The organism is Micromonospora sp. WMMD975 (assembly GCF_029581215.1).
In the GTDB taxonomy this organism is placed as follows: domain Bacteria; phylum Actinomycetota; class Actinomycetes; order Mycobacteriales; family Micromonosporaceae; genus Micromonospora.
Genome location: NZ_CP120739.1, coordinates 2,591,203 through 2,704,150 on the forward strand (window position 1 = coordinate 2,591,203; position 112,948 = coordinate 2,704,150).

Consider the following 112,948-nt stretch of genomic DNA (forward strand, 5'->3'; position numbering starts at 1 on the left):
GGGAGGACGATGTCCATGCCGAGCCGGTCTGACGTGATCACCCCCGCGCTGCTGCGGGACTGGGCGCTGCCGGTGCCCACCGGCGGCAAGGAGGCGCGCGGCACCGTGCTGGTGGTCGGCGGCTCCCGGTTCACCCCCGGCGCGGTGCTGCTCGCCGGAGTGGCCGCGCTGCGTGCCGGGGCCGGCGTGCTCCAACTGGCCGCCGCCGAGTCCACCGCGGCGTCGCTGAGCATCCAGGTGCCCGAGGCGCTCGTCGTCGGCCTGCCGGAGACCGACGACGGCGCGGTCCGGGGCGACCCCGGTGACCTGCTCGGTGGCCTGGTCGCCGACGCGGACGTGGTGGCGGTCGGCCCCGGGCTGCGGGACATCGACGCCACCGGGGAGCTACTGCGCGTGGTCCTGGACGCGGCCGGGCGGGAGACCGCGCTGGTGTTCGACGCGTACGCGCTGGGGGCGCTCAGCCACGCGCCGGACCTGCTGGTCGGCTCGGGCCGCAAGGTGGTGCTCACGCCCAACCTGACCGAGGCGCGTCACCTGCTGGGTCGCGACCCGGGTGACGACCTGGACGCCGAGGCGGTGGCGCTGGCCGACCGGTACGACGCGGTCGTGTCGCTGTACGGCCACATCGCGACGCCCGACGGCCGGGCCTGGCGGGAGGAGAGCGGGGACGCCGGGCTGGGCACCTCGGGCAGCGGCGACGTGCGGGCCGGGCTGCTCGCCGGGCTGCTCTCCCGGGGCGCCGACCCGGCACAGGCGGCCTGCTGGGCGGCGTTCGCGCACGCGGTGAGCGGGCAGCGGCTGGTGCCCCGGTACGGCCGCATCGGCTTCCTCGCCCGGGAGCTGCTGAACGAGATCCCGTACACGCTGGCCACCGTCTGATCCGCACGGTTTGTGCCGATCCGGGCGGGGGTACGGGGGGCGTCATCAGCCGACCTAGGAGGTACCCGGTGTCCACCGACGCGATCGTCCTGCTCAAGGAGGACCACAAGGAGATCCGCCGCCTGTTCACGGCGTTCCAGGACGCCGAGGACGGGCCGGCGAGCCGGCGCGGGAAGATCGTCGGGCAGATCATCGAGGCGCTGACGGTGCACACCTACCTGGAGAACGAGGTGATGTACCCGGAGGTCCGAAAGCTGGTGCCCGACGTCGAGGACGACATCCTCGAGTCGTACGAGGAGCACCACGTCGCGGACGTGCTCTGCCTCGAACTGCACGCCATGGACGCCGACGACGAGCGGTTCGTCGCCAAGACGACGGTGCTGATCGAGAACGTGCTGCACCACGTCGAGGAGGAGGAGCAGGAGTGGTTCCCGAAGGTGCGTGACGCGCTCGGCCGTAACCAGCTCCAGGAGATCGGCCAGCGCATGCTCGACCTGCGCCCGAAGGCCCCGAAGACGCCGACCGCCCCGAAGGCGCTGAAGAAGGCACGCGACGCCGTCGTCGCCTGAGCGTGGATGTAAGGCGGGGGCCCCGCTTAACACGTGGATGTTGAGCGGGGCCCCCGCCTCTACCGAATGCGTTAATAGGGGCCCCCGCCTTACACCTCCCCGCGGGTCCGGACCGGCGCGGACCGCTAGGATCTTCCACGGGCCGTGACTGGCGCGTGGAGATGGAGCACCATCGGGGAGCGGCCTCGTCACGAGGACGCATGCCGAGCGCCTGGGCCTTCCGCACGTCACCAGGAGGTCGCATGTCGCACAACGCCGAATCCACCGCCTTCCGCAGCGCGCTGGAGGTGATCCGCGCCGTGGAGCCGCGGGTGGCGGACGCCATCGGGGCGGAGCTGGCCGACCAGCGCGAGTCGCTGAAGTTGATCGCCAGCGAGAACTACGCCTCCCCCGCGACGCTGCTGGCCATGGGCAACTGGTTCAGCGACAAGTACGCCGAGGGCACGGTCGGGCGCCGCTTCTACGCCGGCTGCCAGAACGTGGACACGGTCGAGGCGCTCGCCGCCGAGCACGCCAGGGAGCTGTTCGGGGCCGCCCACGCGTACGCGCAGCCGCACTCCGGCATCGACGCCAACCTGGTCGCCTTCTGGGCGATCCTGGCCGACCGGGTCGAGTCCCCCGCGCTGAAGCGGGCGCAGGTGCGCCAGGTCAACGACCTCACCGAGGCGGACTGGTTCGCGCTCCGCCGGGAGCTGGGCGACCAGCGGATGCTCGGCATGTCGCTCGACGCCGGCGGGCACCTCACCCACGGTTTCCGGCCGAACATCTCCGGCAAGATGTTCGACCAGCGCAGCTACGGCACCGACCCGGCCACCGGCCTGATCGACTACGACCGGGTGGCCGAGGCGGCGCGCGAGTTCAAGCCGCTGATCCTGGTCGCCGGCTACTCGGCGTACCCGCGGAAGGTCAACTTCCGGATCATGCGGGAGATCGCCGACTCGGTCGGCGCCACCTTCATGGTCGACATGGCGCACTTCGCCGGCCTGGTCGCCGGCAAGGTCTTCACCGGCGACTTCGACCCGGTGCCGCACGCGCACATCGTCACCACCACCACGCACAAGTCGCTGCGCGGCCCGCGCGGCGGCATGGTGCTCTGCGGCCCGGAGCTGGCCGACCAGGTCGACCGGGGCTGCCCGATGGTGCTCGGCGGGCCGCTGCCGCACGTGATGGCCGCCAAGGCGGTCGCGCTGGCCGAGGCGCGTCGCCCCGACTTCGCCGACTACGCCCGGCGGATCGTCGACAACGCGCAGGCGCTCGCCGACGGGCTGCTGCGCCGCGGCGCGACGCTCGTCACCGGCGGTACCGACAACCACCTGGTGCTCATCGACGTCTCCGGGTACGGCCTGACCGGTCGCCAGGCCGAACAGGCGCTGCTCGACTCCGGCATCGTGACCAACCGCAACGCGGTGCCGCAGGACCCGAACGGCGCGTGGTACACCTCCGGCATCCGGATCGGCACGCCGGCGCTGACCACCCGGGGCCTCGGCGCCGCCGAGATGGACGCCACCGCCGAGCTGATCCACACCGTGCTCACCCAGACCACCGCCGGCACCGGACCGGACGGCGCCCCGTCGAAGGCGAAGTACGTGCTGGACCCGGCGGTGGCCGAGCAGGTCGGCAAGCAGGCCGCCGACCTGCTCACCCCGTTCCCCCTCTACCCCGAGGTCGACCTGACCTGAGGCCACCCACCCGCCTCGGTTGATCAAGGAGTTTGCGTCGGCAGGCGCACGAACGCCGACGCAAACTCCTTGATCGACGAAAGTCGGTCCGGTCAGCGCAGCGGGCGCTTGAGGTGGTAGCGGTGCACCTCCGTGCTGCCCTGCACGTTGTTCACGTCCTCGGCGGCGGTGACCAGCTCCCACCCCTCCCGGCCGACCCGGTTGAGATGCGCGACCGCGGTGTCCCCGTACGCGGTGACGTCGGTGCGGGACCCGTCCGGGCCGTACCAGACGAACGAGACGTGGAAATTCCGGCCCTGCCCCTGATAGCGGCGGACCAGCAACGCGTACTCCCAGGCAACCATCCGTCCATTATCAACGGATACCCGGCGCGCGGGAACACGTGGGGTGCCGGCACGACGACGGTACGGCGTCAGGCCGGCGCGCCCACCGCGGCCGTGGTGTCGGTGACAAGCGCGGCGAGCCGGTCCAGGCCCAGGTCGATCTGCGCCGGGGTGACCGCGCTCACCGACAGCCGCAGCGCGCGCACCGGCGTGCCGGCGTCGTAGAAGTGCGCCATCGGCGTCCACAGCACGCTGTACTCCCGGGCCGAGCGGTGCAGCAGCGCGTCGTCGACCGCGAACGGCACGGTGACCACCACGAAGAAGCCACCGGCCGGCACGGTCCAGCGCACCGGGCCGCCGGCCGGGAAACGCCGGGCCAGGCCGTCGACCAGATGGGCCAGGTTGCGGGCGTACGCGGCCCGCTCCCGGACGTTCGCGGCCACGAGCGAGCAGTCGTGCGCCAGCAGCGCGCCGCCGATCACTGCCTGGCTGATCGGCGAGGTGTTCACCGTGACCATGCTCTTGATCTTCGCGAGCTGGTCGGCGAGCGGGCCGACCGGGCCGACCGCGCCACCCACCCGCTGGTCGGCCACGACGTAGCCGACCCGGGCGCCGGGCAGCACGGTCTTGGCGAACGAGCCGAGATAGACCACCCGGCGTGCGGTGTCGAGCGCCTTCAGCGTGCGGCGGCGGTCCGTGCCGGTGGCCGGGAAGAGGCCGTACGGATTGTCCTCGATCAGCAGCAGATCCTCCTCGGCGGCCAGGTCGAGCAGCCGCCGCCGGTGCGCGGTGTCCATGCTGACCCCGGACGGGTTGGCGAAGTCCGGCATCACGTAGCAGGCCCGCGGTCGGAGCCCCTCGGCGCGGGCCCGGCGCACCCCGGCACGTAGGTCGGCCAGGTCGACGCCGTCCGGGCCGCCGGCCACCGGCCGCACCGGCAGGTCGACCAGGCGGGCCGCGCCGGTCAGCCCGACGTACGTCGGGCTGACCGCGAACAGTACGTCGGCCGGGCCGGCCCGCAACGCGCGCAGCACCAGGAACATGGCCTCCTGGCAGCCGACGGTCACCACGATCGACTCCGGGTCGACGGTGAGCCCCTCGTCGACGGCCAGGTTGCGGGCGATCAGGTGGTGCACGATCCCCTTGGTCCGGCCGTACTGCAACAACGTCCGGTCGACCTGCGCCGGGGTGAGCCCGAGGTCGTCGGCGAGGTGCCGGCGGAACCGGTCCAGGTGCGCGTGCAGCAGCGTCGAGTCGAAGAACTCCTCGTACGGCCGGCCGGCGGCCAGCGACACCGCGTCCGGATAGTGCTGCGCCACCTCGTTGAGGAAGTTCATCGAGTTCAACGCCGGGTCACCGACGCTGCCGTGCAGCGCCTCGACGGCCAGGTCCACCGGCTCCACGTCAGCCTCCGATCCGGGTACGCAACCGCCGGGCCGACGCCGGGTCGGGGCAGCCGCTGAGGATGAGAGCGTCGCGCAACTCGGCCGCGAGCAACGCCAGGGCGGCCTCGGCGCCGGCCCGGCCGCCGGCCGCGAGGGCCCAGAGCAGCGGCCGGCCGACAAGCACCCCGGACGCGCCCAGGGCCAGCGCGCGCAGCACGTCGACGCCGCCGCGGACGCCGCTGTCCAGCAGCACCGCGCACCGCTCCCCCACCGCCTCGACCACGTCCGGCAGCACGCTCGCGCTGGCCGGGGCGGCGTCGAGCTGCCGACCGCCGTGGTTGGAGACCACCACCGCGTCCACGCCGACGTCCGCCGCCCGGACCGCGTCGCGCGCGTCCAGGATGCCCTTGACCAGCAGGGGCACCGGGGTACGCTCCCGCAGCCAGGCCAGGTCCGCCCAGCTCAGCGCCGGGGCGAAGACCGCGCCGGTGTGCTTCGCCACGGCCGAGACGCCGGGCGTGCCCTGGTGGGCCAGGTCGTCCCGGCCGCCGGGCAGGTTCGCGGCGGTGACGTGCGGCGGCAACGCGAACCCGTTGCGCGCGTCGCGCAGCCGCCGGCCGAGCACCGGCACGTCCACGGTGACGACCACCGCGGCGCAGCCGGCGGCCAGCGCCCGGTCGAGCAGGTCGGACACCAACGCCCGATCCCGCAACCAGTAGAGCTGGAACCACACCGTCGCGCCGGCCGCGGCGATCTCCTCGATCGGCGTGCTGGACAGCGTGCTGGCCGCGTAGGGCACGCCGGCCGCGCCGGCCGCCGCGGCGAGCGCCGGCTCGCCGTCGGGGTGCAGCAACCGCTGGTACGCCATCGGCGCGACCGCCACCGGCAGCGCGTACCGGCCGCCGGGCAACGGCGCCTCGGTGGACGGCTCGTCGACGCCGGCCAGCATCCGGGGCAGCACCGCCACCCGGTCCAGCGCGGCCCGGTTGGCGGCAAGCGCGGTCTCGGTGCCGCTGCCGCCGTCGACGTAGTCCCAGACGTCGGCCGGGAGCACCGCCCGGGCCAGCGCCGCGAAGTCGTCCAGACAGGTCGGCACCGGGCCGCCGGCCGGCGTCCCGCCGGTCGACTCAGCCATGGGCGCCGACCCCGGTCGCGCTTCCGGCCGATGCTCCACCCGCCGACGCCGGGTCGGCCGGGTCGAGGCCGAAGCGCCGGCGCAGGAAGGCGGCGACCCGCTCCTGGGCCTCGCGGCCGGCGTCGAACACGCCCGGCATGGCGAAGAAGCCGTGCACCATGCCCGGGTAGTCGACCGTCTCGGTGGGCACGCCCGCCTCCCCCAGCCGCTCGGCGTACCGCCGGCCCTCGGCCCGCAGCGGGTCGTGCCCGGCGGTGACCACGAGCGCCGGCGGCAGGCCGGACAGGTCCTCGGCGAGCAGCGGCGAGGCCAGCGGGTGCGCCGCGTCGCCCGAGTCGGCCAGGTAGTGACCGCGGTACCACGCCACCGAGTGCCGGTTGAACAGCAACGGGTCCTCGTCGCCGGCCGGACGCGATCCGGGACGCTGGTCGGTGTTCGGGTAGACGAGCACCTGGGCGGCGAGCGCGGGGCCACCGTCGGCGCGGGCCAGCAGCGTCACCGCCGCGGCCAGGTTGCCGCCGGCGCTGTCCCCGCCCACCGCCAGCCGCCGCGGGTCCACCCGGAACTCGGCGGCATGGGCGACCAGGTGGCGCAGCGCGGCCTGACAGTCCTCCACCGCCGCCGGGAACGGATGCTCGGGGGCGAGCCGGTAGCCGACCGTCACGGTCTGACAGCCGGTCAGGTTGACCAGCCGGCGGCAGATCCCGTCGGCCGTGTCCACGCTGCCGAGCGTCCAGCCACCACCGAAGAAGTAGACGAGCGTGGGCAACGGGCCGTCGCCGGCCGGCCGGTGGATCCGCACCGGCAGCGGCCCGGCCGGGCCGGGCACCCGCGTGTCGCGTACCTCCTCGACCGGCTCGACCGCGCCGGCGCCGGCGCGGATCGCGGCGAGGTCGGCGGCGCGGGCCTCGGTCAGGGTCTGGGCGTAGAGCGGCGTGACGCCGGCCGCCGCGCGCGCGGCCCGCCACGCGACCACCTGCGGATCGAGCGTCATCCGGCCTCCCCGGTGGTGACGAAGAGCTTGTCGATGCCGCGCAGGAAAAGGCTACCGCTGTAGGTGTACGGCTGGGTGACCGCGAGCCGGGGGAACCGGGCGAACAGCCGGGGCAGCGCGAGCCGCCCCTCCAGTTTCGACACCGCCGAGCCGAGGCAGAAGTGCAGCCCGACGCCGAAGGCCAGCGACGGCGGCCCGTCGCGCCGCGGGTCGAAGCGGTCCGGGTCGGGGAAGCGGACCGGGTCCCGGTTGGCGGCGGCGATCAGCAGCAGCACGTTCTCGTCCCGGCCCACCGGGACGCCGTCCAGCTCGGTGTCGGCCGGCGCGGAGCGGGCCAGGAAGTGCACCGGACTCTCCATCCGCAGCACCTCGTCCACACAGCCCCGGGCCAGCGCGTCGTCGCCCGGTAACGCGGCGGTCACCGCCGGGTGGTCGAGGAGCAGCGGCAGGCCGTTGCTGAACATGTAGACGGTGGTGACGAAGCTGGCGTTGAACAACACGATCAGGTTGCTGACCAGCTCGTCCTCGCTGAGGTCGACGTCACCGGCGTCGAGCACCTCGACCAGCCCGCTGATCAGGTCGGCGCCGGGCGAGCGACGCCGGTGGGCGATCAGGTCACGGTAGTAGGCCCGTAGCTCCTCGGCGGCCTGGTTGGCCCGGGCCAGCCGCTCCGGCGTCTTGCCGGAGACGTCCATGTACTCGTCGATCCAGTCGACCCGCTGCCGGTACCAGGCCAGGTCCGCCGCGGGCAGACCGATGAACTCGGCCATCACCAGGGCCGGGACCGGGTACGCGAAGTCGGCCACGAAGTCCACCTCGGCGCCGCCCGCGCCGGCCTCCGCCATGTGGTCCAGGCGCTCGTCCACGATCCGTTCGATCACCGGCTCCAGCGCGCCGAGCCGGCGCGGGGTGAACGTCTTCGCGAACACCGCGCGCATCCGGGTGTGGTCCGGCGGGTTGACGAACATCATCGAGGTGAGGAACGTCCGCAGGATCTCCTGCTCCTGCCAGCCCGGCGGGAAACCCTTGTACCAGCCGGGATCACGCAGGATCCGATCGACCACGTCGTACCCGCCGGCGACGGCGGTGACGGTGCTGTGCTCGGCGCGGGTCGGCACGGCACTGATCGGCCCGTGCTCGTGCAGGGCCGCGTAGAAGGGATACGGGTTCTGCCGGCCCTGCTCGCTGTACAGGCCGGTCAGGATCTCGCTGACGCCCACGGCGCTTCCTCCCCAGGAAAAGGCGGCGGGGGCGGCCGCCGTGCGCCGCCGCCCCCGCCCGGTGTCACAGCCCGAGCAGCCGCAGCGGGACGGCGTTCGCCATCGCCTGCGCGCCCGCGTCGTTCGGGTGGATGTGGTCCCCGGCGTCGTACGCCGGCAGCAGCCGGCTCGGCCGCGCCGGGTCGCGCAGCACCGCGTCGAAGTCGAGCACGCCGTCGAACTCGGCCCGGCCGGGGCCGCGCAGCCACGCGTTCACCGCGTTGCGGGTGGCGTCCTTCTCCTCGGTCCACACCCCCGGCCCGCCGTTGCCCTCGTACGGGGTGATCGTGCCGACCAGGCTGGTCAGCCCGCGCGCCTGCACCTGCCGGTTGAGCTGCCGCAGCGACGCGATGATCGCCTCGCTGCTGTCGCCGCTCATCCAGATGTCGTTGATGCCCAGGTGGGTGACGACGGTGCGCACGCCGGTCTGCGGGAACACGTCCTCGTTGAGCCGGGCCAGCGCGTTCGGGCCCAGCTCGTAGTAGCCGGGGAAGCCGCCCGCGCCGGGCTCCGTGCCCTCGTGGTTGAGCCGGTTGCCGGCCAGGCTCAGGTTGAGCACGCCCGGCGTGCGGGCCTCCGGGCGGGCGTCGACGAGCCGCTTGGCCAGCAGGTCCGGCCACCGCCGGTCGGTGTTGACCGTGCTGCCGTTGCCGTCGCCGATGGAGTCGCCGAGCACCACCACCGAACCCGGCGCGGCCCGGCGCTCCACGTCGATGCCGGACAGGAACATCCAGCAGCAGTCGGGCCTGGTGGTGAAGCCGGCGCCGCCGGCCGCGGTGGTCAGGTCCGTCGCCCCGATGAAGTTCGTGACCCGGGACTGGCCGTGGAACGTGACCGGGCCGGTGAGCACCGGGAAGTACAGGGTGACCACCAGGTCCTCCTGCTCGCCCACCGGATAGGACAGCGGGTCGCTGAGCAGCTCGGCGCCCTTGTTGATGGTGGCCGAGGCGCCACCGGAGAACTTCAGCTCCCGGACGCTGGCCGGGTCGACGTCGGAGCGGTCGTCGGCGGTGGCGGTGTTCGGCCGGGCGATGGTGGCGTGACCGACCGTGACGGCCTGCTCGCCGTACAGGTTGGTGAGCCGGACCCGCAGGCGCGGACCGCCCACCGTGGTCTGCACCGTCATCCGGATGCTCTGGTCGTTGAGGCCGGTGTTGGTCAGGCCCACGGTGTTCCCACGGGTCACCGCCGCGGCCCAGCTCCCCGCCCACTCGGCGCGCCCGTGCCCGTGCCCGGCGCGGTCGGTGTCGGTGGGGCCGGCGCTCGCGGTCACCGCCGGGGTGCCGGCGAGCAGCAGCGTGGCGGCGGAAGCTATGACGTGCCATCTCTTCGGGGTCGGCATCGATCCTCCATGGTCGGCAGCCCCGGGCGCGACGCGGTCGGCGCCACCGGCCCGGGCGATGGACCGGAAACTAGCCGCCGCCGGTGACGAGCGTCAATCGACCTCATCGACATGATCAAATGCCCGCGGGATGCCCGGCGCCGACGTTCGGCTCTGTCCCCGGTGGACCGCCGCTGCCTAGGCTCGGACCTGGCGGCGGTGCGGTCGCCGACCCCGGCACCCGCCGTCCCGTCCCGGCCCTGACCTGGCCGGACGCCGCTCGCGGACCACGATGGGGGCTGCCCGATGACCGATCGGCCGAACTACGTGCACGAGGCGCTGGAGCTGTTCGCCGGATTCGGCGACCGGGAGGCGCTCGTCGGCGACGGTCGCCGGCTCACCTACCCACAGGTCGCCGCCGAGGTGCGTCGCCTGGCCGCGGCGCTGCGCCGGCACGGCGTACGCCCCGGGGCGGCGGTGCTGGTGATGCTCGGCAACACGGTCGAGGGTCCGCTGCTGCACCTGGCGCTGCACCTGCTCGGCTGCCGGAGCATGTGGGTCGCCCCGGTCACCTCCCGGCGGGAGATCGACGAGTTCGTCACGCTCGCCGCGCCGGAGGTGTTCGTGCACGACCCGCGCGACCCGGCGGCCGGGCAGCTCGCGGCCGGGCTACCCGGCGTACCGGTGCTCTGCCTCGGGCCGGGGGGCGCCGGGCCGGACCTGACGGCGGCCGGTGCGGGCGACGGAGACCTGCCGGCCGCGGTGCCCGCGCCGGAGTCGTTCCTGCAGACCAGCGGCACCACCGGCACGCCGAAGCTGGTGCACCACCGGGAAAGCTTCTACCGCCAGGTGCTCGCGATCGCGGCCGACTTCCGGGCCGCCGGGTTCCCGCTGCTGCGGCACCTGTCGCACTCGCCGATGTGGCTCGCGAGCGGCCAGATCACCACGCTCGTCAACCTGTTCACCGGCGGGGTGCTGTTCCTGCGCGAGCGGTGGGACCCGGCGGCGTTCGTCGCCACCGTGGACGCCGAGCGGATCACCTCCACGTTCGTCACCCCGCCGATGCTCTACGAGGTGCTCGACCACCCCGACCTGCCGGACGCCGACTTCTCCGCGATGTTCATGTTCAACGTCGGGGCCGGTCCCGCCGCGCCGGCCCGGCTGCGCCAGGCGATCCGCCGGTTCGGCCCGTGCCTGCGCATCGTCTACGGACTCAGCGAGGCAGTGGTCATCTGCGCCCAGCCCGGCCTCACCGAGGACCCGGAGCACCCGGAGCGGCTGCGCTCCTGCGGCCGGCCGTACGGGGACGTGACGGTGGAGATCCGCGACGCCGACGGCCGGGCGCTGCCGGCCGGCGTCGACGGCGAGGTGTGGGCCCACACGAAGTTGAGCTTCGCCGGCTACCACGGCCAGCCGGAGCTGACCGCCGAGACGCTCGTCGACGGCTGGGTCCGTACCCGCGACCTCGGCCACCTCGACGACGACGGCTACCTCTACCTGGTCGACCGGTTACAGGACCGGATCCTCACCCGGCAGCGGAGCTGGCCGATCTACTCCCGGCCGATCGAGGACGTGCTCGCCGGCCACCCCGAGGTCCGCGCCGCCGCGGTGATCGGGGTGCCGGACCCGGTCGCCGGGGAACTCCCGTTCGCGTACGTGGTGCCGGCGCCGGGCGCGTCGGTCACCGCCGACGACCTGATCGCGCTGGTGACCCGAGAGCTGAGCGAGACCTGGGCGCCCGGCGCGGTGGAGTTCGTCGACGCGCTGCCGCTCAACCGGTCCGCCAAGGTCGACAAGCTGGCGCTGCGGGAGAGGTACGCCACCACGCACCCGATCGGCAGCCCGACATGAACCCGCGCCGGGAGTTGTACACCCTGGTCGGCGCCGACCTGCTGTCCAACCTCGGCACCCGGATCTCGGTGGTCGCCATTCCCTGGCTGGTGCTGGAGACCACCGGCAGCCCGACCCGGATGGGCCTGGTCGCCGCCGCGGAGACGCTGCCGTACATGCTCTCCAGCGCGCTGGCCACGCCGTGGGCGGACCGGTTCGGCGTACGCCGCACGTCGGTCTTCGTGGACGCGGCGAGCGCCGCCGCGATGGCGGTGGTGGCGCTCGCGCCGTGGCTCGGGTTCGGCACGCTGCTGGTGCTGGTGGCCGTCGCCGGCGGGCTGCGCGGCATCGGTGACCGGGTCAAGCACGTGCTGTTCAAGCCGGCCGCCGAACGGGCCGGCGTGCCGTTGATCCGGCTCACCTCCGCCTACGACGGGCTGGCCCGGGGCATGACGTTGTTCGGCGCGGTGCTGGGCGGGCTGCTCATCGACTGGGTGGGGCTGACCCGGGCGATCTGGATCGACGCCGCCACGTTCGCGGTCTGCGCGCTGCTGATCGGGGCGCTGGTCCGGCCGCCCGCGCCCGCGCAGCCGGCGCCCCGGGAACGCTACCTGCGGGCGCTGCGCGGCGGATTCGCGTACCTGCGCACCGACCGGACGCTGCTGACCATGCTGATCGTGGTGTCCGCGTCCAACATGTTCGCCAACGCCAGCGTCGCGGTCTGGATCCCGCTCTGGGTGAACCAGGTACTCGGCGACCCGGCCGGGTTCGGCTTGCTGCTGGGCGTGTTCTCGGCCGGCGCGCTGCTGGGCAACCTGCTGTTCACGCTGCTCGGGACGCGGTTGCCGAGCCGGGCCACGTTCGCCCTCGGGCTGGCGCTCAGCGGCACGCCGCGACTGCTGGCGCTGGCGCTCAGCGACGACCTGGTGGTGGTGCTGGCGGTGACGTTCCTGTCCGGCATCGGCATCGCGGCGGTGAACCCGCTGCTCGGCGCCGCGCTCTACCAGCGGGTGCCGGAGGCGTTGCAGACCCGGGTGCTTGGTATCTCCGGCTCGGTGGCCTTCCTCGGCCTGCCGGTGGGCGCGTTGCTCGGCGGCTGGTCGGTGGCGCTGCTCGACCTGACCCCGGCGCTGCTGGTGATGTCGGTGGCCTGCCTGGTGCTCACCGTGGCACCGTTGCTGCTCTTCCGGTCGCCGGCCGACCGCCCGGCCACGCGGCCGGCCACGCCGACCCCGGCCTGACCGGCCCGGCCGGATCCGGCCCCCGACGCGGCGGGGCAGCACGGCGCGTGCCGTTTCGCTACTGTCGGGATTCGCGGGCCGTGCCCGCGGCAGCTACACGGGGGAAGTCGACAGCACCGGCACCGCACGCGCCCCGGCGCGTGTGGCGTCGCACCCTGTCGCAAAACAGGCGGCGGTTTGCCGTCCACTGATCGACCTCTCTCCCGGTTCGCCGGTTCTCCGGCGGCGTCGCCTGCTCGAACGACCGGAAAGAGGAACATGAGACTCATCCGAAATCGCCGCACCCGCGCGATGGCGACGCTGCTCGCCGTCGTCGTGGCGGCAAGCACCATCGGTGGCGGCTCGGCGCAGGCGGTCAGCGGCGTCAGCCCGGTGCCCGCCGGCAGCTACCCGTTCACCGCCAAGATCCAGAACGACCTGCGGGCCTGCTCCGCGGTGCTGGTCGAGCCGACCTGGGTGCTGACCACCGCGAGCTGCCTGGCCGAGCCCGGCCAGCAGCTCGTCGCCGGCCCGCCCGCCCGGCGCACCACCGTCACGGTCGGCCGGACGGATCTGCGCACCACGGCGGGGCACGTCCTCGCCGTCACCGCCGTGATCCCCCACCCGACCCGCAACGTCGCGCTCGCCCACCTGGAGAAGGCCGCGGACGGCGTGCCACCGATCGCCATCGGCGGCGCCGCCGCCCAGGGCGAGACGCTGCTCGCCGCCGGCTTCGGCCGCACCGCCACCGAGTGGGTGCCCGACGAGCTGCACGCCGGGGCGTTCACCGTCACCGGCGTCACGGCGGACACCCTCACCGTCGACGGCAGCGCCTCCGCCGCCAGCCTGTGCCGGGGCGACGCCGGCGGGCCGCTACTGCGCACCGGTGCCGGCGAGCCACAGCTGGTGGCCCTGCACGACCGCTCCTGGCAGGGCGGTTGCCTCGCCGAGACCGACACCCGGCGCACCGCGACCGAGGTACGGGTGGACGGCCTCGCCCCCTGGATCGCGGCGAGCACCAGCACCAACTACGTGGCGCTCTCCCCCGGCGCGTCCCTGCTGGACACCCGCACCGGCACCGGCGCCCCGGCCGGGCCGCGCGGTGCGGACAGCACCACCGACTTCCCGGCCCTCGGCGCGGGCGGGGTCCCCTCGACGGGCGTGTCCGCGGTGCTCGTCGACGTGACCGCGGTCAGCCCGACCGCCAACACCTTCCTGACGGTGTTCCCTCAGGGCACCACCCGACCGGCGCTGTCGTCCTCCCTCAACGCGTCGACCGGGGAGATCATCTCGACCACCCAGGTCGTCAGGCCGGGGGCGGACGGGCGTCTTTCGGTCCACAACCGCGCCGGAAGCGTCCACATCGTCGTCGAGGTGCACGGCTACTTCACCACCGGGGCGGGCGGAGGACTGGTCGCCGTGCCGCACACCCGCGTGGTGGACACCCGCACCGGCACCGGCACCACCGTGGGCAAGGTCCCGACCAACGGCTCCCGGACGTTCACGTTCACCGGCGGCGTCGTCCCGAGCGGCGCGACGAGCGTGTTCCTGGACGTGGCAGTGGTCGGCTCGACCGGCACCGGCTTCCTGCGCGCCCATCCGGAGGGCGGCGCCGACGACACGAGCGTGCTCGACTACGTCAGCGGGGTCACCTCGCAGGGCATCGCGGTCAAGCTCTCGTCCGCGGGCAGGGCCACGGTCGTCAACAAGGGACCGGCGGTCGACCTGGTGATCTCCGTGCAGGGTTACGTGACCGCCGACCTCACGGTCGGCGCTGATCTGCGGCCCACCTCGGCGGTCCATCTGGTCGACACCGGGGCCAACGGCGGCCAGCCGCTCCCGGCCCGGGGCGAGCTGTTCGTCAAGCTGACCGATCCGCTCGGCGTCTCACCGGAAGCGATGGGCGGCGCCATCCTCGCCGTGACGGTCGCCGGTCCGACCGCCTCGGGTTACCTCACCGTGGAGTCCGGCGTCGGCCCCTTCCCCGCCGACCAGAACGGCCCCATCGTCACGAGCCAGTCCGTGGCGAACTTCACCGCCGGCCAGGTCGCCCGGACCACGATGGTGATGGTCAAGGTGGACCGGGCCGGGCAGAACCGCGCGACCGGGAGCGTCCGGATCTTGAACGTCAGCGGCGGCACGGTCCGCGTCATCGTGACCCTGCACGGCTGGTTCAACCCGCCACCCGGGTCGAGCAACTGAAACCACGACACACCGGCCTCCGCCGCCTCGACCGTACGACCGGTCGGGGCGGCGGACCGCTTTCCCCGGCCCGGCGGCTCGGCTAGCCTGCCGGACATGTCATCGACGGTGACCGAGGCGACGGATCCGTGGTGCCTACGCCCCGGCGAGGCCGATGAGCTGCTGCGCGACCATCCCTGGCACCGGTTCGTGGTGCTCGGGGACAGCGTCGCCGAAGGGCTGTGCGAACCGGTCGCCGGCTACTCCGACCTCCAGTGGGCCGACCGGATCGCGGCCGAGCTGCGCGCTTTCCGGCCCGAGCTGGCATACCTCAACCTGGGCCGGCGCGGGCTGCGCGCGCACGAGGTCCGGGCCACCCAACTGGCCGACGCGCTGGCCTTCCGGCCCGACCTGGCGCTCGTGGTGTGCGGCGGCAACGACGCCTTCCGCCCCGGATACGACCCGGACGCGGTCGACGCCGAACTGACCGCCATGGTCACCGCGCTGCGCGCCGCCGGGGCGGACGTGCTCACCGTCGGCATGTTCGACGTGTCGCACAGCCCGGCCGTGCCGGACACGCTGCGGGCCGGCCTCGGCGAGCGGATGCGGCGGCTGTCCCGGCACACCCGGGCGGTGGCCGAGCGGCTCGGCTCGATGCACGTGCACCTGACCGAGCATCCGCTGGTCGCGGACCCGTCGCTGTACAGCAGCGACGGCCGGCACGGCAGCGCCCGCAGCGACGCGGTCGCCACCGCCGAGACCCTCCGCGTCCTCGCCGCCCGCGACCCCGGTGTGCAGCGCGTCGGCGGCCGGTAGCCGCGACCCGCCCGATCGTCGTCCGCGCCGCCGCACACCGCCCGGCTCCGTCCACGACCCCGCCGTTCGGACAGGTCCTGCCGTTCGGACAGGTCTCGCCGTTCGGACAGGTCTCGCCGTTCGGACAGGTCTCGCCGCTCAGACAGGTTTGCCCAGCCGGAGCTGCCGCCGCCGGACAAACGGTCGTGGGTGTCACTCCCGCTGCCCACCGGGCTCGCGAGTTGCCTACAAACTTGATGGCGAGAACGACTCAGGGCCCGAGACTGCCGCCGACACACGTGATCAGGGGGCGGTTCGAACATTGCGGGTCGAACAGTGCAGGTCGGCGGAGGCTGACGCTCCCCCGACGCCCGACGCCCGACGCCCGACGCCCGACGCCCAATACCCGACGCCCGGCGAGGCGTCGGTGAATCGTTCTCGTCATCAAGTTTGTAGGCACCCGGAACTACATCGATTCCCGGCATGAGGGCCTCGGAGACCGCGGCCGGGGCCGGAGGGTCGCCTGCGGTCCCGGCCGCCCCGGCTGCACCAGCCGATCGGGATTCAGAACGGCTCGCCGATCAGACCGGTCAAGGGTCACGGCCCGTCGAGAGTCACAGCCGGTCGAGAGTCACGGCCGGTCGGCGATCAGGAGGCCGGTGAGCAGGGCGCGCAGGGTGCGGTCGAACAGGTCGTCCCCGGGGGGCGGGGCGGGCGAGGGGGTGGCGAACGCCGCCGCCAGGTGCGGGTAGGTCGCCAGGTCGACGTGGTCGAACGTCATCGGGCCGGTGGCCGTCGCGGCACGGGCGAAGAGCGTCACCACGCCGGTGACCATGGCGATCGCCTCGAACTTCGCGTTGGTGGTCGCCGGGACCGGTTGCAGGATGCGCAGGCAAGCGTCGAAATGGGCGAGCGTGTTCGGCCCCGGAGCGGCGCGTCGGGTGAGCGCGTCGGCCAGCCACGGGTGCCGACCGTGCAGCGCGAGCTGACGGCGGGCGAGCAGGAGGAACTGCTCCACCCAGGTTCCCTCGTCGGGCGAGTGGGGGCGCATCTCGCCCACGCACCTGTCGACCATCAGCTCCAGCAGGTCGTCCCGGGAGGACAGGTGCCGGTAGAGGGAGCCGGCGGCCATGCCGAGCGCACCGGCCACCGCCCGCATGGAAACGGCGTCCAGACCGCCGGCGTCGGCCAGCTCGACGCCGGCCGCGGCGATCTCGTCCCGGCCGTGCGTGGGGGTCGGGCCGCGGGTGCCGCGTACCGGCCGGCTCCAGATCGAATTCGTGGATGCGCCGCTCACCTCTCCCACTGTAAACTGCAAACGGCGTTCGCAGTTTAGAAGAGTCGGAGGAGACGGTCATGCAGCGAATCTCGGCACCGGACGGCGCGGCCATCGCCCTGCACACCACCGGCACCGGGCCAGGGCTGGTGGTGGTGCACGGCGGCGGGGTGACGATCACGGAATACCGTCGGTTGATCGCCCGGCTGGCCGCTCGGTTCACCGTGCACGCCTACAACCGGCGAGGGCGGGCCGACGCGCCGCCGCGCCGCGAGCCGTACACGGTGGAGCAGGAGGTCGACGACCTGGGCGCGGTGCTCGCGCACACCGGCGCCCGCTGGGCGGTCGGGCACAGCTACGGCGCGTTCGTCGTGCTGCGGGCCGCGTTGCGGCTGCCGCTGGCGCGGATCGCGGTCTACGACGCTCCGCTGCGGCTGGCCGGTCGCGGCATTCCGATGGCGTTCCTCGACCCGGCCGCGGCGGCGGTGCGGGCCGGCGACACCGCCCGGGCCATGGCGATCGTGGCCGCGGCCGTCGACCCGCAGAACCCCGCGTCGCGGCTGCCGCTGGCGGTCCGTACGGCGATCACGCGGCTCTTCCTGCGCACCGAGGTCGGGCGGACGATGGGCGCGCTGGTGGGGATGACGCTCGCCGAGTCGCGGCAGATCGAGGCGTACGAGGGACCGGCCGAGCAGTATGCCGGCATCACCGCCGAGACGCTGCTGATCAGCGGCGCCAAGGCCGCGCCGTTCTTCACCGAGACCAACGGCATGCTGGCCGCCGTCCTGCCCCACGCCCGCACCCTGCGCATCCCCGGCAGCGCCCACAACGGCATCGCCGCCGCACCCTCCACCCTGATCACCCCCCTCGCCGACTTCTTCACCACCCCCGGTGATCATGAGGTTGACGGCGACAAATCAGACGTCGAGCACCGCTAACCTCATGATCACCGGGGCGGGGGCCGGCGGCGGGGGCGGGGGCGGGGTCAGTCGGTGAGCAGGATGCCGGTCATGAGGACGCCTCTGGCCAGGTTCAGGATGCCCTCGCAGCCTGGGTAGCCGACCCGCGCCAGGGCGCCGGAGCCGGTGCGGCCGAACAGGTAGGGGGCGAGGCTGTACGGGACCTCGGCGGTGACCGTCTCGCCGGTCTCGATCTGCACGAAGTCCATCGCCACCCGGTCCGCCTCGTGATAGCGCTGCAGGATGTGACCGCCCTCGTCGATCGCGGCGCGTACCCCGTCCGCCCAGGCCACCGCGCTGCACTCCGGCCCGATCAGCACCCCGTGCCCGGCCGACCCGCCGGCCGGCTTCGCCACCAGGTCGGCCTGCTCGGCCAGCGCCCGGTCGAGCTGGTCGGCGGTGAGCGCCACGGTGTGCGGCACGTACCTGCGGATCAGCGCCCGGTCCGGCTCCGGCAGCAGGTCCAGGTCGGCCCAGAGCCAGGCGTAGTTCAGCTTGTTGCTGAGCAGCCAGGCCGCGCTGCTGACGAACATCGGCAGCGTGCCGGCGGCGAGCGCGCCGGCCACCGCGTCCAGGCCGGCGCTCGGGGTGACCCGGTTCGGGACGAAGAGCCGGAACAGCGCGTCCACCGGGGCGCCGCCGACCACGAGCCGGCTCGTCCCGTCCAGCGTGGCGGCGGCGACCGGCGCGATGACCAGGTCGATGCCGAACCGCCGGGCCTGGTCCGCCAGCGGGGACAGGATCCGGATGAACGTCTCCGGGTCGTCCAGCCCCGGATATTCCGCCTCGAAGTCCATCAGCAGCGCCACCCGTGCGCCGTCGCCCAGGCCGAGGGTGTCCCGGATGGCGACGAACCGCTGGTCCAGCAGGGACGGCGCGGGCCGGGTCCGGTCGAGCAGGCCGTGCGCGCGGTACAGGTCCGCGTACCGCTGGATCACGGTGTCGGCGTCGAAGCCGCCGCCGAGGCTGCTGTCGATGTTGTACTCCACGATGCACGGCACGCCGCCGGAGAACAGCACGTCCGGCCGGTACGCGGCGAGCAGCCCGTCGTGCAGCACCTCGTCCGGGTCCAACAGCCGGGTCTCCCCCTCCGGCACGTCCAGCAGCCGGCGCAGCTCACCTGCGGTGCGGGCCCGCCGCTGGCACGCCTCCAGGATGAGCTGCGCGATCCGGTCGCAGACCTCGTTCAGCTCGCGGAAGGCGTCCGCGGCGAGCACCGGCGGGCGGGCCAGCCGCCACTGCTTGTTGTAGGTGGCCCGGCCGTGGAAGATCTCCTCCCAGGCGCCGGCGCCGGCCGTCACCATCGCGGCGCGGGTGGGCTCGGGCAGGTCGGTCCACGCCTGGTGCAGCGGCGGCCACGGATAGTTCGGGTCCATCTGTCATCAGTCCTTGAGGGTCAGTTGGATGGCGGCGGTGAGCTGGTCCCGGCCCGGCTGCACGGCCCGGTCCAGGGCCGGCGCGAAGGGCAGCACCGCGCCGTCGGGGCGGGTGACGCGCCGGGGCGGGGCGGCCAGCCGGACCCGCTCCACCACGGTCGCGATGATCTCCCCGGCGATCCCGCAGGAGCGGTTGCCGTCGTCGACCACGACGAGTCGCCCGGTGCGGCGCACCGACTCGACCAGCCCGTCCCAGTCGAACGGGTACACCGTGCGCGGGTCGAAGACCTCCACCGACGCCTGGCCGGCCAGCTCATCGGCGACCGCGAGCGCGTCGTGCACCAGGTGCCCGACGGCGACCACTGTCACGTCGTCGCCCGTCCGGCGCACCACGCCCCGGCCCAGCGGCACCGGCGCCGGGTCGGTCACGTCCTCCCGCAGGTCCAGCGCCCCGGCCGGGGCGAAGACCACCACCGGGTCGTCGCAGCGGATCGCGGAGACCAGCAGCCCGTACGCGTCGGCCGGGGTGGCCGGCACCACGGTGGTCACCCCGGCGTGGGCGAACAGCGCGTACGGGTGGTCGGAGTGCTGCCCGGCCCAGCCGGTGCGGGAGCCGGAACCGGGCACCAGGTAGGTGACCGGCACCGCGCACTGGCCGCCGGTCATCAGCGGGAACTTGTGCGCGTGGTTGACGATCTGCTCGAAGACCAGGAACAGCAGCGACGGGATCTGGAACTCCACCACCGGGCGGGCCCCGGCCAGCGCCGCCCCGGTGGCGAAGCTGGTGAACGCCTGCTCGGACAGCGGGGTGTCCCGGACCCGCTCCGGGCCGAACTTCTTCAGCAGGCCGGTGGTGACGTTCGCGGCGGCCACCCGGATGTCCTCGCCGAGCACCAGCACCGACTCGTCGCGGGTCATCTCGTCCGCGAGCGCCCGGGTGAGCGCCCGACGGTAGGAGAGCCGGGGCATCAGCCACCTCCGGTCCGGGCGGTGAGCCCACTGGCGTACAGGTGGTCCAGGGCGGTCGCCGGGTCGGGGTGCGGGCCGGCGAGCGCGAAGTCGACGGCGGCGGCCAGGACCGCCTCGACTGTCGCGTCGACCTCGGCCCGCACCGCCGGGTCGAGCCGGGCGCCCTGGATGTCGACCGGGTCGCGGGAGCGTCCTTCGGCCACCTCCTCCGGCGGACGGTAGTCGAGGCGTACCCGGTGTTCGAAGGTGTGGTGGGCGTCGAACCGGTAGGTGTGCGCCTCGACCAGCTCCGGGCCGCCGCCGGCGCGCATCCGCGCGACGGCGGCGGCGCTCGCCGCGCGTACCGTCTCCGGGTCCTGACCGTCGACGGCGGTCGCCGGCAGGCCGAACGCGGCGGCCCGCCCGGCGATGGTGCCGGCGACCGCGCCGGCGACCGGCATGGTGGTGGCGTAGCCGTTGTTCTCGCAGACGAACAGCACCGGCACCCGCCAGAGGGCGGCCAGGTTGAACGCCTCCAGCAGCATCCCCTCGTTGACCGCGCCGTCGCCGAAGAACGTCGCGCCGACCACGTCGGTGCCGCGCCGCCGGCGCTCCCACACCGCACCGGTGAGGATCGCGCCGGCGGCCCCGACGATGGCGTTGGCGCCGAGCACCCCGACGCCGAAGTCGGCGGCGTGCATCGATCCGCCCCGGCCCCGGTTGAGCCCGGTGACCCGGCCGCACAGCTCGGCGAGCATCCGGGCCGGGTCGGCGCCCTTGGCGAGCACGTGGCCGTGCCCCCGGTGGGTGCCGGTGACCAGGTCGTCGGCGCGCAGCGCCGCGCAGACCCCGGCGGCGATCCCCTCCTGGCCCAGGTACGGGTGGATGCCGCCGACGATCTCCCCGGCGTCGACCAGCTCGATCGCGCGCTCCTCGAAGCGGCGGATCAGCCGGACCGTCCGGTAGAGCGCGACCGGGTCGGATCCGGTCACGCCGGACGGCCCTCCTTGATCGCGGCGAGGATGTCGTCCCAGAGGCGGGCGCGGGCGGCGAGCGCGTCGTTCACCGTGTCCGCGCACTCCTGCCACTTCGTGTCGTCGTCGCCGCACAGGTCGGCGAGCATCTGCATGGCCATCGGCGTGTGCTGCTCGCCGTCGACCTCGATGTGCCGCTCCAGGTAGTCGACGAACGTGTTGAGCCGGTTGCTGCGCTCGTTGACGGCGACGACCTGGGTGAACATCTCCGGGATGAGGTCTTCCCGGCCGAACGCGAACGCCGCCGCCTGGCAGTGCACCGGCGTGGTCTCGATGATCCGCCAGGTGGTGCCGGCGAACGCGGCCGAGGCCGCCGGCACGCCGGCCGCGCCGAGCGCCTCGCCGACCGGGCGGCCGGCGCGCAGCAGGTCGACCAGGCTGTTCACGGCGGTGGTGTCGGCACCGGCCTCGGTCATGCCGTTGACGTACAGCTCGAAGTGGCTGATGTAGCCGGTGCCCAGCTCGTCGCTCTCCTCCACCATCACGATGTCGTTGATCAGGCGGCGGCTGCCGGTCGGGCCGGTCGGGATCCACGGCACGGTGACGCAGGTGAGCTGGCGTTGCAGCGACTTCAGCAGGGACATGAAGTCCCAGACCGCGAAGACGTGGTGCTCCATGAACGTGACGAGCGCCTCGTGGGTGTCCAGGTTGGCGTAGAGCGGGTGCTTGACCACCACGTCGCGGCGCTCGGTCACCGCCCGCTCCAGCCGCTCGATGCCCGGGTGCGTCTTTCCCCAGTCGTACCGTGACATTGTCAGCCTCCCTGCTGGGCGCGGTCGCGCCAGATGACCGGGCAGTAGTCGGGGTCCGCGTAGTCCGGCCAACCCTCGTGGGTGCGGCGGACCAGCACGTCGTGGTTGTACGCGGCGAGCGTGCCGTCGGAGAGCGGATACTCCCGCCAGGCGTTCGCGCCGTCCTGCAGGTGCAGCGAGACGGCCCGCCGGGGCCGCCCGCTGACGTTCGCGCCGCTGCCGTGGTAGGTGCGGCAGTGGTGGAAGCTCATGTGCCCCTTCGGGATCACCATCGGGACCTTGCGGATCTCGGCGTCGTTGTACGCCGCGTTCTCCGCGAGCATCGCCTCGAGCTGGTCGCGGTCCCGGTCGGCGAAGTGCCGCACCACCGTGTCGTCCGCGCCGATCTCCCGCCACCGGTGCGAGCCGTCGACCATGGTGATGGTGCCCATCTCCGGGCCGCAGTCGTGGAACGGGATGAACGCGGTGAGCATGTCCTCCGACGACGAGGACGCCCAGTAGTGCTTGTCGAAGTGCCAGGGCACGATGTTCGACGGCTCGCCGGCGATCGGCGGCTTCCAGATCAGTGTGGACTGGAAGATCCGGATCTCGGTGGCCCGGGCCAGCCGGGCGGCGACCGCGCCGATCAGCGGCTTGCGCAGGATCCGGGCGATGCCGTCGTGCTCGTGGTGGACGTAGTCGTTGTGCCGCTGCACGTCGCCCTTGGACGGCTCCCAGTAGGCGAGCTTCGGCGGGCGCGCCGGCAGCCGCCGGTCGCGTTCCCCGGCGTAGTAGCGGTCGGTCGCCGCGACGAGGTCGTCCACCTCGTCGTCGGTGAACAGCTTCTTCGACAGGTACCAGCCGTGTTCGGCGTAGTGCCGGACGTCGTCGTCGGAGGGCAGCAGCGCCTCCTCCTCGGCGGTCAGCCCGGGATCGATGGTGGTCATGGGCCCTACCCCTCCAACCCTCCGGCCGCGACGGCGGGGGTCGCCCCCGCCGCGGCCAGCTCGCGTTCCTTGGCCTCGTAGAGGGCCTTGATGTTGCCGCTGCCGAAGGTGCGCGCCCCGCGCCGCTCGATCACCTCGAGGAAGAGCGTGCGACGCACGTGCATCGACTCGGTGAAGATCTGCAGGAGCTGCCCGTCGTGGTCGGAGTCGACCAGGATGCTCAGCTCGCGCAGCCGGTCCACCGGCGCGTCCAGCCGACCGACCCGCTGCTCCAGGTCGTCGTAGTAGGCGTCGGGCGTGCGGGCGAACCGCACGCCACGGCCGGCGAGCGCGCCGACCGTGGTGACGATGTCGTCGGTGCGCAGCCCGAGGTGCTGCACCCCGGCCCCGGCGTGCCAGCGCAGGAAGTCCTCGATCTGCCCGGGCCGGGCGCTCGTGTCCGGTTCCAGCAGCACCAGGGTCACCTGGCCGGACGAGTCCTGCACCACCTTGGAGTTCATCGCCTGCCCGGCGACCTCGATGTGCTCGGCGAAGATCTCGGCGAAGCCGAACACCTTCTCGTAGTGCGCGACCGTGGCGTCGAGCTGCCCCGGCGGCACGCAGACCGCCAGGTGGTCCACCTCGGCCAGCAGCGCGTCGCCGTCCGCGACCGGCACCGGCTCGATCGCGCCGGGCAGGAACACGGTCGGGTCGCCGCGCCGCTCGACGAGGCGGTGCAGCACGTCGCCGAAGCCGCCGACCTCGGCGACCACCACCTCGGCGTCCGCGCCGGTGTGGGTGCGCGGCGGCGTCACCCCGGTCGCGCCCCGTTCGACCAGCTCCGCGTACGCCCCGGCGGCGTCGTCGACCGCGAGCGCGACCACGGCGATGCCGTCGCCGTGCCGGTGCACGTAGGTCGCCGCCGGGTGCTCCGCGGACAGCCCGGTGGTCAGCAGCAGCCGGATGCCGGCCTGGGCCAGCAGCAGCGAACGCTGCCCGGCCAGCCCGGTCTCCGGTCCGCCCTGGCCGTGCAGCCGGAAGCCGACCGCGGTGTCGAAGTAGAAGGCCGCCTGCCGGGCGTCCCCCACGTACAACTCCAGATGGTCTATGCCGTTGACGTGCATGGGCTTCCCCTCTTCCCCCCGTGATCGCGGCCCGGGCGCCTCGCCCGGGATGGAGTCCGGTCAGCCCGCGACCGGGGTGGCGACCCGGCGCAGCAGCAGGCTGACGTTCTGGCCGCCGAACCCGAACGAGTTCGTCAGCGCGTGGTCGGTCCGGGTGGGCCGGGGCACGGCGCGGACGTGGTCCGCCTCGCACTCCGGGTCCGGGTCGTCCAGGTGGTACGTGGGTGGGAGCAGACCGCGGCGCAGCGCCAGCGCGGTGGCCGCGGCCTCCAGCACCCCGGACGCGCCGAGCAGGTGCCCGGTGAGCGCCTTGGTGGAGCTGACCGGCACCCCGCCGACGCCGAACACCTCGGCCAGCGCGGTGGTCTCGGCGACGTCGCCGAGCCGGGTGCCGGTGCCGTGCGCGTTCACGTAGCCGACGTCGGCCGGTTCGATCCCGCCGGCCGCGAGGGCCCGGCGCATGCACGCGGCGGCCCCGGCGCCGTCCGGCCGGGGCGCGGTCGGGTGGTACGCGTCGGTGTTCGTCCCGTAGCCGGCGACCGCGGCGTAGCCGGTCACGCCCCGGGCGGCGGCGTGCCCGTCCCGTTCCAGCACCAGCAGCGCCGCGCCCTCGGAGAGCACGAACCCGTTGCGCCGCTTGTCGAACGGGCGGCTCGCCTCGGTGGGTTCGTCCCAGCCCCGGGCCAGCGCCCGGGCGTTGGTGAACGTGTCGGCGAACGTGCCGAACAGCGGCGCCTCGCTGGCCCCGCAGACCACCACGTCGGCCTCGCCGGCGCGGATGAGGCGTACCCCGTCGGCGACCGCCTGGGCGCCGGAGGCGCAGGCCGTGCCGACCGACGAGCTGTAGCCGCGGATGCCGTGCGCGATGGCGATGCGCGCCGAGGGCATGTTCGGCAGGATGCCGGTGAGCAGGTACGGGCTGACCGCCGCCCGGCCCCGGTCGGCGCGGGCCACGATCTGCCGTTCCAGCGTGGACATCCCGCCGACCCCGCCGACGATCACCGCGGTCCGCTCCGGGTCGACGTCGCGCCCCACCTGAAGGCCGGCGTCGGCGAGCGCCTCGGCGGCGGTGAGCAGGGCGAGCAGCACGACCCGGTCGAGCACCTTGGTCTCCGGTCCGGAGGCGACGCTGCGCGGGTCGATCTCCGGCAGCACCCCGGCCACCTCCAGGCTGTCCCGCGCCGGGTGCCCCTCCGGGGGACGGGACAGCCCGGAGCGGCCGGTGAGCAGCGCGTCGAATGTCTCCGCCACGCCCCGGCCGGCCGGCGTGAACAGGCCCATGCCGGTGATCAGGGCGGTCATGACGGCGACTCGGTCAGGTAGCGCTCGCGCAGCGCCACCTTGCGGACCTTGCCGGTCACGGTGACCGGGATGTCGTCGGCGCGTACCGGCACGACCCGGCGCAGCGTGGCGGCCACGTCCGGGCCGAGCGCGGCGCGGATGCCGGCGGTGCGGTCCTGCGCCGGGTCGGCCCCGGCGGCCAGTTCCAGCAGCACGTCGGTGGTCACCGTGCCGTCGGGCCCCTTGACGATGACCACGGTGCAGTCGGTCACGTCGGGGCAGGCGGCGAGGATCCGTTCCTCGGACAGCGCGGTGAAGAAGCGCTTCCCGCCGCCGACCTCGACCGAGTCGACCGCCCGGTCCAGGTGGTAGTAGCGGCCGGCGTCGTCGGCGTACACCAGGTCCCCGGTGAGGTACCAGCCGCGCAGCCGGTAGCGGTAGGTGGTGACCGAGTCGTTCCAGTAGCCGCGGAACAGCGACGGCGAGTCGATGCCCAGCCAGCCGACCTGGCCGGCGGGCAACTCGTTGCCGTCGGCGTCGAGGACCGCGACGGTGGTGAACCGGTACGGACGGCCGACGCAGCGGCCGTAGCGGTCGGTGTCGACGGTGTGTGTGACGTGGAACATCGAGTGTCCCATCTCGCTGGAGCCGAGCCCGTCGATGAAGACCGAGCCGGGCATCCGGGTCACGCCGCCGCGGGTCACCACGTCCCGTGAGCCGGCCGCGACCAGCTTGCGCACGTGCGGCTCGTGCGAGCAGTCGCCGGTGTTGAACCACAGCCGCACCGAGTCCAGGTCGTAGCCGGACAGGTCGAAGCGGGCCAGCTCGGCCCAGGTCACCGAGAACCCGAAGACGCCGTCCGGGCGCCACCGCTGGATCGCGTCGAGGACCCGTTCGCCGCCCTGCTCGGAGAGGAGGAACATCTCGGCCCGGTTACCAAGCGCCTGGTTGACCATGAGCACGGTGGCGGTGTGCGGGGCGGGCAGCGCGTTGAGGATCCGGCTGGTGCCCTGCGCCTGCGGCATGGACAGCAGGTGCCGGGTGGCGGCGAAGAGGCTGGCGTGCGAGTGCAGCACCGCCTTCGGCACGCCCGTGGTGCCGGAGGTGTGGGTGATCACGATCGGGTCGTCCGGGTGGTGCCGGTAGTGCGCCGGCGCGGCGTCCGGGTCCCCGCCGCCGGCCTGCGCGGGTTCGCCGATCATCGGGGCGCCCAGGTCGTGCCCGGCCAGCGCCTCGGCGTGCGCCGCGTCGGCGAGCACCCCGACGGCGCGCAGCCGGCGGATGTACTCGGCGGCGATCTCCGGGCGCAGCCTGCCGTTCATCAGCGCCGGGATGGCACCGAGGCGGGTCAGCGCCAGGAACGACAGCACCATGTCGGCGGCCGTGCCGGCCCACACCGCCACCGGGTCACGCGGCGTCACCCCCCGTTCGTGCAGCCAGGCCGCCCGGGCGGTCACCATCCGGTCGAGTTCGCCCAGGGTCAGCGGAGTCTCGGCCGGATGCCCGTCGACAGCGGTGTCGAACGTGAGCCCCGGACCGTCCGGGTCGGCGCCGTGGGCCAGCACCCGGGCGAGCACGTTGCCCGCGCCCAGGTCGGTGTCGGCGGCCAGCGCGCCGCGTAGTCCTCGCGTCCTCATTGACGTGTCTCCTCCCCCAGCAGCACCGCGCGCGCCTCCCCCGACGTGCCGTCCGGTGCCAGTTCGATCAGGATCAGCAACGCCTGCGCGGCGTCGCCGTCGTGGCACAGCAGGTCCGCCTCGGCCTCCCCGTCGGCCCACGGGTCGCCGGTCGGGCTGAGGCACACCACCGGCCCGTCCAGCCCCCAGCGGGCCGCGACGTGCCCGGCAACGCTGTTCGGCACCGACTGGAAGAAGAACAGCGGGCCGACCCGCCCGCCGGCCGCCACGGTCGCCCGCACGTGCGCCGCGCCGGCCGTGTCCCCGCCCGCGCTGACCAGCAGCACCGCCGTCCGGTTGCCGGCCGGCAGCGGCCCGCCGCCGTACCGCCGGGTGAGGCACCGATCGGCGACGGCCGCCACCAGCGGCGCGAACGCCGAGTGCACGAACCCCGGCAGGGCCGGCGCCGCCGCGTCCCCGTCCTCGGGCCACCGCGCCTCGGCCAGCACCGCGGGTCGGGCCGGCGGGGTCACGGGACACCGACCAGGAGGGCGGTGTTCGCGCCGCCGAAGGCGGAGTTCAGGGTCAGCGCGTGGCCGGTGGCCACCGGGCGGGGGGCGTCGCGGATGACGTCCACCGGGCAGTCCGGGTCCGGGGCCAGCCAGCCGGCGGTCGGCGGCAGCTTGCCGTGCCGCAGCGCCAGCACGGTGACCACCAGTTCGAGCAGCCCGGACGCCTCCAGCGCGTGCCCGTGCACCGACTTGGTGGAGCTGACCGGCAGCCGCCCGGCGAGGTCGCCGAAGACCCGGGTCAACGCCGTCGCCTCGGCGGCGTCGCTGAACGGGGTGCCGGTGGCGTTGGCGTTGACGTAGCCGACCACGTCCGGGGGCAGCCCGGCGCGGCGCAGCGCCGCCTCGACCGCCCGGGCCAGCCCGTCCCCGCCCGGGTGCGGCTGGCACGGGTGGTAGGCGTCTCCGGCCCGACCCCAGCCGGCGACCGTGGCCACCGGCTCGGCGCCCCGTCGGGCGGCGACGCCGGCCGACTCCAGCACCACCGCGGCCACCCCGTCACCGAGCAGCAGACCCTTGCGGCCGGCGCTGAACGGGCGTACCGCCCCGTCGGCGGCGAGCGCCCGGCCGGCGTCGAAGAGCGCGTACTGGTCGGGTTCGACCAGGTAGCCGGCCGCGACCACGACCCGGTCGGTGTCACCGCGGCGGATCAGCGCGGCGGCGTCGGCCACGGCGGTGCTCGCCGAGACGCAGGCGGTGGTGTAGACCCGGGTGGGCCCGCCGAGGCCGCACCGCGCGGCCAGGTGACCGGCGAGCGCCGGCACCGTCGGCTCGTCCACCCCCGACGGTACGGGCAGCGAACGCGGCCCGCCGTGGGTAGCCAGGAACAGCGCGGTGCCCGCCCGGTCGGCCCGGTTCAGCCCGGCGTCCCGGCCGGCGTGGTCGACGGCGTCGGCCAGTTCACCGGCGAGCGTGTCGGTCTCCGGCAGGGTGGCGGCCACGGTGACCCGGCGGCCGGTGGTGTCGAAGCGGCGCACCGGGGCGAACGCCGGGGCGCCGGTGAGCACCCCGGCCAGCAGCGCGTCGGCGCCCCTGCCCAGGGCGCTTACCGCGTGCGTGCCGGTGATCCGTACGGTCTCCCGCTCAGCCATCTGCGGGAGCGGTGAGCGAGGTCCGGAACACCGTCAGCGCGTCGTCGACCGTGCGGATGCCGGCGAGCTGGTCGTCGGCCAGGTCCAGCCGGCGGTCGTAGCGTTGCTCGACGAGGTGTACCAGCCAGGCCAGCTCCATCGAGCCGAGCCGGTCCGGCACCGCGTCGACGGGCTTCGCGGTCAGTTCGGCGAGCATGGTCACCAGGTCAGCTCGCCCCAGGTCGGGCTGACCGGACATCAGGACGGGTCGCTGTTCGTGGCCGCCCGGTCGGCCACCATCGTGGTGAACTCGCCGACCGTCATCAACGCCAGCTTCTCCGACTCGTCGTCGGCGAACTTCAGCCCGTAGCGGTCCTCGACCCGGACGGCGAGGTCGGCCAGGGCCAGCGATTCCAGGTCGACGCCGGAGGGACCGAGGGTGGTGCCGTCGTCGACCCCGTCGACGTCGTAGTTCATGTCGGTGAGCTGCTCGATGACGAAGGTGCGGACCTCGTCGCGCATGGGTGTGACCTCATTTCGGTACCAGTTACCGGTGCCCGGTCGGGACACCGTGTCCGTCCGGACCGGCCGTGACCGCGGCGTCCAGCGGGAGCTGACGCGGCGGCGGATCCGGCGCGCGGGTGGCGCGCCGCCCGGCCGGACCGGGGTGGGGGTCGGGGTGGGCCGGACGCCCGGCGGGCGCCAGGTGGCGGTCGTGGCCGCGCAGCGGGCCGGTCACGACGCCGCGTCCCGCAGTGCCGGAGCGGAGCGGACCAGCTTGCCGGTGGTGGTACGCGGCAGGTGGTCGAGCAGGCGCAGCGTGCGGGGCCGTTTGAAGCCGGCGAGCCGCTCGGCGAGCAGGCGGTCGAGCGTGTCCTCGGTGAGCGTGCCGTCGGTCTGCACGTAGGCGCTGATCCCGTCGTCCCAGACCACCACCGCGGCGGTGATCCCGGGCAGCCCGGCGACTGTCGCTTCCACCTCGGTCAGGTCGACCTTCAGGCCGCCCACCGACACCTGCGAGTCGAGCCGGCCGGCGATGGTCACCAGCCCGGTCTCCGGGTCGACCCGGCCGGCGTCGCGGGTGTGCAGCCAGCCGTCGGCCCAGCGGGTCGGGTCGGCGAGCCCGACGTACGGGTTGGCCGGGCAGCTCACCCACAGCTCGCCGTCCTGCGCCCGGACCCGGATGCCGGGGGCGGGGGCGATGGCGGGCCGGTGCCGCCCGTGCAGGTCGGTGCCGATGACGCCGACCTCGGTCATCCCGTACATGTTGCCGAGCGGGACGCCGTAGCGGTCGGTGAACGCCCGGGCGACCGCGGCGGGCACCAGCTCACCGCCGGTGGTCATGCGTTTGAGCTGGGGCAGCGGCCCGGTGGGCGCGGTGGAGGCCAGCAGTCCGATGTGGAACGGCACGCCGAGCACGGTGGCCGGGGTGTCCTGCGCGGCCACGGCGGCGAGCACGGCGTCGCCGCTCAGCCGCTCCGGTGGGCACAGCTCGACGCCGGCGTGCAGCCCGTAGAGCAGGCCGCCGACCAGGCCGAGCACGTGCACCATGCTGGGCAGCAGGATGATCCGCTCGCCGGGCCGGGCCACCCCGTCGATCTCGGTGTAGCGGCGTACCTCGGCGACCAGGTCCGCGGCGGTACGACCGATCACCTTGGACGGTCCGGTGGAGCCGGAGCTGAGCTGGATCACCGCGTGCGGGCTGCCGGCCGGCCGGTCGGACCAGGCGCTGACCCCGGCGGTGACGTCGACGAAGACGCGCAGCGCGCCGCCGCCGGTGCGCACCGGCGCGACCACCACCTGCGGGGTGAGCCGGTGCAGTGCCCGGTCGACCTCGTGGTCGGTGAGCCGGTGGTCGAGCAGCACCGCCTGCGCGCCGGTGCGCCAGGTGGCCAGCAGGTGCGCCACGTAGGCGAGCGACGGCGGCAGGCGCAGCGCCGCCGCCCCGCCGGGGCGCAGCCCGACCTCGGTCAGCCGCTCCTGCGCCTCACCGACCAGCCGGCGCAGCGTGCCCCGGTCGACCGGTTCGGGTAGGCGCAGGCAGACGTCCGTGTCGCGCCCGGCCAACAGGATGTCGTCCACCCAGTCCACCGTCGTCGACGCAGCATTGTCCGCCACGGGATGTGCAACCACGACCCGCCACCGCCCAGCCTAGAAGTGGGGCGAGATCCGCCCTTCTCTGTGCTGGGGGAACCCTACGACGGGCCCACCAGCATCGCCAGATGCAAATGGCTAGATCCAAAACAGCGGCTGGGTGGATTGCTCAGGATCGATCGGGCAGGAAGGATCGGGCGCACGCCGGCTTGGTGGCCCGCCGGCCGCGCCCCCCTGCGCGGACGCCGGCGCCGGCCGGCCCGGCTGCCCGACTCAGCGTCCGGCTGCCCGACTCGGCGTCCGGCTGCCCGGCTCAGCGTGCGGTGGCCGGTGGGGGCGCGGCGCCGCGCAGCACCAGCGCGCTGTTGAACCCGTCGAAGCCACGCGCCCCGACAAGCGCGATCCGGCTGCGCGGGCGGCGGGGCTCACGCAGGAACGTCAGCTCGCACCCGGGCGCCGGGGCGTCCGGGCCGGCGGACACCGGCAGCACGTCCCGCTGGAACGCGAGCAGCGCGGTGGCCGCGTCCAACGCCGAGGAGCCCTGGTGGGCCCGCCCGGTAAGCGGCTTCTGCGTGGTCACCGGCGGGGTCCGGTCGCCGAACACCGCCCGCAACGCGGTGGCCTCGGCCCGGTCGTACGCCGGCACCCCGAGCGCGTCCGGCCAGATCACGTCCACGTCGTGCGGGCGGACCGCGGCCCGGTCCAGGGCCAGCCGCAGCGCGCGGGCGTAGTGGGTCGGGTCGGGCCCGGCCCCGGCGTCGGTGGGGGCGGCGTCGTGGGTGGCCGCCCAGCCGGTGATCTCCCCGTAGATCCGGACGCCCCGGCCCAACGCGTGCCCCAACTCCTCCACCACGAACACCGCGCCGCCCTCGGCCGGCACGTAACCGCGGGCCGCGGCGTCGAACGGCAGGTACGCGCGGGCCGGGTCGGCGACGTCGCTGAGCAGCCCGGAGCGGAGCTGGCAGGCGAGCGCGTACGGGCTGAGCGGGCACTCGGTGGCCCCGGCGATCACCACCGGGGTGCCCCGCCGGACGGTACGCACCGCGTGCGCCAGGCTGTCCAAGCCGCCGGCCGACTCGGACACGGTGACCCCCGACGGGCCCTTGAACTGGTGCCGGATCGACAACTGCCCGACGCTCGCGGCGTAGAACCAGGCGATCGACTGGTACGCCCCGACGGTGCGGGTCGGCCCGCCCCACAGCCGTTGCAGCTCCCGCTGCCCGAACAGGTTGCCGCCGGAGGAACTGGCGAGCGTCACCGCCCAGCGGTACGGGTCGGGCGACTCCTCCGGCAGCCCGGCGTCGGCGAGCGCCAGCCGGGTGGCGGCGAACCCGAGGTGGGTCCACCTGTCGGTCTGCACCCGCTGCCGGGCGCCGACGAACCCGGCCGGGTCGAAGTCGGCCACCTCGCCGGCCACCCGGGTCGGGTAGGACGCCGGGTCGAACAGGGTGACCGGGCCGGTGCGCCGGGTCCCGGCCGCCACGGTGGCCCAGTGCGCGTCCGCGCCGACGCCGCTGGGCGCGACCACGCCGATGCCGGTCACCACCGCCCGCGCCGTCATGACGCCGTCCTTGTTCGCGACTGCGGGGCTCGCAAACCCGGCTCACTCCTCGCGCTCATGACGGTGCCACGGCGAGCCGGCGGAACACCATCGCGGACTGGAAGCCGCCGAACCCGCTGCCCACCGAGAGCGCCACGTCCACCGGCACCTCCCGCGCCTCGTTCGGCACGTAGTCCAGGTCGCACTCCGGGTCCCGGGTGGCCCAGTTGGCCGTCGGCGGGACCACGCCGTACTCGATGGCCATGGCGCAGGCGGCCATCTCGATCGAGCCGATGGCGCCGAGAGAGTGCCCGACCATCGACTTGATCGAGCTGATCGGCACCCGGTACGCGGCCGGGCCGAGCGCCCGTTTGAACGCCGCGGTCTCGTGCCTGTCGTTCTGCCGGGTGCCGGAGCCGTGCGCGCTGACGTACGACACGGCCGACGGGGCGAGCCGGGCCTGCCGCAGCGCGTCGGTGATGGCCACCGCCATCTCCGCGCCGTCCGGGCGCAGCCCGGTCATGTGGAAGCCGTTGCTGCGGCCGGCGTAGCCGGCCACCTCGCAGTAGACGTGCGCGCCCCGGCGGCGGGCGTGTTCGGCCTCCTCCAGCACCAGCACCGCGGCGCCCTCGGCGAGCACGAAGCCGTGCCGGTCGGCGTCGAACGGCCGGGAGGCGTGCGCCGGGTCGTCGTTGTCCGGACTGGTCGCGCCGATGGCGTCGAACGAGGCGACGGTGACCGGGGAGATCGGCGAGTCGGCGGCCCCGGCCAGCACGATGTCGGCCTCGCCGTCGGCGACGAGCTGGTGGGCGTACCCGATCGCGTCGATGCCCGAGGTGCAGCCGGTGGAGATCACCTGGGCCGGGCCGTGCAGGCCGTGCCGGCAGGCCACGTCCGCGGCGAGGCTGCTGGGGACCAGCGCCTGGTAGAGGTACGGCCCGCCGAGGGTGTGGTCGACGAGCCAGTGCCGGCCGGAGTCGCTGACCCGGACATACTCCTGTTCCAGCGCCATGGTGCCGCCGACGGCGGTGCCGAGCACCACGCCGGCCCGCTCCCGCTCGGCGTCGGTGAGGGTCAGCCCGCTGTCGGCGAGCGCCTCGGCGGAGCAGGCGAGCGCGAACTGCACGTACCTGTCGGCGCGTTGCCGTTCGGCCAGGGTGATCCCGGCGGCGTCGGGGTCGAAGTCGCACTCGGCGGCGATCTGCGAGCGGAACGGCGACGGGTCGAAGAAGCTGATCCGCCGGGTGGCGGTGCGCCCCTCGGTGATGGTCTTCCAGAACCGGTCCCGGGTGGCGCCGCCGGGCGCGACGACGCCGACGCCGGTGACCACCGTGCGCCGGCCGGTCACGACGGCTCCCGTGGCGGTGGGGCGGCGCTCTCGGTGTCGACGTGGCCGAGTTCCGGGCGCGGCGCCAGCGGTCCGAGGTGGAACACCACCTCGGCCGGCTCGTCGCCGGTGTTGCGCAGCCGGTGCCGCGTGTCCTTCGGCACGTAGAGCGCCTCCCCGGCGGCCACCGGCACCGGCTCGTCGTCCAGGTCCACGGTGATCGCGCCGCGGGCGACGTAGAGGAACTCCTCGCTGTACGGGTGGTAGTGCTCGGCGATCCGCTCCCCCGGGGCGAGGGTGGCCACCCCCAGGAAGCCGGAGGTGCTGCCCACGGTCTTCGGGCCGAGCAGCACCCGCAGCTCGCCGCCGCGCCGCCGGTCGGCCGGTATGTCGTGGACGGAGACCCGGGCGGTGGTGGTGTCGGTCATCGCGCGCCTCCCGCGTACGCCCGCTCGATCTTCTCCTTGATCACGGCGAGCTGGATCGCGCTGTTGGTGTTGATCCGCGCGGTCATGCCGGCGTTGTCGACCGGCGCGGTGGGCTTCATGGCGAAGTCCTGGGTCCAGGTCATCCGGGTGCCGCCGGGGATCTCGTCGTAGCGCCAGTGGATGCGCATGTACTCGAACGGCCCGGTCTCCACCCGCCGGGCGTGCACCTGTCGGGTGGTCGGGTCGGCGGTGCGTTCGCTGACCCAGCTCCACGCCACGCCGTTCTCGTCCGGGTGCATGGTGAGCCGGAAGCGGACCGTGTCGCCGTCGCGGTGCAGGATCTCGGCCACCGCGTACTCGGTGAACAGGTCGGTCCACCCGGCCACGTCGTTCGTGATCTCCCAGACCAGCGGCAGCGGCGCGGCGATGTCCACCGCGTTCTCGGTGTGCCCGGGCGGGTCGGCGCGGCGGGCGACCAGGTCGGCGACGCCGGCGATGCTGAGCGCGCCGGCCTGCTCGGGGATCTTCACCCGCCACCGGTCGGCGACCACCGCGGCGAGTTCCAGCAGCGCCAGCGAGTCCATGCCCAGTTCCTCCAGGCTGGCCGCCGGCGCGGTGGCGGCGGCATCCGGGTCCAGGCCGCAGCGCGTCACCAGGATCTCGGTGATCTCGCTGGTCAGCGGTCGGTCGGGGGCGAGGGTCATCGGTTCCTCCAGATGGTCGGGCCGGCGGTGGGCACGGCGGGAACGGCGGTACGGCCGGTCGGGTCGGTCGCGGCGCGCGGGTCGGACACCACGGGCGGCACCGCCACGGCGGGCCGGGCGTCGTCGGCGGGCCGGGCGTCGTCGGCGGGCCGGGCGTCGTCGGCGGGTGGGGTGAGCAGGCGCTCGACCAGGGCGGTGGTGTGCCGGGCGGCCCGGAACGCCGGGTCACGCAGCACCCGCCGGGCGAACGGGATGGTGGTGCGCACCCCGGGTCCGGCCACGTCGAACTCGGCAAGCGCCCGGTCCAGCCGGTCCAGCGCGGCGTCCCGGTCCGGCGCCCAGGCCGCCACCTTGGCGAGCAGGGAGTCATAGTGCGGGCTGACCAGGTAGCCGACGTGGCCGTGCGTGTCGACCCGGGTGAACGGCCCGCCGGGCGGCCGGAACCGGTCCAGCCGGCCGGGCGCGGGCGCGAAGTCACGGTCCGGGTCCTCCACGTTGACCCGGCACTCGATCGCCACCCCGTGCAGCCGCACGTCGGACTGCCGCAGGCGCAGCGGGACGCCCGCGGCCACGTACAGCTGCTCCCGCACCAGGTCCACGCCGGTGACCATCTCGGTGACCGGGTGCTCCACCTGGATCCGGCAGTTGATCTCCAAAAAGTGGGCGCGTTCCGCGTCGTCGACCAGGAACTCGACGGTGCCGGCGCCGGTGAAGCCGACCGACAGCGCGCCGCGTAGGGCGACCTCGGCGAGCGTGTCCAGGGTGGCCGGTCGCAGCGCCGGCGCCGGCGCCTCCTCGACCAGCTTCTGGTGCCGGCGCTGCACCGAGCAGTCCCGGGTGCCCAGGTGCACGCCGTTGCCCTCCCCGTCGCAGAGCACCTGCACCTCCACGTGGCGGGCGTCGGCGAGGTAACGCTCCACGTACACCCGGTCGTCGCCGAAGGCGACCTGCGCGGCGGCGCGGGTCCGGGCGTACGCGCGCGGCAGCTCGGCGGCGGAGCGCACCACTGTCATCCCGCGCCCGCCCCCGCCGGCCGCGGCCTTGACGATCACCGGGTAGCCGACCTCGGCGGCCACCTCCTGGGCCTCGGTGACGGTCGGCAGCGTCCGCACGCTCCCCGGCGGCAGCGGCAGGCCGGCGCGGCTCATCAGCGCCCGAGCGGTGGACTTGTCCGCGAGCGCGGCCATCACCTGCGGCGGTGGTCCGACGAACACGAGCCCGTTCTCCGCGCAGATCTCGGCGAAGTCGGCGTCCTCGGAGAGGAAGCCGTAACCGGGGTGCACGGCCTGGGCGCCGGTCTGCCGGGCCGCCTCGACGATCGCCGCGGCGTTGAGATAGCTGCGCCGGCTGGCCGCCGGGCCGATCCGTACCGCCTCGTCGGCGAGCCGCACCGGCAGCGAGTCGGCGTCGGCGCTGGAGTGCACCACCACCGTCCGTACGCCCAGTTCCCGGCACGCGCGCAGCACCCGCAGGGCGATCTCGCCCCGGTTGGCGATCAGCACCTTGTCGAACATCAGCCGTCCTGTCCGGTGACCGGGTCCAGGGCGATCAGCGGCTGGTCGTACTCGACCGGCTTGCCGTCGGAGACCAGCACCTCGACCACCCGACCGGCCTGGCCGGCGGTCACCTCGTTCATCAGCTTCATCGCCTCGACGATGCCGATCACCTGACCCGGCCGGACCAGGTCACCGACGGAGACGTACGGCTCGGCCCCGGGCTCGGCGGCCCGGTAGAACGTGCCCACCACGGGCGCCCGCACGGTCGGCCGGTCCGCCGTGGACGTCGCCTGCGCGCCGCCGGGCGACGCCGGCTCGCCAACCGGTTCCGACCCGGTACGCGGCGCCGGCGGCACCGGGTCGTGCCACTCCACCTCCAGCGCCGCGTCGCCGCTGCGCAGCCGCACCCGGCGTACCGGCCCGGCCAGGTCGGCGACCAGTTGGCGGGCCTGCCGGCGCAGCCCGTCCAGCACCTGTTCGGCCCCGTCGTCCGCCATCACGCCACCTCCGGGCGGCCGTCGGCCGACGCGCCGGCGGTTCGGGCGGCGCCGAAGCGGCGGAAGCGCTGCCGGCGACGTCGCACCAGCGTCGCCGGTGGCAGCGTGAGCAGCGGGGCGAGGGTCGCCGCGACCGCCCGGCCGAGCAGCTCGGCGGCGACCGCCGGATCGCCGTGCGCGGCCGGGTACGGCTCCGGCACCAGCTCGTCGACCACGCCCAGCCGGCACAGGTCGGCGCCGGTGAGGCGCAGCGCCCGGGCCGCCTGCGGGGCGGCGGAGCTGTCCGGCCAGAGGATCGCGGCGCAGCCCTCCGGGCTGATCACCGAGTAGACGGCGTGCTCCAGCATGAGCACCCGGTCGGCGACCGCCAACGCGAGCGCGCCGCCGCTGCCGCCCTCGCCGGTCACCACCGCCACCACCGGGGTGGGCAGCACGCTCAGCGCGAGGATGTTCTCCGCGATCGCCGCGGCCTGGCCCTGCTGCTCGGCGGTCACCCCCGGGTCCGCGCCGGGCGTGTCCACGAGCGTCACCACGGGCAGCCGGAGCCGGGCCGCGAGCCGCATCAGCCGCAACGCCTTGCGGTGCCCGGCCGGGCTGGCCATGCCGAAGTTGCGGGCCACCAGCTCGGCGGTGGTGTGACCCTTCTGGTGGCCGATCACCATCACCGGACGGCCGTCGAGCCGGGCGACGCCGCCGACAATCGCGGGACAGTCCGCGCCGAGCCGGTCGCCGTGCAGCTCGACGAAGCCGTCGAAGGCGGTCTCCAGGTAGTCGAGCGTGGTCGGTCGGCCGGGGTGCCGGGCCGTGCGTACCGTCTCCCAGGGGTCACCGGCCGGCCGGGCGGCCGGCGGCGCGACGGCCGGGCGCGGCGCCGGACGGGCCGTGGAGCGGGCCCGGCCGGCCTCGGCGGCGGCGAGCAGCGCGGTCAGCCGCCCCCGCAGCGCGTGCCGGGGCACCACCATGTCGACCTGCCCGTGCCGCAGCAGGTACTCCGCGGTCTGGAAGCCCTCCGGCAGCGCCGCGCCGGTGACCTGACGGATCACCCGGGGGCCGGCGAAGCCCAGCCGGGCGCCGCTCTCGGCGAGCACCACGTCGGTGTTGGTGGCGAACGACGCGGCCACCCCGCCGTACGTGGGGTCGGTGACCACGCTGACCGTGAGCAGTCCCGCCTCGCGCAGCCCGGCCAGGGCCTGGCTGACGGTGGCCATCTGCATCAGCGACAGCGCGCCCTCCTGCATCCGTGCCCCACCGGAGGCGGTGACGAGCACCAGCGGGGTGCCGTCGGCGAGCGCCTGCTCGGCGGTCCGGGTGATCAGCTCGCCGACCGCGCAGCCCAGGCTGCCGCCGAGGAAGCGGAAGTCCATCACCGCCAGCGCGACCGGGTGCCCGCCCAGCCGGGCGGTGCCGCAGACCACCGCCTCGTCCAGGCCGGTGCTCGCGCGGGCCGCGCCGAGCCGGTGCGGGTACGGCAACGCGTCGACGAAGTCGATCGGGTCGACCCGGACCGCCCGGTCCGGCAGCGGGGTGAACGAGTCCGGGTCGACCAGGTGGGCCACCCGGTCCGGCGCGTCCAGCCGGGCGTGCGCCCCGCACTCGGGGCAGACGTCCAGGTTGCGGCGCAGCCGCTTGCGGTAGAGCAGCGAGGCGCAGCCGTCGCACCGGGACCAGAGCTGCTCGTCCCGGGGCGCGGTGGTGGTCACGGCCGCCGCCCGGCGGCGTCGTACCGGTAGAAGCACCGGGCCATGGCGTCGCGGGGCGAACGCCACGTCGGCAGGTACGGCGAGATGTACGGACGCAGTCGCTCGCTGACCCGGACGAACTCGGGATGCCCGCGAGCCTCCTCCACCGCGCCCTCGGCCGGCGTCTCCGTCTCCAGCAGGTGCACGTAGAGGTCGTGCAGCCGGTAGAGGGACCGGTGCCGCACGCCGACCAGGCCGGGCAACTCGGTCGCGTCGGACTGGGCGAAGATCTCGGCGACCCGGTCCTCAGCGGTGGGTACCACCTTGGCGACGATGAGCGAACGGTCCATCCGCGGCCTCCCCTGGTATGTCCCGGTGCGCGGCGGACCGGTCACGCCGCGCGGATCACGTCACGGTGCCGTCCGCCGCGTCACCCGGGCGTCAACCGGGCACCCTGGGGCCAGAAAAATGGTGACGCTGCGTTGACGCAAACTGTGCGTGAGCTATGCGAAGATCCACTTACGTCTGCCCATTGACGACACTTATTCGCAGATCACAGGCGACTTACGAGTCCGCTACGGAAGACCAACGGTGTCATCGGCCGTTGACTGAGAGTAACATGCGTTGATATTCTCCGTTCCGGTAGGCCCGACCGCGGCACAGGTCCGGCGAGGCGTGGCGGAGGCGTAGGGGGGTGCGCCGTGTCCAAGGGAGCGGGAATGCCGACGGCGGGACATCCCGCCCCCCGGGTGGCGCTGCGCCTGCTCGGCGGTTTCCAACTGCTGCACGACGACGTGCCGGTGGTCGTGCCCCGCGGCCTGCAACGGGTCATCGCGCTCATCGGACTGCGCCCGGCCGCCACCCGCAGTCACCTCGCCGGCCTGCTCTGGCCCGAGACCTCCGAGGAACGGGCGCTCTCCTCCCTGCGTACCGCGCTGTGGCGACTCCGCCAGGACCCGTGCTGCCCGTTACGGACCGACGGCGACACCATCCGCCTCGGCCCCACCGTCCACCTCGACACCGACGAGCTGGTCGAGACCGTCACCCGGGTCCGCGCCGGCGCGGCCCCCCGCGGCGCCACCGGCGCCGGCCGGCACGACCTGCTCCCCGGCTGGTACGAGGACTGGGTCCTGCTGGAACGGGAACGGCTGCGCCAGCTACGCCTGCACATGCTCGAAGAACTCGCCGGCAACCACCTCGCCGCCGGCCGCCACGGCGAGGCGCTCGAAGCCGCGCTGGAGGCGATGGCCGCCGAGCCGCTGCGCGAGACACCGCACCGCCTGGTCGTCCGCATCCACCTCGCCGAGGGCAACGCGTTCGAGGCGGTCCACTCGTTCTACGTCTACCGGGACCTGCTCCTGCGCGAACTGCGCCTGGAACCGTCCCCGGCCATGACGGCGCTGCTCGACGACACGCTCGCGCCGATCCGGCGGGCCAGCCGCCCGGACCCGCCGCCACCCCCCGCACGGCCCGCCGCCACCCCCCGCCCGCGCGGCGGGGCACGGCCGTCACCGCCACCATCAATGCCCAGGGGTACGCCGTGACGGCGAGGTGACACCCGCGCCGGCACGGTGGACACACGACGACAGCCGCCGTCCGGCCGGGGTCGACGCGGCAGCAGCGCGGCGGAAGGGGTTCCGATGAGTCGACTGTTGGTGGTCAGCCGGATCGCGCCCGGAGCGCAGGGCCGGGTGGCGCAGATCTTCGCCGAGTCCGACGCGACCGAGCTGCCCCGGCTCACCGGCATCCGGCACCGGTCGCTCTACTACCTGCACGACCTGTGCGTCCACCTGATGGAGACCGTCGACGTCGTCCCCGACCCGGCCGAGCTGCGCGACCACCCGCTCTACGAGAGCGTCAACGAACGGCTGTCCGCGCACACCTCGCCGTACCTGCCGACCTGGCACTCCCCCCGGGACGCCGTGGCCGGCTGCTTCTACAGCTGGGACTCCGCCGACACCCCCGCGCCCGACCGGATCCGCTGACACGGGACCGGGCCACCGACGGGGCACCCCGGGACCGCGCACGGCACCAGGTCCCGGGGTGCCCTCCCCCACCCACGGTCATCCTCCGGACACCGGCCGACACGGTCCGTCCCACCGCCGCCGCGCCACCGCCGACCTGCCTGTCGCGCCGCGCGCACGTGTGCGAAGCTGCCCCGAGCTTTCTCGTGACCGTTGTGCGCGTACATAGAAGGAGGTTGGCCATGCCGTCGAGCTTCGGGCAGTGGCTGCTCTTGATCCTGGCCCTGCTCATCGGACTGGGTGTCGGTTGGGTGGTGAGCGGACGCCGCGCCGGCGCCCGCGACACCAGTCCCACTGTGGACGGTGCCGCCGCTGCGGCCCCCGCGGTGACCGCCACCGTCGACGAACCGCAGCCGGCCGCGGTGGTCGACGAGACGCCGGCCCCGGCCGCCGTCACCGACCAGTCGGCCCCGACCACCGCTGACGCCGCCCCGACCACCGACGCCGAGCCGGCCCTCGCCACCGGGACCGACGCTGAGCCGATCGTCGTCACCGCCGAACCCGAGCCGGCGCCCGCCACCGCGGCCGGCCCGGAGCCGACGCTCGCCACCGGGGCCGACGCTGAGCCGATGCTCGCCACCACCCCGGACCCGGTCCCGGCGGACACGGTCCCGGCGGACACGGTCGCGGTGGACGAGCCGGTTCCGGCGGAGCCGAGCCGGACCGAGGCGACCGCGGATCTGGCCGGCGCCGCCGGCGAGCCGACGCCCGCCACGCCGGAGCCCGCCGCCATCGCGGAACCGGAGCCGGCTGCCGCGGACGCCGCGTCCGCACCTGTCGTCGACGAGCCGGCGCAGTCGCCGGTGGCCGCGGAACCGGCGCCGGTCGCCGCGATCGCGGAACCCGCACCGGTCGCCGTCGAGCCGGCCGCCGCGCCGATCGTGCCGGCGCCCCGCGCCTCGGCCGAGAACGACGCGCCGGACGACTTCCGCCGCATCCAGGGCGTCGGGCCGAAGCTCGCCGCCGCCCTCCAGGAGGCCGGCATCCGCACCTACCACCAACTGGCCGAGATGGACGAGGCCACGCTGCGCGAGACCGTGAAGGCCGCCGGCCTGCGCGCCGCGCCCGGCCTGGCCAGCTGGCCGCAGCAGGCGAGGGTGCTGGCCGGTGCCCGGTCCGAGGCCGACCGCGTGCTCCCGACCAGCGCCGAGTAGCCAGCGCCGAGCAACCCACACCCGCCTCCGGGCCGGTGGCGACCCGGGTCGCCACCGGCCCGGCGCGTCTCCCCCGGCTGCGCGCCCCCGCAAACCGCGCCGCACCGGCGGCCAGGCACACCGGAGCGGCGGCCCGGCCTGCCACCTCCCTGAACCGGAGACGCCGCCCGCCGCGTACCTCGTCGGGTCGTCGGGTGTCGTCCGGGCGACGCGGACGCCGCGCGGCCCCGCGGGCCGGGCGCGGCGGAATGCCGGAAAGCCGACGGGCGCGGACGGGCATCGTTACGGTCGGTGAGGGGGTGGGGCGGCCCGAATCCCGCCACCGCAGGAGCAGCCCGTGCCCACCGCGATGCCGGAGCCCGCCGGCCGGCGACCGCCGGTCCGCGATCCCGAGGCGTCGCGCCGGGTGACGCTGCTGGAACTCTTCTTCGACCTGGTGTACGTGGTGGCGCTCGCCCTGATCTCGCGTTACCTGGTGGGCGCGGTCGGTTGGGAACGGGCCGCGCAGTCGCTGATCATGCTGATGGCCATCTGGTGGACCTGGGCGATCACCACCCTGGTCACCGACCTCTACGATCCGCAGCGCGCCGAGATCAAGCTGCTGGTGGTGGCGGCGATGTTCGGCGCGCTGCTGATGACCACCGCCATCCCGGAGGCGTTCGGCGCGCGTGGGCTGATCTTCGCCGGCACGTACGTCGCGATCCATCTCGGACGCGGGCTGTTCCTCATGCCGGCGGTTCATCGCGAGCCGCAGACCCGCCGCCGAGCCATCCGGGTCTTCGTCTGGTTCGCGGTGTCGGCGGTGCCGTGGCTCGTCGGGGCGCTCGCCGCGCACGGTATCGCCCGGATGTGGTTCTGGGCGGCGGCGCTGGCCGTCGACTACCTGGGCTTCCGGCTGGCGTATCCGGTGCCCGGCCTCGGCGCGGTGCCGGACGCCCAGCGCAACGTGACCGCCGAGCATCTGTCCGAGCGTTACCAGCAGTTCTTCATCATCGCGCTCGGCGACGCCGTGCTGGTCTCCGGCACCGTGTTCAGCCGGTATCACTCCGAGGTGGAGAACATCGCCGCGTTCACCATCTCGTTCGGCGTCACGCTGCTGCTCTGGCGCATCTACGTGCACCGGTCCGGGGAGCTGCTGCCGGACGCCATCGCGCGGTCCAACCAACCGAGCCGGTTCCTGAACACCGCCCCGTACACCCATCTGCTGATGGTGGCCGGCGTGGTGACCACGGCGGCCGGCTTCGACCTGGTGCTGCTGGAACCGACCGGGCGGACCCCGCCGGCCTGGTTGGCGGTCATCCTCGGGGGCCCGGCACTGTTCCTGGCCGGTCGGGCCGCCTTCGAGTACGAGGTGTTCAGCCGGGTGTCGTGGTCGCGCCCGGGCGGCGTCCTGGCACTGCTCGCCATCGCGCCGGCGCTGGCGTTCCTCGCCCCGGTGTACGCCGCCGGCGGCGCTCTGCTGGTGCTGGCCGGGGTGGCCGTCGCCGACCACCGGCGCAGCCGTGGCCGCCCGCCGGAGGAACCGGCGCCGCCGCATTGAACCACGACACCGGTAATCGGAATCGGCCGCACGGGGCGGGGGCGCCCGTTTGGCGGACAACCCCCGCGGGGTACATGCCCTGCACCTCGAATCCACCACAACCCCAGTGGAGGCAACTGATGCGCGGCACCTCGATACTCGGCGTCCTGGTCGTCATCTGGCTCATCATCGGCGCCATCGCCGCCGGGCAGCGCGGCTACTACGGCAACGACGAGACGAACTGCGCGGAGGCCGGCACGATCCTGGTCACCATCGTGGCCGGCCCGCTGAACTACATCGGCGCCAACCCGAAGATCGACTGCAAGCTTCCCGAGCCGTCCAAGTAGGCCGCCTCAACCGCACTCCCCCCGGCCCGCGCCCGCCCATCTCGGCGGGCGCGGGCCGGTTCGTGTCCCTGGTACCCACCGTCACCACCCCTTGGCCATCCTAGGAGGCTGGGTTTTAGGCGTGCGGTGTTAAGAAGGGCCCCCTCCTCTACCGAACGCGTTAACCGGGGCCCCCTCCTTACACCTCAACCACCGACGTGAATGCCCGGCCTACGGGTGCGGTCGGGCTCGGACTTGCGGATGATCTCGCGGACCACCGGCGGGGTGTCGCCGCGCCCCAGGATCAGGTAGCGCAGCAGGTGCGCGATCGGGTTGCCCTCCGACCACTCGAAGTGGCAGTGCGGGCGCACCCCGGTGGCGTCGCGCAGCGCGAGCAGGATCGCCGCGATCGCGTTCGGCGCGGCCGGGCTGCCGGCACGCAGGATGCGGTGTCCGCCGACCTCCACCCCGTGCACCCGCAACACCTGGCTGAACTGCGACGGGTCGCTCACGTCGATCTCCAGGAAGATCACGTCGGCGGCGCCGGGCACCGGATTCATCGACCGCTGCGCCCGCTCCTTGACCCGGTACTCCTTCACCGATCCGCGCTGCCGCTTGTTGGCGATCAGGTGCAGCCGCCCGTCCCGGGCGACGGACTCGTCGACGAACCGCCGGGCCGCCCCGTCGAACTCGATCCGCTCGGCGCGCAGCTCGGTGGTCCGGGTCACCCGGGAGATCAGCGAGACCGCGATGATCCCGGCGATGAAGAACCCGGAGATGGTGATGCCGTCGGGTTTCGCCACGACGTTCTCCGCCAGCGCGTACAACAGCACGGCGGTGAGCACCGCGAATCCGGTCGCGGCGGCCCGGTGCCGGCCGCGCAGCGCGGAGATGGTCACCGCGATCGCGCCGGAGACCATCATCGCCAGGATGCCGGTGGCGTAGGCGCCGGCCTGGGCGTTCACGTCGGCGGAGAACGCGACGGTGATCGCGATGCTGATCGCGGTGTAGACGAGCACGACCGGGCGGACCGCCCGTCCCCACTCCGGCGCCATCCCGTACGAGGGCAGGTAGCGCGGCACGATGTTGATCAGCCCGGCCATCGCCGAGGCGCCGGCGAACCAGAGGATGAGCACGCTGCTGAGGTCGTAGACGGTGCCGAACGCCTCGCCCAGGTGCCGGTGCGCGAGGTATGCCAGCGCCCGGCCGTTGGCGGCCCCGCCCGGGGCGAAGGCGGCCGGCGGGATCAGCACGGTGGTGACGAACGTGGTGGTGACCAGGTACACCGACATGATCAGGGCGGCCGTGGTGAGCAGCCGCCGGGTGCTGCGGATCCGGGCGGCCAGCCGGCGCTCCGGGTCCGCGCCGTCACCCCGCACCAACGGCATCATGCTCACCCCGGTCTCGAAGCCGGACAGGCCCAGCACCAGCAACGGGAAGGCGAGCACGCTTGTGGCCAGCACGTCCCCGGCGCCGCCGACCCGGGTCAGCCGGCCGCTCCAGTCGGCGAGCAGCCCGGGCGCCGCGGCGATCTCGGTGAGACCCGCGACCACCACCACCGCGTTCAACCCGAGGAAGACCACCACGAGCGGGATGGCGACCTGCACGGCCTCGCTGAACCCGAGCAGGAACACGCCGCCGAGGACCAGCAGCAACACCACGGTCACCAGCACCGCGGCGGTGGCGCCGTGCGGGAACGACGCGGGCAGGACCGGGTTCTCCAGCAGGTGCACGGTGGCGTCGGCGGCGGAGAGCGTGATCGTGATGATCCACGAGGTGGCCACGAAGCCGAGCAGCACCAGCACGAATATCTTGCCGCGCCAGAACGGCAGCAGCCGCTCCAGCATGGCCACCGAGCCCTGCCCGTGCGGGCTCTCCCGGGCCACCCGCCGATACATCGGCAGCATCCCGAACAGGGTCAGCGCCACGATCAGCAGCGTGGCCAGCGGGCTGAGCGCGCCGGCCGCGACCGCCGCGATGCCGGGCAGGTAGGACAGGGTGGAGAAGTAGTCGACGCCGGTCAGGCACATCACCTGCCACCAGGGATGGGCCCGGGACTGGTGTTCCCGTATCTCCGGGCCGACCGGCTCGACCCGGTGCTGGAACAGCCAACGGTGCAGCCGGTCGGCCGGAGCGGTGGGCCGGGCCGGCGTGTCGACCCGCTCCGGCAGGGCGCCGGGGACCAGGCCGGCCCGTTCGCCGGGCTCGGCGTGGTGGCCGGCTCGGGCCGCGGCGGCGTCGTGCGCCTCGCGGCGCCGGTCCCGCGTACGCCGGGGCCGCTCCCCGTCCCGTGCCTGCGCCATGACCCGACGGTAGGCGGTGCCCGGGTCACGTCCCGCCGGAATGCCGGATCGGGGAAGGGAACGAGTCGGACGGCGTCCCCGCGTCCCGCGCCCGGACGGCGGGACGCGGGGACCCCCCGTCCCGGCTATTGCAGGAACGCCCCGAGGGGCGACAGCAACAGCCGGCCGAGCAGCGCGGCGTTGTCGTCCAGCCGCGTCCGCTCACACTCGCGGGCGTGCGGGTCGTGGCGGCAGTGCCAGATCTTCTGCGCGTTGCGCCAGGCCACGTTGCGGGTGTATTCCACCAGCTCGCCCTGGTACCAGTCGTCAATGTCGCCGTTCACCATGTCGATCATGAGTTGCCAGTGGTCCAGGTAGCCGCGGCGCAGGTCCGGGATCCGCTCGGCGAAGATCTTGTTGATCTCCAGGTAGTCGCGGTGCTGGTCGCTGCCGTCGACCGGCTCGGACTCCAGGCTCTCCAGCGTGGTCACCAACGCGAACGGCAGGTCGTAGTTGATGTGCGCGTTCACCCCGGCGGCGGCCGACGGCAGCGGCCGGGCGTCCGGGCCGCGCATCCGCTTGAACAGGCACGACCAGGCTCGCGGCGTGCTCGGGCTGGCGTCGGTCCAGAACCGCAACGCCTCGAAGTAGCGGGCGGCGAACTCCACGTCGAGCCGGGCCAGGAACGCCGGGTCCACGAACCGGTCCTCGTAGAGGCCGTCGAGCACGGTGCTGGTGATGACCAGATAGAGCCGGTTGAAGTCGGCAAGCGGGCAGCTCGCCTCCAATGGCGGGAGCCGGACCAGCAGGTCCTGCAACTTGGTGAGATGGTCGACGACCGCCGGCACGTCGGCGGGGTGGTCGGCGAGCAGCCCGACGATGTCCTGGTGCACGGGACCCCAGACCGGTTCGGTCATCTCTCCTCCACGATGGTCGGCGCCCCCACGACGCCACCCGATTCCGTCGGACAGCCTGCCAGCCGCCGGACACGCGTCGGATCAGTAGAACGACGTATTGCCGACGTACGTCTATACCGGCCGGTTACGCAGGAAGATGGCGCTGGCCTGCACCCGGGTGCGGACGTGGAGCTTGTCGAAGATGTGCGACACGTGCACGCCGATGGTCCGCTCGCTGATGAACAGCCGCTGGCCGATCTCCTTGTTCGTCAGCCCCTCGGCCACCGCGGCGAGCACCTCCCGCTCCCGCGCGGTCAGGTCCGCCAACTCGTCCACCGCCGGCACGGCCGGCGCCGCCACCCGCTGCCGGGGCACCGGCGCGAGGGTCGGCGCGTCCTCCAGGGTGATCCGGGCCCGGCCGGCCAGCGTACGGATCTCCGCGCTCAACGGCACCGCGCCGAGCGACAGCGCCATCGCGTGCGCCTGGCGCAGCAGCTTGCCGGCGGTGGCCACCCGGCTACGCCGGGCCAGCAGCGCCTCGGCCTGCCGCAGGCGGGAGTACGCCGCCGGGTACGGATGGTGACGCCGGTCCCACTCGGTGGCGGAGCGACCCCACAGCTCCGGATCGCCCCGGCCGTCGTCCAGCCGGCTCAGCTCGGCGGCGCACAGCGCCAGGAAACCGTCGGCGACGTACCGCACCGGCGCGCCCGCCTTCTCGCTCTTGCCGGCCACCCGGTCGACCACCTCGCGCAGCCGGCGCACCGCCGTCGGATCCACCTCGACCGTACGGCTGGCCGCCGCCTCGGCCTCCGCGCGCAACCCGTGCCAGGCCAGCGTGGCCAGCACGATGACGTCGTCGGAGCGGCTCTCGGTCAGGCCCCGCTGGACGGCCTGCCGGGCCAGGTCGTGCCGGCCCTGCCACATCGCCAGCCCGGCGCGCAGGATGAGCATCGGCAGCACGTGCCGGGCCCCGCCGCCGGCCAGCACCGTGGCGACGGCCTCCAGGTCGCGGTCGCTGGCCTCGACGTCGCCGTACCCGACGGAGAGCCGGCAGCGGGCCAGCAGCAGCTCGACCGCGTCCGCGCCGGACGGGCGGTGCCGCAGCGCGGCGGCGACGACCTTCTCCGCCTCCGCCCACTGCCCCACCCGGAACAGCCCGTTCGTCGCCACCGCCAGCAGCCGCGTCTCCCAGGTGCGGCCGAGCCCCAGCTCGGCGACGCGCTCGGCGCCCCGGCGGGCCACCACCACCCCCTCCTCGCAGATGTTGAGCGGCCCGGTGAGCAACTCGGCCAGGTGCAGGTAGGCGCAGGCCACGTCCTCCGGCCGGCCGGAACGCTCGGCGGTGTCCAGGGCCCGCCGCATCACCGCCAGCCCGGCGGTCGGGTCCTCCAGGAACGCCTCGCTGAAGCCCAGCGCGGCGCTGGCGAGCACCACCTCCGAGGTGGAGCCGGGCACCCCGGCGGCCAGGTCGAGTGCCTCCCGGGCCTGGTCGCCGGCCTCGGCGTAGCGGCCCAGGTGCAGCAGCAGCTCGGCCAGCCGGGCCGCGGCCGTGCACCGCTCGCGCGGGGTGCAGTCGGCCGAGTCGAGCACCCGCCGGTATTCCTCCTCCGCCGGGGCGGAGCGGCCGGCGGCGGCCAGGTAGCGGGCCCGCCGGATGTGCAGCGCGCAGGCCGGCGGGCCGGTCGGCTCGGCGGACAGCTCCGCCAGCAGGCTCAGCGCCCGGGCGTGCTCGCCACTGTGGTGCGCGGCCTCGGCGGCGTTGCTGAGCAGCTCGGCGCGGTCCACCTCGACCGGCTCGGGTCGGCTGCCGTCCGACGGCACCGGCGGCGGGGTGGCCGCCAGGGTCAGCGCGGCGGACCAGTGGCGGTGCGCCTCGGCGTACCCGTGCAGTCGTTCCGCCTCGCGGGCGGCGGCCATCGCCGCCGGCAGCGCCCGGGCCGGCTCGCCGGCCTGCCGCCAGTGGTGGGCCAGCCGGGCCTGGTGCAGCTCGGCCGGTACGGCGGTGAGCGCCTCGGCGTAGCGGCGGTGCAGCGCGGCCCGCTCGGCGGGCAGCAGCTCACCGGCGAGGATCTCGGCGACCAGCCGGTGCCGCAGCCGGTAGCCCTCGTCGGCGCCGACCAGCAGGCGGTGCGCCACCGCCTCGCGCACCGCGTCGAGCAGCTCGTCCTCGGGCAACCGCACCACCTGGCCCAGCAGCCAGTGCTCGACCGGCTCGACGCCCGCGGCGACCGCCTGCACCACCGCGTGCGCCGGCTGGGGCAGCGCGTCGACCCGGTCCAGGAAGACCTCGCGCAGCGTGTCGGAGAGACCGTCGCGGCCGTCGCGCCGGTCACGGGCCAGCTCCTCCACCACGAACGGGTTGCCGCCGCTGCGCTGCCACAGCAGGTCGGCGGCGTCCTGGGGCAGGGGCGCGCCGGCGATCGCGGCGGCCAGTTCGTCCGTGCCGGCCCGGTCCAGCGGCAGCAGGTCGACCACCCGGACCGAGCGCAACCGGCGCAGCTCGGTGAGCACCCGGCGCAGCGGGTGCGCGCCCCGCAGCGCCTCGGCGCGGATCGCGGCGAGCACCGACAGTTGCAGGTCGCCCAGGCCGGCGAGCAGATAGAGCAGGAGTTGGCGGGTGCTCCGGTCGACCCACTGCAGATCGTCGAGGACGAGCACCAGCGGCCGACCGCCGGCCACCAGGTGCAGGCCCTGGGCGACGCGTTCCAGCAGCGCGCCGGCACCGTCCGGACCGGGATTCTCCTCGTCGAAGACCTGGAGCAGGCCACGGACCGCCGAGGTGGTGCGCGCCTCGGACTGGTCGGCGTCGAGCCGACGCAACGCCTGACGCACCGGGTGCAGCGGCGAGGCGTCGCCGATGTCGAGACAGGTGCCGGTGAGCACCAGCGCGCCGGCCTGCCGCAACCGGTCCCCGACCTCGGCGAGCAGCCGGGTCTTGCCCACCCCGCTCTCGCCGGTGAGGAACACCGCCGCGGTGTGCCCGGGCGCGACGCCGTCGAGCAGCGCCGACCGCAACGTCGCCACGGTCCCGGCCCGGCCGACGAGCGGTGCGGTGTCCACGTCGCTGGCCATGGAACGCAGCCTAGTCACAGGGTCCCGGACCGTTCTACGGCCTTATGGCTCCACTCGTACCTCTCGCGTCGACAACACGACTAACGGTTGCGCGTGGTCGACATACGTCGTCCTACCGATCCCCCGAGGACCCGGTGGTGACAGTGTCCGGAGGTCGTCGGGCACCGGACCAGGGAAAGGGTGGGTGCGATGTTGATCACCACGCCCGTGGGGAGTCGGGAAGCCGTCACCGCGGCGCGCTGGCCGGTGCCGGAGGAACGCCGCACCGTCACCGTGCTCTTCGTCGACATCGTCGGCTCGACCGGCCTGGTGGAACGACTCGACCCGGAGGACGTCCGGACGCTGCAACGGGTCTACTTCGGCACCGTGTCCGGAGTGCTGCGCCGGTGGCGGGGCGTGGTGGAGAAATACGTGGGCGACGCGGTGATGGCGCTGTTCGGCGCGCACGACTGCGACGGCTTCGACGCGTACCGGGCGGTCCGGGCCGGACTCGAGATCCAGGCGGCGCTGGACCGGCGGACGCCGGACGAGGCCCGGCTGCGGGTCCGGGTCGGCGTGGCGACCGGCGAGGTGCTCGTCGACCTCGTCGGCGCCCGCGACGGCGGCCACGGCGCGGCGAGCGGCGCGGTCATCACCACCGCCGCCCGGCTCCAGGCGTACGCGCCACCCGGCGGGGTGGTGGTCTGCCCGAGCACCCGGCGGGCGGTCGCCGGGCTCGTGGAACAGCGTCGACTCGCGACCGTGACGATCGCCGGCAAGGCGGTGCCACTCGACGTGTGGCGGGTCACCGGGGTGTCCCGGCGCCAGCCGGCCCGGCACCACGAGCCGCTCGTCGGCCGGCGGCGGGAACTGGCCGGCGCGGCCGACGAGGTGACCCGTGCGCTGCGGGAACGCCGACCACGGTGGATCTCGCTGACCGGGCCGCCGGGCAGCGGTCGCAGTCGGCTCCTGCACGAGCTGGCCCGCGCCGTGCCCACGGTGGACGGCGCGACGGTGCGCTGGTGCGTGGCGCACTGCCCGCCGTACCCAGACGGGGACCTCGCGCCAGTCGCCGACCTGGTGCGCGCGCTGCTCGCACCGGACCCGACCGGCCGGGCAGCCACCGTACGTCCGCTGTCCGGCACGGCGGTGGGCGGCGCCGCGCTTGCCGCGTTCCTCGCCGCGCCGCACGACGCGGCGGCCGGGGCCCGGGCCGCCACGGCCTGCCGTGAGCTGCTGCTCGACCGCGCCGCGGGCAACCCGCTCGTGGTGGCCGTGGACGACCTGGACCGGGCCGCGCCGGCGCTGCGCCGGTTCCTACGCCAGTTGCAGGTCGCGGCCGGCGACCGGCGGCTGGCACTCGCGGTGGTCGTCACCCACGGCGCCGGCTGGGCCGACCCGGGGCCCGCCCCGGGCGGTCGCCGCCGGGTGTGGCTGCCGCCGCTCGGCGCACGGGACACCGGACGCCTGTTGCGGCACCTGCTCGACCGGGCCGGCCGGCCCGCCGCGCTCGCCGCCCGGCTGCTGCCGCTGGTCGGCGGCAACCCGGCCGTCGCCGCCGCGTACGCGACGGCCGACCCCGCGGACGAGCCGGCCGGGGTCCCCGCCCCGGTACGCCGGCGGGTGGACGCCCGGCTGGACCGGTTGGACGGTACGCAGCGCGCGGTGCTGATGGCCGGCGCCGCGCTCGGCGGCACGCTCGCCGCCGGCACGGTCGAACGGATGCTCGGCTGGCCGGCCGGACGGTCCGGGCCGGCGCTGCGCGCCCTGGCCGCGACCGGCCTGCTCCGCCGCGCCGACCGGGCAGCCGGCGCGGGTACGGGTGGACCGGAAGCGCCGGACTGGACCATCGCCGAGCCGGTGGTGATCCAGGTGGCCGCCCACCGGCTGACCCGCGCGGTACGGGCGGACTTCGCCCGCCGGCTCAGCGGCGTTGGGCCGGTCCCGGCGATCCGCCCCGACCGCGTCGATGTCCGCGCCGTGGCCCGCACCGGCGTCAACGCCGGACCTGGCGCACTCGTCCGCCGGGGTGCCGACACCAGGGCACGTGCCAACGCCGGTCCGGGCGCGAACGCCGGACCGGGCACGAACGTCCGGCCAGGCGCCGGGACGGGTTCCGGTGTGACCGACCGGGCCGCCGGGCCAGGCGGGGCGGCGGGGCCGGGCATCGGCATCGGTCCGGGAGCCGGCACCGGTCCGGAGGCCGGCGGCGGCATCGGTCCGGGAGCCGGCGGCGGCATCGGTCGGGGGGCTGGCGGCGGCGCAGGTGCCGGCGTCGGAGCGGGCACGAGCGTCCGGCCAGGTGTCAGAGCCGGCAACGGGGTCCCCGAGTGGGCGGGCCCCCTCGTGGTTCGACGGTCGGCCGGACAGCCGGCTGATGCTCCCGCCGCGCGCCCTCCGGCCGCGGCGGGCGCCGGGATCGGTGTCCCCGCGCCGGACGCCGACGAGCGGGTGATCTGCCCGCTCGGGGCGGGACGGTCGCACCGGTCGGGTGGAGGGGCCCGACCGGCGCCCGTCCCGCCGTCCCGGTCGGACGGGTCCGACGCGACCGGGACGCTGCCCGAACGACCTGGGTACGCCGGTTCCGGCATCGCCCGGGCCGGTCCCCCACGGACGGCCGCGACCGGACGGGACGCGCCCGCCACCGGGCCGGGCGTCCGGGCCGGGGTCATGCCGCGTGTCCCGGCGACGCTCGGGTGGACGACCGGCCCGCCCGAACGGGTGCGCCGGAGCCGACGGGTGGCCGCCACGCCACCCGTCACCCCGCTCGGCGTCGCCGCCTGAGCGGCCGGGTCCGGGTCGGAGCGGGCACGGGGCCGCTCCGACCCGCGTGGGCGCGCGCCCCCGCGGGCACGGGTGTCCGCCCCGGCGGGCCGCGTGGGCGCGCGCCCCGGCGGGCACGGGTGTTAAGCGGGGGCCCCTCCTCTACCGGAGGCGTTAAGCGGGGCCCCCTCCTTAACCACCCGGCTGCGCCCGCGGAACTCGGCCACCACCTCGTCGCCGCGCCGGACGGTCACGTCGTAGATGCCGCTGCGGCCGTGCCGGACCCGCTCGGTGGCGTACGCCTCCAGCACGTCACCCTCGCGCACCGGGCGCAGGAAGCTGATCTCGCCGCCGGCGGCCACGGTGACCGGTCCGTGACTGTTGCACGCAAGCGCGAACGCGGTGTCGGCGAGCAGGAACACGTAGCCACCGTGGCCGATCGCGTGCCCGTTGAGCATGGCCGGGGTGACCCGCATCCGGGCCACCGCCGCGCCGCCGCCGGCCGAGACGAGCTCGATGCCGAGCCCTTTCGAGGCGACGTCGGCGTCGAACATGTCGTGCGCCGCGGTGCGGCCGGCGTCGAACATGTCGTGCGCCGCGGTGCGGCCGTCGTCCGCCGCCATCTCAGCGCTCCCGCCGCTTGTCGACGATGCGACGCATCTTGCCCATCGAGCGCTCCACCCCGTCCGGCTCGATCACCCGGACCGCCACCGAGACCCCGATGGTGTTCTTGACCTGCTCGACCAGCGCCGCGCCGGCCCGTTCGGCGTCGGCCACGGCGGCGCCGGCCCGCCGCTCCACCTGGACGGTGAGTGTGTCCAGCCGCCCCTGCCGGTCGAGCACGCACTGGAAGTGCGGCGACAGGGCGGGGGTACGCAGGATCAGCTCCTCGATCTGGGTCGGGAACACGTTCACTCCCCGGACGATCATCATGTCGTCGGTGCGTCCGGTGATCTTCTCGATCCGCCGCATCGGACGGGCCGTGCCGGGCAACAGCCGGGTGAGGTCCCGGGTGCGGTAGCGGACCACCGGCGTGGCCTCCTTGGTGAGCGAGGTCAGCACCAGCTCGCCCCGCTCGCCGTCGGGCAGCACCGCGCCGGTGACCGGGTCGATGATCTCCGGGTAGAAGTGGTCCTCCCACAGGTGCAGGCCGTCCTTGGTCTCCACACACTCGACGGCCACGCCGGGACCCATCACCTCGGACAGCCCGTAGATGTCCAGCGCGTGCATGTCCAGCCGCTGTTCCAACTCCCGGCGCATGTCCTCGGTCCACGGCTCGGCGCCGAAGACGCCCACCCGCAGCGAGGTGGCGCGCGGGTCGACGCCCTGGCGTTCCATCTCGTCCACGATGGCCAGCATGTAGCTGGGGGTGACCATGATGACCTCCGGTTCGAGGTCGCGGATCAGCATGACCTGGCGCTCGGTCATGCCGCCGGACACCGGGATCACGGTGCAGCCCAGTTCCTCGGCGCCGTAGTGCGCGCCGAGCCCGCCGGTGAACAGCCCGTAGCCGTACGCGACGTGCACCCGGTCGCCGCGCCGGCCGCCGGCCGCCCGGATCGACCGGGCCATCAGTGTCGCCCAGGTGTCCAGGTCGGCGCGGGTGTAGCCGACCACGGTGGGGCGGCCGGTGGTGCCGGAGGAGGCGTGCAGCCGGGCGATCCGCTCGCGGGGCACGGCGAACATGCCGAACGGGTAGTTCTCCCGCAGCTCGGCCTTGGCGTTGAACGGGAAGCGGGCCAGGTCGGCCAGGTCGCGTACGTCGTCGGGGTGCGCGCCGGCGGCGTCGAACGCGCGACGGTAGTGCGGCACGTGGTCGTACGCGTGCCGCAGCGACCGGCGTAACCGGTCCCGTTGCAGGGCGCGCAGCTCGTCCACGCCGATCCGCTCGACGGGATCCAGCTCGTCCGGCCGAGGGGTGCGGTCCTGCACGGGTGCCTCCTGCGCGACGGGCCCGACGCCGCCGCGCCGGGCGGGATGCCGATCACCGTACGCCCGTACCGGGGGTCCTGCCAGGTCAGCGCCGTTCCGCAGGTCGCCGGGGCCCGCCGCGGGCGGCGCGGACGGGGCGGGGTTATGCTCGGATGAGACCGGCGGTGGGGCCCGCCGTCCCGGGGCACGCCGGGAGAACCGCGACATCGCCAACGGTCCCTGCCAGTGATGCCCGTCCTGGTGGGAGGCACCGTGGCACGACCCCCCGAGTCCCGCGTCGACCCCGACGTCGATCTCCGCGTACCCGCCGACCGGGCGGAGCTGGCCGCGCACCCGGCGGCGGTGCTCGGCGTGATCGCCGCCGGCGGCGCGCTCGGCGCGCTGGCCCGCGCCGGCGCGCAGGCCGTCGTGCCGCGGACGCCCACCGGCTTCCCGTGGGCCACGTTCGGCGTCAACGTCACCGGTTGCCTGCTGATCGGCGTGCTGATGGCGGTGCTCGCCGCCCGGCCGGCCGGCCCGCTGGCGCGGCCGTTCCTCGGCGTCGGGCTGCTCGGCGGGTTCACCACGTTCTCCGCGTACGTGGTCGACGCGCAGCGCCTGGTGACCGATGACGCACCGGGCACCGGGCTCGCCTACCTGGCGGCGACCGTGCTCGGCGCGTTGCTGGCGGTCGCCGCCGGGGACGTGGTGACCGGCCGGCTGCTGGCCGCGCGGCGGGGGGCGGCCCGGTGACCGTCCTGCTGGTCGCGCTCGGCGCGGCGCTCGGCGCCCCGCTGCGCTACCTCACCGACCGGGCGGTGCAGGCCCGGCACGACTCGGCGTTCCCGTGGGGCACGCTCACCGTCAACGTGGCCGGTTCGCTGCTGCTCGGCGCGGTGCTCGCGGTGCCGGCCGATCCGGCCGTCACCGCGCTGGTCGGCACCGGTTTCTGCGGCGCGCTGACCACCTGGTCCACGCTGAGCTACGAGACGCTGACGCTGGCCCGCACCGGCCCGCGCCTGCACGCGTACGCGAATGTGCTGGTCAGCGTGGTCGCGGGGCTCGGCGCGGCCTTCGTCGGGTACGCGCTGGCCACCGCGGCCGGCGGTTGACGGGGCAGCCGGCCGCGCGGGACGGCGATAGCATCCGGCGGAGCTGCGAGAGGATCCCGCCATGGAGCTGCGCCACCTGGCCGACCGGGTCTGGTTGGCCCCCGGCGACCCCGACCCCGGCGCGATCCGACCCGCCGTGGCGGTCGTGGCCGACGACCGGGGCAGCGTGCTCGTCGACGCCGGCCACAGTCCGGCACACGCCCGGGAGATCCGCGCCGGGATCGCCGCGGCCCGGCTGCCGGAGCCGCGCTGGCTGGTCTACACCCACCACCACTGGGACCACGTGTGGGGCGCCGCCGCCTGGCCGGACGTGGAGATCGTCGGCCACGAGGCCGGCGTCGAGCCGCTGCGTGCCGAGGCGGCCCGCCCGTGGAGCCACCGGCACCTGCGGGAGGGGGTACGCGCCGAGCCCCGGCTCGGGCCCAGCCACCGGGCCCGGGCGCTCGCGGTGGACGACTGGGACGACTTCGCGGTGCTGCCGCCGACCCGCACGTTCACCGACGAGCTGATGCTGCCGACCGGCGTGGTGCTGCGGCACGTCGGTGGCCGGCACGCCCCGGACTCGACGGTGGTGCTGGTGCCGGACTCCCGGGTGCTGCTGCTCGGCGACTGCTGGTACCCGCCCCCGCTGCACGAACGCACGCCCACCGACGGGCCGGACCTGGCGCTGGCCCGCAGCCTGCTCTCCGACCACGTCGAGTGGTACGTCTCCGCACACGACGAGCCGCTGCGCCGGGACCAGGCCCGCGCCGCGCTCGGCGACTGAGCGCGGCGGTCAGCGTTTACGGCGTTCCGGGTGCGCCCGGTTCCACGCCCGCATCCGCTCCGGGTAGCCGGTGCGCGCCGCCTCGTAGAGCGGCACCGCGTGTCGCCTGGCGATCGTGCCGGCGACCCGGGGCGAGCCGGTGCGGCGGCGGATCCACTCGCCGTCGTGGGCGATGGCGACCACCGTGGTGTCGGTGGCGGTGGTCTCCGGTTCCAGGTAGAACTCGACGCCGCGCCGGCTGGTCACGAACGCCTCCAGTTGCGCCAGGTCCTCCCGGTTCGCCTCGCGGTCGAGCTTCGTCGGGGTCGTCGGGTCGGCGGCCCGTCGGCTGAACCAACGCATGCCCGCCTCCTCTCCTCGCCGTCGGAGTCCCAGTGCAGCACGCCCGCCTGGCAGGCGGCTGGGAGGATCGTGGGAGTCGGCTGGGCCCCGCTCAGCGGGCGGACGGCTCCGCGCCCGCGGGCGGGCGGAGCACCGGCACCAGCGCGAGTGTGGGCAGCAGGAGCAGCGGCACCAGGCCGAGCGCGTTCAACACGCCGAAGTGGTCGCCGAGGAAGCCCAGCAGCGGCGGCCCGGCGAGGAACGCGGTGTAGCCGATCACCGCGACCACGCTGACCCGGGCGGCGGCCCTGTCCTCGTCGTCGGCGGCGGCGCTCATCCCGACCGGGAACCCGAGCGACGCGCCGATCCCCCACAGCGCCACGCCGGCCACGGCGAGCGGGCCGGAGCCGGCGAGCACGGTCAGGGCGGTGCCGGCGACGGCGATGCCGATGGTGCCGAACAACACCGGCACCCGACCCCAGCGGTCGATGGCGACCGTGCCGGCGGTGCGGCCCAGCGTCATCCCGACCACGAACACGCCGAACACGGCGGCGCCGACCGCCTCGTCGACGCCGTACCCGTCCACGAACGCCACCGCCAGCCAGTCGTTGGCGCTGCCCTCGGTGAACGCCATGACCAGCACCAGCAGGCCGACCAGCAGGGTGCGCGGCTCCCGCCAGGCGGCCAGCAGCGCCCGCCGCCGGGCCGCCGGCTCACCCGCGTCGCCCGTCTCGGCCGGCGCGGACAGGAACGACCGGGCGCCGAGCAGCGTGCCGGTCAGGATCAGCACCGCCAGGACCGGCAGGTGCACCTGGATGGGTACGCCGAGCTTGGCGGCGCCGGCGCCGAGCCCCGCCCCGGCGACCGAGCCGAGACTCCAGGCGGCGTGGAACCGGGGCATGATGGTGCGCCCGAGCCGCTTCTCCACCGCCGCGCCCTCGACGTTCATCGCCACGTCGCACAGGCCGGAGCCGAAGCCGAACGCGGCGATGCCGAGCCCGACGCCGACCACCCAGCCGGCCAGCCCGGTGGCCAGGCCGGCGACGGTCATGCCGAGCGCGACCAGCACGGTCGCCACGACCACCGTGCGGGCCGGGCCGAGCCGCTGGGTGACCAGGCCGGCGGCGGGCATGGCCAGCAGCGCGCCCGCCGACATGCAGAGCAGCAGCAGGCCGAGCCGGCCCGGGCTGAGGTCGAGCGCCTCCCGGACCGCCGGCACCCGGGAGAACCAGCTCGCCACCGCGAGCCCGTTGAGGGCGAAGACGACGGCGACGCCGGTGCGGGCGGCCAGCACCGGCCGCGGCGCCGGTGGCCGTGGCGCGGCCGGCGCGTCGAGGGTGTCGCTCACGGTGCGGTCGTCCCTTCCCCGAATGGTTCCCGACGACCATCGCACACCTGAGAGCGCTATCACCACAAGCGCGCCCACGCCTTACCTCGCACGGCCCGGACCGGGCATGATGCTTCACATGGGTACGCCGACCGCACGACCGGCCACGCTCGACGACGTGGCCCGGGCCGCCGGGGTGTCCCGGGCCACCGCCTCGCGGGTGCTCGGCGGCTACGGCTTCGCCTCGGCCGGCGCCCGCGCCCGGGTGAGCGCCGCCGCCGACCACCTGGGCTACGTGCCGGACCCCACGGCCCGGGCGCTGGTGCGTGGCGCCGGGGTGCGGCTGGTGGTGGCCGTGGTGGGCCGGGACGACTCGGTCTTCGACGACCCGTACGTGCACCGGGTGGTGAGCGCCGCGTCCCGGGTGTGCGCGCCGCACGGGGTCGGGGTGGCGCTGGAGTGGCTGCCGCTCGACGATCCGTCCGGCCTGGTCCGGCTCGGCGCGGACCGGGGCGTGCACGGGGTGATCCTGGTCAACACCACGCAGGCGGCGTTGGACGCGGTGCCGGCCCGGTTGCACGGCCGGGTCGCCTCGATCGGCCGGGGTTCGGCGACGGTGCCGTCGTTCGACGTGGACAACGCCGCCGGCGCCGGGGCGGTGCTGCGTCACCTGTACGCCACCGGGCGCCGCCATATCGTCATGGTGACCGGCCCTCGGTGGCTGACCTGCGCGGAACGGTCGGTGACCGCCTACCGGGAGTTGATGCGCGCGGCGGGGACGCCGGTGCGGCTGGTGACGGGCGACTTCACCGCGGCCCGGGGTGGCGCGGCGGCACTGGAGGCGCTGCGGCGGTGGCCGGACGTGGACGGGGTCTACGCGGCGAGCGACGCCACCGCGTTCGGGGTGATCGCCGCGCTGCGCGGGCAGGGCCTGGGGGTGCCGCACGACGTGGCGGTGGCCGGTTTCGACGACCTGCCGTACGCGGCGGTGAGCAGCCCGGCGCTGACCACCGCGACCCATCCGGTGGACCGGATCGCCGCCGCCGCGGCGTCGGCGGTGCTGGCGCAGGCGCCGGTCCCGCCGGAGACCGCGTTCGGGTCCACGCTCGTGACCCGGGAGAGCGCCTGAGCGGGGTCAGCGCTCCGGCCCGGTGACCGCGGCGTCGACCCGGCTGAGCACGGTGGCGTCGTCGTCCACGCCGACGCCGCGCAGCAGGTCGATGGCGGTGGCCCGGATCTGCCCGATGATCATCGCGAGCGGCAGGTTCGGGCCGGCGGTGAAGAGCCGCCCGGCCACGCGCACCGCCGCCAGCGCCGCCGCGTCGACCCGGGCGGCGTGGCCGTCGGCGACCTCCTCCTGCCCGCCCAGGTCGGCGGCGAGCGCGTCGCCGGCCGAGCGGACCGCGTCGGCAAGCGTGCGTACCGTCGCGCCCAGGTCGGCCGGGACGGGCGCCGCGCCGCGGGTGAACGTGACCGCGGCCCGGGCCAGCACGCGGACGTTGCGTACGGCGTAGTCGATCTGCCGGATCGAGCCCTCCACCGAGCGCAGCCGGCCGAGGTGCCGGCGGCGGCGGACGTTGAGCCGCAGCGCCTCGCCGGCGGCCTGGACCGCGTCGCGCAGCCGCTCCACCCCGGCGTCGGCGTGCCGGGCCCGGTCCAGCGCGGCCAGGGCGGCGGTGTCGTCGGCGCGGTCGAGCGCGTCGGCGATCTCGTCGAGCACCTCGGCCAGCTCCGCGAACGTGTGCCGGAACTCGGCGACGAGCGGGGCGAGCGGCCGGCGGGCGTCGACGAGTTGACTGGCGACCACCGCCACCGCGCCGCCGATCAGCGCGTCGACGAACCGGAACGGGATCAGCGACTCGGTCGGCGGCGACACCACCACGAGGTAGAGCGCGGAGACGGCGGCCTGCACCACGGTCACCGAGCTGGCCCCGACCGCCACCGCCAGCGAGACGGTGAGCAGGATGACAGTGAGCACGGTCCAGGTGGTACGCGGGCCGAGCGCCTGCACCACCAGGTCGGCGACGAGCACGCCGGCGGCCACGCCGAGCACCACCTCCACCGCCCGGCGGATCCGCTGGCCCCGCGCCTGACCGAGCACGATCAGCGCGGCGGCGGGGGCGAAGAACGGTTGCGGGTGACCGACGAGACGGGTGGCGAGCATCCAGGCGACGGTGGCGGCGAGGGTCGCCTCGACCACCGGCAGCCAGCCGCGCCGCAGCCGCCCGGCCGCCTCGCGTACGGCCGGTCCGACCCGTCCCCTGGTCACCGTCGCCATCGCCCGCCTTCCTGTCGCGCCCCCACCATCCTGCGGCCTCGCGGGCCGGCCGGCAGTGATCGCCGGCACCTGACCTGGTGGATCACCGTGGACCGGCCGGCGCCGGGAAAGGAGTTGCGACAACCTTTCAGAATATCGAGCGGGCGCGTTTCCGAGGTCGTCCGAATGGGAGAGGAAACCGGTAAGATCGGCGACAGAGCGGCGGCCGATCGCTGACTGCCGAGCCCGGCACGACCGCTCACACTGAGCGCATGAATTCGAGACTCCGCCGCAGCCGGGCCTTTCGCCTAGCGGTGTGTCTCGCCCTCGTGGCGGCACTGAGCGGCTGCATGCAGCTCAATCTCGGGTTGACCGTGAACCCCGACGACACGATCTCCGGCCAACTGCTGCTGACCGCGCAGAAGTCCGTGCTCAAGCAGCGCAACCCGGACGTCGCGGTGGCCTTCGCCGAACTGCGGCAGAACATTCCCACGCTTCCCGCCGGCACCGAGACCCGGTACGAGGACGCCACCTTCTACGGCATTCAGATCACGTACCGGAAAACGCCGCTGGCGCAATTCACGAGCGAGAGCGTGAATCTTGTTCGGGACGACGATCTCTATCGCTTCACGCTTCCGCTTGATCCCCAGAAATACGGCGGAAAGGTGGCCGAGCAGGATCCGCGGAACCAGCAGGCTTTCATGACCTTGATGGCGTTCGAGATATCCGTGACGTTCCCCGGCCGGGTGCTCGACACCAACGGCACGATCACCGGGCGCTCGGTGAGCTGGAAGGTGGTCGCCAACCAGCCCAAGCCGGCCGAGCTGCGGGCCGTCGCCGAAGCGCCGCCACCCCCCGCCACCAGCCCGGCCGCCGCCGTGGTCAGTGGTGGCTCGTTCCCCTGGCTGCCGGTCGTCGGCGGGGTGGTCGTGCTGCTGCTGGTCGTCGCCGTGGTGGTCGTCCTGCTGCTGCGCCGCTCCCGGGGCGGAAGCAAGGACACGGCACCTACCGGGCCCGCCACCGGACCCCCCGCACCACCTCACCCGACCGCACCACCACACCGTCGACAAGGGGGATCATCGTGAACGATCTCTTCACCTGGGCCGCCCTGGGCAGCCTCACCGGCGCCAGCGCCGCCACCCTGCTCGCCACGAACGTCATCGGCGGCCTGATCGGACCGAGCGGCGACAAGGCCCGCAAGTGGGTCGCGCTGGGCTTCGCGCTCCTGCTGTCCTACCTCACCGCCGCGTTCGCCGACGCCGGCCCGGAAAAGTGGATCATCGCGTTCTTCAACGGGCTGGTCATCTTCTCCGCCGCGCTCGGCATCAACCAACTCCCCCCGGGCAACCGGCAGGCGACGCAGGCGTCGCCCACCCAGCTCGCCCAGGGAAACGAGCCCCGCTTCGTCCGCTCCTGGGTCTGAGAGAGGTGACCGGACATGATCTTCGGCATCCTCAGCGCCGCCGTCCAGACCGTCTTCGGCGCCGTGCTCGGGCAGGCCGCCGCCGGCACCGTCGGCCTGCTTGTCGGCGCCGTCGTCGGCCTGCTCGTCGGCGCGCCCTTCGGCTGGGCGACCACCTCCGCCGGCACCTACCACGCCAGCCCGAAGGGGATCCTCCTCTTCGTGGTCGACCACACGTGGAGCCTGCTCAACACGTTCGCCGGGGCGCTCTACCTGGCCCTGCACCTGGTCTTCGGCCACCAGCTCGACCGGGTCGTCTCGGCCGGCAGCGGCCGGGTCAACGTGCTCGAGGGCGTCTCGCCCCGCTACGCCACCACCATCGGCACGGTCTGCGCCGGGTCCAGCCCCGGCATCCAACGGCACGAGGACGTGCACGTGTTCCAGGCCCGGCTGCTCGGCCCGCTCTACCTGCCACTCGTCGCGCTCAACTACGCGCTGTTCACCATCGCCCCGGTATGGCTGCTCTGGCACGACCACACCAACGCGCCGATCAACAGGTTCACCCGCTACTTCGAGATCGGCGTCTACCCGCACGTCTGGAACGAGGCCATCGCGTACCGCATCCAGGGGACGCCACCGCGATGACCGGTGCGATCGAGACGGCCGTCGCGGACGTCGCGACCTGGCTGACCGGGACCGCGGGCGAGCCCGTCCCGGTCGGCCCGCCCCGCGACGACCCGGCCGGCGGCCTCACCGTCTGGCCGCTGGAGCTGCGGCCGGCCCGGCAGACCGCGTCCGGCGGTACGGCACGCGAGCCGTACCGCTTCGTGGTCCGGCTGCTGGTCAGCGGCGGCGGGCCGGCGGCGCTGCCGGCGCTGGACCGGGTGCTCGCCGCAGCCGCCGAGGGCGGCCACGCGGAGCTGGTGCTCGCCGCCGGCGACCCGGCGCTGTGGCGGGCGCTCGGCGTGGCGCCCCGGCCGGCGTTGCTGCTCGACGTGCCGGTCCGGATCGACCGTCCGACGCCGACCGCGCCGCCGGTGCGGCAGCCGCTTCAACTCCGCCAGCTCGAACTGCGCACCCTCGACGGTCGGGTGGTGGGGCCGCAGGGCCAGCCGCTGGCCGCGATGCGGGTGGAGCTGGTCGGCACCGCCCAGGCCACCGAGACCGACGCCGCCGGCCGGTTCCGGCTGGTCGGCGTGCCGCACGACCCCGACGCGCCGGACCGTCCGGTGCGGATCCGGCTGATCGGCCGGGGCCGGGTCCACACCGCCGAACTGGACCCGGCCGGCGACGACCTGGTCGTCGTCCGCGCCCCCGACTGACTCCCCAGGAGGACCGATGCCCACCTACTTCTCCCCCGGCATCTACGTCGAGGAGGTGCCCTCCGGGGCCCGCCCGATCGGGCCGGTCGGCACGAGCACCGCCGCCTTCGTCGGGGTCGCGCCGGACCGGACCGCCCACGTCGACCGACCGCAGGCGGTCAACAGCTGGACCGACTTCCTGCGCCTCTACGCCGACGGCGAGCACCTGGAGAGCACCCCGCTGGCCCGGGCCGTGTTCGGCTTCCTCGACAACGGCGGCACCCGCTGCTGGGTGGTGAACGTCGGCGAGGGCGGCCAGCTCACCGGCGCCCGCGGGCGACGCGGCGGCCTGGAGGTGCTGGAGGCGATCGACGAGATCTCCATCCTGGCCGCGCCCGGCTACCACGACCCGGTCTCGCACGAGGCCCTGATCAGCACCGCCGAACGGCTGCGCACCATGGTGGCGATCTGCGACCCACCGCCCGAGGTGGCCGACGTCTCCCGACTCACCCGGGTCGCCACGCCCGCCAAGCCGTCGTCCGGGTCGGCCTCCGGGCCCGGGTCGGCGTCCGGGTCGGCGTCCGGGAAACCCGCCGACGGTACGCCGAAGGACGCCGACGGCGACGCGCCCGGCACCGGTGGCGACCGGCCCCGGCAGTCCGACTTCGCCACCTTCTACTTCCCCTGGATCCGGGTCCGCGACCCGCTCAGCGGCGACCTGGTGCTCACCCCGCCGAGCGGGCACGTGGCCGGCATCTGGGCCCGTACCGACGCGCTGCGCGGCGTGCACAAGGCGCCGGCCAACGAGCCGGTACGCGGCGCCGTCGACCTCGCGTACCGGGTCACCCGCCCGGAGCACGACGTGCTCAACCCCAAGGGCGTCAACGTGATCCGGTTCTTCGCCGGCGAGGGCATCCGGCTCTGGGGCGCCCGTACGCTCGCCGCCGAGGCCAGCGAGTGGCGCTACCTGAACGTGCGGCGGCTCTCCATCTCCATCGAGCAGGCCATCGCGGCCGGCACCCGCTGGATGGTGTTCGAGCCGAACGACTTCACCCTGTGGCGCTCGATCCGCCGCGACATCGGCGCGTTCCTGACCCGGGTGTGGCGCGACGGCGCGCTGCTGGGCCGCACGCCCGAGGAGGCGTTCTTCGTCAAGTGCGACGAAGAGACCAACCCGGCCGACGTACGCGACGCCGGGATGGTGGTGGCGCACATCGGCATCGCGGTGGTCAAGCCCGCGGAGTTCGTGGTGTTCAAGCTGAGCCAGTGGGCCGGCGGCACCGAGACCGAGACGATCGGAGGCTGACATGCCGACCACGGCCACGCCGCAGCCGGGCGCACCCGTCGACCCGTACCGGGCGTACCACTTCAAGCTGCTCATCAACGGCGTCACCAACGGGCACTTCACCGAGGTCAGCGGCTTCGAGGTGGCGATACCGTCGCTGGCCTACCGGGAGGCCGGCAACGAGCGCATCCGCGCCGTACCCGGGCAGGTGGAGTACGCCCCGGTGACCCTCCACTTCGGCCTGACCAACGCCCGCGAGCTGTGGGACTGGGTGAACGCCGCGGCGAAGGGCACGGTCAACCGACGCAACGTGTCGGTGGTGCTGCTCGACCCGGCCGGCACCGCCGAGGTGCTGCGCTGGAACATGATCAACGCCTGGCCCACCCGGTGGCGGGGCGCCCACCTGAACACCCTCTCCCAGGAGATCGCCATCGAGGCGCTGACCCTGGCGTACGAGGGATTGGAACTGGAGTCCGGCAGTGCCGCCGCCCCGGCGACCGCGTGAACGGCTGGCCCGCGCCCTGCGGGTCACCGCCGACCACCTGACCGCACCCGCCCCGCGCCCGACCAACCGTCCCCCCGCCGCCCCGCGCCCGGCCGACCCGCTCCCACGTCGTCCCGGCGAGCCGCCGGAGCACTGGCTCCGCCTGGTCGCCGCCCACGCCCCCGGCCTCCTCCACGACCTGCCCCGGCCCGTCGATCAAGGAGTTGGCGTCGGTTCCGACCTGATTCCCGACGCGAACTCCTTGATCACCGGAGGGTCCGCGGGTGGGCCGTCCAGATCTTGGTACGAAATGGCCCCTGGAGGGGCCATTTCGTACCAAGATCTACGCCGGCTTTCGAGTGGTGGGACGGAGAACTCATATCTCGGGAAGGGACGTGGCGGGGAGGCGGGGCGTGGTTGGGAGGCGGGGCGGGGTTCGAGGTGGGGTGGAGGGCGGAGGGCTCGGGGTGGGTTCGGGCTCTTGAGTGAGGTGCTGCGGCGGTGGCGGGAGGTGGTGGCGCGGCTCGTCGCCAGCGCCTCCGCCACGGCCGGGTTCTCCGCGGGTCACGGTGGAGCGGGGTCGCGCGCGAGTGCCGTCCACGATCCGGCGGGCACGTCGCCCGGTCACCACGGCTGGCCGGGCGCAGCATACGGTCCGGGCGGTGCGGGACCGGCCGGTGCGGGACCGGCCGGAGGATTCGCCGGACCCGGACGAACGGATCGATCTTGGGACGGCCTCACCGGGCCGGGGTGGCGTTCCGGCGGGACCGGTGCCGCGCCCGACGATCATCTCGGCGCCCCGCCCCACGGGACCTCGGCGCCCGGCATCGGTCCATCGCGATCCGGCGCGGGCCGGGCGGGGACAGTCGCGGGCACACCATGGCACGGCGCACGAGCGGCGGGACCTCCCGGCCCAGCCTGGGACGGTGCTCGGGCCGCCGGACCGGCGTGGCACAGCGCCGGACAACCGGGCGCGGGCACGCCATGGCACGACCCGGGACCAGCCGGTTCCGGCGCGACTTGGCACGGCCCAGGACCAGCGGGCACACCATGGCACGGCCCAGGACCGGTGACGACCGGCGCGACAATCCGACCGGGTGTCGCCGGCACCCACCCGGGCGGTCGGGCCGGCGCACCGGATCCGACCGGAGCGTGGTCCGGGACCGCGGGATCAACCGCTCCGCCGAACCCGACCGGGTCGGGCGCGAACGCGACGGGCACAAACGGGTCGGGCGCGAACGCGACGAGCACGACCGGGACGAGCGCGAACGCGACGAGCACCAACGGGACGGGCGCGGACGGCACGGGGTCCGGCCGGAGCGCGGCTGACGCGGTCCGAGCCGTCGACCGGGGACGCACCGGCCGAGGTCGAGGCGGCACCGGCGGCACCGGAGGCGGCGGCACCGCTGGATCGGCGGCAGGCGTGGCCGCCGGGACCTCGGCGGGCAGCGCGTACCCGACGGATCCCGGCGGCGGGCCGCTGTGGTTCGCGCCCGATCATCCGCTCGCCCCACCACACCGGGGTACGCGCGCCGCGCACACCGGGTCCGGATCCGCCGGCCACGCGCCGGGTCGCGATCGGGTTCGGGTGCACCTGTCGTCGCCGGGACGACAAGAAACGCACCCGAAGCCGACGGCGGGCGGCCGGGAGCGGGACGTACGCCCGGGGCCGTGGCCGGTGCTGCCGGACCAGTCCGCGGTGACACCCGCCCGGGATCCGTGGCCGGCGCTGCCCGACGATCCGGCGCCCCGGGCGGCGACGCGGGCGGCCCCGTGGGGTGACGCGGTCCGACTGGACCGGGAACAGGCGGGTGGCTGATGGAACGCGTCGCCTTCCTCGTGGACGAGTCCGGCACCCGGGTCGACTGCCTGCTCAACCCGGAGACCGTGCAGGTCACCCGGCTGGCCGGGGTACGGCCGCGGGGCGGCCCGGACGGTGCGCTGACCGGCGCCGGGCTGGCCGACGACCCGCTCGTGTTCACCGGCGGCGGGCGTACCGAGCTGGTGCTGGACCTGCTCTTCGACGTCGACTTCGTGGAGTCCCCGGCCCGCCCCGAGGACGTCCGCGCGCTGACCCGCCCGCTGTGGATGCTGGCCGAGAACTCGGCGGTGGAGCACGGCTGGCCCCGCCCGCCGCTGGTCCGCCTGGTGTGGGGCAAGACCTGGAACGTGCCGGGCGTGATCGCGGCGATCGCGGAGCGCTTCGACGCGTTCACGCTCACCGGCACGCCACGCCGCTCCTGGCTGCGCCTGCGGCTGGTCCGGGTGGCGGAGACCGCCGAGGCGGCCCGCGCCGGCTTCGAGGAGGAGCTGGCGGCGGCGGGCACGCCCACCGTGGCGCCCGGTTCCGCGGTGGTCGCCGCCGCGGACGGCGCGGCCGAGCCGGGCTGGTCCGGGGTGCGGTTCGACCTGCTCGCCCACGACGCGTTGGGTTCGCCGCTGCGCTGGCGGCTGCTGGCAGAGCACAACCGGATCGCCGACCCGCTTGCGGTGCCGGCCGGCACCGCCCTCGCGGTCCCCCCGACCGGTGGCACCGCACCACCGCCGGACGCCACCACCACGACGGGAGGCGCGCCGTGACCGCCACCACCACCGGAGGTACGCCGTGACCCACCACGACGGGAGGCGCGCCGTGAACCGGGCCGCGACGGTGACCGTGGACGGCCGGCCGCCGGCCGACCCGGCCCGGCTGCGCGGGATCCGGGTGGCCGCCCGGCTGGACGTGCCGACGCAGTGCGAGGTGACCCTGGCCGCCCCGCCCGGTCCGGGCGCCCTCGACCCACAGGTACGCCCCGGCGCCGCCCTCGACGTACGCCTGGACGGCACCCCGGAGGCCCTGTTCACCGGTGAGGTGACCGCCGTGGAGGTGGAGTACGCGGGTGACGGCGCGGCACTGCTGCGGATCCGGGCGTACGACCCGCTGCACCGGCTGCGCAAGCGTCAGGAGTTGCGGGTGTTCGAGTCGGTGACGGCCGCCGAGCTGGCCGGGGAGCTGTGCGTCGGGCTGGGCCTGCGCCTCGCCGCCGAGGCCGACGGGCCGCGCCTGGACCGGCTGCTCCAGCACCGGCACACCGACCTGGAGCTGTTGTGCGAGGTGGCGCAGAGGGCCGGGCTGCACCTGAGCGTGGACGGTGACCGGCTGCGGCTGTTCACGCTGGACGGTCACGGCGAGTCGGTGCCGTTGACCCTCGGCGAGACCGTGCACGCGGTGCGGATCTCCGAGAACCTGGACCGGGCCGGCGCCCAGTGCGCCGCGCTGGGCTGGCATCCGCAGCGCGCCGAGCCGCTGGGCCAGCGGGCCGGCGAGGCACGCAGCGGGCGACGGATCGCGTTGCGCCCGGCGCCGGGCGACGTCGGCGCGGACGGGGTGCGTACCGCCGTGGACCAGCCCGGGCGCAGCGACGACGAGCTGGCCGCGCTGGCCCAGGCCGGGTTGGACGCCCGGGTCGCGTCACTTGTCACCGTCGAGGGCACGGCCGAGGGCGATCCGGCGTTGCGGCCGGGCCGGCGGATCGCCCTGGCCGGGGTCCCGGATCCGGTGTGCGGCGTGTACGTGCTCACGGACGTGGTGCACACAGTGGACGCCGACGGCCACCTGACCCGGTTCTCCACCGCCCCGCCGGAGCCGCCCCCGGTGGCCGCGCCCCCGGCGGCGACGGTCACCCTCGGCACGGTCACCGACGTCGACGACCCGGACGGGCTGGGCCGGGCCCGGGTGTCGCTGCCCGCGTACGGCGACCTGGACGCCGGCTGGTTGGCCGTGGCCTGTCCGGGCGCGGGCCGGGGCAAGGGCATCGTCGCGCTGCCCGACCCGGACGACACCGTGCTTGTGGCGCTGCCCGGCGGCGAGCCGGCGGCGGGCGTGGTGCTCGGCTCGCTGTTCGGCGCGGTCGAGCCGTACGACGCGGGGATCGTCTCCGGCCGGTCCCGGCGGTGGTCGGTGCGGACCGGCACCGGCCAGTCGATCGTGATCGACGACGACGGGCGCACGCTGCGGCTGGCCACCGACGCGGGCAGTTTCGTCGAGCTGCGCCCCGAGTTGACCACCGTGCACGCGGCCGGTGACCTGGTGCTGTCCGCGCCGGGTCGGGCCGTGGTGGTGCGCGCGAGGACCGTCGACTTCCTGCACGCCCCGGCGGCCGAGGACGCCGGGACCGCCGCCGCCCAGGCCCGTACCCTCGCCCGTTCCGCCGGAGGTGGCTGATGCGTTGGATCCACCGCGACTCGCTGATCACCTGCGGACACGACGGGCGGGTGGCGAACCGCCCGTCGCAGCAGTGGGTGCGCGTGCGGGGCGTGCCGGTGCTGGTGCGGCCCGACCCCGAGGAGCGCGACATCACCGCCTGCCCGAACTACGGCCCGACGATCAAACCCTGCCTGCACACCATGACCGTGACCGTCGGCTACAGCGCCTGGCTGCGGGTGGACCGGCAACCCGTGGTGCTGTCGCACCTGGACGGCCTCACCGACGGGACCCCGCCGGGGACCGTGCACCACCAGGTCCGCGACCCGCGGCAGAGCTTCCTGGGGGCGGACGCATGAGGGCCTTCCGGTTCGTCGGCGCCGGCTTCGACGCGGGCCGCGCCGGTGGTCTCGCGCTCACCGCCGCCGGCGGTCTCGCCATGACCGAGGGGGACGAGACGGTACGCCAGGCGTTGTGCCTGCTGCTGTCCACCACCCCGGGCGAGCGGCTGATGCGTCCCGGGTACGGGTCGCGGCTGCACCGGCTGGTCTTCGCGCCCAACGACGACACCACCGCCGGCCTGGCCATCCACTATGTCCGGCAGGCGATCCGGCGGTGGGAGCCGCGGGTCGAGGTGTTGGACGTGGACGCGGGGCCGGACCCGGACGATCCGTGGCGGCTGATGATCCGGCTGGACTACCGGGTGCGGGCCAGCCTCTCCCCCGGCCAGTTGGTGTTCTCCGTCGACCTGCTGCCGCCCGACGACGACCTCGACGCCGACCCGGCCGACCGGACCGAAAAGGGGGCCACCTCATGACGCTGCCGGTGCCGCACCTCGACGACCGTGCCTTCCTCGACCTGGTCACCGAGGCCCGGGAGCGGATCCGTCGCTCCTGCCCGGACTGGACGGACCTGTCCGCGCACGACCCGGGGATGGCATTGCTGGAGGCGTTCGCCTACCTGACCGAGGTGATGATCTACCGGCTGAACCAGTTGCCGGAGAAGGCGTACGTCGCGTTCCTGAACCTGCTCGGCGCGACCCGGCACCCGCCGGCGGCGGCCTGGGCGGACGTGCGCCTCGCCCGCACCGGCGCCGATCGCGGCCCGGTCCGGGTGCCGGCCGGCACCCGGGTCGCCGCCGCCCGCGGCGCCGACCCCCGGCCGGTCGTCTTCGTGACCACCGAGCCGGCCCTGCTGCCCGCCGGCGAGACCGAGGTGACGGTACGGGTGCACCACTGCGAGCCGGTCGAGGCGGAGCTGCTGGGCACCGCCACCGGTCAGCCCGGGCAGACGTTCCGGGCCGCCCGCGCGCCGCTGACCCGCACCGCCGAGGCGCTGGACCTGCTGCTCGGGGTGGAGGTGCCGACCGGTTCGGTGGAGCTGGGCGCCGCCGCCCGCGAGCACGAGGGCCGCACGTACGAGATCTGGCGGCCGGTGGACAGCTTCGCCGGTCTCGGCCCGCAGGCCAAGGTCTACCTGGTCGACCGGGCCTCCGGGGTGGTCACGTTCGCCCCGGCGCTGGACCTGCGCCCGGTAAGCGCCACCGGGACCGGACCGGACACCGGGAACGGACCGGACACCGGGAACGGACCCGGGAGCGGCCCGGCCGTCGAGGGGGCGGCCGGGCCGACGACGGTGGCGGCGATCCCGCCGGCCGGGCGGCAGGTGCGGCTCTGGTACCGGTGCGGCGGCGGGCCGGCCGGGAACGTGGCCGCCGGGGTGCTGACCAGCCTGCGGGACCCGCTGCCGGGGCTGCGGGTGGACAACCCGGCGCCGGCCACCGGCGGGCGGGAACTGGAGTCGTTGGAGTCGGTGCTGGCGCGCGGGCCGTACGAGTTCTTCGCCCAGCAGCGCGCGGTGACCGCGCGGGACTTCGAGATCCTCGCCACCGGCTCCGGCGCGGTCGCTCGGGCCCGCGCGTTCACCCGGGCCGCCGTCTACAGCTTCGCCCGCCCGGGCGAGGTGGAGGTGGTGCTGGTGCCGTACGTGCCGGAGGCGGCCCGCCCCGGCGGCCGGCTGCCGGTGTCGATGCTGCGCGAGCACGAGGTCGAGGAGGCCCGCCGCCGGGTCGAGGCGGACCTGGAGCGGCGCCGGGCGCTGGGTACGGCGGTGCGCGCCGGCTGGGCACGCTACAAGGCGGTCTCCGTCCGGGCCCGGGTGGTGGTGCGCCGCGAGGAGGACGTCGACGCGGTCCGCCGCCGCATCCACGACCGGCTGCACCAGACGTTGAGCCCGCTGCCCACGCCGCTCAACCCGGCCGGCTGGGCGTTCGGCGAGCCGCTGCGGGCCTCGAACGTCTACCGGATGCTGGAGCACGCCGAGCCGGGCGTGCGCTACGTCGAGTCGGTGCGCTTCGTGGTGGACGAGGCGCCGGACGCGCAGGTCCGCACCGTCGCGGTGGACCAGTACCAGCCGGGCACCTGGTACGCCGGGCGGGGGCCGGTGCTGTTCCGGTCGACCGACGCGGGCGCGGGCTGGGAGCCGGCCGGCCGGTTCGACGACGAGACGGTGGTGCGGGTGGCCCCCGCGCCCGCCCCCGTCCGCCCCGGCGTGGTGCCCCGGGCCGGCTCGGTGGCGGTGGTGAGCACCCGCGACGCCGGTGGCTCCCGGGTACGGCTGAGCACCGACCTGGGCGAGAGCTGGACGCTGCTGACCGACCTGGAGGCCGGGGTGCGGGACCTGGCCTGGATCGACCGGGACGGCACCGGCGCGTTGCTGCTGGCCACCGACGCGGGCCTGTACGAGGTGCCGCTGCTGCCCGGCGCGGTGCCGTTGCAGATCCTGGTCGACCCGGCCGACGCCGACCGGGGTTTCTACGCGGTGCGGTCGTTCGTCTCCGAGCGGGGCGCGCCCGGGGTGGCGGTCGCCGCGCAGGCCGGGTTCGGGGTCTACCTGTCCACCGCCGCCGGCCGCCCCGGCACGTTCACCCACGTGGGTCTGGCCAACGTGGACAACCGGGTTCTCGCCGTGCAGTACGACGGCCCGGCCACGCTGCTGTGGTGCGGCGCGGGTGAGCCGGACCCGAAGAAGCCCGGCCAGGGCGCCCACCGCACCCGCCTGTTCGAGTCCGACGTGCAGTGGCAGTCGATGTCCGCCGGCTGGATCGGCGGCACCTGCCGGGACCTGGCGTTCAGCGGCCCGCTGGCGCTTGCCGCCACGCAGAGCGGCGGGGTGGTCCGGCTGGACACCCTCGCCGGGCAGCCGCAGTGGCGGTCGGTGATGGTCAACTGCGGCCTGCCGCTGCGGGACCGGACCCGGTTCTCCCCGGTGGACGCGATCGCCGCCACCGCGCCGGCCGGTGACGGCGGGCGGCTGGTGCTGGCCGGCGGCGAGCGCGGCGTGTACCGCAGCGGCGACGGCGAGGACTGGGCGGCCAGCGCCAACCAGTCCACCGCCGACGTGGTCACCGTGCCCGGCACCTGGCTGCTCTGCTCCGGCGAGCACGACGTCGAGGTGGTGCGGCAGGATGCGTCGAGCGGCGATTGAGCGGCTGCTGCCGGCCGCGTACCAGCGGGCCGCCGGCCCGGGCAGCGTGCTGGGCGCGCTGCTGGACGTGATGGAGGCGCTGCACGCCCCGGACGAGGCGGTGCTCGCCGACGTCGACGCGTTGTTCGGGCCGTACCGGACGGCGGACGGGTTCGTGGCGTACCTGAGCCGGTGGGTGGCGATGGACCACGTGGTCGCCGCGCCGCGCGCGGACGCGCCGCTGCCGCTGCCGGTGGGCCGGCTGCGCGACCTGGTGGCGCACGGCGCGCTGCTGGCCCGCTGGCGGGGCACCCCGTACGGGATGCGCACCGCGTTGGAGCTGGCCACCGGGGTGACCGGGTTCGTCCTCGACGAGCCGGCGCAGCGGCCGTTCCACCTGGTGGTGCGCGTGCCGCCGGCCGCCGCGGACCGGCTGGCGCTCGTCACCCGGATCGTCGAGGCGGAGAAGCCGGCCGCGGTCACCGTCGAGGTGGTCGCCGCGCCGGCCGGCGCACCCGCCGGCCCGACGCCGCCCACCGAACCGACGCCGCCCACCGAACCGACGCCGCCCACCGAACCGACGCCGCCAGAGCCGGTGCGCGCGGTCGGCCGGGCGCACGTGCCCCCTCCCCCGCCGCACGATCCGCCCGAGGAGCCGTCATGACCACCGAATGGACAGTCGTCGCCGCCGCCGAACAGTTCACCCTGGACGCCCGCAACACCGGCGAGCTGACCTTCACCGTGTCGAACCCGGGGGCGGCGCCGGACACCGTGGTGTTCGACGTCGCCCCCGGCGAGGGCAGCCAACGCGCCTGGTTCACGGTGGCCGAGCCGCAGCGCGTGGTGCCCGGGCAGGGGTCGGTGTCGGTCCTGGTCCGGCTCGCCGTGCCGCCCGGCACCCCGCCCCGGCGCTACGACGTGACCGGGTTCGCGTACTCGGCGAACACCGCGCCGGAGGAGAGTTCCCGGTCCAGCGGCCGGGTGACGTACGACGTGCGGGCGGTCGAACGGCCGAGGCGCTCGCCGTGGCCGTGGGTGGCCGCCGCGGCGGTGCTGCTGCTCGTGGTGACCGGCGTGGTGGTGTGGCTGGTGACCCGCGGCCCGGACACGCCCCCCACGCCGGCGGTGCAGCCGGTGGCGGTGGAGGCGGAGACGCTCGTCGCCGGCGCCGAGGTGACGTCGAAGAGCGCCACGAAGGCGGCGGTGGTGGCGCAGGACAACTGCTGCGGCGTGGTCTTCTCCGGCGACAAACAGTTGTTCTTCCTGGGCCGGGCGGTCGGCGACCGGGTGACCGTGTCGGTGGACCTGCCGGCGGACGGCAGGTGGCGGTTCTCCACCGTGCGCGTCACGTCGTACGACTACGCGAACACCATCTGGCTGGTGGACGGGCGGCAGGTCGGCGACACGTTCTTCGGCTTCACCCCGACCGTGGTGCGCACCGACGAGCTGGACGTGGACACGGTGGAGCTGGCCCGGGGGCCGCACACGCTGACGCTCGTGGCGGTGAGCAAGACCCAGGGCACCGACGGCTACTTCGCCGGGGTGGACCTGATCCGGTTCACCCCGGTCGACCTGCCGTGAGCGCGAGGAGTGAGCCGGTGTTGCGAGCCCCGCAGTCGCGAACAGGATCGGCAGCATGACCGGGCGGCAGAAGGTGCTGCTTGTCGCGCTGGCCGGGCTGCTGGTGGCGCTCTGGCTGGTGGCGGTGGCCGGGCGACGTGACGGTCCGGGCGACCCGGCCGCCGGGCCGGGCCCGCTGGGCCGGCTCGGGCGCGGCGCCGGTGCGGTGGACCCGGCGACGGTGACCGTGGCGTGCGTGCCGCCGGCCGCCGCGCCGACCGCCACCGCCGACGGGGTGGTGGTCGGCTTCGACGCCGTCTGCCGGCTGCGGGTCGCCGATCCGGGGTCCCTGCGCACGCTCGTGCTGCGCGGCGGGACGCCGTTCGAGGTGACGGCCCCCGCGCCCGGCGACGCGGACGTCACCGTCACCGACGAGGTGACGCCCGGGCCGGACGGCGGGCCGGTGGCGAAGGTGGCGGTGGACCGGGTGACCGAGGTGGTCCTGCGGTGCCCGGGAGGTGGCGGGTGCGCGGTCACGATCGCCCGGTCCTGACCGGGCCCGCCCGGGGAGGAGCGCGCCCGGTCCGGACCGGGCCCGTCCGGGAGGGGACGCGACATGGGTGAGCTACGCAAGCCGTTCCTGCTGCTGGCGTTGCTGGCGGTGGCGCTCGTGGTCGGGGTGGAGCTGGGCGCGGCGGCGCTGACCGGCGGCGGGGACGCGGGTTCCGCGCTGCGGGACAGCGCCGGGCAGCTCGGCGTGGAGCTGGGCGACGTGGGCGGGGTGGCCGAGCCGTCCGGCCGGGGCACCGGCTATCTCGCGCTGATCGACGTGGTGGCGCTCTGGACCACCGGGCTGTTCGCGTTGAGCCTGGTGCTGCCGGACCGGGTCCAGGGTCGGGTGCAGGGCGTCGCCACGCTCGTCTTCTCGATCGTGCTGCTGCTGGTGGCGCTGGTCCTGCTGATCGTCGCGTTCGTCGAGCTGACGGTGATGGTCTCGCTGTTCCTGGCGCCCCCGTTCGGCACGCTGGCGTACCTGGCGGTGTGGGGGTTCTTCCCGGTCGGTGACGCGGCCGTGCTGCTCGGGCTGGTGCTGCTGCTCAAGCTGGTGTGGGCCGGGCTGCTGCTCGCCGCCCAACCGCGTTTCCTGCGCAACAAGGGCCTCGTCGCGCTGGCGCTGACCACGTTGTTGTGCACGGTGGTGCTGCAGTTCCTGCACGGCCTGCTGCCGGTGATCCTGGTCAGCATCCTCGACGACCTGGGCGCGGTGGTGTTCGCCGTGGTGGCGCTGATCTGGGCGCTGGTGCTGCTGATCGGTTCGATTCCGGCGATCGTGAAGGCGATCCGCACCACCGCCACCACGTCCGGTCGCACGGTCAGCTGACCGGGTCCCCGGTGGCGAGCGCGGCGAGGCGCGGGAGCTGCGCCGGGTCGGTGAGCGCCGAACCGACCGCCACCACGCGCACCCCGGCGGCCAGGAAGTCGCCCGCGTTGCCGGCGTCGATGCCGCCGGTGGCCACGAACCGGGCTTCCGGCAGCGGTCCGGCGACCGCCCGGAACCAGGCCGGGCCCAGGCTGACCGCCGGGAACGCCTTGAGCCAGATCAGGCCGTGGTCGAGCGCCCGCTGCGCCTCGGTGGGGGTGGCCACGCCGGGCAGGTGCGGGATGCCGTAGCCGCGGGCCGTGTCCGCGACGGCCAGGTCGAGGCCGGGGGCGACGGTGAACGCCGCGCCGGCGCTCATCGCCTGGCGGACCTGGGCGGGGCTGCGGACCGTGCCTGCGCCGACGATCCGGTCCCGGCGCCGCCCGGCGGTGACGGCGGCGCGCAGCGCGGGCACCGCCCCCGGGGTACGGATCGGCACCTCCACCACGTCGATGCCGAGGTCCCAGGCCACCTCGGCGAGGCGGACCGTCTCCTCCGGCGGCAGGTCCCGCAGGATCACCATCACCCGCGCGTCGCCGAACAGCGGTGCGAAGTCGTGTGCGCTCATGTGCCGTTCCCTCCGTCGCGTCGCCGTACCGGCGTCGCCCAGTCCCGGTCGGTCAGCGCCAGCGCCCGGGCGATCCGCGCCGGGTCCGGCGGTGGCGCGGTGTCGCCCGGCACGGCCAGCACCGGTGCCGCGGTGAGGTGACCCAACCGCAGGCACGATCTCAGGTCAACCTCGCGCAGCAGTCCGGCGAGGAAGCCGGCGGCGAAGGCGTCCCCGGCGCCGACCGGCTCCACCACGTCCACCTGCGGCGCCGGCACGAAGACCGCCGGCCCGGTACGCGGCAGCGCGGTCGCGCCGACCGGCCCGTCCTTGACCACCACCAGTTCGGGTCCGGGCAGCAGGTCGCGGACGGCGGTCGGGTCGGCGCTGCCCCAGAGCGTCGCCGCCTCGTCCAGCCCGACGAGCACCACGTCGGCGCGGTCGGCCAGGTCGCGCAGGATCGGGGCGGCCCGGTCGGCGGGCCAGAGCGCGGGCCGGTGGTTCACGTCGAAGACGATCCGGGCGTCGGGCAGCGCCCGCCCGGTCAGCGCGTGCGCGAGCAGCCCGTGGCAGGAGTCGGAGAGCGCGGCGGTGATCCCGGACAGGTGCAGCAGCCGGACGCCGGCCAGCCGGGGGTCGGTGAGGTCCGGCGCGTCGAGGCGGCTGGCCGCCGATCCGGCCCGGTGGTAGTGGACCCGGGTGCCGGCCGGGCCGGGGTCCTTGAGGTAGACGCCTGTCGGCGCGGCCGGGTCGACGGTGACCAGGGAGACGTCCACGCCGGACGCGGCGATCTCGGCGATCACCCGGCGGCCGAACGGATCGTCGCCGACCCGGCTGAGCCAGGCCGCGCGGTGGCCGAGCCGGGCCAGCCCCATCGCCACGTTGGACTCCGCGCCGCCCACCCCGACGGTGAGCCGGGCGGCGTGCTCCAGCGGACCGCCGTCGTCGGGGGCGAGCACCACCATGGTCTCGCCCACGCAGGCCACCTCCGGCCCGCTCATGAGGTGGCCTGCACGGCGGGCCGGGCCGGTCACGACGTGGCCTTCGCGGCCAGCCGGGCCGGGACGTCCGCCGGGTCGAGGTGACCGTCGACGACGAGCACGCGGTGCCGGTTGCGGCGGGGGCGGTCGACGGCGACCACCGCCGGCCGGTCGAAGGCGTACGCGACGCAGACGCCCGGGTACATCGCCGTCCGGACGAACCACCTGTCGCCCGGCCCGAGGCCGGTGAACACGAGCGTGTACGCGCCGCCGCCGGACCCGGTGCCGAACAGCGCCAGCCAGGGCGCGGCCGAACCGTTGACCGCCTCCTCGCCGGCGGCGTCCACGGTGCGCACCCGGGGTTCCGGCCCGGCCGCGACCCGCCAGAAGAAGCCGCCGTAGCCGGCCCCGCCGGGTCGGCCGTTCGTGGCCGGGCTGCCCAGGTGGACGTCGCCGCCGGTGGCGGACGTGAGGGTGGCGCTCAGGTCGAGCCACCAGGCGTCGTCGCCGGCCGGGGCGGCGGTCAGCCGGCGATGCTCGCGCAGCAACGGCCGCCCGCCCGCGTCCCGCCATTCGAGGTCGTGGTCGAGGCGGTCGGCGGCCCGGTCCCGCCAGCCGGTGTGGGCGATGACGCCGTGGTCGTCGCGCCAGGTGTAGCCGGTGCCGCGCACGTACGTCCGGCCGCCCCACAGGTTCGCGCCGGCCACGTCCTGCACGGCGAGGGACGCGCCGAGGTGCCAGACGTGGTCGGCGGGGAGCGCGTCGGTGACCGGGACGCCGGCCCGGGTCCGCACCGGGTGCAGGTAGGGCCGGGGCCCGTGCCGGGGGTCCAGGTCGGGCCGGACCACGTAGCGGGCCACCTCCACCCCCGCCACGACCAGCCGCTCCGCACCAGTCGCGGCGGCGTCCGGCGTGCCGGCCCGGGCCGCGTCCGGAACGGCGGCGGCAGCGTCCGTCCCGGCGGCGGCAGCGTCCGTCCTGGTGGCGGCAGCGTCCGTCCTGGTGGCGGCAGCGTCCGTCCTGGTGGCGGCAGCGTCCGTCCCGGCAGCGGCGGCGCGGGGATCGGCGGTCACGACGCCTCCGGTCCGACTGCCGGGTGGTGGGCCCGCGCCGGCTCCGGCGCGCCGCCCGGACGGCCGAGGGCACCGGCGAGGGCCGCTTGACGGTCGGCGAGGCGGACGTCGATCGCGTGCAGCGCGGCCAGGGTGTACCCGCCGAGGATCGGCACCGCGACCGGGGTGACGAGCGCGGCGAGCAGCACGGCCAGGCCGCAGGTCCCGGCGGCGGCGGCCCACGCGCCGGGCCGCTGCGGGCAGGTGCGGGCGACGTGCCGGGCGGCGGCCCGCCAGCCCCGGCCGCCGGTGCGCCCGATCGCGACGGCGACCAGGCCGGCGTACCCGAGCAGGGCCGCGGCCACGACGGCGGTGACGGCCAGGGCGGGGCCGCCGCCGGGTGCCCGGCCGGTGGCCAGCGCGAGCAGGTCGGCGCCGAGCGCCACGGCGACGGTGAGCGCGACGGCGCTGGCGGCGAGGCCGGCGGGCAGCGCCCGGCCGAACCGGGTGAGGGTGGTCCGAGCCGCGGGCCACGACCCGGTGACCGCGCGGTCGTGCAGCGCGGCACTGGCGGTGGCGATCGCCGGGGCGAGCGTGAGCACCGGCAGCGCGGCGAGCGCCACGGCGAAGCCGAGCAGCGCCAGGTCGGTCGCCTCGGCGAGGGTGTCCCGCCAGTCCCGGCGGGGGCGGTCGGCGCTCATCCCTTCAACCCGCTGGTGTTGATGCCCTCGACGAGCATCCGCTGGAAGGCGAGGAAGAACAGGAACACCGGCAGCAGGGACAGCACGGACATCGCGAACATCGGGCCGACCGCGCTCTGGCTCGTCGAGTCGATGAACAGGGTCAGCGCCACCGGAACGGTGTAGTCCTCCAGGGTGGACAGGAAGACCAGTTGGCGGAAGAAGTCGTTCCAGGTCCAGATGAACGAGAAGATCGCGGTGGTGACCAGCGCGGGCCGGCTCAGCGGCAGGATCACGTGCCGGAACACGCCGTACGGCGTGGCGCCGTCGATCTTGGCGGCCTCGTCCAGCTCGCGCGGGATGCCGCGCATGAACTGCACCATGAGGAAGACGAAGAACGCCTCGGTGGCCAGGAAGTGCGGGATGAGCAACGGCAGGTACGGCCAGTCGCCGCCGACCAGGCCGAGGCTGCGGAACAGGATGTACTGCGGCACGATCAGCACGTGCCCGGGCAGCAGCAGGGTGCCGATCATGACGGCGAACCACATCTTGCGCAGCCGGAACCGCAGCCGCCCGAGGGCGTACGCGGCGAGCAGGCAGGACAGCGCGTTGCCGACCACGGTGAGCAGGCTGACCATGGCGCTGTTCAGGAAGAACCGGCCGAAGCTGACGTCGAAGTTGGTCCAGCCGTCGACGTAGTTGCCGGGGGTGAACGTCTCCGGCAGCAGGCCGATGTTGTTGACGATCTCGGCCTGCGACTTGACCGAGGTGCCGAGCATCCAGATCAGCGGGTAGAGCACCACCGCCACGATCGCCACGAGCACCAGCAGGCGCAGCGTCTGCCGGTTGCGCGGGCGACGGCGGCCGGCGACGGCGGTCACCGCGGTCATGAGTCGTCCCCTCCGTCCGAGTAGTGCACCCAGAACCGGCCGGTGCTGAAGAACACGGCCGTGATGAGCGCGATGGCCAGCAGGAACACCCAGGCCATCGCCGAGGCGTAGCCCATCTCCAGGTCGGTGAAGCCGGAGATGTAGAGCTTCAGCGTGTACATCAGGGTGGAGTCGACCGGGCCGCCGGTGCCGTTGCTGAGCACGAACGCGGCGGTGAAGCCCTGGAACCCGTGGATGGTCTCCAGCACCAGGTTGAAGAAGATCACCGGGGAGAGCATCGGCAGGGTGACCGCGCGGAAGCGCCGCCACACCCCGGCGCCGTCCACGGCCGCCGCCTCGTACAGCTCGGTGGGGACCTGCTTGAGCCCGGCCAGGAAGATCACCATGGGCGCGCCGAACTGCCAGATGGCCAGCACCATGAGCGTCTGCAGGGCCCAGTCCGGGTCGGCGACCCAGGGCAGCCCCTCGATGCCGAACAGCGCGAGGAACGAGTTGAACGCGCCGTCCCGGTTGAACATGTTGACCCAGACGATGGCGAGCGCCACGCTGCCGCCGAGCAGCGACGGCAGGTAGAACAGGCCGCGGAACAGCCCGACGCCGCGCCAGGCGCGGTTGAGCAGCAGCGCCACGCCGAGCGCGGCGGCCAGCTTCAGCGGTACGGCGACCAGCGCGAACGTCAGCGTGACCCGCACGGCGTGCCAGTACGACGGGTCGGCGGTGAACATCCGTTCGTAGTTGTCCAGCCCGACCCAGCGCACCTCCGACAGCGGGGTGAGGATGTCGTAGTCGGTGAAGCTCAGCCAGAGCGAGAGCAGCATCGGGATCGCCGTGATGCCCATCAGTCCGATGAGCCAGGGCGAGAGGAAGACGTACCCTGCCAGGCCCTCACCGAGCCGGGCCCGGCCGGCCCCGCGCCGCGTGGGGCGGGGGCCGGCCGGTCCGGTTCGTGGGGTCCGGCCGGGCGCCGTGGTGAGGGCCACGGGCCGGTTCCTTTCTTCTCGGCGGCGGGTTGTCAGGCGATCGCGGCTTTGCAGGCGGTGACGAACTGCTCCGCGGCCTGGGCCGGAGTGGCCCGGCCGTACTGGGCGTTCTCGGCGGCCTTGGTCAGCTCGGACTTGACCTTGCTGTGTCCCTTGATCGGGACCTGCGGGGACGGGCCGAACTTCTGCGCCAGGTCGGACTCGACCTGGATGGACTGCTTCATCGCCGGGTCGGTGGCGGTCTCGCTGACCTTGGCCCGTAGGTCCATGTTGGACGGCAGGCCCCGGTCGGTGCCGAGCAGCGCGACCGCCTCCGGGTCGTTGTTCAGGAAGTTGATCACGTCGACCGCGGCGTCGCGGTGCTTGCTGCCCTTGAACACCGACCAGTACATCGAGGCGCGGGCCCACTGGCCGCTCGGGTCACCCGGGTACGCCACCACGCCCAGCTCGTTCTTGGTGTTCTTCTTCAGGTCCGGCATCTGGTTGACCCACGCCCAGGAGGTGGCCGCCTTGCCGGTGACCACGAGCTGCTTGGTGACGTCGCTGGCGTTGCCCTCGTGGATGACGTCCGCGGGCGGGGTGGCGCCGGAGTCCCGCGCGCCCTTCCACAGCTCGAACCACTTCGTCACGTCCTCGACCGTGAAGCCGAGCTCCTTGCCCTGGTAGAGATCCTTGCCCTGCTGGCGCAACCAGACCCAGAGCGCCTTGTAGTCGGCGCTGGGGTCCTGGGTGCCCGGGACCTTCGTCTTCTTCGCCACCTGCTCGGCCCAGGCGATGTGCTCCTCCCAGCTCATCCCGGTGGTCGGCTCGGGCAGCCCGTTCTCCACCAGCAGCGTCTTGTTGTAGACCAGGCCCTGGGTGTTCTCCCCGGCGGCCACCCCGGCGAGCTTGCCGTCGACCACGCCGTACTCCAGCAGGCTCTTGGGGAACTTCGACACGTCGAGCTTGCCGGAGTCGCGGTAGCTGCCCAGGTCGAGCGTGGTGCTGCGGCCGGCGTACTCGGCCAGGTAGTTGTCGTCGATCTGGAACAGGTCGGGCGGGTTGCCGCCGGCGGTGAGCGTGGCGAGCTTGTCGAAGTAGCCCTGGTTGGCCTGCCAGGTCTTCTCGAAGGTCACCTCGGGGTGCTTCTTGGTGTAGAGGGCCAGGGCGTCCTCGGTGAGTTTGGCCCGGGCCTCGCCGCCCCACCAGAAGATGGAGAGCTTGACCTGGCCGCCGTCACCGCCGCCGCCGTCGTCGCCGCAGGCGGCGGCGCCCAGGGCGAGCGGCGCGGCCAGCGCGACGGCGGCGAGGCCGCGGACGAATCGACGTCGGGACAGGGGGGTACGGTGATTCCGCCCGGCGGGTGCGCCGGCGGTGGGGGACGTTGCGGGGTGCATCTGCGCTCACTCCTCGGCTGTGGGAGGCGACGACGTCACCGGTGGCCGTCCACGGGCCGCCCGGGTCCGCACCGCTATGCGGGCCCGGGCCACCCGGTCAGGTCCCGGCGCCGTCCCGACCGGGCTCGGGCACGGGCCCGGTCGAGTCGCGGACGACAAGTACGGTCTGGAGCATTACCTGTGCGGTGGTGCGACGGTCGCCGGCCGCCGCGCCCCGGCCCCGGGCGCCGCGCGGCGCGTCGGAGTCGAGTTGCAGCAGCATGTCGACGGCCGTCCGGCCGGCGGCCGCGGTCGGCGTGGCCACCGTCGTCAACTTGGGGCGGGTGAGTCGGCTCAGCGCGATGTCGTCGACGCCGACCACGCTGACGTCCTGCGGCACCCGTAGCCCCAGCGCGTCGAGCCCTTCGATCAGGCCGAGCGCCATCAGGTCGTTGTAGGCGAGCACGGCGGTGACGCCGCTGCGGCGTACCGGTTCGGCGAGCGCGCCGCCGCCGGTCTCGGTGGGCTGGTTGGGTCCGAGCAGGGTCAGCTCGCCGCCGCCGCTGCGGGCGGCGGCCGAGGCGGCCCGGCGCATCTCCCGCGCGGTCCACGAGCCGCGCGGGCCGCCGAGCAGCGCGATCCGCCGGTGGCCGAGGCCGAGCAGGTGCTCGATCGCGGACCGGGCGCCCTGCCCGACGTCCATCATCACGCAGGGCAGGCCGGCGACCTGGCGGTTGATCACCACCACCGGGACCTCGCGGCTGACCTGCTCGATCAGGCTGTTGCTCATCCGCGGGCTGCACAGCAGCACGCCGTCGACCTGCTTGGCCAGGGCGTGGACGAGGTCCTCCTCGGCGATCACGTCCTCGTTGGTGTCGGCCACGAACACGTGGTAGTCGCGGTGCCGGGCCTGCCCCTCCGCCGCCTTGATCAGCGGCGGGAAGAACGGGTTGGCGATGTCGGCGACGATCAGGCCGATGTTGTGCGTCCGACCGGTGATCAGGGCGCGGGCGGCCCGGTTGGGGCGGTAGCCGAGGTCCTCCGCGCAGGCCAGCACCCGGCCCCGGGTCTCCGGGTTGACCAGGTGCGGGGCCGAGAACGTGCGGGAGACGGTGGAGATGTGCACGCCGGAGGCCCGGGCGACGTCCCGGATGGTGGCTGGCACGGCGGCTCCCTGGTCCGATGTGGTGGGGGTCACGGGTGCCGCCAATTAATGCAAACGGTTGCTCCGGTGTCAACGCCTCATTGTTACGGATCGATTTCAACCGCACGCCCGGTGGGCGGATATAACCACACGAATCAGGATTCATGGTACGGGAAAGCCATCGACCATTGACGACGCGTCGCCCGGCATGGTTTCTTCGGCTGCAAACCTTTGCAGCACCGCGGGAGGCCGACGTCATGTCATCACCGGCCCGGAGACGGGTCCGCCACGCCCTGGTCGGCGCCGGAGCGCGCGCCGAGATGTTCGTCCGCGCGCTCGCGCTCGACCACGCCGACACCACCGAGCTGGTCGCCCTGGCCGACGTCAACCAGACCCGGATGGACGCGCACAACCGCTGGCTCGCCGAGCTCGGCCAGCCGCCGGTGCCCACGTACGCCGCTGCCGACTTCACCACCATGCTGGCGAAGGAGCGCGTCGACGTGGTCCTGGTGACGAGCGTCGACGTCACCCACGACGAGTACGTGGTGGCCGCCCTGCGGGCCGGCTGTGACGTCATCACCGAGAAGCCGATGACCGTCGACGCGCCCCGCTGCCGGCGCATCCTGGACGCGGTCGCGGAGACCGGCCGGCAGGTCACCGTCGCGTTCAACTACCGCTACAACCCGTTGCACGAACAGCTCCGGCGGCTGCTCGCCGACGGCGCGGTCGGCGAGATCGGGTCGGTGCACTTCGAGTGGCTGCTCGACGTGCGCCACGGCGCCGACTACTTCCGCCGCTGGCACCGGGACAAGGCCACCTCCGGCGGACTGCTGGTGCACAAGGCCAGCCACCACTTCGACCTGGTCAACTGGTGGCTGGACGCGCGCCCGGTCGAGGTGCACGCGGCCGGGCGGCTGTTCTTCTACGGCGAGACCGGCCGCCGGCACGGCTACGCCCGCGACTACGACCGGGCGCACGGCGCCCCGGCCGCCGCCGACGACCCGTTCGCGCTGCGGCTGGCCGAGCACCCTCGGCTGCGCGAGCTCTACCTCGACGCCGAGGCCGAGGACGGCTACCACCGCGACCGCAACGTCTTCGCCCCCGGCGTGACCATCGAGGACGACCTCGCCGTGCTGGCCCGCTACTCCACCGGCGCCACCATGACCTACCACCTCACCGCGTACGCCCCCTGGGAGGGCTACCGGGTGATGGTCAACGGCAGCCGGGGCCGCCTCGAACTGGAAGTGACCGAGAGTGACCACGTCAGCCCCGGCGACGCGTCCGCGCTCAAGGGCGCGGCGCTGCACGGCGACGAGGCCGCCGTGGAACGCGGCGAGGCCCGGCTCACCCTGCGGCCGTTCTGGGAGCCGCCGGTCCAGATCCCGGTGGACGGCTGGACCCGGCGCGGGCACGGCGGCGCGGACACCCGGATGACCCGGGTGCTGCTCGGCGGCGAGGCCGACCCGCTCGGCCGGGCCGCCACCGCGTACGACGGCGCGCTCGCCCTGCTCACCGGCCTCGCCGCCAACCGCTCGCTGGAGACCGGCGCGCCCGTCCGGGTCGCCGACCTGCTCACCCTGCCCTGACCGAGGAGCCCGCACCCGTGCCGATCATCTCCCCCAGCGATCTGCTGCTGCCCGCCGAACCCGGCCAGCGCGCCGTGGCGCGCGAGCTGTACGCCCTGGCCGCCGAGCAGCCGATCATCTCCCCGCACGGGCACGTCGACCCGGCGCTGCTGGCCGAGGACCGCCCGTTCCCCGACCCGGCCCGGTTGCTGATCGTGCCCGACCACTACCTGACCCGGATGCTGCTCAGCCAGGGCGTGCCGCCGGCCGACCTGGGCGTGCCGAGCGTCGACGGCAGCCCGGTCGAGACCGACGGGCGCACCATCTGGCGGCGGTTCGCCGCGCACTGGCACCTGTTCCGGGGCACCCCGTCGCGGCTGTGGCTGGAACAGACGTTCCGCAACGTGTTCGGCGTGGACACCCCGCTGGGCCCGGCCACCGCCGACGCCGTCTACGACGCGCTCGCCGCCCGCCTCGCCGAGCCGGCGTTCCGGCCCCGGGAGCTGTTCACCCGCTTCGGCATCGAGGTGCTCGCCACCACCGAGTCGCCCCTGGACGACCTGGGCCGGCACGCCAAGCTCGCCGCCGACGGCTGGGGTGGGCCGGGTGGCCGGGTGGTCACCACGTTCCGCCCGGACGACGTGGTGGACATGGAGTTCGACGGCTGGGCGGCGAACGTGGACCGGCTCGCCGACGTCTCCGGCGAGGACACCGGCACGTACGCCGGCTACCTGGCCGCGCTGCGGCAGCGCCGGGCCGCGTTCGCCGCCGCCGGGGCCACCTCCTCCGACCACGGGCACCCCACCGCCCGTACCCTCGATCTCGACCCGGCGGAGGCCGCGGCACTCTACGACAAGGGCCGGCGCGGCCTGGCCGACCCGGGCGACGCGGAGGCGTTCCGGGCGCACATGCTGCTGGAGTTCGCCCGGATGTCGCTCGACGACGGCCTGGTGATGCAGCTGCACCCCGGCGCGGTGCGCAACCACAACCGCTGGCTGTACGCCCGGCACGGCCGCGACGTCGGCGGCGACGTGCCGCAGGCCACCGACTACGTGCACGGCCTGGCGCCGCTGCTGGACGCGCACGGCAACGACCCGCGGCTGACCGTGGTGCTCTACACGCTCGACGAGGACACCTTCACCCGGGAGCTGGCGCCCCTGGCCGGCGGCTACGCCGCGCTGCGCCTCGGCGCGCCCTGGTGGTTCCTCGACTCGCCGGAGGTGCTGCGCCGGTTCCGGGAGGCGGTCACCGAGAGCGCCGGTTTCTACAACACGGCCGGGTTCGTCGACGACACCCGCGCGTTCTGCTCCATCCCGGTACGCCACGACGTGGCCCGCCGGGTCGACGCCGGTTTCCTGGCCCGCCTGGTCGCCGAGCACCGCCTCGGCGCGGACGAGGCCGCCGAGACGATCGTCGACCTGGCCTACCGGCTGCCCAAGCAGGTCTTCAAGTTCGGAGGTGACCGCGCGTGACCAGGATCGTCGACGTCACGGTGCACGACGTGCGCTTCCCGACCGCCGCCAGCGGCGACGGATCGGACGCCATCAACCGGGGCGACTACTCCGCCACGTACGTGGAGCTGACCACGGACGGCGGGCCGACCGGCGCCGGGTTCACCTTCACCAACGGCCGGGGCAACGAGATCACCTGCGCCGCGGTGCGGGCCCTCGCCCACCACGTGCGCGGGCGCACCGTCGCCGAGATCGCCGCCGAGCCGGTGGCGTTCTGGCGCTCGCTCAGCGCCGACGTGCAGTTGCGCTGGCTCGGCCCGGAGAAGGGCGTCATCCACATGGCCACCGGCGCGCTTGTCAACGCGGTCTGGGACCTGCGCGCCAAGCTCGCCGGCAAGCCGATGTGGCGGTACCTCGCCGAGATGCCCACCGACGAGCTGGTGGCCACCGTCGACTTCCACCACATCACCGACGCGCTCGCCCCGGACGAGGCAGCCGCCCTCCTCGACAAGGGACGCGACGGCCTCACCGACCGGTTGGCCGCGCTCGAACGCGACGGCTTCCCCTCGTACACCACGTCGGTGGGCTGGCTCGGCTACCCGGACGAGCAGGTGCGGGCGCTGACCCGCGACGCGTACGCCCAGGGGTGGCGCGCGATGAAGATGAAGGTCGGCGGACGGCTCGACGACGACCTGCGACGGGCCCGGATCATCCGGGCCGAGATCGGCCCGGACGCGCTGCTGATGATGGACGCCAACCAGGTCTGGGACGTCGACGAGGCGATCGCCGCGATGGCGGTGCTCGTCGAGGTCGACCCGTACTGGATCGAGGAGCCCACGCACGCCGACGATGTGCTCGGCCACGCCCGGATCGCCCGCGCGGTGACCGAGCTGTCCGGCGGCCGGTGCCGGGTCGCCACCGGCGAGGTCGCCGCCAACCGGGTCATCTTCAAACAGTTGCTCCAGGCCGAGGCGATCGGCGTGATGCAGGTCGACGCGTGCCGGGTCGGCGGCGTCGACGAGGTGCTCGCCGAGCTGCTGCTGGCGGCGAAGTTCGGGGTGCCGGTCTGCCCGCACGCCGGCGGCGTCGGGCTCTGTGAATACGTGCAGCACCTCGCCGTCTTCGACCACCTGCGGGTGAGCACCGGCCTGGACGGCCGGATGGTCGAGTACGTGGACCACCTGCACGAGCACTTCGTCGACCCGGTCCGCACCCGGGGCGGGCGCTACCTGCTGCCCACCGCGCCCGGCTACAGCGCCACCATGCGGCCGGAGTCGATCGCGGAGTTCCGCTTCCCCGAGGGGCCGGCATGGCGGTGACCGTCGACACCGGCCGGCTCGGCCTGGCCACGCTGCGCCGGCTGCCCGAGGCGAGCCGGCCGCTGGTGCGCCCCGGCACCGTGCCGGCCGGCATCGTGCACCTGGGGCTCGGCGCGTTCCACCGCGCCCACCAGGCCGTACACACCGAGGCGGCGATCGGCGCGGCCGGCGGCGACTGGGGCATCATCGGCGTCGCGCCGCGCAGCACCGACGTGGTGGAGGCGCTCGCCGCCCAGGACGCGCTGTTCAGCGTCACCACGCTCACCGCCGACGGCGCGTCGACCCGGGTGATCGGCGCGCTGGCCGGGGTACGCCACGCGGCGAGCGACCCGGACGCGGTGGTGCGCCTGCTCGCCGACCCGGCGATCCGGGTGGTCACGCTCACCGTGACGGAGAAGGCGTACCAGCTCGACCCGGTGACCGGCGCGCTCGCCGCCGACCCGGAGCTGACCGCCGACCTCACCACCGACCGGCCGCCGCGCACCGTGCCCGGGCTGCTGGCGCGCGGGCTGCTCGCCCGCGCCGCCGCCGACGCCGGGCCGATTGCCCTGGTGAGCTGCGACAACCTGCCCGCCAACGGCCGCCGGCTGCGCTCGCTCGTCGACCAGTGCCTGACCCTGGCCCGGGTGCCCGACGCCACGCTCGACCGGGTGGCCGCCCAGCTCACCTGCCCCGGCACCATGGTCGACCGGATCGTGCCGGCCAGCACCGACGAGACCCGGGACACCGCACGCCTGGCGCTCGGCGTCACCGACCTGGCGGCGGTCGCCGCCGAGCCGTGGTCGCAGTGGGTGATCGAGGACGACTTCCCCGGCGGCCGACCCGCCTGGGAACGGGCCGGCGCGGTCCTCACCGACGACGCCGGCCCGTGGGAACGGCTGAAGCTGCGCGCGCTCAACGGCGTGCACTCGGCCACCGCGTACCTCGGCGCGCTGGCCGGCGCGGAGACGGTGGTCGACGCGCTGGCGCTGCCGCACCTGGACGCGGTGCTGCGCCGGCTGGTCGCCGAGGAGATCGCGCCGAGTTTCACCCCGCCGCCCGGCGTCTCCGTGCCCGACTACGGGGAGCAGGTGCTCGCCCGTTTCGGCAACCCGGCGATCCGCTACCGCACCGCGCAGGTCGCCTCGGACGGTTCGCAGAAGCTGCCGCAGCGGGTGCTGCACACGGCGGCCGACCTGCGGGCCGCCGGCCGGTCCGCGCGGTGGAGCGCGCTCGTGGTCGCGGCCTGGCTGCGGTTCCTGCTCGGCCACACCGACGACGGCCGCCCGCTGCCGCTCGACGACCCGCTCGCCGACCGGCTGCGCGCGGCGCTCGCCGACGGCCGACACACCCCGGCCGGTGTGGTGGACGCGATCTTCGCGGTCCGCGAGGTCATCCCCGCCGACCTGGCCGCCGACGACGAATTCCGCGCGGCCGTGACCGGCTGGCTGACCGCGCTGGAACGACACGGCGTCCGCGCCACCCTGGCCGGTGCCCGGTGACGGGCGGGTTCCCGCGTCGATCCGGCGGCGCTGGTCCGGCCGGCGGCGGCCCGCCGGGGGTGGCCCGGTGAGCGGCAGCGGGCCCCCGCGGGTGGCGCTCGTCGGGGTGAACGGGCACGGCCGCTGGCACCGGCGGGTGATCGCCGCGCTGCACGCCGCCGGCCGGCTGCGCCTGGTCGCCCTCGTCGACGTACGACCGCCGGAGGACGAGCCGGACGCACCGACACCACCCGGGACGCGGATCTTCACCGACCACCTGGCGATGCTCGCCGCGTCCCGCCCCGACGCGGTGGTGGTGTGCACGCCGCCGCACACCCACCTGCCGATCGCGCGGGACGTCCTCGCCGCCGGCGCGGATCTGCTGCTGGAGAAACCGCCGGTGCTCGACCTGGCCGAACACCGCGCGTTGCGGGCCGCGTCCGCCGCCGCCGGCCGGGCCGTGCAGGTCAACTTCCAGGCGCTCGGCTCGGCGGCGCTGACCGCGCTCACCGGCGCGCTGACCGCCGGGCGGCTCGGCCCGGTCACCGGCATCGCGACGGTCGCCGCCTGGCAGCGTCCGGACGCCTACTACGCCCGCTCGCCCTGGGCCGGCCGCCGGTCGGTGGACGGCCGGCCGGCGGTCGACGGGGCGCTCGCCAACCCGCTCGCGCACGCCGTCATGCAGTGCCTGGCGGTGGCCGAGTCGGTGACCGGCGCGCCGGTGCGGCCGACCCGGATCGAGGTGGAGCGCTACCGGGTCCGCCCGATCGAGGTGGACGACACCACGATCCTGCGGCTCACCCCGCACGCCGGCCCGCCGGTGCTGGCCGCGTTGACCCTGGCCGCCGAGGAGCACGTCGCCGGCGACGTGCTGGTCACCGGCGAGCGGGGGCGGGCGGTGTTGGAATACCCGACCGACCGGCTGCGCCTGCCCGGCGACACCCACCCGCGCACCGTGCCCGGCCGGCAGGGACTGCTGGCGAACCTGCTCGACCACCGCGCCACGGGCGTGCCGCTGATCGCGCCGCTGGCGCGTACCGAGCCGTTCACCGCGGTGCTCGACGCGCTGCGGGACGCGCCGGAACCGACGCGGCTCGACGGCGACCCGGTGCGCGCCGTCGGCGACGGCCCGCAACGGGTGCGGGTGATCCGGGGCGTCAACGCGGTGCTGCGCGCGGCGGCGGAGACCGGCGTACTGCCGTCCGAGGCCGGGGTGCCCTGGGCGGTCCGACCCCACGACGTGCACCTTCCCACCACCTGACAGGACGGAACCGAGCCATGCGTACCCGAACAGTCGGCGTCGCGGCCCTCGCCGCCACGCTCACCCTCACCGTCGCCGCGCCCGCGCCGGCCGCACCCGCCAAGCCGTCCCGGGCGGCCGAGCTGATCGGCCGCCAGGCCCTACCCGCAAACGACGGCTGGGCCGCCGAGGGCGCCGGCACCACCGGCGGCGGCGCGGCCACCGCCGACCGGACCCGCGTCGTGCGTACCCGGGCCGAGCTGGTCGCCGCGCTCGGCGGCGACAACGCCACGAACGCCACCGACGCCACCCCGAAGATGGTGTACGTCACCGGCACGATCGACGGCTTCGAAGGCGCCGACGACACGCCGCTCGACTGCGCCGACCTGGCCGACCCGGAGTACACGCTGCCGGCCTACCTGGCCGCGTACGACCCGGCGGTCTGGGGGCGGGTGGACCCGAGCGGCCCGTTGGAGGCGGCCCGGGTCCGGTCCGTGGCCAACCAGACCCGGCAGACGCAGATCAACGTCGGGTCCAACACCACAATCGTCGGGCTGCGCGGCGCCCGGCTCACCGGCCTCACCCTGATGATCGACCGGGTGGCCAACGTGATCGTGCGCAACCTGACGTTCGACGACGCCCGGGACTGCTTCCCGGCCTGGTCCCCCGACGACGGCGACACCGGCAACTGGAACTCCCAGTACGACCAGATCTCGGTACGCCGCAGCGAGCACGTGTGGGTCGATCACAACACGTTCACCGACGGCGACAACCCGGACAGCGCCCAGCCGATCTACTTCGGCCGGCCCTGGCAGGTGCACGACGGCTCCCTCGACGTCACGCACACCGCCAGCCTGGTCACCGCCTCCTGGAACCGGTTCACCGGCCGGGACAAGCTGATGCTGATCGGCTCCTCCAACACGGTCGGCCCGGACGTCGGCCGGCTCAAGGTCAGCGTGCACCACAACCTCTTCGACGGCGACCTCCAACGGCTGCCCCGGGTGCGGTTCGGCCAGGTGGACGTGCACGAGAACCACTACCGGCTCGGCGGCGCCGGCTTCGAGTACGCCCTCGGCGTCGGCGTGCAGTCCGCCATCTACGCGCAGAACAACTTCTTCACCCTCACCGACGACGTCGACCCGGCGGACCTCATCCACGACTGGGGCGGCACCGCGCTGACCGAGCGCGGAAGCTGGGTGAAGCAGGGCCGCCACCTCCCCCGGCCGGTGGACCTGCGGGCCGCGTACAACGCCGCGCACGACCCGGACCTCGGCGGCGACGCCGGCTGGACGCCCACCCTGCGGGCCACCCCGCCGCTGCCGACGCCGCTGGTCCCGCCGGTCGTCGACGCCTGGGCCGGGGCGGGCCGGCTGCCGCTCTGACCGGTCGCGCCCACGCCGCCGGCGTCCCCCGCCCGGGACGCCGGCGGCACCCACCCGTCGGGGGGTCGGCGGCTCCCGTCGGGGGGTCGGCGGCTCCCGTCCGGATGTCGGCGGCGTCCCGTCGGGCTGTTGCCGGCGGCCCGCCCGGGGGTGTCGGCTGACACGCCGGCCGCGATGCGCGATGATCACCTTTGACGATCCCGGTCGCCGATGGCATGAAACAGTGGCCATCGGGGACAGGAGGGTGAGAACAGTCGGTGACAGCGCGAGTGGCGCCCACGCCCGGGGACGGGCACGGGACGGAGGACCGGACGTGACGGGTGGGACAACCGGCCGGGTCCTCACCATCGACCTGCCGGCCGACCCCGGCCTGCTGGCGCCCACCCGGGAGCGGCTGCGCGGCTGGCTGCACGCGCACGGCGTCGACGAGTGGGACGTCGAGACCGTGCTCATCGCCACCGGGGAGGCGTGCGCCAACGCCATCGAACACGGCTACCGCTTCGCCCCCGAGGGGATCACCACGGTCCAGGTCGAGCTGCGCGACGACCGGCTGGAGATCGAGGTACGCGACCAGGGTGGCTGGCGGCCGACCGACGGCGGCGACGGCAGCGACCGCGGTCGCGGGCGGCTGATCATGGCCCGGGTGATGGACGAGGCGACAATCGTCGGCACCCCGGACGGCACCTGCGTACGCCTGGCCAAGCGGCTCATCGGTTACGGCGGCGCCAAGGATCACGGCGTCGCAAAGGATCACGGCGTGGCCGAGGGTCCCGGCGTCGGGAAGTCGACGGCGGCCTCCAGCGAAGATCAGCTATAAGGGAGCCATGGACTTCCCCGCGTACCTCGCCACCATGCCGATGCACGCGATCACCGAGATCCACGGCGAGCCCGGCCTGCTGGCCCGCTTCCGGCTGGAGATCGCCGCGTTCGACGACGCCGCGCGCGCCCGGCTGACCGAGGCGCTGGACCTCGCCGCCGACCTGCACCGCGACGACCGGCGGGTCCGCGAGCCGTACCTGAACCACCTGCTCCGGGTGGCGATCCGGATGATGCACCACTACCAGGTCCGGGACGTCGACGTGATCGTCGCGGGGCTGCTGCACGACGCGGTGGAGGACCACCCCGCCGAGCTGGCCGGCGTGCCGGCGTCCGCGGCGGACGCCGGCGACGACGTGACCGGGGCGGCGCTGGCCACGCTCGCCGACCGCTTCGGCCCGCGGGTGGCCCGGCTCGTCGCGGCGGTCACCAACCCGGCGTACGATCCGGGCCGGGACCGGCACACGCAGTACCGGGAACACGTGGCGGCCAGCCTCGACCGGGAACCCTGGGCCCGGGTGATCAAGGTGTCGGACTTCACCGACAACGGCGTGGGCGTGATCCACACCGTCGGACCGAAGGTAGCCCGGTCGGCCGCCAAGTACCGCCCGCTGGTGCCGGTCTTCCGCGAGCTGGTCGCCCGCCCGGACACCCCCTTGTCGGCGCCGGTCAAGCAGCACATCTTCGCCCAGCTGGACCTGGCCGAGGAGCGCTTCAGCGCCATCCTCGACCCCCAACCTGACCCACCCACCCCCACCCCACCACCCCCATCCTCACCCCGTTGATCATGAAGTTAGCTGCCCGGAGAGCGCTCCCGGACTGCGCTAACTTCATGATCACCGAGGTCGCCCGCCCACCGGGGCGTCTCCTCGGCGTGATCAAGGGGTTTTGTCGGGCCGCCCGAGCCGGCGAGAATCCGGCCGAGCAGCCACACCACGGCCCGAACTGGCGCCACTTTGCCGAAGTGGCGGCATCCACGACCACCCGAGCACGCCACTTCCCCGAGCTGGCGGACGGCGAGCGGGCACGCGAGCGGCGGGGAGGCGACGGGGGGCGTGGTCAGGTGGCTTCGGGGGCGCCGACGTGACCGCCCAGGGCGGCGGCGATGCGGTCGCGCAGGGCGGACAGCCGCTCGGGGGTGTCGCGCAGCACCAGCCGCAGGCTGGCATGACCACCGGCGGCTGCCGCGCCGAGCACGTCGAGGAACGTGCCGAGCTGGGCGGGCGGCTCGTCGGCGAGCAGGTTCGCCGCGTCCCGCACGACGAGGGTCAACGGGTCCGGCCCGATCCGGTCGGTGAGGACGTCGGCCAGGGCGTCGGCGAGGGCGTCCCAGTTGCGGCCGTACCAGTCGGGCAGGGACATCGCCACGGCGAGCGTGTCGTGCAGGGCCGCCCGGGTGCGGGTGGCCGCACCGGGGACCGGCACGCCTGCCGGCTCGGGCGCGGAGTCGGGGTCGAGCGTGAGCCAGGCCGGCGGCTGCGGGGACGCTGCGCCCATCGATCCGTCCTTTCCGGTCGGCGCCGGCCGGAGCGGGCGCCCGGCCGGCGTCGACGTGCGTCAGTGCCGGTACCGGCACAAGCTCAGAGCCGGTACGACTCAGAGCCGGTAGAAGTTGGCGTAGTGGTCGGGTGAGAACCAGGTCGTCCCGGTGCTCTTGTTCACCACGATCCGGTACGCGTCACGGGAGGCGTTGCAGGCGCGCGGGTAGACGTCGTACTCGTAGTAGGTGGCGTTGGCGGGCAGTTGACCCTCGCGGTTGTAGAACTGCCCGCCGGCGAAGTTGCACGTGCCGCCGCTCCACGAGTACCAGCCGCGGCTGGTCGGGAAGCTCTTCGCCGACCAGCCGGAGCGGGCGGTGCGGGCGTCCGCGCAGCGGGACAGCGTGCAGGAGCTGTAGACGGCGGCCCGGGCGGGCTCGGCGAGTCGGGTGGAGACGGCGGCCGGTGCGACGAGCGCGACGGCGGCCAGGGCGGTGACCAGGGCGGACGCGGCCAGGGCGCGGCGTACGCGGGTGGCGGCGGCGCGGAACGGGGTCAAGGGGTCCTCCTTGAGCGAACCGGACATGACATCGACCATCGTCGTTGGGTGGCCGGCGCTCAGTCTGCCGAGGATCCTGCCCGGCGTACAGCCCTCACCCGGCGACCGCGCCCCGAACCCCCGGTGAACACGCGATGGCGGATGCGGACGGGCCGGTGCGCCGGTTGGGCGGGAACCGTCGCGCCTCAGGGCCAGATCATGCCGCCGCCGGTGTTGTGAGCGACGATCTGGCCGTGGCCGAGCAACGTGCCGCTGCCGACCCGGAACACCTGGCCCGGATCGGTTTCCGCCTCGGTGCTCGCCCCGACGACAACCTCGCGCAGCGGCTCGAGTTGATCCGGGTACACCTCCAACATGGCCTCGAACCGGCCCTGCCAGCGAGTGGCCACGATGTCAGGTGAAGAGTTCCCGCCCAGCACGGCCCGGCGGGAATCCTCCAGCGCGTCCGCGACCTCCGTGGCCCGGCCCTCGCTCGTCCGGGCGTAGAGCCGGGTCAGCCGGTCACGCAGGATCGGCCACATCTCGGAGGCCATCGCGGCCACGACCGCCTGACCGGCCTGCCGGGCCAGCGACATCACCACCGGATCCATCAGGTGCCCGTCCGTTCCTGGTCGCTCATCGCCGCCTGAATCTCGTGCAACAGTTCTCTGGTCGCCGCAAGCTGTGGATGTTCTGCGGGCAGGACCCGCTGTTGCCGACTCAACGCCTCGGCGAGCAGGCGTTGTGCGGCGGTCACCTCGCCGAGTCGCTGTCTCGCCCGCGCCGAGAGGAACATCGCGCGTAAGGCATCCGGGTGATCGGAACCCAGCAGTGCGCCGTAGCGTTCGACCAACAACTCGTAGGTCTCCGCGGCGTCGTGCTTCTCCCCCAGTTCGAGCTTGATCGAGGCGATGTTCTCCAGGGACGCCAGGGTGAGCGGATGGTGCGCGCCGAGTCGTCTCAGCCGCATGTCGTGCACGATCCGCTCGCAGTCGAACGCCTCCGGCAACCGGCCCACCCCGAACAGCATCGTCGCCCGGTTGCCCAGGGCCACAAGCGTGTCGGGATGGTCAGGCCCGAGCGTCTCCCGCCGCCGGGTCAAGAGTTCCTCGTTCTGGTTCAACGCCTCCTGGTGCCGGCCCTGGCTCCACAACATCACCGCGAAGTTGTTCAAAGCGGCGAGGGTGTCGCCGTGTTCCGGGCCGAGCAGGTCGCCTCGCTGCGTCCAGACCTGTCCGGCCAGATCGAGAGCCGTACCCCCGTCACCGGCCTGCCAGGTCACGGCGGCGAGGGTGTGCAGCGCCGCGACCGTGTCCCGGTGGTTCGCGCCGAGCAGCACGGTGAAGCGTTCCACCACTTCCGCGCTCAGGCTCCTCGCCCGGTCGATCTCACCGGCGGCGGCGAGGTAGCCGCACAGGAGCAGCACCAGTGCCCGCAACGACTGTCCCTGGGCCCAGTCCGCGGCCACCACATGCGGGAGCAACCGCCGGTAGCGGGGCCAGCTACGCGCGTCGACCGGGTCGCCGAGACGGGCGGAGACGAGTAGACGCTCCCCCTGGCGTCGGTACGACTCCTGGGCGACGGCGGTCAACTCCTCCCGCACGGTCGCCTGCACCAGTGGATGCACACGGAACCAGTCCTCGTCCCGCTCCACCATGCTGTAGTCGTGCAGCCGGGCCAGCAACTCCTCGAAGTTCGAGCCCCGCGTCATCGCGTACCGCAGGCCCGGGTGGTCCGCCGCGGCCGGGGTGTCGACGAAAAGGCTGACCGGGATCGGCTCGGGCGCGAAGAACGCCACGACACGCAGCAGTTCGACGGCGGCCGGTTCGTCGGCCCACAGCCGCTGCCGCGTCCATTTCCAGGCCGGCGCGAGGATGTTGCCGAACGACCGCTGCTGGGAGTCGTCCCGAAGCTGGGCCGCCAACGTGGAATCGGTGGCCACCATCCGCAGCGCCAGCGGCAGGCCACCCAACAGACCGGCGACCTCCCGCGCGGATCCCTCGCTCAGGTCGGGCTCGATGCGGCGGAGCAACTCGACGGACTCCGCTGAAGACAGGACCGGCAGCTCGTGTCGGACGACGTCCGAGCCCCACGCCTGAAGCCGAGAGGTGATGAGAACGTCCACTCCGGGCGGCGGGGCGACCGCGAACCGGCTGCGGACGTCCTCGACGTTGTCGAGGATCATCAGACACCGCCGGCCGTCGAGCAGGTACATCAGCTCCCGGAGCGGCTCGTGCAGGTCGTGCCCCTTTGCGCCGCCGAGGGCCACGGCAAGCTCCGAGATATCGAGAACGATGTCGTCGCGGGAACCAACGGAGATCCACCAGACGGCGTCGTACGTGGGCGCGAACCGGTAGACGAACTCAAGGGCGAGTGCCGTCTTGCCAACCCCGGCGGGTCCGCAGACCACCTGCGCCCCGCCGCGGAGCCCCTCGAAACCGGACCACAGCTCGAAGATCTCGTCCTCCCGCCCCACCAGGCCCTTCGGCCGCGGCGGCGCGTTGAATATCTTCGGCAACCGCCCGGGGAAGTCGCGGAACGTCGCAGGTTCGCGGCGGGGATGGTGGCCGCTGGACCGGGGCTGCACCAGCCGGATCGCCGAGAGCAGCCGCTGGTGCGCGGTCTTCTCGTCGATGCCGACCAGCCGGATGCCGTTCAGATCTCCGAGCCCGGCCGGCATCCTGCATTCGACGACCTGCACGGGGACCAGGCGTGCGGCCTCGCCGCCCGGATCGATGTCGTGGGCGAGTTGCCGTTCCCGCGCGACGTCCGGCGATCGGAGCGCCGCGGGGGACAGCAGCGCGAGCGTCACGTCGCTGGACAGGATGATCTTCTCGATCTCCTCCGACCAGCGGGCGCCGGGGCGAAGGTCGCGCGACCCGACCGAGACCCGATATCCCGCCTCTTCCAGTTCGGCGGCGATCCACTCGGCCCATTTCCGGTCCGCGGGATGATGGCTGAGGAAGAAGTCGTACAGGCTGACTCCGACGGTCTGCCGCCAGAAGCGTCGGACCAGCGCCTCCCGCTCCACCTCGCCCAGCGGCGCGGCCTCGGTCACCCGGCCGTCCGTCACACGTGCGGTCAGCCGCTCGTAGGCGGCCAGCAACGTGCCCTCCTGGTGGGGGCGGTCGCCGACCGACGCCAGGATTTCCTCGTACGCGTAGAAAATCTTGTAGGGGATCTCGACGTCACCCCAGTAGCGGTCCCGCTCCTCCCGACTCTGATTGTCGAGGAAACGCCGGAAGCCGTGGCGCACATAGCTGCGGGCCGTCTCCAGCCGGGCCTTCTCGCCGTCCTCCACCCGCGACGGCACCGGAAGGATGCGCAGTTCACGATCGGCGCGCTGCCGGCGGACCGAGTCCGCGACGGCGAGTGCTCCGGTGACGCTCTGGTTGTTGAGCGTGAAGCAGATGACGAGAATGTCGGGAAGCTGCACCGTGCAGATGCCCGAGGTGTCGTTCAGCCCGGTTCGACTGTCGATCAGGACGTAGTCGTAGTGCCGGCGCATGCTGTCCCTCATCTCGTCGATGAAGGAGCCACCGTGCAGCCGGTCGTAGAAGTTGTCCCAGTCGAACGACATGGCCCGACTCGCGTAGGACCGGTCCTGCCGGCCGGCGGACAGCAGGTCGATGAACCCGCCCAAGGCGAAACGATGGCGCAGCGACACCGCGTATTCCAACACGTCGGCGTGCTTCTCCCGCCATTCCTCGCGGTTGTCAAGCGACGGATCGACCATGCCTGCCGCGTAGTTCCAGAACATGTCCATCAGGCCGGTCGTGGAGGTCAACTCCGTGTCCGGAAGGAACGGGTGGAAATACCGGTGCAGGCCGGGCGCTTCCAGGTCCCAGTCCACCACGAGCACGCGGTGGCCGTTGCTGGCCAGGATCCAGGCCATGTTGGCCAGCGCCATCGAGCGGCCGGTCCCGCCCTTGTACGAGTAGAAGGTGACGATGCGTCCCTCGGTCACGTCGGCACCCATCAGCCGGCACCCGGCCCGTCGAGGATCGGGCGGGCGACGATCGGGGCGGCATCCGCGAAGTCCGGCACCGGGTGCTTCTCGAAGACGAACTTCTGGGTCCGGATGAGGACCTGCCGCAAGGCGTCGGTGAACTCGTCCACATTGCGGAGCGAATGGTGGAAGGTCGGGTGCGGCACGCGGATGTTCTTCGCGAACAACGTCGTCACCGATTCCTTCAACACCGCCACGTTCGACGTCGACTCCTCGTCCGCCGGGTTCCACGGCACCAGCACGGCGCAGTTGCCGTAGAACCCATCGTCGTAGGGCGCCAGCGCCTCCACGTAGGCGGGTATGAGTGTGGCCCAGGCGTCCACAAGCAGGACGACCAACTCGTTCGCCGACTCCGCGTCGGCGAGCAGGTCGGGCAGTTTCTCGGCGGCACCGACCGGGTGCGAGGTGAGGTCCTGCTCGTCGGCCACCGTCATCGCGTAGCGCACCACGGGTTTGACCGCCTCCGGCAGGTAGGGCATCCAGTCCTCGGAGCGTGTCCCGTAGCGGTGCACGTCGGTGCGCTTCTCCGCGGCTTCGGTCGCGGTTGGCGCCGCCACCACGAGGTGCACGTGGCGCGGACCGCTCGTGCCCGGTTCCCCCGGCCGCGGCCGGGGGACCAGGCACTCGTCGCCGTCGCCCGCAGGCCGGAAGACGTCCGCCGCGGTGTCAAAATCGATTGCCGCATCGTACGCCGGGAGTTCGTGTTCCGCGGCGACGGCGCGGATCCGCGCGACCAACTGGTACACCACGTCGTGATACTCGTCGCGGTATCTGGCCTTCTGCTGCACCAACCTGCGCACGCCGGTCGGTTTCTGGGCGTCGCCGAGCGTCCCGCTTCGGGCCCAGATGTCCTCGGCGAGCCTCGGAATCTGGAGTTGCCCGTCGTCGAACACGTCTTCCCACAGCACCGGCACGATCAGATCCGGCGTGGTCCCGTGCTCCTGCTCGTACGCCCGCAGCCGCTCGGCGAAGATTCCCCACTCCTGACCGCAGAAGCGCGCCCGGAAATATCGCGGCGAGTAGAGCGGCACGAACACGCGGCAGGTGGCGAGCGCCTTCGCGACGGTCGGGCGCCACTGTGTCCCGTCCCGCATCCCCCCGTACGCGAACCCGATGCGGCTTTCCTCCAAGTCGGTGCTACGCCGGATCTCCTCGGACAGATCCTTGAAGAACTCGCCGACGTAGACGCCGTTCCCGTCAACGCCGCTATAGCTGAGAAAGAAAAGAAATGACATCCCCTGCACACCCTCGCCGACGCCGAGGAGACAGTCTGAACCAAGGACCGAGGAGGCAGCAATTGTCCGTTTGCCGACAGTTCGACGAAGCCGCTGCTCAAGCAAGTATCGCCAGGGCGAATCCGGTTACGTAGACGACGGCGAACGACACGGGTATCCACTGTTCGAGGTGGGTCAACGGCCAGTACCGCGACGGATCACGGCCCTCGCCGAGCGCCTTCCACTCCGCCCGCCAGTACGGCGAGGCCGGCAGCCGCTCCTCCAGCGCGCCGATCACGATGTACTTGGCGGAGTTGAGCTGGCGGTAGGAACGCAGCAGCCAGAACCAGGCCGCACACTGCAACAGCAGCGCCGCCACCGGGACGGTCAGATAGCTGGGCTCGACGCCGCCGCGACTGCGCCAGACCACCCCGGCGGCGGTCGCGATCAGCGTGTTCAAGCTCAGGAAGAACGTGTTGGTGAGACCGCGCCGGGCACTCACCCGGTCGGCCATCTCCACATATGTCTTGTACTGCTCCAGGATGACCTTGCGGCGCTCGCCCGCGTCCGTGTGTTCCTCCTCCTCAGCCGGGTCCCACAAGGTCGCGGTCACCTCGTCGAAGCGGGCCGTCGTCGTCCTGAGATACCTGCCCATGTTCACCGCTACAGTGTGGCGATCTCGTCTCCGGCCGCAAGGCCGGCCCCCGGCAGTAGGTCATCCGCTACGGTCGCGCCATGACCGTGGTACCCATGCGGGACAACGCCGGCCGGATGGTGGCAGTGCCGGCCCACCTCCCCTCGGTGCGGGTCGAGAGACCGTGACCTGTCGCCAGCACGTCGCACGGGCGACGACCACCTCGCCCTCCGCGTTCCGGCGGGCCTTCCGCGCGGACGGGACCGTGGGCGGATGAGCGTGGAGGAGGTCCCGCTCGCCGGTGGGAACGTGACGGCCGGCGTGGTGCGGGTCGGGGACACCGTACGCCGGCAGGCCGGTCCGTGGACCCCGGCGGTGCACGCGCTGCTCGGCCACCTGCGGTCGGTCGGTTTCCGGGGCGCGCCCCGGCCGCTCGGTGTCGACGAGAAAGGGCGGGAGGTGCTCACCTACGCGGCGGGTGAGGTGCCCTGGCCGCACCGGTTCGACCTGCTCGCACCGCTGGACCAGCTCGCCCGGGTGGGCCGGCTGGCGCGGGAGCTGCACGACGCGCTCGCGACGTTCACGCCGCCGCCCGACGCGCGGTGGAACGCCCTGATCCCGGCCGACCGGGACGAGATGATCGTCCACCACGACCTCGCGCCGTGGAACCTGGTGATCGGGGACCGCTGGGTCGTCATCGACTGGGACAACGCCGGGCCCGGGTCACGGCTGTGGGATCTCGCCTACGCGGCGCACGGCTTCGTCCCGCTGTCGGCGCATCATGACTGGCAGCGGGCGGACGCGGGGCAGCGTCTGCGCGCCTTCGTGGACGCGTACGGGTTGGACGAACGGCAGCGCCGCGACCTGGTGCCGTTGCTGACCGTCCGGACCCGGGCGATGCACGACTTCCTGCGCGATCAGGCCGCGCTCGGGGTCGAGCCGTGGGCGACGCACTGGCGGACCGGGCACGGCGACACGTGGCGCGCCGACGCCGACTACACCGAGCGCCACACCGACAAGTGGACGAGTGCCCTGCTGGACTGACGCCGCTGTCTACGGCTCGCGCATCCACGTCTTCGGGTCGGTGACGAAGACGCCCTTGCCCTGCTGACGCCGGATCACGCGCAGCGCTTCCAGCCGGGCATAGGCCATCTGGACCGTTCCGTGGCTGACGCGGTAGTTCTCGCGCAGCTCAACGATCGAGGGCAGCTTGTCCCCCGGCTTCAGCTTGTTCGACCTGACATCGGCGATCACGTCATCGGCGATGCGCCAGTAATCCGGCACTTCTCGCATAGCACTCCTCGCGTGGCGATCCGATTCGATCACACCGCGACGCGCCTAACAAGCAGCGTTGACTCATCTGACATGTCTAGATATGTTGGACCGGAGCCGCTCCTCGCGTGGCAACGAGTTCGGCTCATTCCCCCGGTCGGGGCGGGTGCGCGTGCCCGTCCCGGCCCACCGGAACGCTCTGTCTCCGATCGCCGCTGCCCTTTGGGTGCGCTTGTTGTCGCCAGGGCAACCACAAGTGCACCCAAAGGCGCGGACGCAACCGCGAAAGGACCGACGTGACCGAGGTGTTTCGCTCCGGCCAGCTCTACGGAACCGGCCTGCCGGCCCGGATGACGCCGCGCGAGGCGCGGACCCGCGCGTTCGATCCGCGTCGTCGTGGCGTCGACCCCGAGCAGGTACGCGCGTTCCAGACCGAGGTCGCCGACGAGCTGACCGACCTGCACCGGCAGATCCGCCGGTTGACCGTGGAGAACGAGCGGCTGAAGCGGGCGCTGCGCGACTGGCAGGCCATGCACGCCCGCGAGTGCCGCCCACCGAACCAGGGCCACTGGTAGCGGTGCTCCCACAACCGGGTGACCTGCTGCGGATCGACGGCCGCGCCTCGGTGCAGTTCGGCGGCGACCGCGCCCTGACGTTCCGGGTCGTGTCGGTCGGCCCCGAGCTGACCCACCTCGGCTGGCTCTGGTTGACCGGCTACGTCGTCGACCGTCGTGGCCTCGCCACCGCCAAGCGGGAGGTCTTCGTCCAGCTCGCCGGGCTGCGTCCCGCGGCGGCGCCGGCGTACCCCCGGCGTGCGGCTCAGTGCCGCGTGCAGGCGAACAGCGTCGAGGCGTCCTCCTCGGTGGGATCCAACCGTCGGGCCGGAAGGTAGGCGGACAGGTCCCGGAAGTCGGCGATGGCGTTGTGGACGCACACCGTGAGCGCGCCGTCGAGCAGGTCGCGGGCGGTCTGCGCGTCGGGCGCCGTCACGTCCGCCAGCAGCGGGCTCCAGACGTCGAGCGCGAACACCACGTGGCAGGCGCGCCGGTCGGCCGTGACGACGCAGTAGTAGCGCCCGCCCTCGGCGAGCCGGTTCCTGATGTTCGCCCACTCCATCGCCTCGGCCGTGTCGGTCACGTCCGCGCCTGGAGCGCAGGCCATCCGGAACAGCCAGCGGGTCGGTTCCCCCGGCGCCACCCCGCTGTGGACGAGCACGAGCGCGCCGCCGTGGAAGATGACGAAGCCCCGCACGTCCGGGTTGTGGCTCAGGAAGTCCGGAGTCCACACCCGGTCGTACCGCCGCTCGGCGAGGGACTTCAGGAACTCGAGGGTCCGGTCGGCGGCCTGGCGAGCTTCCACGCCCATATGTTCAGTCCCTTCCCGTATGTTCAGTCCCTTCCCGCGCCCGGCTCGGCGGGCGGCGGTGTGTCGGCGGCGTCCACCGGTACGGCGAGCCAGCGGAACCGGCCGTTGCGTCCGGGGAGTTCGGTGAAGTCGCGCCAGCCGAGCCGGTAGTCGCCGGTGAGGTGGCGCCGGTTCGGCTGGAAGTAGCGCCCGTCGACGCCCCACTTGAGGATGCCGGCGAGGCGGCGGCCCTCGTGGAGCCGGAACTCGCGGTCCCGGGTCGGCCGGTCGACGGCGGGGGCCTGCCACAGCCCGTGGGCGTTCGTGAGCAGGAGGGCGAGGCCGTTGGTCCGCGCCGGGCCGGCGCGGACGAAGCGTTCCAGCCGTTCGATGTCGAAGACGAAGTTGCGTCGGGCCACGTCGGCGGCGGCGTGACTGCGCAGGGCGTACGCCTCGTCGGTGTGCGAGTCGACGCCGTTGAACCGGGCGGTGAAGTACTTGAACTCGATCGCCGTCCGGCCGGCCGGGCCGTGGCAGAGCAGGTCCAGGTGTTCGTCCTGCTCCTGCCGCACCTCCAGGCGGACGCGGAGGCCCGCGTCGAGGCGGCGCACGGTCCAGGCGAACGCGTGTTGGAAGTCGGCCTCGGAGTGGAACAGGGACCGCTCGGCGCGCAGCTCCGCCATGACGCTCGTGACAGGTACGGCTCCGGCGATCAGCATGCACACCCCACAGTGACGACCGCAGCCGCTGGCGGCGCCCCACCGGCCGAGGGGTTGCGGAGCCTCACGCTACGAAGCGCGACCTAGCGGAATCAAGACATCACCGTCCGATGGCGTCCGGTTTGGACGGTCGGTCCCGTGGACGGGACCGACCGCATGAGAACGTTAACAGGCCCGCCACCGAGTCCCACCGATCGGACTACGCGACACGTCGTCCGATCGGCTGCCCGCTCCGGGCGGCTTCCGTTGTGAGGTTGGAGCGCGGATCGTCGCGCACGACGACCCGTACACCCCATCACGGCATCGGGAGGCGGGGGCGGTGGGGTGGGGTGGGGTGGGGTGGGGTGGGGGGCGGTCAGCCGAGCAGGGTGGCGTAGCGGCCCTGGTGGTCCAGCAGCGAATCGTGGGTGCCGGACTCGACGATTCGGCCGTGGTCGAGGACGGCGATGCGGTCGGCGTCGCGGACCGTGGAGAGGCGGTGCGCGATGGTCACCACGGTGCGGCCCCGGGCCAGCTCGTCGAGCGCCCGCTGCACCGCGCGTTCGGTCTCCGTGTCGAGCGCGCTCGTCGCCTCGTCCAGCACCAGGATCCGCGGGTCGCGCAGCAGCGTCCGGGCGATGGCCAGGCGTTGCTGCTCACCACCGGAGAAGCGGTGGCCGCGGGAGCCGACCATGGTGTCGTACCCGTCGGGCAGCGCGGCGATCAGGTCGTGGATGCGGGCGGCGCGGGCGGCGGCCTCGATGTCGGCGTCGGTGGCGTCGGGGCGGGCGTACCGCAGGTTGTCGCGCACGGTGGCGTGCAGCAGGTAGGTCTCCTGGCTGACCACGCCCACGACGGCGGCCAGGTCGGCCAGGCGCATGTCGCGCAGGTCGACGCCGTCGACGGTGATCCGGCCGGCGTCCGGGTCGTGCAGCCGGCTGATCAGGGCGGCGAGGGTGCTCTTCCCGGAGCCGGTCTCGCCGACCAGGGCGAGGCTGGTGCCGGCGGGGACGTCCAGGCTGACGCCGGCCAGCGCGGCGGTGTCGCTGCCCGGGTAGCTGAAGGTGACGTCCTCGACGCGCAGGTGGCCGCGGACCGTGGCCGGGTCGAGCGCCGCCGGGCGGGACGGTTCGGCGACCTCCACCGGCAGGTCGAGGTATTCGAAGATGCGGGCGAACAGCGCGAGCGAGGCGGTCAGCGTGACGCCCACGTTGAGCAGGCCCATCAGCGGGCGGAACAGGTTGGCCTGGAGCGCGGTGAAGGCGACGAGCGTGCCGATGGTGAGGGTGCCGGCGGTGCCGGGCAGGCCGGCGCCCAGGTAGATCACCGCGGGGATGGCGGCGAAGACGATCGTCATGGCGGCCATCCGCCAGCGGCCGGCCAGCTCGGAGCGCAGCTCCAGGTCGACCAGGCGGGCCGAGGAGGCGGTGAACCGGTCGACGAGCGCCGCGCCGGTGCCGAGCGTCTTGGCCAGGCGTACGCCGCTCACCGACAGCCCCTCCTCGATGGTGACGGTGAGGTCGGCCAGTTCGCGCTGGCGGCGGGCGGTGATCTCCCGGCGGAGCCGGGCGACGCGGCGGGTGAGCCAGAGCGCGGGCGGCAGCACGACGAGCGAGACGAGCGTGAGTCGCCAGCTCAGCGCCAGCATGGCGACGGTGGTGGCGACGACCGTGGTGAGGTTCGCGGCGATCGAGGTGGCGGTGGAGGTGACCACCGACTGCATGCCGCCGATGTCGTTGGTGATGCGCGACTGCACCTCGCCGGTGCGGGTGCGCACGAAGAAGCCGATCGACTGCCGCTGGAGGTGGGCGAAGACGTCGGTGCGCAGGCGGTGCATGACCTCCTGGCCGACCCGGGTGGAGATCCAGGTCTGGGCGACGCCGAGCACGGCGGTCACGGCGGCCACCGCGATCATGGCCGCGACCAGCCAGGCCAGCAGCGTCAGGTCACGCTCGGGCAGGGCCCGGTCGATCACGGTACGCAGGAGGAACGGCGAGGCCATCGCGATGATCGAGGACGCCACGATGATCGCCACCACGGCGGCGAGCGGGCGTCGGTGTGCGGTGAAGAGGCCGCCGATGCGGCGCAGCGACACGTCGCGGGCCTGGGCCTTCTCGGCGGGGGACACGGTTCGGCCGCCACCGCGGCCGTCGGGGGTGTGATCCAAGGGGGTTCTCCTCTGTCGGGTAATGCTGAGGTTACCTCATCATGAGGGAACAACAGGACCTGCTGCTACCGTATTCCCGTGACCGGCAGCGACGAGGAGAGCCTGGCCGAGACGTTCTGGGCGGTGACCCGGCGGCTGCGCCACCAGGCCAAGCGCGCGCTGGAGCCGTGGGAGATCAGCCCCGGGCAGGCGCGGGCGCTCGGCGTGCTCATGCGGCACGGCGCGTTGCGGCCCGGCGCGCTCGCCGAGCACCTGCGCATCGCGCCCCGCTCGGCCACCGAGGTGGTCGACGGCCTCCAGGAACGCGGCCTGGTCGAGCGGCGGCCCGACCTCGGCGACCGGCGGGCCACGCTCGTCGCCCCCACCGCCGAGGGCGACCGGGTCGGCGCCGCCATCCAGGCCGCCCGGGCCACCGAGGCGGAACGGTTCTTCGCCGCCCTCGACGCGAGCGACCAGGCGGAACTGTCCCGGATCCTGCGCCGGCTGCGCGACGGTTAGGCGCTCAGGCGACGCCCGGGACCGGCACCCGGACGGTCAGCACGGTGCCGGTCCGCGGCCCGCCGGCCAGCGCGCCCGGGTCCCACCGCATGGTGACCAGGTGCAGCGTGCGCCCGTCCGGACCGCCGAGGGCACAGGCGAAGCAGCCCCGGTCCAGCTCGATCCGGTCGAGCACCTCGCCGCCCTCGGCCACCCGCACGGCGCACTGGTTCGGCACGTCGCCGTACCAGACCGCGCCGGCGGCGTCGAGGCAGATGCCGTCCGGCGCGGAGTCGGCCACCGCCGCCCAGACCCGCCGCCCGCCGAGCGTCCCGTCGGCGGCGACGTCGAACGCGGTGAGCTGCCCCGCGTACGACTCGGCGACGATCAGCGTCCGCCCGTCCGGGGTGAGCGCCATGCCGTTCGGGAAGGCCAGGTCGCCGGCGACCAGCCGGACTGCGCCTTCCGGCGTGACCAGGGCCACCGAGCCGGGCGCGAACGTCCCGCCCGGGAAGTCGAAACCGATCGTGTTGACGTACGCGCTGCCCCGCGCGTCGACCACCACCTCGTTCCACGGGTGCGGGTCGAGCGCGGCCAGGTCGGCGTGGACGGTCAGGGCGCCGTCCGGTTCCCGGCGCAGCAGCCGCCCGTCCCGGCCGGCGACCACCAGCAGCCGCCCGTCGGGCAGCCGGTCGAAGCAGATCGGCAGGCCGTCGACCCGGACGACCACCTCGGTCCGCCCCTCGGCGTCCACGGCCAGCACCTCACCGGCGCCCCAGTCGGCCAGCCAGAGCCGGCCGTCGAGCCAGCGGGGCGACTCCCCGAACGCCAGGCCGTCGACGAGCAGTTCCGGTGTGTTCACGTGGTCTCCCTCGATCGGTCGCGCCGGCGGCGCAGGAACTCCCGCTCCGCCTCGTTGCCGGTGCCGGCGATCGCCGCGTCGTACGCCGCCCGCGCCTCGACCGGCCGGTCCAGGCGGCGCAGCAGGTCGGCCCGGACCGCGTGCCACGGGTGGTATCCGCGCAGGTCCAGCCGGTCCACCTCGACAAGCGCGGCGGCCGGTCCGCGTACCTCGGCCAGCGCGACCGCCCGGTTCAACGCCACCACCGGGCCCGGCGCGCAGACCAGCAGTTGGTCGTAGAGGGCGAGGATCTGGGCCCAGTCGGTGGCGACGGCGGTGGCCGCGTCGACGTGCACCGCGTTGATCGCGGCCTGGATCTGGTACGGGCCGGGCCGGTTGCGCCGCAGGCAGCGCCGGACGAGGTCCTGCCCCTCGACGACGAGCGCCCGGTCCCACCGGCCGCGGTCCTGCTCGGACAGCGACACCGCCACCTGGTCCGGCCCGGTCCGGGCGGTCCGTCGCGACTCGGTGAGCAGCATCAGCGCGAGCAGCCCGAGCGCCTCCGGCTCGTCCGGCATCAACGCCACCAGCAGCCGACCTAGCCGGATCGCCTCGGCGCCCAGCTCGACCCGACCCAACCGCTCCCCCGCGCTCGCCGTGTGCCCCTCGTTGAAGATCAGATACACCACGGCCAGCACCCCGCGCAGCCGGTCCGGCAGGTCGGCGTCGCGGGGCACCCGGTACGGGATCCCGGCGTCCCGGATCTTCGCCTTGGCCCGGACCAGGCGCTGCGCCATGGTCCGCTCCGGCACCAGGAAGGCCCGGGCGATCTCGGCGGTGCTCAGGCCGCCGAGCAGCCGCAGCGTCAACGCCACCCGGGCGTTGGCCCCGAGGGCCGGGTGGCAGCAGGTGAAGATCAGGCGCAGCCGCTCGTCGGGCACGGGCCCCTCCTCGGCGGGTGGGTCGGCGGCGTACAGCCGGGCGGCCTCGGCGTGCCGCGCGGCCCGGGTGGACTCGCGGCGCAGCCGGTCGATCGCCCGGTTCCGGGCGGTGGTGACGATCCAGCCGGCCGGGCTGAGCGGCGGACCGTCGACGGCCCACCGCCGCGCCGCGACCGCGAACGCCTCCTGGACCGCCTCCTCGGCGAGGTCGATGTCGCCGAGGAGGCGGACCAGGGTGGCGACCACGCGGCCGTACTCGGCCCGGAAGACCCGTTCGACCTCGGTCATCCCTCGCCCTGGAACGGGCGCACCTCGATCGGCAACGTGGTGGCGCGGGCGTACCGGCGGCCCCAGTCCAGCGCCGCGTCCAGGTCCGGGGCGCGGATGACGGTGACGCCGCCCAGGTATTCCTTGCCCTCGACGAACGGCCCGTCGGTGACCAGCACCTCGTCGCCGGCCGGGCGCAGCACGGTGGCGGTGTCCGGCGCGTGCAGCCCGTCGCCGAACACCCAGCAGCCGGCCTCCCGCAGGTCCCGCCCGATGGCCTCGACCTCGCGCATCACCCCGGCCAGGAACTCCGGGTCCGGCCGGTCCACGCCGGTGGGCTGGTACATGCTGATCAGGTACTGCTTCACGGGTTCCTCCTCGTCGCCGCCGGCGCCCCCGGCGCCGCCCTCCACCTTCACACGAACGGCGGACGCCGGTTTCGACACGCCGGGCGTACGGGATTTCGGTGGGGATCGGGTATGCCGGGCCGTGCGCGGTGGCCGGGTGATCGTGGTGGGGGCGGGGTTCTCCGGGCTCGCCTGCGCGCTCGCGCTGCACGCCGCCGACGTCGACGTGCTGCTCGTGGAGGCCCGGGACCGGGTGGGCGGCCGGACGCTGAGCCGCCCGCTGCCCGACGGCGGCTGGCTCGACCTCGGCGCGCAGTGGATCGGCCCCACCCAGGACCGGATGTACGCGCTCGTCGCCGCGTACGGCCTGGCGACCTTTCCATCGGCGGCGCACGGCGCGCCGACGCTGCTCCTGGACGGGCGGCGGGTCACCGAGCCGCCGGCCGGCCTGGCCGGGCTGCTCGGCACGCTCGACGAGCTGGCGGCCGGGCTCGACCCGGCCGCGCCGTGGCGGGCCGCCGGGGCGGCGGAGTGGGACGGGACCACGCTCGGCGGCTGGCTCGCCGCCACCGCGCCCGACCCGGTCACCGCCCGCTACGCCGGGCGCCTGCTCGCCGGTGGGCTGCTGGCCGTCTCGCCGGCCGAGGTGTCGCTGCTGCACCTGCTGTTCTACCTGCGCAGCGGCGGCGGCGCCGACGCGCTGCTCGGCATGGCCGGCGGCGCCCAGCAGGACCGGATCGTCGGCGGACCGGCCGCGCTGGCGCAGCGGATGGCCGACGCGCTGCCGCCCGCGCGGCTACGCCTCGACGCCCCGGTCGACGCCGTGGCGCAGGACCGCGACGGCGTGCGGGTCCGGGCCGGCGACGAGACGCACCGGGGCGACGCGGTGGTGGTCGCGCTGGCACCGGCCCTGGCCGGCCGGATCCGGTACGACCCGCCGCTGCCGGCGCTGCGCGACGGCCTGACCCAGCGGATGCCGATGGGCGCCGCGCTGAAGGTGCACGCGCTCTACCCGGAGCCGTTCTGGCGCACCGCCGGCCGCTCCGGGGTGGCCACCACGGACACCGGGCCGCTCACCGAGACGGTGGACAACTCGATGCCCGGACTGCCCGGCGGGGTGCTCACCGCGTTCAGCTACGGCGCGCAGGCCCGGGCGTTGCGCCGGCTGCCGGACGCCGCGCGCCGGTCCGCGCTGCGGGACGCGCTCGGCGCGCTCCTCGGCCCGGCCGCCGCCGACCCCGAGAACCTGATCGAGTACGACTGGTCGGCCGATCCGTGGACCCGGGGCTGCTTCGGCGGCGTCCTGACGCCCGGCTCGTGGCGCGACTTCGGGCCGGAGCTGCGGGCGCCGGTGGGCCGGGTGCACTGGGCCGGGACGGAGACCGCGACCCGGTGGAGCGGCTATCTGGAGGGCGCGGTGACGGCCGGCGAGCGCGCCGCCGCCGAGGTGCTCGCCGCACTCGGCTGAGCCCTGAAATTCAGAGAGAATCTTCGATACGTCTATTGAAAAGTTTCTCCGTCCTGTGTCCTAATGTCGACAGATCCTTTCGTCATACTCCCGCCGCCAGCAGGCGGCAACCCCCCGGGAGGAAAGATGCACCGTCTCCTGCGATCGGCGTTGCGCACCACCGGCGCCGCCGTGCTAGCCACCGTCACCGCCGCCGCGGCGGCCCTCACCGGCGCGGCCCCCGCCCACGCCGCGCCGGCCGGACTACCAGGCATGGACGTCTCCAGCTACCAGGGCAACGTGAACTGGTCCGCCGCGTGGGCCAACGGCGCCCGGTTCGCGTACGTCAAGGCGACCGAGGGCACCTACTACACCAACCCGTACTTCGCCCAGCAGTACAACGGCTCCTACAACGTCGGGATGATCCGCGGGGCCTACCACTTCGCCCGCCCCGACACCACCACCGGCGCCACCCAGGCCAACTACTTCGTCGACCACGGCGGCGGCTGGTCCAAGGACGGCAAGACGCTGCCCGGCGCGCTGGACATCGAGTACAACCCGTACGGCGCCACCTGCTACGGGCTCAGCCAGGCGTCCATGCGGAGCTGGATCGCCTCGTTCGTCAACCAGTACCACGCCCGCACCGGCAGGTGGGCCACCATCTACACCACCACCGACTGGTGGAGCACCTGCACCGGCAACACGTCGCAGTTCGCGGCGAACAATCCGCTGTGGATCGCCCGCTACGCCAGCGGCGTCGGCACGCTGCCGGCCGGCTGGGGCACGTACTCCTTCTGGCAGTGGTCCTCCGCCGGCACCTTCCCCGGCGACCAGAACGTCTGGAACGGCAGCCTGGACCGGCTCCGGGTGCTGGCCTGCAACGGCGCCTGCTGACCCGTCCCGGCGGGGCGGGCCGTGACCGCCCGTCCCGCCGTCGTGTCCGTACCCACGAGGAGGCCCCGATGTCCGTTCCACTCCCCCGGCGGTCCGTGCTGCGCGGCGCGGTCCTGCTCGGCGCCGGCGCGCTCACCCAGGCCGGCGGCGCGGCGCGGGCCGCCGCGGCCCGGGTCGACCAGCCGACCATCGCCAACTGCGCGACCTGGGGCGCCCGCCCGCCGTCGTCGCCGGTGAGCGTGGTGTCCAGCCGCCCCAACAAGATCATCATTCACCACACGGCGTTCCCCAACACGACCGACTACAGCCTCGCCCAGGCGTACCGGAACTCCCGCGACATCCAGGACCTGCACATGGACTCCAACGGGTGGCTCGACTCCGGCCAGCACTTCACCAACAGCCGGGGCGGCCACCTGACCGAAGGCCGGCACGGCAGCCTCTACGGGCTGCTGCACGGGCAGTCGATGGTGCAGGGCGCGCACTGCGTCGGGCAGAACAGCCAGGCCATCGGCATCGAGAACGACGGCATCTACGTCGACGTGCAGCCGCCGCAGGCGCTCTGGGACAGCCTGGTCTGGTTCTGCGCGTTCACCTGCCAGCAGTACGGCATCGCGCCCACCGAGATCTACGGCCATCGCGACTTCGCCTCGACGCAGTGCCCGGGCCTGCTGCACGACCGGCTGCCCGAGCTACGCCGCACCGTCGCCACCCGCCTCGGTTGAGGTGTAAGGCGGGGCCCCCGCTTAACGCATTCGGTAGAGGAAGGGGCCCCGCTTAACACCACGGAACCGGCGCACCCAGCGTCCCGCGTACGCGCCGTCAGCCGACCGGCACCGGCGGCGTCCGCTCGGCCGCCCGGCGCCGTCGGGCGGGCCGCCACCAGTTCGCCCGGCCGAGCAGTGCCATGGTGGCCGGCACCAGCAGCCCGCGGACCACTGTGGCGTCGACCGCGACCGCGACCGCCATGCCGAGGCCGAACATCTTGATCACCGGATCATCCTGGAGCACGAAGCCGGCGAAGACGGTCACCATGATGAGCGCGGCCGAGGTGATCACCTGGCCGGTGCCGGCCAGCCCCTCACGGACCGCCACGAGGTTGTCGCCGGTGGCCCGCCAGGACTCCTGCACGGCGGTCAACAGGAACACCTCGTAGTCCATGGAGAGGCCGAAGAGCAACGCGAACAACATCATCGGCAGGTAGCTCTCCACCGGCACCGGGCCGGACAGTCCGGTCAGCCCGGCGCCCCAGCCCCAGGCGAAGACCGCGGTCAGCACGCCGTACGCGGCCCCGATCGACACCAGATTCATCACCGCCGCCTTGACCGCGACGACCGGCGCCCGGAACGCCGCGTACAGCAGCACCGTGGCCAACCCGACCACCACCGCGATGACCCAGGGCATCCGCTCCCCCACCCGGTCGGCGAGGTCGACCCGGGTGGCGGTCGCGCCACCCACGTGCACGGCCACCCCGGGCGGGCCGACGGTCCGCAGCGTCCGCACCAGCCCGGCGGTCGCCGGGTCGCCCGGCGCGGTCCGGGGGTACGCGGTGAGCACCGCGACCCGCCCGCCGTCGGCGAGCCGGACCGGGGCGACCCGGGCGACGCCGGCCGTGCCGGCCACCCGGGCGGACAGCTCGCCCACCCGGGCGTCGGCGCCCGATGCGGCCGGCGGCTCCAGTTCGGCGACCACGGTCAGCGGTCCGTTCACGCCCGGCCCGAACCCGGCCGCGAGGCGGTCGTAGCTGGTCCGGCCGGCCGTGCCGACCGGGCTGTCCCCCGGGTCGACCTGACCCAGCCGCAGGTCGAGGGCGGGCGCGGCGAGCACGCCGAGCAGCAGCAGCGCGAGGATCGCCCAGCGCCACGGCCGGCGGGTGACCCGGTCCGCCTGCCGGGCCCAGCCGGTCAGCCGCCGCTCCCCGGTCCCGCCGCCGCTCGCCGTGGCGGCACCGCCGCCGGTCGCCGTGGCGGGGCCGGGCGCGGCGGGTGATGCCGGGGCCGGGGGTCGGCGGCGGATCCGCAGCCGGTCGAGCCGGTGCCCGAGCAGGGTCAGCAACGCCGGCAACAGGGTCACCGCGCCGGCCACCGCGGCGACCACCACCAGGCCGGTGGTCCAGCCGAGCGTGCCCAGGATCGGTACGCCGGCCACGGCCAGCCCACCGAGGGCGACCACCACGGTCCCGCCGGCGAACACGACCGCGCTGCCCGAGCCGGCGACGCTGCGGGCCACCGCCTCGGGCACCGGCACCCCCTCGGCCAGCAACCGGCGGTGCCGGGTGACCAGGAACAGCGCGTAGTCGATGCCGACGCCGAGACCGACCATGGTGGCGAGCGTCCCGGCCACCGACGGCACCGCCGCCAGGTGCCCGGCCAACCCCACCGCGCTGACCGCGCACGCGAGCGTGACGAGCGCGGTGACAAGTGGCACCGCCGCGGCGACCAGGCCACCGAAGGCGAGCAGCAGCACCA

Annotated in this window: 109 protein-coding genes and 1 riboswitch (2 of these 110 running past the window's edge); of the genes, 51 read left to right on the forward strand and 58 right to left on the reverse strand. The window is 74.3% G+C overall.

Annotated elements, in window-relative coordinates; all coding sequences use genetic code 11:
- The 4 genes from O7613_RS11205 to O7613_RS11220 form a co-directional block, all read left to right on the forward strand.
- On the forward strand, nt 1-32 hold the final stretch of the coding sequence (locus O7613_RS11205) for a histidine phosphatase family protein (protein ID WP_281588987.1). The gene continues 700 nt to the left of window position 1, outside the view; 32 of the gene's 732 nt are visible here — the last part of the coding sequence; its start codon lies off the left edge, out of view; it ends in the stop codon at nt 30-32.
- Nucleotides 16-879: an NAD(P)H-hydrate dehydratase gene (locus O7613_RS11210; protein ID WP_281588985.1), complete on the forward strand. Its 864-nt coding sequence runs from the start codon at nt 16-18 to the stop codon at nt 877-879. The genes O7613_RS11205 and O7613_RS11210 overlap by 17 nt, the downstream gene beginning before the upstream one ends.
- Nucleotides 880-947: 68 nt before the next feature.
- Nucleotides 948-1,448, forward strand: coding sequence for a hemerythrin domain-containing protein (locus O7613_RS11215; protein ID WP_281588983.1), 501 nt, complete (start codon nt 948-950; stop codon nt 1,446-1,448).
- A 134-nt stretch (nt 1,449-1,582) separates the two neighbouring features.
- Nucleotides 1,583-1,672: riboswitch (ZMP/ZTP riboswitch) on the forward strand.
- Nucleotides 1,673-1,690: 18 nt separating this feature from the next.
- Complete coding sequence (locus O7613_RS11220; RefSeq protein WP_282293692.1) at nt 1,691-3,127, forward strand: glycine hydroxymethyltransferase; 1,437 nt, start codon at nt 1,691-1,693, stop codon at nt 3,125-3,127.
- A 92-nt stretch (nt 3,128-3,219) separates the two neighbouring features.
- On the opposite strand, the gene O7613_RS11225 is transcribed toward O7613_RS11220, so the two are convergent.
- The 6 genes from O7613_RS11225 to O7613_RS11250 form a co-directional block, all read right to left on the reverse strand.
- Nucleotides 3,220-3,471, reverse strand: a complete 252-nt coding sequence (locus O7613_RS11225; RefSeq protein WP_107160278.1) for a hypothetical protein — start codon at nt 3,469-3,471, stop codon at nt 3,220-3,222.
- A 68-nt stretch (nt 3,472-3,539) separates the two neighbouring features.
- The gene (locus tag O7613_RS11230; RefSeq protein ID WP_282293694.1) at nt 3,540-4,853 is read right to left on the reverse strand and encodes a PLP-dependent aminotransferase family protein; all 1,314 of its coding nucleotides are present in this window, start codon (nt 4,851-4,853) and stop codon (nt 3,540-3,542) included.
- Nucleotide 4,854: 1 nt separating this feature from the next.
- Nucleotides 4,855-5,970, reverse strand: a complete 1,116-nt coding sequence (locus O7613_RS11235; RefSeq protein ID WP_282293695.1) for an alpha-hydroxy acid oxidase — start codon at nt 5,968-5,970, stop codon at nt 4,855-4,857.
- Entirely contained in the window at nt 5,963-6,964 is a 1,002-nt protein-coding gene (locus O7613_RS11240; RefSeq protein WP_281588972.1) for an alpha/beta hydrolase, read from the reverse strand. Before O7613_RS11240 ends, O7613_RS11235 begins: the two co-directional genes overlap by 8 nt.
- Complete coding sequence (locus O7613_RS11245) at nt 6,961-8,184, reverse strand: cytochrome P450 (RefSeq protein WP_282293698.1); 1,224 nt, start codon at nt 8,182-8,184, stop codon at nt 6,961-6,963. The genes O7613_RS11240 and O7613_RS11245 overlap by 4 nt, the downstream gene beginning before the upstream one ends.
- A 64-nt stretch (nt 8,185-8,248) precedes the next feature.
- On the reverse strand, nt 8,249-9,538 hold the full coding sequence (locus tag O7613_RS11250) for an SGNH/GDSL hydrolase family protein (protein ID WP_282294522.1): 1,290 nt from the start codon (nt 9,536-9,538) through the stop codon (nt 8,249-8,251).
- Between the two features lie 312 nt (nt 9,539-9,850).
- Between O7613_RS11250 and O7613_RS11255 the strand changes: the two genes are divergently transcribed.
- The 4 genes from O7613_RS11255 to O7613_RS11270 all read left to right on the forward strand — a co-directional run bounded on the left by O7613_RS11255 (nt 9,851) and on the right by O7613_RS11270 (nt 15,591).
- Entirely contained in the window at nt 9,851-11,395 is a 1,545-nt protein-coding gene (locus tag O7613_RS11255; protein WP_282293700.1) for an AMP-binding protein, read from the forward strand.
- Nucleotides 11,392-12,615: an MFS transporter gene (locus tag O7613_RS11260; RefSeq protein WP_282293702.1), complete on the forward strand. Its 1,224-nt coding sequence runs from the start codon at nt 11,392-11,394 to the stop codon at nt 12,613-12,615. The genes O7613_RS11255 and O7613_RS11260 overlap by 4 nt, the downstream gene beginning before the upstream one ends.
- Nucleotides 12,616-12,873: 258 nt before the next feature.
- Nucleotides 12,874-14,796 carry a trypsin-like serine protease gene (locus O7613_RS11265; RefSeq protein WP_282293704.1) on the forward strand — a complete coding sequence of 641 codons (1,923 nt, stop codon included), beginning with the start codon at nt 12,874-12,876 and terminating at the stop codon, nt 14,794-14,796.
- Nucleotides 14,797-14,892: 96 nt separating this feature from the next.
- Nucleotides 14,893-15,591 carry an SGNH/GDSL hydrolase family protein gene (locus tag O7613_RS11270; RefSeq protein WP_282293706.1) on the forward strand — a complete coding sequence of 233 codons (699 nt, stop codon included), beginning with the start codon at nt 14,893-14,895 and terminating at the stop codon, nt 15,589-15,591.
- Nucleotides 15,592-16,201: 610 nt separating this feature from the next.
- Here the strand turns inward: O7613_RS11270 and O7613_RS11275 are convergent.
- Entirely contained in the window at nt 16,202-16,867 is a 666-nt protein-coding gene (locus O7613_RS11275; RefSeq protein ID WP_281588962.1) for a TetR/AcrR family transcriptional regulator, read from the reverse strand.
- Between the two features lie 59 nt (nt 16,868-16,926).
- Here O7613_RS11275 and O7613_RS11280 point away from each other — a divergent pair, with 59 nt between their 5' ends.
- A complete protein-coding gene (locus O7613_RS11280; protein WP_282293709.1) occupies nt 16,927-17,784 on the forward strand; it encodes an alpha/beta fold hydrolase in 858 nt (285 codons plus the stop codon).
- Nucleotides 17,785-17,831: 47 nt separating this feature from the next.
- Here the strand turns inward: O7613_RS11280 and O7613_RS11285 are convergent, their stop codons facing one another.
- The 21 genes from O7613_RS11285 to O7613_RS11385 all read right to left on the reverse strand — a co-directional run bounded on the left by O7613_RS11285 (nt 17,832) and on the right by O7613_RS11385 (nt 38,595).
- Nucleotides 17,832-19,181, reverse strand: a complete 1,350-nt coding sequence (locus O7613_RS11285; RefSeq protein ID WP_281588958.1) for a hypothetical protein — start codon at nt 19,179-19,181, stop codon at nt 17,832-17,834.
- 6 nt (nt 19,182-19,187) lie between these two features.
- Nucleotides 19,188-20,150 carry a transketolase C-terminal domain-containing protein gene (locus O7613_RS11290; protein WP_282293711.1) on the reverse strand — a complete coding sequence of 321 codons (963 nt, stop codon included), beginning with the start codon at nt 20,148-20,150 and terminating at the stop codon, nt 19,188-19,190.
- The gene (locus O7613_RS11295) at nt 20,150-21,121 is read right to left on the reverse strand and encodes a thiamine pyrophosphate-dependent dehydrogenase E1 component subunit alpha (protein WP_282293713.1); all 972 of its coding nucleotides are present in this window, start codon (nt 21,119-21,121) and stop codon (nt 20,150-20,152) included. Before O7613_RS11295 ends, O7613_RS11290 begins: the two co-directional genes overlap by 1 nt.
- Nucleotides 21,118-21,915 (reverse strand): DUF3050 domain-containing protein, encoded by a 798-nt coding sequence (locus O7613_RS11300; protein WP_281588952.1) that lies wholly within the window; start codon nt 21,913-21,915, stop codon nt 21,118-21,120. The genes O7613_RS11295 and O7613_RS11300 overlap by 4 nt, the downstream gene beginning before the upstream one ends.
- 2 nt (nt 21,916-21,917) lie before the next feature.
- The gene (locus tag O7613_RS11305) at nt 21,918-22,841 is read right to left on the reverse strand and encodes a phytanoyl-CoA dioxygenase family protein (protein ID WP_281588950.1); all 924 of its coding nucleotides are present in this window, start codon (nt 22,839-22,841) and stop codon (nt 21,918-21,920) included.
- A gap of 5 nt (nt 22,842-22,846) precedes the next feature.
- A complete protein-coding gene (gene hppD / locus O7613_RS11310) occupies nt 22,847-23,944 on the reverse strand; it encodes a 4-hydroxyphenylpyruvate dioxygenase (protein ID WP_281588949.1) in 1,098 nt (365 codons plus the stop codon).
- Nucleotides 23,945-24,004: 60 nt separating this feature from the next.
- Nucleotides 24,005-25,246, reverse strand: a complete 1,242-nt coding sequence (locus tag O7613_RS11315) for a beta-ketoacyl-[acyl-carrier-protein] synthase family protein (protein ID WP_282293715.1) — start codon at nt 25,244-25,246, stop codon at nt 24,005-24,007.
- Nucleotides 25,243-26,862, reverse strand: a complete 1,620-nt coding sequence (locus O7613_RS11320; protein WP_282293716.1) for a class I adenylate-forming enzyme family protein — start codon at nt 26,860-26,862, stop codon at nt 25,243-25,245. The genes O7613_RS11315 and O7613_RS11320 overlap by 4 nt, the downstream gene beginning before the upstream one ends.
- A complete protein-coding gene (locus O7613_RS11325) occupies nt 26,859-27,374 on the reverse strand; it encodes a hypothetical protein (RefSeq protein WP_281588944.1) in 516 nt (171 codons plus the stop codon). The genes O7613_RS11320 and O7613_RS11325 overlap by 4 nt, the downstream gene beginning before the upstream one ends.
- A complete protein-coding gene (locus O7613_RS11330) occupies nt 27,371-28,501 on the reverse strand; it encodes a beta-ketoacyl synthase N-terminal-like domain-containing protein (RefSeq protein WP_281588942.1) in 1,131 nt (376 codons plus the stop codon). The genes O7613_RS11325 and O7613_RS11330 overlap by 4 nt, the downstream gene beginning before the upstream one ends.
- Nucleotides 28,494-28,739, reverse strand: coding sequence for an acyl carrier protein (locus O7613_RS11335; protein WP_282293717.1), 246 nt, complete (start codon nt 28,737-28,739; stop codon nt 28,494-28,496). Before O7613_RS11335 ends, O7613_RS11330 begins: the two co-directional genes overlap by 8 nt.
- Nucleotides 28,739-29,002 (reverse strand): acyl carrier protein, encoded by a 264-nt coding sequence (locus O7613_RS11340; protein ID WP_282293718.1) that lies wholly within the window; start codon nt 29,000-29,002, stop codon nt 28,739-28,741. The genes O7613_RS11335 and O7613_RS11340 overlap by 1 nt, the downstream gene beginning before the upstream one ends.
- Nucleotides 29,003-29,215: 213 nt before the next feature.
- Nucleotides 29,216-30,598, reverse strand: coding sequence for a class I adenylate-forming enzyme family protein (locus tag O7613_RS11345; protein WP_282293719.1), 1,383 nt, complete (start codon nt 30,596-30,598; stop codon nt 29,216-29,218).
- 289 nt (nt 30,599-30,887) lie between these two features.
- On the reverse strand, nt 30,888-32,135 hold the full coding sequence (locus O7613_RS11350; protein ID WP_282293722.1) for a beta-ketoacyl synthase N-terminal-like domain-containing protein: 1,248 nt from the start codon (nt 32,133-32,135) through the stop codon (nt 30,888-30,890).
- Between the two features lie 55 nt (nt 32,136-32,190).
- Nucleotides 32,191-33,462 carry a beta-ketoacyl-[acyl-carrier-protein] synthase family protein gene (locus O7613_RS11355; protein ID WP_281588932.1) on the reverse strand — a complete coding sequence of 424 codons (1,272 nt, stop codon included), beginning with the start codon at nt 33,460-33,462 and terminating at the stop codon, nt 32,191-32,193.
- Entirely contained in the window at nt 33,459-33,869 is a 411-nt protein-coding gene (locus O7613_RS11360; protein WP_282293724.1) for a cupin domain-containing protein, read from the reverse strand. The genes O7613_RS11355 and O7613_RS11360 overlap by 4 nt, the downstream gene beginning before the upstream one ends.
- Nucleotides 33,866-34,573: an SRPBCC family protein gene (locus O7613_RS11365; protein WP_281588929.1), complete on the reverse strand. Its 708-nt coding sequence runs from the start codon at nt 34,571-34,573 to the stop codon at nt 33,866-33,868. The genes O7613_RS11360 and O7613_RS11365 overlap by 4 nt, the downstream gene beginning before the upstream one ends.
- Nucleotides 34,570-36,087, reverse strand: coding sequence for an acetyl-CoA carboxylase biotin carboxylase subunit (locus O7613_RS11370; RefSeq protein ID WP_282293726.1), 1,518 nt, complete (start codon nt 36,085-36,087; stop codon nt 34,570-34,572). The genes O7613_RS11365 and O7613_RS11370 overlap by 4 nt, the downstream gene beginning before the upstream one ends.
- On the reverse strand, nt 36,087-36,566 hold the full coding sequence (locus tag O7613_RS11375) for a biotin/lipoyl-containing protein (protein WP_281588926.1): 480 nt from the start codon (nt 36,564-36,566) through the stop codon (nt 36,087-36,089). Before O7613_RS11375 ends, O7613_RS11370 begins: the two co-directional genes overlap by 1 nt.
- Entirely contained in the window at nt 36,566-38,266 is a 1,701-nt protein-coding gene (locus O7613_RS11380; protein ID WP_282293728.1) for an acetyl-CoA carboxylase carboxyltransferase subunit alpha, read from the reverse strand. Before O7613_RS11380 ends, O7613_RS11375 begins: the two co-directional genes overlap by 1 nt.
- Nucleotides 38,263-38,595, reverse strand: coding sequence for a TcmI family type II polyketide cyclase (locus tag O7613_RS11385; protein WP_281588922.1), 333 nt, complete (start codon nt 38,593-38,595; stop codon nt 38,263-38,265). The genes O7613_RS11380 and O7613_RS11385 overlap by 4 nt, the downstream gene beginning before the upstream one ends.
- 351 nt (nt 38,596-38,946) lie before the next feature.
- On the opposite strand from O7613_RS11385, the gene O7613_RS11390 reads away from it, so the two are divergent.
- The 5 genes from O7613_RS11390 (at nt 38,947) to O7613_RS11410 (ending at nt 43,289) form a co-directional block, all read left to right on the forward strand.
- Nucleotides 38,947-39,789, forward strand: a complete 843-nt coding sequence (locus O7613_RS11390) for a BTAD domain-containing putative transcriptional regulator (protein WP_281588920.1) — start codon at nt 38,947-38,949, stop codon at nt 39,787-39,789.
- A 96-nt stretch (nt 39,790-39,885) separates the two neighbouring features.
- Nucleotides 39,886-40,230: a TcmI family type II polyketide cyclase gene (locus tag O7613_RS11395; protein WP_281588918.1), complete on the forward strand. Its 345-nt coding sequence runs from the start codon at nt 39,886-39,888 to the stop codon at nt 40,228-40,230.
- A gap of 221 nt (nt 40,231-40,451) precedes the next feature.
- On the forward strand, nt 40,452-41,423 hold the full coding sequence (locus O7613_RS11400; protein ID WP_282293731.1) for a helix-hairpin-helix domain-containing protein: 972 nt from the start codon (nt 40,452-40,454) through the stop codon (nt 41,421-41,423).
- A 337-nt stretch (nt 41,424-41,760) separates the two neighbouring features.
- On the forward strand, nt 41,761-42,963 hold the full coding sequence (locus O7613_RS11405) for a low temperature requirement protein A (RefSeq protein WP_282293735.1): 1,203 nt from the start codon (nt 41,761-41,763) through the stop codon (nt 42,961-42,963).
- Nucleotides 42,964-43,082: 119 nt separating this feature from the next.
- Nucleotides 43,083-43,289, forward strand: coding sequence for a hypothetical protein (locus O7613_RS11410; RefSeq protein WP_281588914.1), 207 nt, complete (start codon nt 43,083-43,085; stop codon nt 43,287-43,289).
- Nucleotides 43,290-43,474: 185 nt separating this feature from the next.
- Here the strand turns inward: O7613_RS11410 and O7613_RS11415 are convergent, their stop codons facing one another.
- The 3 genes from O7613_RS11415 to O7613_RS11425 form a co-directional block, all read right to left on the reverse strand.
- Nucleotides 43,475-45,571, reverse strand: a complete 2,097-nt coding sequence (locus O7613_RS11415; RefSeq protein WP_282293737.1) for an amino acid transporter — start codon at nt 45,569-45,571, stop codon at nt 43,475-43,477.
- Between the two features lie 125 nt (nt 45,572-45,696).
- Nucleotides 45,697-46,467 (reverse strand): DUF5995 family protein, encoded by a 771-nt coding sequence (locus O7613_RS11420; RefSeq protein WP_281588910.1) that lies wholly within the window; start codon nt 46,465-46,467, stop codon nt 45,697-45,699.
- Between the two features lie 111 nt (nt 46,468-46,578).
- Nucleotides 46,579-49,518, reverse strand: coding sequence for a helix-turn-helix transcriptional regulator (locus O7613_RS11425; RefSeq protein ID WP_282293740.1), 2,940 nt, complete (start codon nt 49,516-49,518; stop codon nt 46,579-46,581).
- A 189-nt stretch (nt 49,519-49,707) separates the two neighbouring features.
- On the opposite strand from O7613_RS11425, the gene O7613_RS11430 reads away from it, so the two are divergent.
- The gene (locus O7613_RS11430) at nt 49,708-52,281 is read left to right on the forward strand and encodes an adenylate/guanylate cyclase domain-containing protein (RefSeq protein ID WP_282293741.1); all 2,574 of its coding nucleotides are present in this window, start codon (nt 49,708-49,710) and stop codon (nt 52,279-52,281) included.
- Between the two features lie 122 nt (nt 52,282-52,403).
- Here the strand turns inward: O7613_RS11430 and paaI are convergent, their stop codons facing one another.
- Nucleotides 52,404-52,883 (reverse strand): hydroxyphenylacetyl-CoA thioesterase PaaI, encoded by a 480-nt coding sequence (paaI, locus tag O7613_RS11435; RefSeq protein ID WP_282293743.1) that lies wholly within the window; start codon nt 52,881-52,883, stop codon nt 52,404-52,406.
- Between the two features lies 1 nt (nt 52,884).
- A complete protein-coding gene (gene paaK, locus O7613_RS11440) occupies nt 52,885-54,192 on the reverse strand; it encodes a phenylacetate--CoA ligase PaaK (RefSeq protein ID WP_282293745.1) in 1,308 nt (435 codons plus the stop codon).
- Between the two features lie 228 nt (nt 54,193-54,420).
- Here paaK and O7613_RS11445 point away from each other — a divergent pair, with 228 nt between their 5' ends.
- From O7613_RS11445 to O7613_RS11455, 3 genes are all read left to right on the forward strand, one after another.
- On the forward strand, nt 54,421-54,924 hold the full coding sequence (locus O7613_RS11445) for a CrcB family protein (protein WP_282293748.1): 504 nt from the start codon (nt 54,421-54,423) through the stop codon (nt 54,922-54,924).
- Nucleotides 54,921-55,283 carry a fluoride efflux transporter CrcB gene (crcB, locus tag O7613_RS11450; protein WP_282293750.1) on the forward strand — a complete coding sequence of 121 codons (363 nt, stop codon included), beginning with the start codon at nt 54,921-54,923 and terminating at the stop codon, nt 55,281-55,283. Before O7613_RS11445 ends, crcB begins: the two co-directional genes overlap by 4 nt.
- Before the next feature lie 61 nt (nt 55,284-55,344).
- Nucleotides 55,345-56,049, forward strand: a complete 705-nt coding sequence (locus O7613_RS11455; protein ID WP_281588897.1) for an MBL fold metallo-hydrolase — start codon at nt 55,345-55,347, stop codon at nt 56,047-56,049.
- Nucleotides 56,050-56,058: 9 nt separating this feature from the next.
- Here the strand turns inward: O7613_RS11455 and O7613_RS11460 are convergent, their stop codons facing one another.
- Together O7613_RS11460 and O7613_RS11465 are read right to left on the reverse strand one after the other, a co-directional pair.
- Nucleotides 56,059-56,391 (reverse strand): hypothetical protein, encoded by a 333-nt coding sequence (locus tag O7613_RS11460; protein WP_281588896.1) that lies wholly within the window; start codon nt 56,389-56,391, stop codon nt 56,059-56,061.
- A gap of 91 nt (nt 56,392-56,482) precedes the next feature.
- Complete coding sequence (locus O7613_RS11465) at nt 56,483-57,718, reverse strand: MFS transporter (RefSeq protein ID WP_282293751.1); 1,236 nt, start codon at nt 57,716-57,718, stop codon at nt 56,483-56,485.
- A 118-nt stretch (nt 57,719-57,836) separates the two neighbouring features.
- Between O7613_RS11465 and O7613_RS11470 the strand changes: the two genes are divergently transcribed.
- Entirely contained in the window at nt 57,837-58,826 is a 990-nt protein-coding gene (locus O7613_RS11470) for a LacI family DNA-binding transcriptional regulator (protein WP_281588893.1), read from the forward strand.
- A 6-nt stretch (nt 58,827-58,832) separates the two neighbouring features.
- On the opposite strand, the gene O7613_RS11475 is transcribed toward O7613_RS11470, so the two are convergent.
- Complete coding sequence (locus O7613_RS11475; protein WP_282293753.1) at nt 58,833-59,975, reverse strand: FUSC family protein; 1,143 nt, start codon at nt 59,973-59,975, stop codon at nt 58,833-58,835.
- A 329-nt stretch (nt 59,976-60,304) separates the two neighbouring features.
- On the opposite strand from O7613_RS11475, the gene O7613_RS11480 reads away from it, so the two are divergent.
- The 17 genes from O7613_RS11480 to O7613_RS11560 all read left to right on the forward strand — a co-directional run bounded on the left by O7613_RS11480 (nt 60,305) and on the right by O7613_RS11560 (nt 75,015).
- Entirely contained in the window at nt 60,305-61,039 is a 735-nt protein-coding gene (locus tag O7613_RS11480; protein WP_282293755.1) for a DUF3153 domain-containing protein, read from the forward strand.
- Nucleotides 61,036-61,377, forward strand: a complete 342-nt coding sequence (locus O7613_RS11485) for a hypothetical protein (RefSeq protein ID WP_281588887.1) — start codon at nt 61,036-61,038, stop codon at nt 61,375-61,377. Before O7613_RS11480 ends, O7613_RS11485 begins: the two co-directional genes overlap by 4 nt.
- 15 nt (nt 61,378-61,392) lie before the next feature.
- On the forward strand, nt 61,393-62,001 hold the full coding sequence (locus O7613_RS11490) for a glycine zipper family protein (protein ID WP_282293756.1): 609 nt from the start codon (nt 61,393-61,395) through the stop codon (nt 61,999-62,001).
- Complete coding sequence (locus O7613_RS11495) at nt 61,998-62,678, forward strand: carboxypeptidase-like regulatory domain-containing protein (RefSeq protein ID WP_281588884.1); 681 nt, start codon at nt 61,998-62,000, stop codon at nt 62,676-62,678. Before O7613_RS11490 ends, O7613_RS11495 begins: the two co-directional genes overlap by 4 nt.
- A gap of 16 nt (nt 62,679-62,694) precedes the next feature.
- Entirely contained in the window at nt 62,695-63,963 is a 1,269-nt protein-coding gene (locus tag O7613_RS11500; protein ID WP_282293758.1) for a phage tail sheath subtilisin-like domain-containing protein, read from the forward strand.
- Between the two features lies 1 nt (nt 63,964).
- A complete protein-coding gene (locus O7613_RS11505) occupies nt 63,965-64,447 on the forward strand; it encodes a phage tail protein (RefSeq protein WP_091055932.1) in 483 nt (160 codons plus the stop codon).
- A 1,131-nt stretch (nt 64,448-65,578) separates the two neighbouring features.
- On the forward strand, nt 65,579-65,755 hold the full coding sequence (locus O7613_RS11510; RefSeq protein ID WP_282293760.1) for a hypothetical protein: 177 nt from the start codon (nt 65,579-65,581) through the stop codon (nt 65,753-65,755).
- Nucleotides 65,756-65,849: 94 nt separating this feature from the next.
- On the forward strand, nt 65,850-66,245 hold the full coding sequence (locus O7613_RS11515; RefSeq protein WP_282293762.1) for a hypothetical protein: 396 nt from the start codon (nt 65,850-65,852) through the stop codon (nt 66,243-66,245).
- Nucleotides 66,245-67,006, forward strand: a complete 762-nt coding sequence (locus O7613_RS11520) for a hypothetical protein (protein WP_281588875.1) — start codon at nt 66,245-66,247, stop codon at nt 67,004-67,006. Before O7613_RS11515 ends, O7613_RS11520 begins: the two co-directional genes overlap by 1 nt.
- Nucleotides 67,007-67,058: 52 nt before the next feature.
- Nucleotides 67,059-68,630 carry a phage baseplate assembly protein V gene (locus O7613_RS11525; protein WP_282293764.1) on the forward strand — a complete coding sequence of 524 codons (1,572 nt, stop codon included), beginning with the start codon at nt 67,059-67,061 and terminating at the stop codon, nt 68,628-68,630.
- Nucleotides 68,630-68,968: a hypothetical protein gene (locus tag O7613_RS11530; RefSeq protein ID WP_281588871.1), complete on the forward strand. Its 339-nt coding sequence runs from the start codon at nt 68,630-68,632 to the stop codon at nt 68,966-68,968. The genes O7613_RS11525 and O7613_RS11530 overlap by 1 nt, the downstream gene beginning before the upstream one ends.
- Nucleotides 68,965-69,426 (forward strand): GPW/gp25 family protein, encoded by a 462-nt coding sequence (locus O7613_RS11535; protein ID WP_282293766.1) that lies wholly within the window; start codon nt 68,965-68,967, stop codon nt 69,424-69,426. Before O7613_RS11530 ends, O7613_RS11535 begins: the two co-directional genes overlap by 4 nt.
- Entirely contained in the window at nt 69,423-72,095 is a 2,673-nt protein-coding gene (locus O7613_RS11540) for a putative baseplate assembly protein (protein ID WP_282293768.1), read from the forward strand. Before O7613_RS11535 ends, O7613_RS11540 begins: the two co-directional genes overlap by 4 nt.
- Nucleotides 72,076-72,738 carry a phage tail protein gene (locus O7613_RS11545; protein ID WP_282293770.1) on the forward strand — a complete coding sequence of 221 codons (663 nt, stop codon included), beginning with the start codon at nt 72,076-72,078 and terminating at the stop codon, nt 72,736-72,738. Before O7613_RS11540 ends, O7613_RS11545 begins: the two co-directional genes overlap by 20 nt.
- Nucleotides 72,735-73,655: a hypothetical protein gene (locus O7613_RS11550; RefSeq protein WP_281588866.1), complete on the forward strand. Its 921-nt coding sequence runs from the start codon at nt 72,735-72,737 to the stop codon at nt 73,653-73,655. Before O7613_RS11545 ends, O7613_RS11550 begins: the two co-directional genes overlap by 4 nt.
- Nucleotides 73,656-73,710: 55 nt before the next feature.
- Nucleotides 73,711-74,187: a hypothetical protein gene (locus O7613_RS11555; protein ID WP_282293773.1), complete on the forward strand. Its 477-nt coding sequence runs from the start codon at nt 73,711-73,713 to the stop codon at nt 74,185-74,187.
- Between the two features lie 63 nt (nt 74,188-74,250).
- Nucleotides 74,251-75,015 carry a hypothetical protein gene (locus O7613_RS11560; RefSeq protein ID WP_282293775.1) on the forward strand — a complete coding sequence of 255 codons (765 nt, stop codon included), beginning with the start codon at nt 74,251-74,253 and terminating at the stop codon, nt 75,013-75,015.
- Here the strand turns inward: O7613_RS11560 and O7613_RS11565 are convergent.
- From O7613_RS11565 to O7613_RS11600, 8 genes are all read right to left on the reverse strand, one after another.
- Nucleotides 75,008-75,622, reverse strand: a complete 615-nt coding sequence (locus O7613_RS11565) for a bifunctional 4-hydroxy-2-oxoglutarate aldolase/2-dehydro-3-deoxy-phosphogluconate aldolase (RefSeq protein WP_281588860.1) — start codon at nt 75,620-75,622, stop codon at nt 75,008-75,010. The genes O7613_RS11560 and O7613_RS11565 overlap by 8 nt on opposite strands.
- On the reverse strand, nt 75,619-76,578 hold the full coding sequence (locus tag O7613_RS11570; protein ID WP_282293777.1) for a sugar kinase: 960 nt from the start codon (nt 76,576-76,578) through the stop codon (nt 75,619-75,621). Before O7613_RS11570 ends, O7613_RS11565 begins: the two co-directional genes overlap by 4 nt.
- Nucleotides 76,579-76,631: 53 nt before the next feature.
- Entirely contained in the window at nt 76,632-77,654 is a 1,023-nt protein-coding gene (locus tag O7613_RS11575; RefSeq protein WP_348775406.1) for a PmoA family protein, read from the reverse strand.
- Nucleotides 77,651-78,334, reverse strand: a complete 684-nt coding sequence (locus O7613_RS11580) for a hypothetical protein (protein ID WP_282293779.1) — start codon at nt 78,332-78,334, stop codon at nt 77,651-77,653. The genes O7613_RS11575 and O7613_RS11580 overlap by 4 nt, the downstream gene beginning before the upstream one ends.
- The gene (locus O7613_RS11585; RefSeq protein WP_281588856.1) at nt 78,331-79,203 is read right to left on the reverse strand and encodes a carbohydrate ABC transporter permease; all 873 of its coding nucleotides are present in this window, start codon (nt 79,201-79,203) and stop codon (nt 78,331-78,333) included. Before O7613_RS11585 ends, O7613_RS11580 begins: the two co-directional genes overlap by 4 nt.
- Nucleotides 79,200-80,183 (reverse strand): sugar ABC transporter permease, encoded by a 984-nt coding sequence (locus O7613_RS11590; protein ID WP_281588854.1) that lies wholly within the window; start codon nt 80,181-80,183, stop codon nt 79,200-79,202. The genes O7613_RS11585 and O7613_RS11590 overlap by 4 nt, the downstream gene beginning before the upstream one ends.
- A 32-nt stretch (nt 80,184-80,215) precedes the next feature.
- A complete protein-coding gene (locus O7613_RS11595; RefSeq protein ID WP_282293781.1) occupies nt 80,216-81,559 on the reverse strand; it encodes an extracellular solute-binding protein in 1,344 nt (447 codons plus the stop codon).
- A 97-nt stretch (nt 81,560-81,656) separates the two neighbouring features.
- Nucleotides 81,657-82,703: a LacI family DNA-binding transcriptional regulator gene (locus O7613_RS11600; protein WP_281588850.1), complete on the reverse strand. Its 1,047-nt coding sequence runs from the start codon at nt 82,701-82,703 to the stop codon at nt 81,657-81,659.
- Between the two features lie 236 nt (nt 82,704-82,939).
- Between O7613_RS11600 and O7613_RS11605 the strand changes: the two genes are divergently transcribed.
- From O7613_RS11605 to O7613_RS11640, 8 genes are all read left to right on the forward strand, one after another.
- The gene (locus O7613_RS11605; RefSeq protein ID WP_282293782.1) at nt 82,940-84,268 is read left to right on the forward strand and encodes a Gfo/Idh/MocA family oxidoreductase; all 1,329 of its coding nucleotides are present in this window, start codon (nt 82,940-82,942) and stop codon (nt 84,266-84,268) included.
- A gap of 17 nt (nt 84,269-84,285) precedes the next feature.
- On the forward strand, nt 84,286-85,719 hold the full coding sequence (gene uxaC, locus O7613_RS11610) for a glucuronate isomerase (RefSeq protein WP_282293783.1): 1,434 nt from the start codon (nt 84,286-84,288) through the stop codon (nt 85,717-85,719).
- Nucleotides 85,716-87,017, forward strand: coding sequence for an enolase C-terminal domain-like protein (locus O7613_RS11615; protein ID WP_282293785.1), 1,302 nt, complete (start codon nt 85,716-85,718; stop codon nt 87,015-87,017). Before uxaC ends, O7613_RS11615 begins: the two co-directional genes overlap by 4 nt.
- Complete coding sequence (locus tag O7613_RS11620; protein WP_282293786.1) at nt 87,008-88,498, forward strand: mannitol dehydrogenase family protein; 1,491 nt, start codon at nt 87,008-87,010, stop codon at nt 88,496-88,498. The genes O7613_RS11615 and O7613_RS11620 overlap by 10 nt, the downstream gene beginning before the upstream one ends.
- A gap of 67 nt (nt 88,499-88,565) precedes the next feature.
- On the forward strand, nt 88,566-89,738 hold the full coding sequence (locus tag O7613_RS11625) for a Gfo/Idh/MocA family oxidoreductase (RefSeq protein ID WP_282293787.1): 1,173 nt from the start codon (nt 88,566-88,568) through the stop codon (nt 89,736-89,738).
- 17 nt (nt 89,739-89,755) lie between these two features.
- Nucleotides 89,756-91,099, forward strand: coding sequence for a polysaccharide lyase family 1 protein (locus tag O7613_RS11630; protein WP_282293788.1), 1,344 nt, complete (start codon nt 89,756-89,758; stop codon nt 91,097-91,099).
- Between the two features lie 313 nt (nt 91,100-91,412).
- Complete coding sequence (locus O7613_RS11635; RefSeq protein WP_282293789.1) at nt 91,413-91,916, forward strand: ATP-binding protein; 504 nt, start codon at nt 91,413-91,415, stop codon at nt 91,914-91,916.
- 7 nt (nt 91,917-91,923) lie between these two features.
- Nucleotides 91,924-92,700: an HD domain-containing protein gene (locus O7613_RS11640; RefSeq protein WP_282293790.1), complete on the forward strand. Its 777-nt coding sequence runs from the start codon at nt 91,924-91,926 to the stop codon at nt 92,698-92,700.
- A gap of 274 nt (nt 92,701-92,974) precedes the next feature.
- Here O7613_RS11640 and O7613_RS11645 read toward each other — a convergent pair whose 3' ends face one another.
- The 6 genes from O7613_RS11645 to O7613_RS11670 all read right to left on the reverse strand — a co-directional run bounded on the left by O7613_RS11645 (nt 92,975) and on the right by O7613_RS11670 (nt 99,815).
- Nucleotides 92,975-93,412 (reverse strand): barstar family protein, encoded by a 438-nt coding sequence (locus O7613_RS11645; RefSeq protein WP_281588834.1) that lies wholly within the window; start codon nt 93,410-93,412, stop codon nt 92,975-92,977.
- A 99-nt stretch (nt 93,413-93,511) separates the two neighbouring features.
- Nucleotides 93,512-93,952, reverse strand: coding sequence for a ribonuclease domain-containing protein (locus O7613_RS11650; RefSeq protein ID WP_282293792.1), 441 nt, complete (start codon nt 93,950-93,952; stop codon nt 93,512-93,514).
- Nucleotides 93,953-94,137: 185 nt separating this feature from the next.
- Nucleotides 94,138-94,542: a hypothetical protein gene (locus O7613_RS11655; protein ID WP_281588830.1), complete on the reverse strand. Its 405-nt coding sequence runs from the start codon at nt 94,540-94,542 to the stop codon at nt 94,138-94,140.
- Nucleotides 94,542-97,910, reverse strand: a complete 3,369-nt coding sequence (fxsT, locus tag O7613_RS11660) for an FxSxx-COOH system tetratricopeptide repeat protein (protein ID WP_282293794.1) — start codon at nt 97,908-97,910, stop codon at nt 94,542-94,544. The genes O7613_RS11655 and fxsT overlap by 1 nt, the downstream gene beginning before the upstream one ends.
- Entirely contained in the window at nt 97,910-99,280 is a 1,371-nt protein-coding gene (locus O7613_RS11665; protein WP_282293795.1) for a TIR-like protein FxsC, read from the reverse strand. Before O7613_RS11665 ends, fxsT begins: the two co-directional genes overlap by 1 nt.
- Complete coding sequence (locus O7613_RS11670) at nt 99,273-99,815, reverse strand: hypothetical protein (RefSeq protein WP_282293797.1); 543 nt, start codon at nt 99,813-99,815, stop codon at nt 99,273-99,275. Before O7613_RS11670 ends, O7613_RS11665 begins: the two co-directional genes overlap by 8 nt.
- Before the next feature lie 246 nt (nt 99,816-100,061).
- Here O7613_RS11670 and O7613_RS11675 point away from each other — a divergent pair, with 246 nt between their 5' ends.
- The gene (locus tag O7613_RS11675) at nt 100,062-100,832 is read left to right on the forward strand and encodes a phosphotransferase (RefSeq protein WP_281588823.1); all 771 of its coding nucleotides are present in this window, start codon (nt 100,062-100,064) and stop codon (nt 100,830-100,832) included.
- Between the two features lie 9 nt (nt 100,833-100,841).
- On the opposite strand, the gene O7613_RS11680 is transcribed toward O7613_RS11675, so the two are convergent.
- Complete coding sequence (locus O7613_RS11680) at nt 100,842-101,081, reverse strand: winged helix-turn-helix domain-containing protein (RefSeq protein ID WP_281588822.1); 240 nt, start codon at nt 101,079-101,081, stop codon at nt 100,842-100,844.
- Nucleotides 101,082-101,356: 275 nt separating this feature from the next.
- On the opposite strand from O7613_RS11680, the gene O7613_RS11685 reads away from it, so the two are divergent.
- Both O7613_RS11685 and O7613_RS11690 read left to right on the forward strand, forming a co-directional pair.
- A complete protein-coding gene (locus tag O7613_RS11685; protein WP_282293799.1) occupies nt 101,357-101,635 on the forward strand; it encodes a DivIVA domain-containing protein in 279 nt (92 codons plus the stop codon).
- Nucleotides 101,636-101,637: 2 nt separating this feature from the next.
- On the forward strand, nt 101,638-101,952 hold the full coding sequence (locus O7613_RS11690) for a hypothetical protein (RefSeq protein WP_282293801.1): 315 nt from the start codon (nt 101,638-101,640) through the stop codon (nt 101,950-101,952).
- On the opposite strand, the gene O7613_RS11695 is transcribed toward O7613_RS11690, so the two are convergent.
- The 3 genes from O7613_RS11695 to O7613_RS11705 form a co-directional block, all read right to left on the reverse strand.
- Nucleotides 101,880-102,425, reverse strand: a complete 546-nt coding sequence (locus O7613_RS11695; protein ID WP_282293803.1) for a hypothetical protein — start codon at nt 102,423-102,425, stop codon at nt 101,880-101,882. The two genes, O7613_RS11690 and O7613_RS11695, sit on opposite strands and share 73 nt — an antisense overlap.
- Before the next feature lie 23 nt (nt 102,426-102,448).
- Nucleotides 102,449-103,123, reverse strand: coding sequence for a hypothetical protein (locus O7613_RS11700; protein WP_282293805.1), 675 nt, complete (start codon nt 103,121-103,123; stop codon nt 102,449-102,451).
- Nucleotides 103,124-103,478: 355 nt separating this feature from the next.
- Nucleotides 103,479-105,269 (reverse strand): ABC transporter ATP-binding protein, encoded by a 1,791-nt coding sequence (locus tag O7613_RS11705; protein WP_282293807.1) that lies wholly within the window; start codon nt 105,267-105,269, stop codon nt 103,479-103,481.
- Nucleotides 105,270-105,347: 78 nt separating this feature from the next.
- Between O7613_RS11705 and O7613_RS11710 the strand changes: the two genes are divergently transcribed.
- The gene (locus O7613_RS11710) at nt 105,348-105,767 is read left to right on the forward strand and encodes a MarR family transcriptional regulator (RefSeq protein WP_281588811.1); all 420 of its coding nucleotides are present in this window, start codon (nt 105,348-105,350) and stop codon (nt 105,765-105,767) included.
- Between the two features lie 4 nt (nt 105,768-105,771).
- Here the strand turns inward: O7613_RS11710 and O7613_RS11715 are convergent, their stop codons facing one another.
- Genes O7613_RS11715 through O7613_RS11725 form a run of 3 tightly spaced genes read right to left on the reverse strand, consistent with a single transcriptional unit; the run spans nt 105,772 to nt 108,163 of the window.
- Entirely contained in the window at nt 105,772-106,608 is an 837-nt protein-coding gene (locus O7613_RS11715; RefSeq protein WP_282293811.1) for an SMP-30/gluconolactonase/LRE family protein, read from the reverse strand.
- Complete coding sequence (locus O7613_RS11720) at nt 106,605-107,816, reverse strand: RNA polymerase sigma factor (RefSeq protein WP_282293813.1); 1,212 nt, start codon at nt 107,814-107,816, stop codon at nt 106,605-106,607. Before O7613_RS11720 ends, O7613_RS11715 begins: the two co-directional genes overlap by 4 nt.
- On the reverse strand, nt 107,813-108,163 hold the full coding sequence (locus O7613_RS11725) for a YciI family protein (protein ID WP_281588804.1): 351 nt from the start codon (nt 108,161-108,163) through the stop codon (nt 107,813-107,815). Before O7613_RS11725 ends, O7613_RS11720 begins: the two co-directional genes overlap by 4 nt.
- 136 nt (nt 108,164-108,299) lie before the next feature.
- Between O7613_RS11725 and O7613_RS11730 the strand changes: the two genes are divergently transcribed.
- From O7613_RS11730 to O7613_RS11740, 3 genes are all read left to right on the forward strand, one after another.
- The gene (locus O7613_RS11730; protein WP_282293815.1) at nt 108,300-109,610 is read left to right on the forward strand and encodes an FAD-dependent oxidoreductase; all 1,311 of its coding nucleotides are present in this window, start codon (nt 108,300-108,302) and stop codon (nt 109,608-109,610) included.
- Between the two features lie 126 nt (nt 109,611-109,736).
- A complete protein-coding gene (locus O7613_RS11735) occupies nt 109,737-110,483 on the forward strand; it encodes a lysozyme (protein WP_282293817.1) in 747 nt (248 codons plus the stop codon).
- A gap of 68 nt (nt 110,484-110,551) precedes the next feature.
- Nucleotides 110,552-111,205 (forward strand): peptidoglycan recognition family protein, encoded by a 654-nt coding sequence (locus O7613_RS11740; protein ID WP_282293819.1) that lies wholly within the window; start codon nt 110,552-110,554, stop codon nt 111,203-111,205.
- A 97-nt stretch (nt 111,206-111,302) separates the two neighbouring features.
- On the opposite strand, the gene O7613_RS11745 is transcribed toward O7613_RS11740, so the two are convergent.
- A protein-coding gene (locus O7613_RS11745; RefSeq protein WP_282293821.1) for an MMPL family transporter crosses the window boundary here: on the reverse strand, nt 111,303-112,948 show its 3' portion. Its footprint extends 580 nt past the window's final position; the window shows 1,646 of its 2,226 coding nt (coding positions 581-2,226); its start codon lies off the right edge, out of view; it ends in the stop codon at nt 111,303-111,305.

What these genes read in the sequence shown, in the direction of transcription:
- O7613_RS11425 (WP_282293740.1), bottom strand. Translation starts at nt 49,518, where the DNA reads ATGGCCAGCGACGTGGACACCGCACCGCTCGTCGGCCGGGCCGGGACC.
- O7613_RS11620 (WP_282293786.1), top strand. Translation starts at nt 87,008, where the DNA reads ATGGCGGTGACCGTCGACACCGGCCGGCTCGGCCTGGCCACGCTGCGC.
- O7613_RS11415 (WP_282293737.1), bottom strand. Translation starts at nt 45,571, where the DNA reads ATGGCGCAGGCACGGGACGGGGAGCGGCCCCGGCGTACGCGGGACCGG.
- O7613_RS11545 (WP_282293770.1), top strand. Translation starts at nt 72,076, where the DNA reads ATGCGTCGAGCGGCGATTGAGCGGCTGCTGCCGGCCGCGTACCAGCGG.
- O7613_RS11400 (WP_282293731.1), top strand. Translation starts at nt 40,452, where the DNA reads ATGCCGTCGAGCTTCGGGCAGTGGCTGCTCTTGATCCTGGCCCTGCTC.
- O7613_RS11585 (WP_281588856.1), bottom strand. Translation starts at nt 79,203, where the DNA reads ATGACCGCGGTGACCGCCGTCGCCGGCCGCCGTCGCCCGCGCAACCGG.
- O7613_RS11285 (WP_281588958.1), bottom strand. Translation starts at nt 19,181, where the DNA reads ATGGACCCGAACTATCCGTGGCCGCCGCTGCACCAGGCGTGGACCGAC.
- O7613_RS11645 (WP_281588834.1), bottom strand. Translation starts at nt 93,412, where the DNA reads ATGGGCGCAGCGTCCCCGCAGCCGCCGGCCTGGCTCACGCTCGACCCC.
- O7613_RS11260 (WP_282293702.1), top strand. Translation starts at nt 11,392, where the DNA reads ATGAACCCGCGCCGGGAGTTGTACACCCTGGTCGGCGCCGACCTGCTG.
- O7613_RS11210 (WP_281588985.1), top strand. Translation starts at nt 16, where the DNA reads ATGCCGAGCCGGTCTGACGTGATCACCCCCGCGCTGCTGCGGGACTGG.
- O7613_RS11490 (WP_282293756.1), top strand. Translation starts at nt 61,393, where the DNA reads ATGATCTTCGGCATCCTCAGCGCCGCCGTCCAGACCGTCTTCGGCGCC.
- paaI (WP_282293743.1), bottom strand. Translation starts at nt 52,883, where the DNA reads ATGGCGGCGGACGACGGCCGCACCGCGGCGCACGACATGTTCGACGCC.
- O7613_RS11500 (WP_282293758.1), top strand. Translation starts at nt 62,695, where the DNA reads ATGCCCACCTACTTCTCCCCCGGCATCTACGTCGAGGAGGTGCCCTCC.
- O7613_RS11370 (WP_282293726.1), bottom strand. Translation starts at nt 36,087, where the DNA reads ATGTTCGACAAGGTGCTGATCGCCAACCGGGGCGAGATCGCCCTGCGG.
- O7613_RS11430 (WP_282293741.1), top strand. Translation starts at nt 49,708, where the DNA reads ATGTTGATCACCACGCCCGTGGGGAGTCGGGAAGCCGTCACCGCGGCG.
- O7613_RS11360 (WP_282293724.1), bottom strand. Translation starts at nt 33,869, where the DNA reads ATGACCGACACCACCACCGCCCGGGTCTCCGTCCACGACATACCGGCC.
- O7613_RS11315 (WP_282293715.1), bottom strand. Translation starts at nt 25,246, where the DNA reads ATGACCGCCCTGATCACCGGCATGGGCCTGTTCACGCCGGCCGGCCGG.
- O7613_RS11560 (WP_282293775.1), top strand. Translation starts at nt 74,251, where the DNA reads ATGGGTGAGCTACGCAAGCCGTTCCTGCTGCTGGCGTTGCTGGCGGTG.
- O7613_RS11505 (WP_091055932.1), top strand. Translation starts at nt 63,965, where the DNA reads ATGCCGACCACGGCCACGCCGCAGCCGGGCGCACCCGTCGACCCGTAC.
- O7613_RS11340 (WP_282293718.1), bottom strand. Translation starts at nt 29,002, where the DNA reads ATGCGCGACGAGGTCCGCACCTTCGTCATCGAGCAGCTCACCGACATG.
- O7613_RS11240 (WP_281588972.1), bottom strand. Translation starts at nt 6,964, where the DNA reads ATGACGCTCGATCCGCAGGTGGTCGCGTGGCGGGCCGCGCGCGCGGCG.
- O7613_RS11395 (WP_281588918.1), top strand. Translation starts at nt 39,886, where the DNA reads ATGAGTCGACTGTTGGTGGTCAGCCGGATCGCGCCCGGAGCGCAGGGC.
- O7613_RS11740 (WP_282293819.1), top strand. Translation starts at nt 110,552, where the DNA reads ATGTCCGTTCCACTCCCCCGGCGGTCCGTGCTGCGCGGCGCGGTCCTG.
- O7613_RS11225 (WP_107160278.1), bottom strand. Translation starts at nt 3,471, where the DNA reads ATGGTTGCCTGGGAGTACGCGTTGCTGGTCCGCCGCTATCAGGGGCAG.
- O7613_RS11455 (WP_281588897.1), top strand. Translation starts at nt 55,345, where the DNA reads ATGGAGCTGCGCCACCTGGCCGACCGGGTCTGGTTGGCCCCCGGCGAC.
- O7613_RS11460 (WP_281588896.1), bottom strand. Translation starts at nt 56,391, where the DNA reads ATGCGTTGGTTCAGCCGACGGGCCGCCGACCCGACGACCCCGACGAAG.
- O7613_RS11675 (WP_281588823.1), top strand. Translation starts at nt 100,062, where the DNA reads ATGAGCGTGGAGGAGGTCCCGCTCGCCGGTGGGAACGTGACGGCCGGC.
- fxsT (WP_282293794.1), bottom strand. Translation starts at nt 97,910, where the DNA reads ATGGGTGCCGACGTGACCGAGGGACGCATCGTCACCTTCTACTCGTAC.
- O7613_RS11410 (WP_281588914.1), top strand. Translation starts at nt 43,083, where the DNA reads ATGCGCGGCACCTCGATACTCGGCGTCCTGGTCGTCATCTGGCTCATC.
- O7613_RS11475 (WP_282293753.1), bottom strand. Translation starts at nt 59,975, where the DNA reads ATGGCGACGGTGACCAGGGGACGGGTCGGACCGGCCGTACGCGAGGCG.
- O7613_RS11290 (WP_282293711.1), bottom strand. Translation starts at nt 20,150, where the DNA reads ATGCCCCGGCTCTCCTACCGTCGGGCGCTCACCCGGGCGCTCGCGGAC.
- O7613_RS11580 (WP_282293779.1), bottom strand. Translation starts at nt 78,334, where the DNA reads ATGAGCGCCGACCGCCCCCGCCGGGACTGGCGGGACACCCTCGCCGAG.
- O7613_RS11330 (WP_281588942.1), bottom strand. Translation starts at nt 28,501, where the DNA reads ATGGCTGAGCGGGAGACCGTACGGATCACCGGCACGCACGCGGTAAGC.
- O7613_RS11445 (WP_282293748.1), top strand. Translation starts at nt 54,421, where the DNA reads ATGCCCGTCCTGGTGGGAGGCACCGTGGCACGACCCCCCGAGTCCCGC.
- O7613_RS11540 (WP_282293768.1), top strand. Translation starts at nt 69,423, where the DNA reads ATGACGCTGCCGGTGCCGCACCTCGACGACCGTGCCTTCCTCGACCTG.
- O7613_RS11350 (WP_282293722.1), bottom strand. Translation starts at nt 32,135, where the DNA reads ATGACGGCGCGGGCGGTGGTGACCGGCATCGGCGTGGTCGCGCCCAGC.
- O7613_RS11220 (WP_282293692.1), top strand. Translation starts at nt 1,691, where the DNA reads ATGTCGCACAACGCCGAATCCACCGCCTTCCGCAGCGCGCTGGAGGTG.
- O7613_RS11535 (WP_282293766.1), top strand. Translation starts at nt 68,965, where the DNA reads ATGAGGGCCTTCCGGTTCGTCGGCGCCGGCTTCGACGCGGGCCGCGCC.
- O7613_RS11470 (WP_281588893.1), top strand. Translation starts at nt 57,837, where the DNA reads ATGGGTACGCCGACCGCACGACCGGCCACGCTCGACGACGTGGCCCGG.
- O7613_RS11375 (WP_281588926.1), bottom strand. Translation starts at nt 36,566, where the DNA reads ATGGCGGACGACGGGGCCGAACAGGTGCTGGACGGGCTGCGCCGGCAG.
- O7613_RS11305 (WP_281588950.1), bottom strand. Translation starts at nt 22,841, where the DNA reads ATGACCACCATCGATCCCGGGCTGACCGCCGAGGAGGAGGCGCTGCTG.
- O7613_RS11335 (WP_282293717.1), bottom strand. Translation starts at nt 28,739, where the DNA reads ATGTCCGGTCAGCCCGACCTGGGGCGAGCTGACCTGGTGACCATGCTC.
- O7613_RS11700 (WP_282293805.1), bottom strand. Translation starts at nt 103,123, where the DNA reads ATGCTGATCGCCGGAGCCGTACCTGTCACGAGCGTCATGGCGGAGCTG.
- hppD (WP_281588949.1), bottom strand. Translation starts at nt 23,944, where the DNA reads ATGCACGTCAACGGCATAGACCATCTGGAGTTGTACGTGGGGGACGCC.
- O7613_RS11265 (WP_282293704.1), top strand. Translation starts at nt 12,874, where the DNA reads ATGAGACTCATCCGAAATCGCCGCACCCGCGCGATGGCGACGCTGCTC.
- O7613_RS11605 (WP_282293782.1), top strand. Translation starts at nt 82,940, where the DNA reads ATGTCATCACCGGCCCGGAGACGGGTCCGCCACGCCCTGGTCGGCGCC.
- O7613_RS11720 (WP_282293813.1), bottom strand. Translation starts at nt 107,816, where the DNA reads ATGACCGAGGTCGAACGGGTCTTCCGGGCCGAGTACGGCCGCGTGGTC.
- O7613_RS11735 (WP_282293817.1), top strand. Translation starts at nt 109,737, where the DNA reads ATGCACCGTCTCCTGCGATCGGCGTTGCGCACCACCGGCGCCGCCGTG.
- O7613_RS11630 (WP_282293788.1), top strand. Translation starts at nt 89,756, where the DNA reads ATGCGTACCCGAACAGTCGGCGTCGCGGCCCTCGCCGCCACGCTCACC.
- O7613_RS11385 (WP_281588922.1), bottom strand. Translation starts at nt 38,595, where the DNA reads ATGGACCGTTCGCTCATCGTCGCCAAGGTGGTACCCACCGCTGAGGAC.
- O7613_RS11365 (WP_281588929.1), bottom strand. Translation starts at nt 34,573, where the DNA reads ATGACCCTCGCCCCCGACCGACCGCTGACCAGCGAGATCACCGAGATC.
- O7613_RS11300 (WP_281588952.1), bottom strand. Translation starts at nt 21,915, where the DNA reads ATGTCACGGTACGACTGGGGAAAGACGCACCCGGGCATCGAGCGGCTG.
- O7613_RS11270 (WP_282293706.1), top strand. Translation starts at nt 14,893, where the DNA reads ATGTCATCGACGGTGACCGAGGCGACGGATCCGTGGTGCCTACGCCCC.
- O7613_RS11420 (WP_281588910.1), bottom strand. Translation starts at nt 46,467, where the DNA reads ATGACCGAACCGGTCTGGGGTCCCGTGCACCAGGACATCGTCGGGCTG.
- O7613_RS11555 (WP_282293773.1), top strand. Translation starts at nt 73,711, where the DNA reads ATGACCGGGCGGCAGAAGGTGCTGCTTGTCGCGCTGGCCGGGCTGCTG.
- O7613_RS11520 (WP_281588875.1), top strand. Translation starts at nt 66,245, where the DNA reads ATGGAACGCGTCGCCTTCCTCGTGGACGAGTCCGGCACCCGGGTCGAC.
- O7613_RS11255 (WP_282293700.1), top strand. Translation starts at nt 9,851, where the DNA reads ATGACCGATCGGCCGAACTACGTGCACGAGGCGCTGGAGCTGTTCGCC.
- O7613_RS11495 (WP_281588884.1), top strand. Translation starts at nt 61,998, where the DNA reads ATGACCGGTGCGATCGAGACGGCCGTCGCGGACGTCGCGACCTGGCTG.
- O7613_RS11565 (WP_281588860.1), bottom strand. Translation starts at nt 75,622, where the DNA reads ATGAGCGCACACGACTTCGCACCGCTGTTCGGCGACGCGCGGGTGATG.
- O7613_RS11550 (WP_281588866.1), top strand. Translation starts at nt 72,735, where the DNA reads ATGACCACCGAATGGACAGTCGTCGCCGCCGCCGAACAGTTCACCCTG.
- O7613_RS11280 (WP_282293709.1), top strand. Translation starts at nt 16,927, where the DNA reads ATGCAGCGAATCTCGGCACCGGACGGCGCGGCCATCGCCCTGCACACC.
- O7613_RS11640 (WP_282293790.1), top strand. Translation starts at nt 91,924, where the DNA reads ATGGACTTCCCCGCGTACCTCGCCACCATGCCGATGCACGCGATCACC.
- O7613_RS11695 (WP_282293803.1), bottom strand. Translation starts at nt 102,425, where the DNA reads ATGGGCGTGGAAGCTCGCCAGGCCGCCGACCGGACCCTCGAGTTCCTG.
- O7613_RS11595 (WP_282293781.1), bottom strand. Translation starts at nt 81,559, where the DNA reads ATGCACCCCGCAACGTCCCCCACCGCCGGCGCACCCGCCGGGCGGAAT.
- O7613_RS11320 (WP_282293716.1), bottom strand. Translation starts at nt 26,862, where the DNA reads ATGAGGACGCGAGGACTACGCGGCGCGCTGGCCGCCGACACCGACCTG.
- O7613_RS11530 (WP_281588871.1), top strand. Translation starts at nt 68,630, where the DNA reads ATGCGTTGGATCCACCGCGACTCGCTGATCACCTGCGGACACGACGGG.
- O7613_RS11680 (WP_281588822.1), bottom strand. Translation starts at nt 101,081, where the DNA reads ATGCGAGAAGTGCCGGATTACTGGCGCATCGCCGATGACGTGATCGCC.
- O7613_RS11655 (WP_281588830.1), bottom strand. Translation starts at nt 94,542, where the DNA reads ATGGATCCGGTGGTGATGTCGCTGGCCCGGCAGGCCGGTCAGGCGGTC.
- O7613_RS11480 (WP_282293755.1), top strand. Translation starts at nt 60,305, where the DNA reads ATGCAGCTCAATCTCGGGTTGACCGTGAACCCCGACGACACGATCTCC.
- O7613_RS11235 (WP_282293695.1), bottom strand. Translation starts at nt 5,970, where the DNA reads ATGGCTGAGTCGACCGGCGGGACGCCGGCCGGCGGCCCGGTGCCGACC.